The sequence below is a fragment of the Shewanella sp. ALD9 genome (assembly GCF_002836315.1).
Lineage (GTDB): Bacteria > Pseudomonadota > Gammaproteobacteria > Enterobacterales > Shewanellaceae > Shewanella.
This window is the reverse complement of sequence record NZ_PJCD01000003.1, coordinates 230687-346029: the sequence shown is the minus strand read 5'-3', so window position 1 is coordinate 346029 and position 115343 is coordinate 230687. Positions and strand designations below refer to the sequence as shown.

94 protein-coding genes, 14 tRNA genes, 3 pseudogenes and 1 riboswitch (1 of these 112 cut by a window edge) are annotated in these 115343 nt (G+C 40.0%); of the genes and pseudogenes, 53 read left to right on the top strand and 58 right to left on the bottom strand.

Annotated elements, in window-relative coordinates; genetic code table 11:
* The first annotated feature begins 237 nt into the window (after positions 1–237).
* Positions 238–2682 carry a S8 family serine peptidase gene (locus tag CXF88_RS09200; protein WP_101086579.1) on the top strand — a complete coding sequence of 815 codons (2445 nt, stop codon included), beginning with the start codon at positions 238–240 and terminating at the stop codon, positions 2680–2682.
* Positions 2683–2779: 97 nt separating this feature from the next.
* Here the strand turns inward: CXF88_RS09200 and CXF88_RS09195 are convergent, their stop codons facing one another.
* The 5 genes from CXF88_RS09195 to CXF88_RS09175 form a co-directional block, all read right to left on the bottom strand.
* On the bottom strand, positions 2780–3382 hold the full coding sequence (locus CXF88_RS09195; protein ID WP_242445127.1) for a CBS domain-containing protein: 603 nt from the start codon (positions 3380–3382) through the stop codon (positions 2780–2782).
* A gap of 234 nt (positions 3383–3616) precedes the next feature.
* A complete protein-coding gene (locus CXF88_RS09190) occupies positions 3617–4153 on the bottom strand; it encodes a YaeQ family protein (RefSeq protein WP_101086577.1) in 537 nt (178 codons plus the stop codon).
* A 78-nt stretch (positions 4154–4231) separates the two neighbouring features.
* On the bottom strand, positions 4232–5143 hold the full coding sequence (locus CXF88_RS09185) for a bifunctional precorrin-2 dehydrogenase/sirohydrochlorin ferrochelatase (RefSeq protein WP_101086576.1): 912 nt from the start codon (positions 5141–5143) through the stop codon (positions 4232–4234).
* Between the two features lie 8 nt (positions 5144–5151).
* Complete coding sequence (locus CXF88_RS09180) at positions 5152–5511, bottom strand: rhodanese-like domain-containing protein (RefSeq protein ID WP_101086575.1); 360 nt, start codon at positions 5509–5511, stop codon at positions 5152–5154.
* 384 nt (positions 5512–5895) lie between these two features.
* A complete protein-coding gene (locus CXF88_RS09175; protein WP_101086574.1) occupies positions 5896–6216 on the bottom strand; it encodes a DUF2007 domain-containing protein in 321 nt (106 codons plus the stop codon).
* Between the two features lie 165 nt (positions 6217–6381).
* On the opposite strand from CXF88_RS09175, the gene CXF88_RS09170 reads away from it, so the two are divergent.
* Positions 6382–6783 carry a DUF3224 domain-containing protein gene (locus CXF88_RS09170; RefSeq protein ID WP_101086573.1) on the top strand — a complete coding sequence of 134 codons (402 nt, stop codon included), beginning with the start codon at positions 6382–6384 and terminating at the stop codon, positions 6781–6783.
* Positions 6776–7012: a hypothetical protein gene (locus CXF88_RS09165; protein ID WP_101086572.1), complete on the top strand. Its 237-nt coding sequence runs from the start codon at positions 6776–6778 to the stop codon at positions 7010–7012. The genes CXF88_RS09170 and CXF88_RS09165 overlap by 8 nt, the downstream gene beginning before the upstream one ends.
* 62 nt (positions 7013–7074) lie before the next feature.
* On the opposite strand, the gene secF is transcribed toward CXF88_RS09165, so the two are convergent.
* From secF to CXF88_RS09135, 6 genes are all read right to left on the bottom strand, one after another.
* Positions 7075–8022, bottom strand: a complete 948-nt coding sequence (secF, locus tag CXF88_RS09160) for a protein translocase subunit SecF (protein WP_101086571.1) — start codon at positions 8020–8022, stop codon at positions 7075–7077.
* 14 nt (positions 8023–8036) lie between these two features.
* Entirely contained in the window at positions 8037–9887 is a 1851-nt protein-coding gene (secD, locus tag CXF88_RS09155) for a protein translocase subunit SecD (protein ID WP_101086570.1), read from the bottom strand.
* Between the two features lie 17 nt (positions 9888–9904).
* Positions 9905–10237: a preprotein translocase subunit YajC gene (gene yajC, locus CXF88_RS09150; protein WP_011638150.1), complete on the bottom strand. Its 333-nt coding sequence runs from the start codon at positions 10235–10237 to the stop codon at positions 9905–9907.
* Positions 10238–10262: 25 nt separating this feature from the next.
* Entirely contained in the window at positions 10263–11387 is a 1125-nt protein-coding gene (tgt, locus tag CXF88_RS09145) for a tRNA guanosine(34) transglycosylase Tgt (protein ID WP_011638151.1), read from the bottom strand.
* A 142-nt stretch (positions 11388–11529) separates the two neighbouring features.
* Complete coding sequence (gene queA, locus CXF88_RS09140) at positions 11530–12570, bottom strand: tRNA preQ1(34) S-adenosylmethionine ribosyltransferase-isomerase QueA (protein WP_101086569.1); 1041 nt, start codon at positions 12568–12570, stop codon at positions 11530–11532.
* Between the two features lie 68 nt (positions 12571–12638).
* Positions 12639–12827 (bottom strand): hypothetical protein, encoded by a 189-nt coding sequence (locus CXF88_RS09135; protein ID WP_101086568.1) that lies wholly within the window; start codon positions 12825–12827, stop codon positions 12639–12641.
* Positions 12828–13021: 194 nt separating this feature from the next.
* Between CXF88_RS09135 and CXF88_RS09130 the strand changes: the two genes are divergently transcribed.
* The 3 genes from CXF88_RS09130 to CXF88_RS09120 all read left to right on the top strand — a co-directional run bounded on the left by CXF88_RS09130 (position 13022) and on the right by CXF88_RS09120 (position 15034).
* Complete coding sequence (locus CXF88_RS09130) at positions 13022–13618, top strand: ACP phosphodiesterase (RefSeq protein ID WP_011638153.1); 597 nt, start codon at positions 13022–13024, stop codon at positions 13616–13618.
* 29 nt (positions 13619–13647) lie between these two features.
* A complete protein-coding gene (locus CXF88_RS09125; protein ID WP_101086567.1) occupies positions 13648–14229 on the top strand; it encodes a protein disulfide oxidoreductase in 582 nt (193 codons plus the stop codon).
* 151 nt (positions 14230–14380) lie between these two features.
* The gene (locus CXF88_RS09120; protein WP_101086566.1) at positions 14381–15034 is read left to right on the top strand and encodes a pseudouridine synthase; all 654 of its coding nucleotides are present in this window, start codon (positions 14381–14383) and stop codon (positions 15032–15034) included.
* A gap of 287 nt (positions 15035–15321) precedes the next feature.
* Here CXF88_RS09120 and sstT read toward each other — a convergent pair whose 3' ends face one another.
* The 6 genes from sstT to CXF88_RS09090 form a co-directional block, all read right to left on the bottom strand.
* A complete protein-coding gene (gene sstT, locus CXF88_RS09115; RefSeq protein ID WP_101086565.1) occupies positions 15322–16554 on the bottom strand; it encodes a serine/threonine transporter SstT in 1233 nt (410 codons plus the stop codon).
* Positions 16555–17058: 504 nt separating this feature from the next.
* On the bottom strand, positions 17059–17949 hold the full coding sequence (locus tag CXF88_RS09110; protein ID WP_101087199.1) for a chemotaxis protein CheV: 891 nt from the start codon (positions 17947–17949) through the stop codon (positions 17059–17061).
* Positions 17950–18453: 504 nt separating this feature from the next.
* The gene (locus CXF88_RS09105) at positions 18454–18933 is read right to left on the bottom strand and encodes a dual specificity protein phosphatase family protein (RefSeq protein WP_101086564.1); all 480 of its coding nucleotides are present in this window, start codon (positions 18931–18933) and stop codon (positions 18454–18456) included.
* Positions 18934–18944: 11 nt separating this feature from the next.
* Positions 18945–20231 carry a DEAD/DEAH box helicase gene (locus tag CXF88_RS09100; RefSeq protein ID WP_101086563.1) on the bottom strand — a complete coding sequence of 429 codons (1287 nt, stop codon included), beginning with the start codon at positions 20229–20231 and terminating at the stop codon, positions 18945–18947.
* 72 nt (positions 20232–20303) lie between these two features.
* Entirely contained in the window at positions 20304–20855 is a 552-nt protein-coding gene (locus tag CXF88_RS09095; protein ID WP_101086562.1) for a methylated-DNA--[protein]-cysteine S-methyltransferase, read from the bottom strand.
* 4 nt (positions 20856–20859) lie between these two features.
* A complete protein-coding gene (locus CXF88_RS09090) occupies positions 20860–22395 on the bottom strand; it encodes an AlkA N-terminal domain-containing protein (protein WP_101086561.1) in 1536 nt (511 codons plus the stop codon).
* Between the two features lie 223 nt (positions 22396–22618).
* Here CXF88_RS09090 and CXF88_RS09085 point away from each other — a divergent pair, with 223 nt between their 5' ends.
* Together CXF88_RS09085 and CXF88_RS22180 are read left to right on the top strand one after the other, a co-directional pair.
* Positions 22619–24448 carry an ABC transporter ATP-binding protein gene (locus CXF88_RS09085; RefSeq protein WP_101086560.1) on the top strand — a complete coding sequence of 610 codons (1830 nt, stop codon included), beginning with the start codon at positions 22619–22621 and terminating at the stop codon, positions 24446–24448.
* 108 nt (positions 24449–24556) lie between these two features.
* On the top strand, positions 24557–24691 hold the full coding sequence (locus CXF88_RS22180; protein ID WP_277949087.1) for a hypothetical protein: 135 nt from the start codon (positions 24557–24559) through the stop codon (positions 24689–24691).
* A gap of 15 nt (positions 24692–24706) precedes the next feature.
* Here the strand turns inward: CXF88_RS22180 and CXF88_RS09075 are convergent.
* The 6 genes from CXF88_RS09075 to CXF88_RS09050 form a co-directional block, all read right to left on the bottom strand.
* Positions 24707–24782, bottom strand: a tRNA-Val gene (locus CXF88_RS09075).
* A 33-nt stretch (positions 24783–24815) separates the two neighbouring features.
* Positions 24816–24891: transfer RNA gene (locus tag CXF88_RS09070), tRNA-Val, on the bottom strand.
* Positions 24892–24924: 33 nt separating this feature from the next.
* Positions 24925–25000, bottom strand: a tRNA-Val gene (locus CXF88_RS09065).
* 40 nt (positions 25001–25040) lie between these two features.
* A tRNA-Val gene (locus tag CXF88_RS09060) sits at positions 25041–25116 on the bottom strand.
* Between the two features lie 32 nt (positions 25117–25148).
* Positions 25149–25224, bottom strand: a tRNA-Val gene (locus tag CXF88_RS09055).
* Positions 25225–25263: 39 nt separating this feature from the next.
* A tRNA-Val gene (locus tag CXF88_RS09050) sits at positions 25264–25339 on the bottom strand.
* Between the two features lie 256 nt (positions 25340–25595).
* On the opposite strand from CXF88_RS09050, the gene gltX reads away from it, so the two are divergent.
* From gltX to CXF88_RS08980, 14 genes are all read left to right on the top strand, one after another.
* Positions 25596–27005, top strand: a complete 1410-nt coding sequence (gene gltX, locus CXF88_RS09045) for a glutamate--tRNA ligase (RefSeq protein WP_101086558.1) — start codon at positions 25596–25598, stop codon at positions 27003–27005.
* Between the two features lie 102 nt (positions 27006–27107).
* A tRNA-Ala gene (locus tag CXF88_RS09040) sits at positions 27108–27183 on the top strand.
* 276 nt (positions 27184–27459) lie between these two features.
* Positions 27460–27535 (top strand) — tRNA-Glu (locus CXF88_RS09035).
* A gap of 297 nt (positions 27536–27832) precedes the next feature.
* Positions 27833–27908, top strand: a tRNA-Glu gene (locus tag CXF88_RS09030).
* A 297-nt stretch (positions 27909–28205) separates the two neighbouring features.
* Positions 28206–28281 (top strand) — tRNA-Glu (locus tag CXF88_RS09025).
* A 297-nt stretch (positions 28282–28578) separates the two neighbouring features.
* Positions 28579–28654, top strand: a tRNA-Glu gene (locus CXF88_RS09020).
* A gap of 297 nt (positions 28655–28951) precedes the next feature.
* Positions 28952–29027: transfer RNA gene (locus CXF88_RS09015), tRNA-Glu, on the top strand.
* A 118-nt stretch (positions 29028–29145) separates the two neighbouring features.
* A tRNA-Glu gene (locus CXF88_RS09010) sits at positions 29146–29221 on the top strand.
* 36 nt (positions 29222–29257) lie between these two features.
* Positions 29258–29333 (top strand) — tRNA-Ala (locus CXF88_RS09005).
* A 402-nt stretch (positions 29334–29735) separates the two neighbouring features.
* A complete protein-coding gene (locus CXF88_RS09000) occupies positions 29736–30755 on the top strand; it encodes a TRAP transporter substrate-binding protein (protein ID WP_101086557.1) in 1020 nt (339 codons plus the stop codon).
* A gap of 66 nt (positions 30756–30821) precedes the next feature.
* Positions 30822–31478, top strand: a complete 657-nt coding sequence (locus CXF88_RS08995) for a TRAP transporter small permease (protein WP_101086556.1) — start codon at positions 30822–30824, stop codon at positions 31476–31478.
* Positions 31478–32875 carry a TRAP transporter large permease subunit gene (locus CXF88_RS08990; RefSeq protein ID WP_101086555.1) on the top strand — a complete coding sequence of 466 codons (1398 nt, stop codon included), beginning with the start codon at positions 31478–31480 and terminating at the stop codon, positions 32873–32875. Before CXF88_RS08995 ends, CXF88_RS08990 begins: the two co-directional genes overlap by 1 nt.
* Positions 32876–32975: 100 nt before the next feature.
* Positions 32976–34772, top strand: coding sequence for an ATP-binding protein (locus tag CXF88_RS08985; RefSeq protein ID WP_101086554.1), 1797 nt, complete (start codon positions 32976–32978; stop codon positions 34770–34772).
* Between the two features lie 2 nt (positions 34773–34774).
* On the top strand, positions 34775–36148 hold the full coding sequence (locus CXF88_RS08980; RefSeq protein ID WP_101086553.1) for a sigma-54 dependent transcriptional regulator: 1374 nt from the start codon (positions 34775–34777) through the stop codon (positions 36146–36148).
* Here the strand turns inward: CXF88_RS08980 and CXF88_RS08975 are convergent.
* The 3 genes from CXF88_RS08975 to tesB all read right to left on the bottom strand — a co-directional run bounded on the left by CXF88_RS08975 (position 36145) and on the right by tesB (position 38754).
* Positions 36145–37380, bottom strand: coding sequence for an MFS transporter (locus tag CXF88_RS08975; protein ID WP_101086552.1), 1236 nt, complete (start codon positions 37378–37380; stop codon positions 36145–36147). The genes CXF88_RS08980 and CXF88_RS08975 overlap by 4 nt on opposite strands.
* 102 nt (positions 37381–37482) lie before the next feature.
* Positions 37483–37884 (bottom strand): YbaY family lipoprotein, encoded by a 402-nt coding sequence (locus CXF88_RS08970; RefSeq protein ID WP_101086551.1) that lies wholly within the window; start codon positions 37882–37884, stop codon positions 37483–37485.
* 9 nt (positions 37885–37893) lie between these two features.
* On the bottom strand, positions 37894–38754 hold the full coding sequence (gene tesB / locus CXF88_RS08965; RefSeq protein WP_011638171.1) for an acyl-CoA thioesterase II: 861 nt from the start codon (positions 38752–38754) through the stop codon (positions 37894–37896).
* A gap of 207 nt (positions 38755–38961) precedes the next feature.
* Between tesB and CXF88_RS08960 the strand changes: the two genes are divergently transcribed.
* Positions 38962–39855 carry a 1,4-dihydroxy-2-naphthoate polyprenyltransferase gene (locus CXF88_RS08960; protein WP_101086550.1) on the top strand — a complete coding sequence of 298 codons (894 nt, stop codon included), beginning with the start codon at positions 38962–38964 and terminating at the stop codon, positions 39853–39855.
* Between the two features lie 70 nt (positions 39856–39925).
* Here CXF88_RS08960 and gndA read toward each other — a convergent pair whose 3' ends face one another.
* Positions 39926–41455: an NADP-dependent phosphogluconate dehydrogenase gene (gene gndA, locus CXF88_RS08955; protein WP_101086549.1), complete on the bottom strand. Its 1530-nt coding sequence runs from the start codon at positions 41453–41455 to the stop codon at positions 39926–39928.
* A gap of 252 nt (positions 41456–41707) precedes the next feature.
* Complete coding sequence (locus CXF88_RS08950; protein ID WP_101086548.1) at positions 41708–43624, bottom strand: propionyl-CoA synthetase; 1917 nt, start codon at positions 43622–43624, stop codon at positions 41708–41710.
* A gap of 307 nt (positions 43625–43931) precedes the next feature.
* On the opposite strand from CXF88_RS08950, the gene CXF88_RS08945 reads away from it, so the two are divergent.
* From CXF88_RS08945 to CXF88_RS08910, 8 genes are all read left to right on the top strand, one after another.
* Entirely contained in the window at positions 43932–44342 is a 411-nt protein-coding gene (locus CXF88_RS08945) for a MerR family DNA-binding transcriptional regulator (protein ID WP_101086547.1), read from the top strand.
* A gap of 130 nt (positions 44343–44472) precedes the next feature.
* A complete protein-coding gene (locus tag CXF88_RS08940; protein WP_101086546.1) occupies positions 44473–45642 on the top strand; it encodes an isovaleryl-CoA dehydrogenase in 1170 nt (389 codons plus the stop codon).
* Between the two features lie 92 nt (positions 45643–45734).
* A complete protein-coding gene (locus tag CXF88_RS08935) occupies positions 45735–47342 on the top strand; it encodes a carboxyl transferase domain-containing protein (protein ID WP_059744381.1) in 1608 nt (535 codons plus the stop codon).
* A gap of 37 nt (positions 47343–47379) precedes the next feature.
* Positions 47380–48195 (top strand): enoyl-CoA hydratase-related protein, encoded by an 816-nt coding sequence (locus tag CXF88_RS08930; RefSeq protein WP_101086545.1) that lies wholly within the window; start codon positions 47380–47382, stop codon positions 48193–48195.
* Positions 48195–50225 (top strand): acetyl/propionyl/methylcrotonyl-CoA carboxylase subunit alpha, encoded by a 2031-nt coding sequence (locus tag CXF88_RS08925; RefSeq protein ID WP_101086544.1) that lies wholly within the window; start codon positions 48195–48197, stop codon positions 50223–50225. Before CXF88_RS08930 ends, CXF88_RS08925 begins: the two co-directional genes overlap by 1 nt.
* Complete coding sequence (locus CXF88_RS08920) at positions 50226–51116, top strand: hydroxymethylglutaryl-CoA lyase (protein ID WP_101086543.1); 891 nt, start codon at positions 50226–50228, stop codon at positions 51114–51116. It begins immediately after the preceding gene.
* Between the two features lie 82 nt (positions 51117–51198).
* Positions 51199–51903 (top strand): CoA transferase subunit A, encoded by a 705-nt coding sequence (locus CXF88_RS08915; protein ID WP_101086542.1) that lies wholly within the window; start codon positions 51199–51201, stop codon positions 51901–51903.
* Between the two features lie 13 nt (positions 51904–51916).
* Complete coding sequence (locus tag CXF88_RS08910) at positions 51917–52573, top strand: 3-oxoacid CoA-transferase subunit B (protein ID WP_101086541.1); 657 nt, start codon at positions 51917–51919, stop codon at positions 52571–52573.
* 139 nt (positions 52574–52712) lie between these two features.
* Here CXF88_RS08910 and CXF88_RS08905 read toward each other — a convergent pair whose 3' ends face one another.
* Positions 52713–53594, bottom strand: a complete 882-nt coding sequence (locus tag CXF88_RS08905) for a universal stress protein (protein WP_101086540.1) — start codon at positions 53592–53594, stop codon at positions 52713–52715.
* Between the two features lie 375 nt (positions 53595–53969).
* Between CXF88_RS08905 and CXF88_RS08900 the strand changes: the two genes are divergently transcribed.
* A complete protein-coding gene (locus CXF88_RS08900; RefSeq protein ID WP_101086539.1) occupies positions 53970–55160 on the top strand; it encodes a cation:proton antiporter in 1191 nt (396 codons plus the stop codon).
* A 48-nt stretch (positions 55161–55208) separates the two neighbouring features.
* Here the strand turns inward: CXF88_RS08900 and CXF88_RS08895 are convergent, their stop codons facing one another.
* Complete coding sequence (locus CXF88_RS08895) at positions 55209–55715, bottom strand: TlpA disulfide reductase family protein (RefSeq protein WP_242445126.1); 507 nt, start codon at positions 55713–55715, stop codon at positions 55209–55211.
* 384 nt (positions 55716–56099) lie between these two features.
* Between CXF88_RS08895 and CXF88_RS08890 the strand changes: the two genes are divergently transcribed.
* Positions 56100–57890 carry an acyl-CoA dehydrogenase C-terminal domain-containing protein gene (locus CXF88_RS08890; RefSeq protein WP_101086538.1) on the top strand — a complete coding sequence of 597 codons (1791 nt, stop codon included), beginning with the start codon at positions 56100–56102 and terminating at the stop codon, positions 57888–57890.
* Positions 57891–57964: 74 nt separating this feature from the next.
* Here CXF88_RS08890 and CXF88_RS08885 read toward each other — a convergent pair whose 3' ends face one another.
* The 4 genes from CXF88_RS08885 to CXF88_RS08870 all read right to left on the bottom strand — a co-directional run bounded on the left by CXF88_RS08885 (position 57965) and on the right by CXF88_RS08870 (position 62635).
* Positions 57965–58543, bottom strand: a complete 579-nt coding sequence (locus CXF88_RS08885) for a thymidine kinase (RefSeq protein WP_101086537.1) — start codon at positions 58541–58543, stop codon at positions 57965–57967.
* A 159-nt stretch (positions 58544–58702) separates the two neighbouring features.
* Entirely contained in the window at positions 58703–60262 is a 1560-nt protein-coding gene (locus tag CXF88_RS08880; RefSeq protein WP_101086536.1) for a Na+/H+ antiporter NhaC family protein, read from the bottom strand.
* A 79-nt stretch (positions 60263–60341) separates the two neighbouring features.
* Positions 60342–60558: riboswitch (Lysine riboswitch) on the bottom strand.
* Positions 60559–60960: 402 nt separating this feature from the next.
* Positions 60961–61884 carry an FAD-binding protein gene (locus CXF88_RS08875; RefSeq protein WP_101086535.1) on the bottom strand — a complete coding sequence of 308 codons (924 nt, stop codon included), beginning with the start codon at positions 61882–61884 and terminating at the stop codon, positions 60961–60963.
* 1 nt (position 61885) lies between these two features.
* Entirely contained in the window at positions 61886–62635 is a 750-nt protein-coding gene (locus tag CXF88_RS08870) for an electron transfer flavoprotein subunit beta/FixA family protein (RefSeq protein ID WP_059744357.1), read from the bottom strand.
* A gap of 435 nt (positions 62636–63070) precedes the next feature.
* On the opposite strand from CXF88_RS08870, the gene CXF88_RS08865 reads away from it, so the two are divergent.
* The 5 genes from CXF88_RS08865 (at position 63071) to CXF88_RS08845 (ending at position 67590) form a co-directional block, all read left to right on the top strand.
* Entirely contained in the window at positions 63071–63481 is a 411-nt protein-coding gene (locus CXF88_RS08865; RefSeq protein ID WP_101086534.1) for an H-NS family nucleoid-associated regulatory protein, read from the top strand.
* A 162-nt stretch (positions 63482–63643) separates the two neighbouring features.
* Positions 63644–64039 (top strand): Rcs stress response system protein RcsF, encoded by a 396-nt coding sequence (gene rcsF, locus CXF88_RS08860; RefSeq protein ID WP_101086533.1) that lies wholly within the window; start codon positions 63644–63646, stop codon positions 64037–64039.
* 152 nt (positions 64040–64191) lie between these two features.
* Positions 64192–64941: a tRNA (N6-threonylcarbamoyladenosine(37)-N6)-methyltransferase TrmO gene (gene tsaA / locus CXF88_RS08855; protein ID WP_101087197.1), complete on the top strand. Its 750-nt coding sequence runs from the start codon at positions 64192–64194 to the stop codon at positions 64939–64941.
* A gap of 4 nt (positions 64942–64945) precedes the next feature.
* Positions 64946–65557 (top strand): acyltransferase, encoded by a 612-nt coding sequence (locus tag CXF88_RS08850; RefSeq protein WP_101086532.1) that lies wholly within the window; start codon positions 64946–64948, stop codon positions 65555–65557.
* A gap of 317 nt (positions 65558–65874) precedes the next feature.
* Positions 65875–67590, top strand: coding sequence for a proline--tRNA ligase (locus tag CXF88_RS08845; protein WP_101086531.1), 1716 nt, complete (start codon positions 65875–65877; stop codon positions 67588–67590).
* 66 nt (positions 67591–67656) lie between these two features.
* On the opposite strand, the gene CXF88_RS08840 is transcribed toward CXF88_RS08845, so the two are convergent.
* Positions 67657–69021: a GAF domain-containing sensor histidine kinase gene (locus CXF88_RS08840; RefSeq protein ID WP_197708428.1), complete on the bottom strand. Its 1365-nt coding sequence runs from the start codon at positions 69019–69021 to the stop codon at positions 67657–67659.
* Between the two features lie 10 nt (positions 69022–69031).
* On the bottom strand, positions 69032–70594 hold the full coding sequence (locus CXF88_RS08835; protein ID WP_101086529.1) for a DUF3369 domain-containing protein: 1563 nt from the start codon (positions 70592–70594) through the stop codon (positions 69032–69034).
* 339 nt (positions 70595–70933) lie between these two features.
* Between CXF88_RS08835 and CXF88_RS08830 the strand changes: the two genes are divergently transcribed.
* The 4 genes from CXF88_RS08830 to CXF88_RS08810 all read left to right on the top strand — a co-directional run bounded on the left by CXF88_RS08830 (position 70934) and on the right by CXF88_RS08810 (position 74371).
* A complete protein-coding gene (locus tag CXF88_RS08830) occupies positions 70934–72067 on the top strand; it encodes a patatin-like phospholipase family protein (protein WP_101086528.1) in 1134 nt (377 codons plus the stop codon).
* Between the two features lie 275 nt (positions 72068–72342).
* Positions 72343–72774 (top strand): copper resistance protein NlpE, encoded by a 432-nt coding sequence (locus tag CXF88_RS08825; RefSeq protein WP_101086527.1) that lies wholly within the window; start codon positions 72343–72345, stop codon positions 72772–72774.
* A 378-nt stretch (positions 72775–73152) separates the two neighbouring features.
* Positions 73153–74055, top strand: a complete 903-nt coding sequence (gene rfbD, locus CXF88_RS08815; RefSeq protein WP_157822789.1) for a dTDP-4-dehydrorhamnose reductase — start codon at positions 73153–73155, stop codon at positions 74053–74055.
* A gap of 154 nt (positions 74056–74209) precedes the next feature.
* A complete protein-coding gene (locus tag CXF88_RS08810) occupies positions 74210–74371 on the top strand; it encodes a hypothetical protein (protein WP_041413129.1) in 162 nt (53 codons plus the stop codon).
* 151 nt (positions 74372–74522) lie between these two features.
* Here CXF88_RS08810 and CXF88_RS08805 read toward each other — a convergent pair whose 3' ends face one another.
* Entirely contained in the window at positions 74523–75920 is a 1398-nt protein-coding gene (locus CXF88_RS08805) for a magnesium transporter (RefSeq protein ID WP_101086525.1), read from the bottom strand.
* 150 nt (positions 75921–76070) lie between these two features.
* On the opposite strand from CXF88_RS08805, the gene CXF88_RS08800 reads away from it, so the two are divergent.
* Entirely contained in the window at positions 76071–76556 is a 486-nt protein-coding gene (locus CXF88_RS08800; RefSeq protein WP_101086524.1) for a glutathione peroxidase, read from the top strand.
* Positions 76557–79801: 3245 nt separating this feature from the next.
* Here the strand turns inward: CXF88_RS08800 and CXF88_RS08795 are convergent.
* Positions 79802–81157: pseudogene (locus tag CXF88_RS08795) on the bottom strand (M1 family metallopeptidase); the annotation flags it as partial.
* Between the two features lie 114 nt (positions 81158–81271).
* Here CXF88_RS08795 and CXF88_RS08790 point away from each other — a divergent pair.
* The 7 genes and pseudogenes from CXF88_RS08790 (at position 81272) to CXF88_RS08755 (ending at position 91481) form a co-directional block, all read left to right on the top strand.
* Positions 81272–82549, top strand: coding sequence for a site-specific integrase (locus CXF88_RS08790; protein WP_101086523.1), 1278 nt, complete (start codon positions 81272–81274; stop codon positions 82547–82549).
* Position 82550: 1 nt separating this feature from the next.
* Positions 82551–84692 (top strand): hypothetical protein, encoded by a 2142-nt coding sequence (locus CXF88_RS08785; RefSeq protein WP_101086522.1) that lies wholly within the window; start codon positions 82551–82553, stop codon positions 84690–84692.
* The gene (locus CXF88_RS08780; RefSeq protein WP_101086521.1) at positions 84692–87520 is read left to right on the top strand and encodes a hypothetical protein; all 2829 of its coding nucleotides are present in this window, start codon (positions 84692–84694) and stop codon (positions 87518–87520) included. Before CXF88_RS08785 ends, CXF88_RS08780 begins: the two co-directional genes overlap by 1 nt.
* Entirely contained in the window at positions 87514–88038 is a 525-nt protein-coding gene (locus CXF88_RS08775; RefSeq protein ID WP_101086520.1) for a hypothetical protein, read from the top strand. The genes CXF88_RS08780 and CXF88_RS08775 overlap by 7 nt, the downstream gene beginning before the upstream one ends.
* Before the next feature lie 1604 nt (positions 88039–89642).
* Positions 89643–89987 (top strand): annotated as a pseudogene (locus tag CXF88_RS08765) (DUF4113 domain-containing protein); the annotation flags it as partial.
* 110 nt (positions 89988–90097) lie between these two features.
* Positions 90098–90841, top strand: coding sequence for an endonuclease (locus CXF88_RS08760; RefSeq protein WP_101086518.1), 744 nt, complete (start codon positions 90098–90100; stop codon positions 90839–90841).
* A 397-nt stretch (positions 90842–91238) separates the two neighbouring features.
* Positions 91239–91481: a hypothetical protein gene (locus CXF88_RS08755; protein ID WP_101086517.1), complete on the top strand. Its 243-nt coding sequence runs from the start codon at positions 91239–91241 to the stop codon at positions 91479–91481.
* Positions 91482–91590: 109 nt separating this feature from the next.
* On the opposite strand, the gene CXF88_RS08750 is transcribed toward CXF88_RS08755, so the two are convergent.
* The 17 genes and pseudogenes from CXF88_RS08750 to CXF88_RS08665 form a co-directional block, all read right to left on the bottom strand.
* Positions 91591–91803 carry a DUF3892 domain-containing protein gene (locus tag CXF88_RS08750; protein ID WP_101087196.1) on the bottom strand — a complete coding sequence of 71 codons (213 nt, stop codon included), beginning with the start codon at positions 91801–91803 and terminating at the stop codon, positions 91591–91593.
* A 452-nt stretch (positions 91804–92255) separates the two neighbouring features.
* Entirely contained in the window at positions 92256–93284 is a 1029-nt protein-coding gene (locus CXF88_RS08745) for a hypothetical protein (RefSeq protein ID WP_101086516.1), read from the bottom strand.
* 35 nt (positions 93285–93319) lie between these two features.
* Positions 93320–94189, bottom strand: a complete 870-nt coding sequence (locus CXF88_RS08740) for a hypothetical protein (protein ID WP_101086515.1) — start codon at positions 94187–94189, stop codon at positions 93320–93322.
* A gap of 153 nt (positions 94190–94342) precedes the next feature.
* Positions 94343–94741 (bottom strand): type II toxin-antitoxin system PrlF family antitoxin, encoded by a 399-nt coding sequence (locus CXF88_RS21915; protein WP_197708427.1) that lies wholly within the window; start codon positions 94739–94741, stop codon positions 94343–94345.
* Between the two features lie 388 nt (positions 94742–95129).
* Complete coding sequence (locus CXF88_RS08725; RefSeq protein WP_226410988.1) at positions 95130–96650, bottom strand: serine hydrolase domain-containing protein; 1521 nt, start codon at positions 96648–96650, stop codon at positions 95130–95132.
* 609 nt (positions 96651–97259) lie between these two features.
* Positions 97260–98981 (bottom strand): hypothetical protein, encoded by a 1722-nt coding sequence (locus CXF88_RS08720; protein ID WP_101086514.1) that lies wholly within the window; start codon positions 98979–98981, stop codon positions 97260–97262.
* On the bottom strand, positions 98978–100708 hold the full coding sequence (locus tag CXF88_RS08715; RefSeq protein WP_197708426.1) for a hypothetical protein: 1731 nt from the start codon (positions 100706–100708) through the stop codon (positions 98978–98980). The genes CXF88_RS08720 and CXF88_RS08715 overlap by 4 nt, the downstream gene beginning before the upstream one ends.
* A 224-nt stretch (positions 100709–100932) precedes the next feature.
* Entirely contained in the window at positions 100933–101523 is a 591-nt protein-coding gene (locus tag CXF88_RS08710) for a hypothetical protein (RefSeq protein WP_101086513.1), read from the bottom strand.
* The gene (locus CXF88_RS08705) at positions 101520–102239 is read right to left on the bottom strand and encodes an AHH domain-containing protein (protein WP_101086512.1); all 720 of its coding nucleotides are present in this window, start codon (positions 102237–102239) and stop codon (positions 101520–101522) included. Before CXF88_RS08705 ends, CXF88_RS08710 begins: the two co-directional genes overlap by 4 nt.
* A 358-nt stretch (positions 102240–102597) precedes the next feature.
* On the bottom strand, positions 102598–104058 hold the full coding sequence (locus CXF88_RS08700) for an ATP-dependent helicase (RefSeq protein ID WP_242445125.1): 1461 nt from the start codon (positions 104056–104058) through the stop codon (positions 102598–102600).
* A gap of 50 nt (positions 104059–104108) precedes the next feature.
* A protein-coding gene (locus CXF88_RS08695; RefSeq protein WP_101086511.1) for an IS3-like element ISShfr8 family transposase occupies positions 104109–105196 on the bottom strand; the annotation gives its coding sequence in 2 pieces (ribosomal slippage) (positions 104109–104935 and positions 104935–105196; 1089 coding nt in all).
* A gap of 57 nt (positions 105197–105253) precedes the next feature.
* Positions 105254–105520: a UvrD-helicase domain-containing protein gene (locus tag CXF88_RS22055; protein WP_277949085.1), complete on the bottom strand. Its 267-nt coding sequence runs from the start codon at positions 105518–105520 to the stop codon at positions 105254–105256.
* A gap of 6 nt (positions 105521–105526) precedes the next feature.
* Positions 105527–107518, bottom strand: coding sequence for an AAA family ATPase (locus CXF88_RS08685; protein ID WP_197708424.1), 1992 nt, complete (start codon positions 107516–107518; stop codon positions 105527–105529).
* Positions 107519–107957: 439 nt separating this feature from the next.
* Positions 107958–108665, bottom strand: a complete 708-nt coding sequence (locus CXF88_RS08680) for a hypothetical protein (RefSeq protein ID WP_101086509.1) — start codon at positions 108663–108665, stop codon at positions 107958–107960.
* A 50-nt stretch (positions 108666–108715) separates the two neighbouring features.
* A pseudogene (locus CXF88_RS08675) lies at positions 108716–108970 on the bottom strand (S24 family peptidase); the annotation flags it as partial.
* A gap of 92 nt (positions 108971–109062) precedes the next feature.
* Positions 109063–109395, bottom strand: a complete 333-nt coding sequence (locus CXF88_RS08670; protein ID WP_101086507.1) for a hypothetical protein — start codon at positions 109393–109395, stop codon at positions 109063–109065.
* 17 nt (positions 109396–109412) lie between these two features.
* Positions 109413–109715, bottom strand: a complete 303-nt coding sequence (locus tag CXF88_RS08665) for a helix-turn-helix transcriptional regulator (protein WP_242445148.1) — start codon at positions 109713–109715, stop codon at positions 109413–109415.
* A 99-nt stretch (positions 109716–109814) separates the two neighbouring features.
* Between CXF88_RS08665 and CXF88_RS08660 the strand changes: the two genes are divergently transcribed.
* The 3 genes from CXF88_RS08660 (at position 109815) to CXF88_RS08650 (ending at position 112161) form a co-directional block, all read left to right on the top strand.
* Entirely contained in the window at positions 109815–110342 is a 528-nt protein-coding gene (locus tag CXF88_RS08660) for a hypothetical protein (RefSeq protein WP_101086505.1), read from the top strand.
* Positions 110336–111709: a DEAD/DEAH box helicase family protein gene (locus CXF88_RS08655; RefSeq protein ID WP_101086504.1), complete on the top strand. Its 1374-nt coding sequence runs from the start codon at positions 110336–110338 to the stop codon at positions 111707–111709. The genes CXF88_RS08660 and CXF88_RS08655 overlap by 7 nt, the downstream gene beginning before the upstream one ends.
* 125 nt (positions 111710–111834) lie before the next feature.
* Positions 111835–112161 (top strand): hypothetical protein, encoded by a 327-nt coding sequence (locus CXF88_RS08650; RefSeq protein WP_101086503.1) that lies wholly within the window; start codon positions 111835–111837, stop codon positions 112159–112161.
* Between the two features lie 216 nt (positions 112162–112377).
* Here the strand turns inward: CXF88_RS08650 and CXF88_RS08645 are convergent, their stop codons facing one another.
* From CXF88_RS08645 to phoR, 3 genes are all read right to left on the bottom strand, one after another.
* On the bottom strand, positions 112378–112824 hold the full coding sequence (locus CXF88_RS08645) for a hypothetical protein (RefSeq protein ID WP_242445124.1): 447 nt from the start codon (positions 112822–112824) through the stop codon (positions 112378–112380).
* Positions 112825–113384: 560 nt separating this feature from the next.
* On the bottom strand, positions 113385–114356 hold the full coding sequence (locus CXF88_RS08640; protein ID WP_101086502.1) for a phosphate ABC transporter substrate-binding protein PstS family protein: 972 nt from the start codon (positions 114354–114356) through the stop codon (positions 113385–113387).
* A 474-nt stretch (positions 114357–114830) separates the two neighbouring features.
* A protein-coding gene (gene phoR / locus CXF88_RS08635; RefSeq protein ID WP_101086501.1) for a phosphate regulon sensor histidine kinase PhoR crosses the window boundary here: on the bottom strand, positions 114831–115343 show its end. The gene runs 783 nt beyond the window's last position; 513 of the gene's 1296 nt are visible here — the last part of the coding sequence; its start codon lies beyond the right edge, outside the window — the gene reads right to left on this strand; it ends in the stop codon at positions 114831–114833.

The window sequence follows — 115343 nt, the reverse complement described above, 5'->3', positions numbered from 1 at the left end:
GCTCGAAAGATAACATTCTACCAACTCGAGTTGTAAGTGAATGTTAAGTCATGGTTGGTGAATAAAAACTCAAATAAATCCGTTCTATAACACCAGTTACTTGACAACAAACATTAACAACTTGTTTACACCAGGCAAAAATGTGGTTACCTTTTAGACAGATAGGCAAAATAGCTTATCTGTAAAAAATAATTATAAAAGACATTACGTCCCACCCTGATTAACATGGAAGATAATATGAAAAAGCATAAAAACCCAACGGTCGTGCTTAGCATGACAGCACTCGCTTTGGCTATTTCAACTCAAGTAAACGCAGCACCAACCCCGTCACAACTCTCTGCAACTAATCAACAGATTGAACAACAATCACCTTTACCTAAACGATATATCGTTAAGTTCAGAAATGATAATGCTGCTCAGACTCTTAATGGCAATGCCGCTGTGCAAAATGTGAATGTTGAAGCCGACAACAGCATGGATTACGAGCCTCGTTCTAACGAAGTATTTACCCAGTTTAGAGCTTTGAACAGCGTAAAGGCACGAGAAATGAAGCGTGTAGGTCGTAGTAATAGCTACTCAGTTAAACTCGATTCTCCCTCTCTTAAAGCATTACGTTTGCGTCAAGATGTTGAATACGTGGAAGAGGATTTACCCCGTAGACTGCTTGCGGAAACAACACCTTGGGGACAAACCTTTGTTGGTGCGACCGTGTTAAGCGACAGCCAAGCAGGTAATCGTACTATCTGTATTATTGATTCTGGTTATGACCGTAGCCACAATGATTTAAGTGGTAACAATGCAACCGGGACCAATAACTCAGGTACAGGTAACTGGTATCAACCAGGTAATAATAATGCCCATGGTACTCACGTAGCAGGTACCATTGCCGCAATAGCGAACAATGAAGGTGTGGTCGGGGTTATGCCTAACCAGAATGCCAATATTCATGTTGTAAAAGTGTTTAACGAAGCCGGATGGGGCTACTCATCGTCTTTAGTCGCTGCTATTGATACCTGTGTTACTTCAGGTGGTGCAAACGTAGTCACAATGAGTTTAGGTGGCAGTGGTTCAACCACAACTGAGCGTAATGCATTAAATGCTCATTATAACAATGGGGTGCTATTAATTGCAGCTGCAGGTAATGCTGGCGACAGTAGTTATAGCTACCCAGCATCTTATGATAGCGTAATGTCTGTTGCTGCGGTTGACAGCAATCTTGATCATGCCGCTTTTTCACAGTATACAGACCAAGTTGAAATTTCAGGTCCTGGCGAGGCAATTCTATCAACGGTTACCGTTGGCGAAGGTCGTTTAGCCGATATAACTATTGGCGGTCAGTCATACTTTAACAATGGTGTAGTGCCGCACAACCGTTTAACCCCGTCAGGTACTAGCTACACTTCGGCACCAATTAACGCAAGTGCAACAGGAACCTTAGCGGAATGTACTGTAAATGGAACCAGTTTTAATTGCGGTAGCATGACCAATAAAATCTGTCTTGTTGAGCGTGTAGGCAACCAAGGCTCAAGTTACCCTGAAATAAACTCGGTTAAAGCCTGTAAAACAGCCGGTGCCAAAGGTGTCATTGTATACAGTAACACTGCACTACCAGGGTTACAAAATCCTTTCCTAGTGGACGCTAATAGTGAAATTCTGATTCCGTCGATGTCTGTTGATCGAGCTACGGGGCTTGCACTTAAAGCCAAGTTGGGTCAGTCAGCCACTGTGAGTAATCAAGGCAATCGAGATTATGAATATTACAATGGCACCTCAATGGCAACACCACATGTGTCAGGCGTAGCAACATTAGTGTGGAGTTACCACCCAGAGTGTAGCGCCAGCCAAGTGCGTGCGGCATTAAATGCCACAGCAGATGACTTAAGCGTTGCCGGTCGTGATAACCAAACTGGTTACGGGATGGTTAATGCAACAGCAGCAAAGGCTTATCTAGACGAATCATGTAATGGTCCAACCGATCCAGGTACAGGCTCTGGTGACAGCATACTTGAAAAAGGCGTGGAAAAAACGGGCCTAGCTGGCGCTAAAAACGATGAATTATATTTCTCGTTAGACGTTCCTGCAGGCGCGACAGACTTAAGCTTCACTATGAGTGGTGGCACTGGCGATGCTGACTTATATGTGCAGTATGGCGCATCACCTACCAGCAGCAGTTACGACTGTCGTCCATGGAAAGGTGGTAATGCAGAGTCTTGCCCAATTGCGACGCCTCAATCTGGTACTTACTATGTGATGCTACAAGGTTATAGTGCATTTAGTGGTGTAAATTTAGTGGCTAACTACACCGCTGGTAGCACTGGTGGCAGCAACACAGGCGGCCCAGCGAGCTACAACAATACCGGAAATTATACGATTCCAGACAACAACACTAGTGGTATCACTAGCCCTATTACTGTTAGCCGCACTGGCGATTCAGGAACGGTATCAGTGTCTATTGGAATTATTCATACTTATATTGGTGATTTAAAAATCCAGTTAGTTAGCCCAACAGGTCAAACTGTTGTACTGCATAACAACACTGGTGGTGGAACCGATAACCTAACCCAAACTTATACGGCTAATATGGCAGGTGTAGAATCAAGTGGTGTATGGACATTAAAAGCAGTTGATAATGCGAGACAAGATACTGGATATATTGATACTTGGAGCTTAAGCTTCCAGTAATATTATTTCGTTGATTACAAAAATAGCCACATTATGTGGCTATTTTTATTTCTGATGGATTAACTTTTTAACAGTTAGCAGACTAATAATTAAAAATCTAATAGTGAGGTTGTGTTGTTTGCAACACGGCAGGCTGCTGAATATTGGCAATCACTTCAAATATAGATGCAAATGAGTTTGGTGTACTCACATCGACAGCAAGCTTTAATCGGCGAGCAATATCATTAGCAGATAGCACACCACGAATAGCATGATTAGATCGGTCAACCACTAAACAATGTTGCTGTCCTGCTGATTGTAATGTCTCAATAACATCACCAATACGAGCATAACTTAAATCTTCAAAATCAATCGCTTTCAGATCTTCTTTAGGGATCATAAAATCTGCAACACTTAAATGCTCACGCTGATGACCAGCTGCAACACGTTTTAATATTTCTTGATTATGTAAAGACTCAAAGCTGATTAGGCCAATAAACTTATCTTTATCATCTATGACTAATTTAAGACGTACATGCGACTTCTGCATTAAGTGCTCGACCTTAACCGCCGACGTGCTCGATTCTATCACCATAGGCGTCACTTTCTTAAAATCAGTAAACACATTTAACGCTGAAGATAGTACTGAGATATCTTCATGGGCTTCTGGTGAAGTTAATTCATCAATTTTTTCTACTGGGTATAGGGCTAATTTCTTCACAATAACATCCTTAATCAACAACCATCGCGAAACGTGAAACATCATATTTATTAATGATTTATAATTTATTGTGATGTTCACTGCATGATTTGATTATCTGCCTGTGATTTTATTAGTACAAGACCCATTTGATTAAATTTAATTAATTTTTGATAAATTAAGGTTAAATTCACTTTACTGTGATCGTAAGTATGATAGCTAAATGTGATAGCAACCCAAATAACGTAAATACCACTACTTTAACGTTTCAGGCTCTATTAACACGCTATTATTTGCATCCGACAACCACACTTGCCCTTCGCTAAGACTAACTTGTAACGCCATATTTCGATTAACAAATACATCCATTTGTTTCACCGCATCTTCTGGAAAATTAATCACAGTTAAATTATCGTAGCGAGCAAACGCTTGCTGGTTCTGCTGCCACCAAATAGGCACACTTCGGCCACCATAAGTATAAAGAATAACGTGTTTTGACCGACCACAGGCTTTTCTAAGCCATTTCTCATCAGCTTGACCAAACTCAACCCAAAGATCGATTTCACCACTCAGATTTTTATCCCAAAGTTCAGCTTCATCATCAACACATAACCCTTTACTAAACACTAAAGTTTCGGATGCATTAATGGCAAATGCCAGTAAACGCACCATCATGCGCGTATCGGTTTCGGACGGATGTTGGGCTAAGGTAAACTGATGATCGGCATAATAATGACGGTCCATATCTGCAATCTGCAGCGAGACTTTAAAAACGGTAGCTTTAGCAGCCATAAAAGGTTCCAACAAGTATAAAAAAACCGAGTCTACTACAAAGTAGACTCGGCATAATAGGACATCGTACTTATCCGGTTAAATAGCGCCAGGGCGTAGATGTTTAGCCATTGGAAAATGCGCACTTAACTGGGCGACTTTTGCAACAGAAGACACTATCAACATACGAGATCCATGTTCATATTGATGAGTGATATCACTTAACAATGGCACCGCTTCTCTGCTTGCATCTCGCCTTAATAATTCATTAATCTCACTATCAAGCGCACTATCACTGTAAACCACGTCTAATGTCTGTAACAGCGGCATTGCTGCAATAGGGAGTAAATGTGCCGGCGTATCCTCGGTTAACAAAAGAATCTCACCTTTAACACTAAAGTCTTCAAAAGACTCAAGGTAACGTTGTTCTGTTAATGCATCGAATTTATCTTGATTAGTGGTAAAAAAACGTTCCCAAAATAAACGTCTATCTTTGCCTGCTAATAATTTATGTTGTACTTCCTCGCGCTTGCTGGCAACAAAATCAAATAAAGGCGCTAATGATGACGGTAGCATAGTTTCGAGGCGTGAACGGATGGTTCGAGCGAAAACAGGTGCGGCACCAGCCGTACTTATCGCAACCACTAACCGGCCTCTATCCACTATCGAAGGCGTAATAAATCGACAAAATTTAGGATTATCGACCACATTCACCCAAATCCCCCGCTCTGTGGCCAACTGCGCAAAATCCATATTCAATTGCTCATCGGCAGTAGCAAGGTAAATGATATCCACATTGGCAATATCATCAGCACATACTTCACGACGAGACAGCTGGATCCGCCCCTGCGTATAATAGTTTTCAATATCATTGGCAACCGTCGGCGCTATGACATGAATATGAGCATCCGTACGAGACAACAAATCGAGTTTACGTGTGGCAACTTCACCAGCACCAACCAATAAGACCTTCAAACCTTGAGTATCGACAAACAAAGGGAAATATTGCATTAATCTACTCAGTCTTCAACGATAGGGAATTGATGTTGTATCCAAGCACGGTAGCCACCAACCAGTGAGGCGACTTGCGTATAACCCATAAGTTGTAAATTATAGGCAGATAATGCTGCACGCTGGCCGGCGCCACAATAAAGTAATATTGGAGTATTTTCATCCGGAAAACGATGCTCTATATCACGTTCAATAATGCCACGACTGAGGTGTTTTGCATTAGGTAAATGCCCTTGTAACCATTCGTTATCTTCTCGCACATCAATTAATTGCCATTGATCTTGTTGTTGATATTGCTCAATGGTTAACAAGCTAACATGTGGCATAACAGAATCGACCAAACTGGCGAATGCTGGAGAGGGTTGCATAGCGTTTCCTTAAGTTAGTTAAATCACTCATTTGTGACAAATTAACACTACATACGTCATAAACCTAAAAGTAGTTTAATCATTAGAGTCTATTGGATTTTTGAAAGCAATTTTGCTGCAGTTAGTGGCAATTTACTATAACGAGGAGTTTATGATGGTGTCATTTACATGAATAAGCGCTAATTGCGCCGAAATAAGCCACATATGCAATCCTAGTGGCTCAACTAAACGGGCGCATATTTATAAACTAGGCTCTTTATTACTAAACGTAATTGACTTAGACACTTTTCGTCTAATATTTACGTCGCGATTAAACCCCGTTTATGTTGAATACTATGTGGTCATGAAAGATGGCTTTCAACGTTAAAAAACCATCATACGGGTTTATTCGTTATGCATTTCACTTCTTTGCGAACTACATTGCCAACACAATTCAAAACTGCCTTCGTTTATTTCATGGCATTGGACACATTGCCATTGAGGCTGTTCAATATCGAGTGAATCGAGTAAGGTTTGCGCAGTGACAAGTTGATTGTCTGCTACCCATAATTCTACCGTTTGCATTTCAATCGGTAAACCGCCTACACCACCAATGAGTGCTTCACCTTTAAGATCAACTTCAATTCCACTGGTTTCAAGTAGCCCTTTCCATGTGTGAGCCTGCAGTAAATTACCACCGGCTAATAATACTTTTCGTTGTTCCATGCGTTATCCTACTGCATTGCTCTTGCTGGCAAATTTGTTTCATCCTACTGCCTCTACCAAAATCTGTCGAGTGTTGTTTATAAATTGGACATTTGTCATAGACAATGATTATGTTAACTTTATATGAACTCTTCGCATTTAATAACATCATAAGCAGGGCTTTACATGACAAAAATAGTCTTAAAAGGTGTATTTCAAATCACCGCTTGGAATGAATCGGCATATGCTGAACACGACAATAACAGCAAACAAACCATTGCCGAAATTACCCAAACGTATTCTGGTGATATCAATGGTTCAGCTCAAATTCGCTATGTAATGTCATATCAAAATGGGGAGGCTGCGGTATTTGTTGGAATGGAGCACTTAACCATAAACACGCCAGAAATATCCGGCACCATAGTGTTACAACATAATGGGGTATTCTCGCAAGGTGTTGCACAAAGCCAATTCAATGTAATAGCTGACTCGGGTACCGATAACTTGCATCAATTTATCGGCCACGGTGAGTTTACCTCAACCGAAAACGGCCAAGCAGATTACCTCATCACTTTGCATCATGACTAAAATAACCATTTCTCGTTTAGAGACTAATATCGGTACATTTAGAGTATCTGGGAAGATGATGGTAACTTCACTGATGTTTCTCAGTGTCGACATACTCGGCAGTGATGGGTGGGAAGCGCTGATAATCGACCCACAAACTCAATGGCACAAAACCTTGATGGCTGCCTGTGAAGTGCATTTAACAGAACAACAGAACAACAGAACAACAGAACAACAGAACATAACTTAGCCATAAAAAGAAACCCCAGCAAGCTGGGGTTTCTTTTTAGCGATAAAGATTAATAATACTTATTAAGGCATCATTGAAGGTTGATCAGCACCTTCTTTCTCAATCTCTACCGGTAACATATGCTCACGGTTGATACCCAATTTAATGGCTAAATAACTTGCCACGTAAATCGATGAGTATGTACCAACAAAAATACCGAGTAGCAATGCAGTCGCAAAACCATGGATCATTGTGCCGCCTTTTAAAAACAGCGCAATAACGGTAATTAATGTAGTACCTGTAGTAATAACAGTACGACTCATGGTCTGAGTGATTGAGGTATTCACAATCTCTACAGGGGTGCCTTTACGCATTTTAAGGAAGTTTTCACGGATACGGTCATACACTACGATGGTATCGTTAAGTGAGTAACCTACAACTGTTAATAAACCTGCCAATACGGTCAAGTCAAACTCAAGCTGTAATACCGAAAATACCCCTAAGGTCACAATAACGTCATGGGCTAGCGCCGCTACAGAACCTGCAGCTAAACGCCATTCAAAACGAAATGATACATAGATAAGAATACAGATTAAAGCAACAATAACGGCTAAGCCACCCTGCTCCGCTAATTCCTTACCTACTTGTGGCCCAACAAACTCAACACGCTTTTGAATCACGCCTGAATCAATTGACTGCGCAGCAGTTAATACTGCTGCAACCTGGACATCACTTTTTAACTCATTTCTTACCGGTAAACGCACCAATATATCGCGGCTTGAACCAAAGTTCTGTACTACCGCACCTTCAGCTTCAGCTGTGGTCATGGTCGCACGTAAAGCATTCAAGTCAACAGGTGCTGAAAACTCCATTTCAACAACCGTACCGCCGGTAAAATCTAAGCCCCAGTTAATGCCTTGTACGCCTAGCGATACAAAAGAAGCAATAACTAAGATCAACGACATTACACTAATAGGAAGTGCATGACGAAGGAAGTCGACTGTTTTCTTTACTGAAAATATTTGCAACATATTCAACTTCTCCCTTAGATAGACAATGACTTAACGCGCTTACCACCCCAAACCGCATTCACGATTGAGCGTGTGCCAACTATGGCTGTAAACATCGAAGTCGCGATACCTATCATTAAGGTAACAGCAAAGCCTTTAACCGCACCGGTACCGACAGCAAACAAGATTAACGCTGTCATAAAAGTGGTGATGTTAGCATCTGCAATGGTTGAAAAAGCATTACCATAACCTTCATGGATAGCTTGTTGTACGCTGCGACCGCCAAGAAGTTCTTCACGGATACGTTCAAAAATAAGTACGTTACCGTCAACCGCCATGCCCACCGTTAATACCATGCCCGCAATACCTGGCAAGGTTAATACCGCACCTGGGATCATAGACATCACACCAACAACCATAATTAAGTTTGCCATCAATGCAAGGTTGGCAATAAAACCAAATGCACGGTAGTAAACCATCATAAATACAAGAACAACAACCATGCCCCAAATCATCGCTTGAACACCGTTTTGGATGTTTTCAGCACCTAAGCTTGGGCCAATAGTTCTTTCTTCCACAATGGTCACTGGCGCGATCAACGCTCCTGCACGTAATAATAACGCTAGGCTTTGTGCTTCAGTATGCTCAAGACCGGTAATGACAAAATTACGACCTAAACGAGCCTGAATCGTCGCAACTGAAATAACCTCTTCAATACGAGTCATTTTCACTGTGCCATCAGGATTACGTGTACCACTGTCTTTATATTCGATAAACAATGTTGCCATTGGTTTACCGATATTATCTTTGGTGACGTTAGAGAAAATCGAGCCGCCTTTCGCGTCAAGATTAATCGCTACCTGTGGACGGCTGTATTCATCAAAAGTAGGTTGTGCACCAGTGATATGATCACCCGTTAGCATCACTTCTTTTTTCAATACGGCAATCCCGCCTTCACGGCGTTGGTACACTTCTGCACCTGCTGGAACACGACCATTTGCTGCTGCACTTACGTCGGCTTTATCGTCAACCATACGAAATTCAATCGATGCCGTAGCACCTAAAATTTCTTTTGCACGAGCTGTGTCTTGTACACCAGGCAGTTCAACAATAATGCGCTCAGCGCCTTGACGTTGTACTACAGGCTCAGCAACACCCAACTCGTTAACACGGTTACGAATAGTGGTGATGTTTTGCTGTAATGCTTCTTCCTTAATTTGCTTAAGGTAAGCATCACTCATGGTAGCAAGAAGCATAAACTCATTACCGCTACTCGCGTCGGTATAGGTCATGTCATTGCTGCGAGTTTTTAAATAAGTCTCAGCTTGGTCAACAGTTTCAGCATCTCGAAACTTAATCGCAATTCCTTTAGGGGTTTTACGAATACCAGCATAACGAATTTTTTCTTCACGAAGCTGGCTACGGAAATCAGCTATCTTAGCTTCTTCCATTTTACGAATAGCTTCGCCCATATCCACTTCCATTAAGAAGTGAACACCACCACGTAAATCTAAACCTAATTTCATCGGCGACCCACCAACAGCTTCAAGCCATTCAGGGGTTGCCGGAGCTAAGTTTAACGCAACGGTATATTTCTGACCAAGCAGTTCAGCGATAGCTTCTTTCGCCACCAACTGCTGCTCAGGATTTTGCACTCGGACCAATAACTGACCATTTTCAAGCTCGGCACGCTTTACGGCAATACCCTGGCTATCTAATAAATCAACCACAGCCGTTTGTGTCGATGCAGTCACTTCTGCGCCGCGAGTTGCGACAATCTGCACTGCATGATCTTCACCAAACAAATTTGGTATTGCATAAAAACTACCAATGGCGATGACAAGCATCACCATGATGTTTTTCCACATTGGGTATTTATTTAACACACCATAGCCCTCTTGGCTTATAACGACTGGATAGAACCTTTAGGCAATACCGCTGCGATGTAATCCTTTTTAATCGTGATTTGGTTGTTATCATTAATCGCTAATAACACATAATCACTTTCTTCACCGATTTTGGTCACTTTACCGAGAATGCCACCACTGGTTAACACTTCATCACCTTTTGAAATCGACGCCATTAGGTTTTTGTGCTCTTTTACACGCTTTGACTGTGGACGGAAAATCATGAAGTAAAAAATTAATCCAAACATGACTAGCATGAAAATTAACTGCATGGTTTCGCCACCGGCTACACCACTGATTGGACTTGCATATGCATTTGAAATAAACATAGTTCTCTCTTCTTATTAGCTAAAATTAAACGATTAACTCAGGTACTTCACGACCAAAACTGGTATAGAACTCCTTAACAAAGGCGTCTAATGTACCTGTCTCAATTGCGCCGCGCAAACCTTCCATCAACATTTGGTAATAACGTAAATTATGGATGGTGTTTAAACGCGCACCTAGAATTTCATTACAACGATCTAAATGGTATAAATAAGCACGTGAATAGTTTTTACAAGTGTAACAATCACACTTAGGATCTAATGTTGCTGTGTCATCACGGTGACGTGCGTTACGAATTTTAATCACACCTTCACTGGTAAATAAATGGCCATTACGGGCATTACGTGTTGGCATTACACAGTCAAACATATCCACACCACGACGAACACCTTCGACTAAATCTTCAGGTTTGCCTACGCCCATTAAATAGCGCGGCTTGTCAGCAGGAATTTGCGGACAAACATGCTCTAAAATACGGTGCATGTCTGCTTTAGGCTCGCCAACAGCTAAACCACCTACGGCATAACCATCAAAACCTATGTCTAAAAGACCCTTTACGCTCTCGTCACGTAAATCTTCAAATACGCCACCTTGAATAATGCCAAACAAAGAGTTTGGGTTTTCTAAACGGTCAAACTCATCACGTGAGCGCTTAGCCCAACGCAGTGACATTTGCATCGACTTACGTGCTTCGTCATGTGTCGCTGGATACGGTGTACATTCATCAAAAATCATCACCACGTCAGATCCTAAAGAATCCTGAATTTGCATTGATTTTTCTGGGTCTAAGAAAATCTTTTCACCATTGATCGGTGAACGGAAATGCACACCCTCTTCAGTAATTTTACGAATGTCACCTAAACTAAACACTTGGAATCCACCCGAGTCCGTTAGAATAGGGCGTTGCCAATTCATAAAATCGTGCAAATCACCGTGTTTACGCATGATCTCTTCGCCAGGACGTAACCATAAATGGAAGGTGTTGCCCAATAAAATGTCGGCACCAGTAGCGCGCACTTCTTCAGGCGTCATACCTTTTACCGTACCGTAAGTTCCAACAGGCATAAATGCTGGTGTTTCTACAGTGCCACGATCAAAAATAAGACGTCCGCGACGTGCACGACCATCAGTTGTATCTAATTCAAATTTCATAAATCACCTTGCCAGATAAACAGTCTGACTCGTTTAGTTTCTATAGTAATGAGGGCAAATTTTAATGCTTCAAGGTTACTGACACATTAAATCAAAAAAACGCCCACTATTGTGGGCGAGTATTTTAAATCAAATTCATTGCCTACGGGGCTTTTTTCGTCACAAACATCGCATCGCCATAGCTAAAAAAGCGATATTTTTGCGTAATCGCATGTTGATAAGCCTTCATGACCGCTTCATAACCTGCAAAAGCACTCAACAGCATGATTAATGTTGATTCTGGTAAATGAAAATTAGTGACCATGGCATCAACAACTTTAAATTGAAAACCTGGGTAAATAAAGATATCGGTATCACCACTAAAGGCTTCAAGCGGACCTTCTCCACTCGCGCGTGCTGCGCTTTCTAATGAACGCACTGAGGTTGTGCCGACGGCAACAACACGATTTCCAGCCGCTTTAGTAAGCGCAATTAGGTCAACAACCTCTTGTGGAACATTAGCCCATTCTGAATGCATCTTGTGCTCAAGCACATTATCGACTCGTACTGGCTGGAATGTACCGGCACCGACATGCAAAGTCACAAAGGCAATATTAACCCCTTTGGCTTTTAAATCGGCTAGCATGGCATCATCAAAGTGTAAGCCTGCTGTAGGTGCAGCTACAGCACCTGGCGTTTGGTTATACACTGTTTGATAACGTTCTTTATCAGCATCTTCATCTGGACGATCAATGTAAGGAGGCAGTGGCATATGGCCAACGTCTTCAAGGACTTCTAATATGGTTTTATCAGACAGTAACTCAAGCTCAAACAAAGCATCGTGACGAACCAACATTTTCATTTGGTAGCCGCCGTCTAAGTCGATAATCGTATCCACTTTAGGCGATTTTGAACTGCGAACATGGGCTAGAATACGTTTATCGTCGAGCATACGTTCAACGAGAATCTCAAGCTTACCGCCAGTCGACTTTTGACCAAATAAACGCGCAGGTATGACTCGGGTGTTATTAAACACCATCAAGTCTCCAGGATTGATCAGATTGAATAAATCAGTAAACTTTTTGTCGGCAAGCTCACCGTTTTCGCCACTTAATGTGAGTAAACGCGAAGCATTGCGTTGTGCTGTCGGATAGCGAGCAATCAGCTCATCAGGTAGGTCAAATGAAAAATCTGCAACACGCATAGTATGATCTCAACAGTAAAAACGGCCGCTAGTCTATGGCGACTGCGGGTTAAGATCAAGTTTGGTGATTATTTTGTCGGCTTTTGTTCTATCGACTCGGTGTCGATATCGTCCAGTTCAATAGTATCTGACTTGGCAGAGTCAAAGGTTTGGGCCGATTTATATGAATGTTCTTCATAACGCATGTCGATGTGTACTTTATTTCTTTTTGGTGCAGCTGGCTTACCCAATAACTTTTTAATCCAGTCTTTCATCATCCTTGATCCCTAAATTAATCCTATAACCTTTAAAAAGCAGTTACATATACGCATCACAATGATACGAAGCTCAATACTCCATGACATTTATCTATAAAACGTTATGATTAACACCACTCACTTGCCACTTTGTAACGCTTTGTTACAAACGGCTAGTATCATACTGTAAAATAATAAAATTAGAAGTACAATTTATGAACTTTTTAGCTCACTTACATTTAGCCGACATCAGCGATACTCACCTAGTAGCTAATTTGTCGGGTGATTTCGCGAAAGGTAACATAGAGCAACATCCAAAACATCTGCAACAAGGGATATGGCTTCATCGACAAATAGACCAAATTACTGATAGTCATGAAATTATTATCGACCTGCTCAAGCTGTTTCCTAAAACCTCACGTCGTGTTGCACCGATATTAGTAGACTTAGTATTTGATCATTACTTAGCATTTTATTGGGAAGAGTATCATCATCAGCCATTAGATGAATTTTGCCAAAAAGCATACCACCAGCTTAGTACTACACTTGAACTACCTCCGACGTTACAGGCCATTGCGCCACAAATTATCCAGCAAGATTGGCTTAGTAGTTACCAAACAAGGCAAGGATTAGATCAAGCGATTAAAGGCGTCAGTCGTCGTTTATCAAAACCAGAACTTTTTGACCATGCCATTAAAGATATCGATAAGATTTATATTGATATCGAGATTGCATTTAGAACCTTTTATCCACAGTTAATGGCCTATAGCAGGCTTTATAGTCGTAAGACTCCGGCAGCATATTTACCTTAATACAGGGTATTTATAGGAATTAATGTCGTATGCCGTCATGGTTACTTAATCTAAAATACACACTCAAAACCAAACGGTTTTGGCTAACGAGTCTACGCGATATAATCGTTATTGCGGTGGTGTTGTTCGCTATCGCGAGTTATCTACAGCGAGATATGCGAACAGGCATAGCGATGCCAATTAACGCATATACTATCGCCAATAAACCAATATCATTATTTACTTCAGCATCAATTGACGCCCAGCAGCATATCAGAGAGAACAGTACCCAAAATAAACCCACCTTGGTCTATTTTTGGGGCACTTGGTGTCCGGTGTGTAAGGTGACCTCTCCTATGGTGAACTCGGTTAATCTTAATCCAGATTATCAGGTTGTTTCCATTGCAGTAGCTTCAGGTTCTGACGACGACATCAGCACCTTTATGCAACATCATCATTATCATTTTGATGTCATCAATCAGCATCAAACAATGCAATTAAGCCAACAATGGGGCGCCATGGCATTGCCTGCTATTTATATCGTTGATACTGAAAACAATATTCGCTTTGTTACCTCTGGCGTAACAAGCAGTTGGGGAATGTCATTACGGTTATGGTTAGCGACCTGGTAAAGCAGCCATAACCAAACAGCATTATTCAGTCGAATAATTGGTTTTTGGTTATCAGTAAAACTTTGTTAGTATCCGCAACATGAGTACTCGCGAGATTAACGTTTCGCCACATCAATACCTGAATCAGACACAATTAGAGAGACAATTTATAATGCACATCTTTACTTATCAACCACCCTCAATTCCGTGGTTGGACATACGCTATAAAGACCGTGACATTATCGTCATCAATAAGCCTTCAGGCCTATTATCAAATCCAGGGCGTTCACCTGACACACACGATACGGCCATAACCCGTTTGCAACGATGCTATCCTGAAGCGATTTTGATCCATCGTTTAGATTGTGATACTTCTGGGATCATGATTTTTGCTCGTACTAAAAAAGCGGAATCACATTTAAAAATTCAGTTTCAAAATCGCCAGGCCAAAAAAGTGTACATTGCTGAAGTGATTGGCCACGTGGGTGAACAACAAGGTAAAGTGAACTTTGCCCTAGGACCTAATCCAGATTCACCACCATTCCAAATGCTTACAGATTCAGGCAAAGCTGCGTTAACCTACTTCCAGGTACTTGAACATAGGACGCAGTCAACCCTGATGGAACTTAAACCCCACACGGGTCGCACTCATCAGCTTAGGGTTCATATGTTGGCGCTTGGCCATGCCATTTTAGGCGATGAGTTTTATGGCGATACCGAAACAATTAGTGCCAGTAAACGGTTAAACCTGCATGCGCAATCGCTCACAATTACCCATCCTTATAGCCAAGTCGAGATGACGTTTTTTAGTCAGCATCCATTTTAATATCTTAACCAGAGCTTGGGATAAGATATTAAAATGTAGTCAGAAGGATTAAAAGCTTAGCGATTAATCACTATCAATATTATTATTTGTCTTAGCAACAAGACGAATCGACGCGTCAATATCTAGCCTATTGCAAGTCTTCTTGTGTAAAGAATAACGCAGGTATCAAGACAAGGAACTGTTTGAGAGGCGTTTGTTATCTTCACATCAGGCTACCTTGGCCATTCAAACAAAAAAATGCCGACGCTATCGCGTCGGCATTTATCAATAAGGACTTTTTCACGATATTAACGAGCTTGAGCTGTCTCTTTCGCTTCAGCAGCTTCACATGCTGCAGCAGTAAAGATCACATCTGTAGAGCTATTTAATGCAGTTTCAGCTGAGTCTTGAATAACACCAATAATAAAACCAACTGCCACAACTTGCATAGCAACATCATTAGAAATGCCAAACAAACTACACGCTAATGGGATTAATAATAGTGAACCACCGGCAACACCTGAAGCACCACAAGCAGAAACGGACGCTATCACGCTCAATAACAGAGCTGTCATAAAGTCCACTTGAATACCCAAAGTATGAGCTGCTGCTAATGTTAATACCGTAATGGTAATCGCAGCACCGCCCATATTAATGGTGGCACCTAATGGAATAGACACAGAATAGGTGTCTTTATGCAATTTTAGCTCTTCACACAATGCCATGTTGACCGGAATATTGGCCGCACTTGAACGGGTGAAAAAGGCTGTAACACCACTTTCACGTAAACATTTAAATACTAATGGATATGGGTTACGTTTAATTTTGACATAAACGATAATAGGGTTAATCACCAAAGCAATGAATAACATGGATCCCACAAGTACCATCAATAATTGGCCGTAACCCGCAAGAGCGTCGAAACCTGTTTCAGCAAATGTAGCCGCAACTAAACCAAAAATACCAATTGGTGCTAAACGAATGACAAAGCGGACTATATTTGACACCGCATCACTGACATCAGAGAGCATTTGCTTAGTACTGTCGCTGGCATGATGCATGGTTATCCCAAGGCCTGCCCCCCACACCAAAATACCGATGTAATTGCCCGTTAATAATGCGTTCACCGGATTATCAACAACTTTGAACAATAAGGTATTGATTACTTCGCTAATCCCCTGAGGAGGATTTGAGCCCTCTATCCCGGCTGTTAGTAGTAAAGTCGTTGGAAAAGCAAAACTGAATAATACTGCTGTTAATGCCGCTGCAAACGTTCCGAAAAGATATAGCCCAATGATAGGACGCATATTGGTTTGACTATTTTTCTTTTGATTGGCAATCGATGATGCAACCAAAACAAAAACCAGTATTGGCGCAATGGCTTTTAAAGCACCCACAAAAAGTGAGCCCAAAAAAGCCACATTATTGGCACCTGTGGTTGAAATACTTGCCAGAATCACGCCCAAAATGATTCCGCTGATGATTTGTAGCACGAGGCTACCGTTAGCGATACGAGCTAACAGTGATGTTTTTTGATTCATTGCTTAACCTATGATTATTATATTTATGACTTTTTATGATCAAGGTTTTGCTTATCTTTAGAAAAAGGAAACATCATAATACTCGTCGTATCCACGTATTCATCACCTTGCAGCTTACAGCGATATAATACTTAGGTTACGATACTCATGACATCTCGATAATATCAATGCTATTACTGAAAACACCCTACTCTCTTACTCATTGAGGGAGATTAACTCACCACACTCAATTAGCACACTTCAATCAATCCGTTTTCAGGGATAGCACTCCCTCATTAAAGTTAAGCATTACCTTGTGCCCAGCGAATATACTGAACACTATAAAAGCCTTGTAGCTATATATCAGGATGCCATGTAATAAGTCTAGTGTTGATACCAAATGAGTAAAAAAATTCAATCATCGGTCATAAAGAAAGCACTAATTTGACGGTTACAGGTTACTTGCTGTTAAATTGTTAACGATGTTAAAAGCTGAAAATACCATAAAAAAAACAACAGCAATCATCAAGCAGGCTGCAGTGCTTGAGCACCTCTAAGCATCGCTTCAATCAACTCTTTAGCATCAAATTTTGTTAATGCCTCATTGGCTCCGACTTGTTTAGCTTGGCTAACACTGATTTCGCTGGATAAGGACGTATGTAAAATAATGTACGCGTGTTCAATCGCTGGATTATTTTTAACCTCAAAGGCTAATTCGTATCCATCAAGTCCTGGCATTTCAATATCACTCACCAGTAAATCAATAGGCTTTCGTTCTTCCGCGGCTTGTTGCATCATCTGCAGAGCGTCGCGACCATCTGCCGTCACCTGATAAGCAATGTTAATAGAGTCTAATGCATCAGATAATTGTTTACGGGCAACTTTTGAGTCATCCACCAGTAAAATACGTAACGGTGTTAATTTCTCACGTTGTACATCGGTTAATATCGCTCGATTATTAATCGGATCATCCGGAAATATTTTCGACAGTAATAACTCGACATCTAATAACTGAACGAGCTGATCATTAAAACGGGTTACACCTGTTAAAAAGGCATTTTTGCCTAAGTTACCTGAAGGTGCTTCGATATTACGCCAATTACATTCAATGATTTTATCGATTGAGCGCACAAGAAAACCTATCACCATTCGCTGACAATCAGTAATGATGATATAGCTATCTTTAAGCTCTGCTTCGGTAACGGGTCTATAGCCTATACCTGCAGCCATATCGATAATCGGAATAGTCATACCCCGAATGGTTGCTGCACCAAGAATAGCCGAGTGAGAGTGTGGGATTTTAGTTAAAGGAGTAAACGGCACGAGTTCACGAATTTTTAAAGTACCTAAAGCAAACACTTGTGTTTGATTTAATTTAAAAAGCAATAAACCCTGCGATTGATTCGCTTTGCTCATTTTCGGACTCATCATTACCCCTTCATCTGAAGACTGAAATCTACTTCACTATAGCATTTATCGTCAGTCTTTAGACTAGCTTAAGTGGCCTATTTTATCTGCAAAGATCATTACAAATCACAAAATTAGCTATACATCCGATAATAGCCAACTCGATAAATCATTACGATACAATTACGGTTCTATAAATAATGAGTATTTGAGACGGAGACTTTGGTTGATAACCAGAAATAGCAAACTACATTAGTACTATTTCCGCAACAAGTTGTCGATATGTCGTGCAAAAAAGATCAACGATTGAATTGTTGTGAACCTTCTTATGTAATTTATCAAAGCCGGGAAAAACTTAATCGGCAATATACACATATAAGCTAGAACATAGTGCAAGTTAGCACCGAATATAGCCTAATAAAAACAACAAAGGGAAACAACGATAATTAAATCAGCCACTGATTTAATTATCGTTGTTTCCCTCATTATTATGATGCTTTAAATTGACATTAATCAGTTCGAAGCAGATTGCAGCTCGTAAAGCACATCATAAACAAATTGATCCCACCCCTCAGCATCGAACGCTAAGCCACTGGCATTACGAACTTGACTAACCGCATGCAAAGGCGCTGCACCGTTCTCCATCATATAATAAGCCATCACCATTTCTGTACGATTGATCCCAGAGCGACAATGGAGTAACACTGGTAACTGATCAGTTTCACATTCACGAATAAATGTTAATACCTGGGGGAGTATTTCAGCACAAATAGCTAAATCATGCGGCTTAGGTGGAATATTATCAGGTAAATTAAATACTTTATGACGAAGACCTAATTCAGCCATAGCGTCGATATCGCAACCTTCACCATTATTTAAGGATGCAATTGCACCGAAACCGGCTTGCTTTAACTCAGCTAAGTCCCACGCATCTTTGTTTGGACCGCTACGGCCTGCAACTTGTCCATCAACTAACCAAAAAATATGTTTCATATTACCTACTACTAATCTGGTTTTTTAGCCCAAATATCAACATTAACTGAGGACAACTTTTTACGTTTTTTCTTACCGCTACCTTCTGGCTTCGCTATTGGCTTAGGTTGTTCCAGTACGCTTTCAGGCACTACATCATCAGCCTCAAATCCGTTAACTTGTTCACGTTCAAGGCGAATTTGATTCTTTTTCTCGATAACAGAGAAGTGATGATACTCATCATGCGACAACAAGGTCAACGCTAAACCGACCTCTCCCGCACGTCCGCTGCGACCAATTCGATGCATATAATCTGCTGGACTACGCGGTAAGTCAAAATTTATTACCACTGGTAATTTTTCAATATCAAGGCCACGAGCAGCAATGTCAGTCGCTATGAGCACTTGAATATCTCCAGCCTTAAAACCTTCCAATACACGACTTCTCGCGCCTTGGGCTTTATCACCGTGAAACACCTCTGCAGTGATACCACGTTTAGCCAGTTTTTGAGCTAAATGATTGCAACTATTTTTGGCATTAACAAAAATCAATACTTGGCGCCATTGATGTTGTTGTAGCAAGTGCGCAAGTAATGCGGTCTTTTTTTCACGATTAACCGTCATTACCCGTTGTACTAATGTACTCGCTTCAGCGCTTTGTAATTGTATCTCAAGCGGATTAACGAGCAGCGCTTGCGTTAGTTGGCGTACTTCATCTGGAAAAGTAGCTGAAAACAATAACGTTTGTTTTTGCTTAGGAAGTAAATTGAGTACTTGAGTCAATTCTTCAGTAAAACCAAGGCTTAACATTCGGTCAGCTTCATCAAGTACTAACGTTGTCACTTGGGACAACTTTAGTGCATTTGACGATACTAAATCGAGTAAACGACCTGGCGTAGCGACCACCACATCGGCACCACCACGCAATGCTAACATCTGAGTATTAACAGATACACCGCCAAATGCAGCAACCACTTTAATGTCGCCATTTAAATGAACCGCATAGGATTTAAAGCTGTCGGCAACTTGCTTAGCGAGTTCTCGCGTTGGAACCAAGACTAACGCACTGACAAAATTACCTTTGGCAGATGTTGTTGCCCGACGACTCACCAATTGATGTAAAATCGGCAATGCAAAAGCCGCTGTTTTACCTGAGCCGGTATTGGCACCTGCCAGTAAGTCTTTACCGGTTAGTGTGCTAGGAATGGTTTCTGCTTGGATTGGTGTAGGCTGCAGGTATTTAAGCTCAGCTAATCTGGCCAACAATGGAGTATGCAGGCCAAATTCAGCGAAAGTCGTAGCTAAAGAAGCTTGGGTCATGTATCAAATGCGCTCAAAATAATGGATATCAATCGGACATTTTAACGTACTTTGGCACAGCAGTCAGATAAATTAGTTAATTTCTTCAATCCCTTCTAAGTCTAGTAGCCACTGCTTCATATCGAGCCCATAAGCATAACCGGTTAACTTACCGCCTTTTCCTATCACCCGATGACAAGGAACGATAATGGCTATTGGGTTTGCACCATTTGCAGCCCCGACCGCTCTGACAGCTTTAGGTCGCCCAATAGTATTAGCGATATCACTGTAACTGCAGCGGTGGCCGAATGTTAATTGACTCAGAGCATGCCAAACCTCATGTTGAAACACGGTACCTTTAGGCGCTAGTGGAACACTGAAATGCTGCCTTTGATTAGCGAAGTACTCTGTTAATTGAATGACTGTTGTATCAATGTGTTGTTGGGCTTGTTTCAATAAATCTTGAGTAGTCTCAGTATTGCTTTGTTGGAGTATAAACTGAGTTTGAATCTCTACGAGCAAGCTCGTTTGGGCAAGATCTTCAACCTGTAGATGAGTTAATCCATACTCAGATGCTTTAAGCGAGAGTAAACCAACAGGACTTGTGACTAAAGCATGACACTTCGGCGAAGTAAAATGGGTCATAATATTATCCGTTTTTTGCAGCGACAGGATCGTTATCCCAAAGCTGGAAGGTTAAGTAGCTGCCCCAAGGTGATGCTTGTTTTGCAATGTCGGCAGCAATGCTTAAGTAAGATTTAGTGGTTTCAATAGGTTTACCCGATTGGTCTCGTAACGCATGAAGACGATTTTTGATGACTAAATCAGAACTCAAAAAAACATCAGGGTCACTCAAACCTCGCATTTTCGCGTAAGCAACAGTCCATGGACCGATACCTTTTACGGACAACCAATCGTCAGGCGTTGAGTCTGGATGTTGATGTACAAATTGCCCCAAGGCATTTAATGCTAATTTTCGAGCACCTGGCATGTTAAGTTCATCTAATGAAGCGCTAGCAATAGCTTGTGCCGTCGGAAATAACTGCCAAGTCTTACCATCGATGAACAGCGTTTCACCATAAGATTCAACCAATAAATTTAATAGTTTAGTGGCTTGCACCACACTCACTTGTTGCCCTAATACGGCACGGCAAGCGGCCTCAAATACACTACCTGCCGCGGGAATACGCAAACCACTATCAATTTTGGCGCCTAATTCTATGATAGGAGATAATGCCTGCTGGATTATCGCCATGTCAGCATCTAAATCAAACATACGCCGTAATTGCAGAGTAATATAATGCAAGGATTTAATATCATTGGCATCGGCTAAGTAAATACTCACATCAAGTTGAGGTTTATCGGCATTCAGTGAAATGTAAAAAAAGCCTTCTACACCATTAAATGAGAAGGTTCGGCCATAACGTCCCGAAATATCATCAATGACCTCCATATTATCAACTTGACGAAAGGCATAAAAAGCCAACATCTTCGCCCAATTTAGGGGTGGCCGATAAGATAGTACTAATGTTATTGGTTTAATGTTAATACTCACTTGGTTTCTTTTATAAGGATGAGTTTCATCAGTTGAACGTCGGCTCTTTCGGCGTAAATCACTCGGTGTTAATAGTAGTTCTTGTTTAAAAATTTCATTAAAGCGCCTGATGCTATTAAAACCAGCGGCCATGGCGATGTCTGTCATTGATAATTGAGTTTGGTGTAATAGCTGCTTAGCAAACATCAACTGCTGATACAACGCAAAACGTTTAGGTGAAGTCCCCAAACCTTGGTTAAAGAGTTTATTTAAATACCGACTGGTAATACCTAATTTATCAGCCAACTTGACGATCGTTCCTGCATCTTCACCATTTAAAAAGCCTTGTTCGATTAACGTGATAGCACGCATTAACGTTGTTTGAGTACCTAACCACGCAAATGAACTTGGCGCACTATCGGGCCGGCATCGCAGACAAGGCCTAAGTCCAGCATTAGCCGCTTTTATCGCAGAATCAAAGTAACGGACATTTTTTTCATAGGGTGCAGGAGCGGGACAAATTGATCGGCAATAAATGCCAGTAGTGATAACTCCGGTAAAAAATTGACCATCAAAGCGAGCGTCACGACTAAGCCTTGCTTGCTGGCAGATCTGTGCTGCAATATAACAATCACTGTTAATCTGGACCATTCGTCTATTTAGCCTCTATCATCTTCAAGATGTTCAATCGTAAAACTGAACTATTTATTCTGCACTGCGTATTTAAGAGATTACTTTACCGAAATACAACAACCACGACTAGCGGAAAACGGAACCCAATCGTTTCGTATATGGTAACAATTTAACCCATTACATTTGGCCTTTTTGCGTTATCCTAGTCAGCAGAATTTTCACCATTAAGTTAGAGCATTAGATGTTTAAATTTTTTGAATCATTGACCCAAGCTTTACCACAAGAAGAACCGACTCAGCCACCCAATACTTTGTACGCATTTTGTCGTCATTATACTCGCGGGTTTGGTTTGCCTTTAATTATCATGTCAGTACTGACAGCCATAATGGCAATGTTGGAAGTGTCATTGTTTGGTTTTATGGGGCAACTGGTAGATTGGTTAGTCACCAAAAACCCACAAACATTGTGGCAAGATGAAAGCACAACGTTAATTACCATGTCAGTAATTGTCTTAGTGGTCATACCGCTGGTTGTCTGGTTACATGCTTCTATCGTGCACCAAACGCTTTTGGGTAACTACCCCATGGCTATTCGTTGGCAAGCACATCGCTATTTACTCAAGCAGAGTATTTCATTTTATCAAGATGATTTTGCAGGACGAATCGCCACAAAGGTAATGCAAACTTCGCTTGCTGTACGTGAAACGGTCATGAAACTACTGGATGTACTGATGTACATTTTGGTGTATTTCACCTCGATGTTGGTCATGATTGCCACTGCTGACGTACGTTTAATGTTACCCATGCTCGTTTGGTTAGCGGCTTACGTGTTGATTCAATGGAAACTCGTTCCAAAGCTGAAAGCAATATCGACAGAACAAGCTGATGCTCGTTCAACAATGACCGGCCGTATTGTCGATAGTTATACCAACATATCAACCGTAAAGCTGTTCTCGCATACGACTCAAGAAGCTGACTACGCCCAAGATAGTATGACGCGTTTCTTAAAAACCGTTTATGGCCAAATGCGTCTGGTTACGATCATTAATGTTTTAGTACAAATCATTAATTACATATTAGCGTTCACCATTGCGGCTGTGTCTATTTGGTTATGGGCAGACAATGCGATTACGGTTGGTGCCATTGCGATTGCGGTGAGTTTAGCGTTACGCTTGAATGGAATGTCACAATGGATTATGTGGGAAATCAGTTCGCTATTTGAAAATATTGGTACCGTTACCGATGGTATGAATACCTTATCAAAACCCATTGCTATCCAAGATAAAATGGATGCAAAAGACATTGTTGTTGACCACGGTAAAATCGACTTCAATCAGGTTTGCTTTCATTATGGTGAAAAAACCGGCGTCATTGAGCAACTAAATCTGAATATTAAAGCGGGCGAGAAAGTCGGTCTTGTAGGACGTTCTGGTGCAGGAAAATCGACCTTAGTCAACTTATTGATGCGTTTTCATGATGTTGAAAAAGGCCAAATATTGATTGATGATCAACCTATAACGGATATAACCCAAGACTCATTACGGGCAAATATTGGTATGGTGACTCAGGATACGTCGTTATTACATCGTTCGATCCGTGAAAACATTCTGTACGGTGATCCACATGCCAGTGATGAAAAATTAATAGCGGCGATAACTCAAGCACAAGCTGCAGAGTTTATTGACAATTTAACGGATCCCTTTGGTAACAAAGGGCTTGATGCCCAAGTGGGTGAGCGCGGCGTTAAGCTGTCTGGCGGCCAACGTCAACGGATCGCCATTGCAAGAGTATTACTTAAGAATGCGCCAATTCTATTGCTTGATGAAGCCACTTCAGCATTAGATTCTGAAGTCGAAGCAGCGATTCAAGAGTCGTTGTATGAATTGATGGAAGGTAAAACAGTGATTGCGATAGCACATCGACTTTCAACGATTGCAGCTATGGATAGACTCATTGTATTAGATAAAGGCTGTGTTGTTGAACAAGGTACTCATCAAGAACTGATTAATGCCAAAGGGATATACGCACAACTGTGGGCCCATCAAACTGGCGGATTTTTAGGGTTAGATTAATCGAAAGTTGAGTAATGAGCATTAGCCACTCAAATTTGAGTGGCTTTTTTATGCATAGGAATAAAAACAGGCACAAAAAACTGAGAGTAGCACATTAAATGGTTTGGAATGTTTGGATTGCTTGGATTGCTTGGATTGCTTGGATTGCTTGGATTGCTTGGATTGCTTGGATTGCTTGGATTGTTTGGATTGTTTGGATTGTTTGGATTGTTTGGTAAAGCTTTGAGGCATATCAAGGGATAATACAGAAATAAAATATGGTGGTCGCTACTGGGCTCGAACCAGTGACCCCCTCCTTGTAAGGGAGGTGCTCTCCCAGCTGAGCTAAGCGACCTGGGATAAAACGTAAATTAAGCTTAAATTGATATGGTGGTCGCTACTGGGCTCGAACCAGTGACCCCCTCCTTGTAAGGGAGGTGCTCTCCCAGCTGAGCTAAGCGACCTGGGAATATCAATTTTTTTAACATGGTAAAATATGGTGGTCGCTACTGGGCTCGAACCAGTGACCCCCTCCTTGTAAGGGAGGTGCTCTCCCAGCTGAGCTAAGCGACCTGGGATATTTTACTTTGAGTCCACCTATCTATTAGAGAAATGGTGGTCGCTACTGGGCTCGAACCAGTGACCCCCTCCTTGTAAGGGAGGTGCTCTCCCAGCTGAGCTAAGCGACCTGGGACTCTACACAATAGTTTAGTTAATTATATGGTGGTCGCTACTGGGCTCGAACCAGTGACCCCCTCCTTGTAAGGGAGGTGCTCTCCCAGCTGAGCTAAGCGACCTGGGATATAATTAACAGTTATAATCCATAAATAAAAATATGGTGGTCGATACTGGGCTCGAACCAGTGACCCCCTCCTTGTAAGGGAGGTGCTCTCCCAGCTGAGCTAATCGACCTCGCTGTGTGGGGCCGTATTATAGGGGGCAAGCAAAACCTGTCAACGCTTTTTATTTAAAATAATGTCAGTCGGACTAAAATTGTTCGCTTTGATGCTTTGTTGAACAAGGGATTGTGATCAAAAATAAAGAAAATCCAAAAACCTCCCGAGGTTTGAAAGTCCGCCATTTCAACTGCTGGGTTTGACTGTTAGAATAGCGGCACATTTTTTTGTTTGTCTTCTTTAGACGTTTATAAATAGGTTAGTGTCCGATTATGACTACTAAGACGCGTTTTGCTCCAAGTCCAACTGGTTTTCTTCATGTAGGTGGTGCTCGTACAGCACTTTATTCATGGTTGCACGCACGTGCTAACAACGGTGAATTTGTACTTCGTATTGAAGACACTGATATTGAACGTTCAACTCAAGAAGCATGTGATGCCATTCTTGACGGTATGAACTGGTTAGGTTTGACTTGGGATGAAGGTCCTTATTACCAAACTAAACGTTTTGATCGTTACAATGAAATTATTGCGCAAATGCTAGACAAAGGCACTGCATACAAATGCTATTGCTCGCGTGAACGCATTGAGAGCATGCGTGAAGACCAAGCGGCGCAAGGTTTGCAACAGAAATACGACGGTTGTTGTCGTAACCTCTCACCTCGTGATACTGATGAGCCTTTTGTTGTTCGCTTTAAAAACCCAATTGAAGGCAGTGTGATATTTGATGATCACGTTCGTGGTCGAATCGAAATTTCTAACGACATGCTTGATGATTTAATCATTAAGCGTACTGATGGCGTACCAACCTATAATTTCTGTGTTGTAGTAGATGACTGGGACATGGGTATTACCTGCGTTGTACGAGGTGAAGATCATATCAATAACACGCCACGCCAAATCAACATCCTTAAAGCATTAGGCGCACCGATCCCTGAATATGCACATGTGTCGATGATTCTAGGTGACGATGGCGCTAAGCTATCTAAACGTCATGGTGCTGTGGGCGTTATGCAATACCGTGATGACGGGTATCTACCAGAAGCACTATTAAACTATCTTGTTCGCTTAGGTTGGTCTCATGGCGATCAAGAAATATTTTCAATGGACGAGTTGAAAACGCTGTTTAAGTTAGATGATATCAATAAGGCTGCTTCAGCTTTTAATACTGATAAGCTCATTTGGTTAAACCAACATTATATCAAGTCTCTCGATCCTGTTTATGTCGCATCACATTTACAATGGCATATGGATGATCAGAAAATTGATACTAGTAATGGTCCAGCGTTAACTGAAATTGTTACAGCATTATCTGAACGTGCGAAAACATTAAAAGAATTAGCTGCTTCAAGTCGTTACTTCTATGAAGACTTTGCTGATTTTGATGAAGCCCAAGCTAAGAAGCATTTACGTGGCGTGGCACTAGAGCCTTTAACATTGTTCAATCAAAAGTTATCTGAACTAAATGATTGGAGCGTAGAGAATATTCACAACGTTATTGAAGCGACAGCGACAGAACTTGATGTCGGCATGGGTAAAGTAGGTATGCCTTTACGCGTTGCGGTTACTGGCGCAGGACAGTCTCCTGCCTTAGATTTAACCTTGTTCTTAATCGGAAAAGAAAGATCTGCACAAAGAATATCCAAAGCGATTGAATTTGTAGCAGATAGAATAAATTCCTAAAAAACGAGTTGACACTTTTGGGTATGCTGCATAGAATGCGCCTCGCAGTTGAGACATGATGTTAGTTTTTTCTAGTAGCATATCCAAAAGCATTAAGTAAGAGGGGTTATAGCTCAGCTGGGAGAGCGCTTCGCTGGCAGTGAAGAGGTCCACGGTTCGATCCCGTGTAGCTCCACCACTTACTTAACAGTATTTAAGTAGATAATTAGCATTGATGTTTAGCCTACAGACACCAATGAGTATTCACTCGATACAGAGTATAACGTATCAAATGTGTCCCATTCGTCTAGAAATAGCGCTTAGGACATCGCCCACTTTGGTTTATAAAGAGTCGGCGGTAACAGGGGGTCGAATCCTTAGGGTTTTGTTCTTCATTATAGGTAACTAGCACTGGTGTTTAGCCTACAGACACCAATGAGTATTCACTCGATACAGAGTATAACGTGTCAAATGTGTCCCATTCGTCTAGAGGCCTAGGACACCGCCCTTTCACGGCGGTAACAGGGGTTCGAATCCCCTATGGGATACCATATTTAAGATGGTTGAACATGATTCGAAAGAGTTCTTTGATTATCTATATAGCACTGGTGTTTAGCCTACAGACACCAATGAGTATTCACTCGATGCAGAGTATAACGTATCAAATGTGTCCCATTCGTCTAGAAATAGCGCTTAGGACATCGCCCACTTTGGTTTATAAAGAGTCGGCGGTAACAGGGGGTCGAATCCTTAGGGTTTTGTTCTTCATTATAGGTAACTAGCACTGGTGTTTAGCCTACAGACACCAATGAGTATTCACTCGATACAGAGTATAACGTGTCAAATGTGTCCCATTCGTCTAGAGGCCTAGGACACCGCCCTTTCACGGCGGTAACAGGGGTTCGAATCCCCTATGGGATACCATATTTAAGATGGTTGAACATGATTCGAAAGAGTTCTTTGATTATCTATATAGCACTGGTGTTTAGCCTACAGACACCAATGAGTATTCACTCGATGCAGAGTATAACGTATCAAATGTGTCCCATTCGTCTAGAAATAGCGCTTAGGACATCGCCCACTTTGGTTTATAAAGAGTCGGCGGTAACAGGGGGTCGAATCCTTAGGGTTTTGTTCTTCATTATAGGTAACTAGCACTGGTGTTTAGCCTACAGACACCAATGAGTATTCACTCGATACAGAGTATAACGTGTCAAATGTGTCCCATTCGTCTAGAGGCCTAGGACACCGCCCTTTCACGGCGGTAACAGGGGTTCGAATCCCCTATGGGATACCATATTTAAGATGGTTGAACATGATTCGAAAGAGTTCTTTGATTATCTATATAGCACTGGTGTTTAGCCTACAGACACCAATGAGTATTCACTCGATGCAGAGTATAACGTATCAAATGTGTCCCATTCGTCTAGAAATAGCGCTTAGGACATCGCCCACTTTGGTTTATAAAGAGTCGGCGGTAACAGGGGGTCGAATCCTTAGGGTTTTGTTCTTCATTATAGGTAACTAGCACTGGTGTTTAGCCTACAGACACCAATGAGTATTCACTCGATACAGAGTATAACGTGTCAAATGTGTCCCATTCGTCTAGAGGCCTAGGACACCGCCCTTTCACGGCGGTAACAGGGGTTCGAATCCCCTATGGGATACCATATTTAAGATGGTTGAACATGATTCGAAAGAGTTCTTTGATTATCTATATAGCACTGGTGTTTAGCCTACAGACACCAATGAGTATTCACTCGATGCAGAGTATAACGTATCAAATGTGTCCCATTCGTCTAGAAATAGCGCTTAGGACATCGCCCACTTTGGTTTATAAAGAGTCGGCGGTAACAGGGGGTCGAATCCTTAGGGTTTTGTTCTTCATTATAGGTAACTAGCACTGGTGTTTAGCCTACAGACACCAATGAGTATTCACTCGATACAGAGTATAACGTGTCAAATGTGTCCCATTCGTCTAGAGGCCTAGGACACCGCCCTTTCACGGCGGTAACAGGGGTTCGAATCCCCTATGGGATACCATATTTAAGATGGTTGAACATGATTCGAAAGAGTTCTTTGATTATCTATATAGCACTGGTGTTTAGCCTACAGACACCAATGAGTATTCACTCGATGCAGAGTATAACGTATCAAATGTGTCCCATTCGTCTAGAGGCCTAGGACACCGCCCTTTCACGGCGGTAACAGGGGTTCGAATCCCCTATGGGATACCATATTTTTCAAATTTTAGTTTTAGTCAGCTAGAATTTGGGGCTATAGCTCAGCTGGGAGAGCGCTTCGCTGGCAGTGAAGAGGTCCACGGTTCGATCCCGTGTAGCTCCACCAATTATTTGGTATTTAATGCATATATTGCATTCATAAATTAACCACCGAAAGGTGGTTTTTTTATGTCTAATTTTTATTTCTTTCTTGTTTTAATTAAGTCCATGTAAACTATTATTACTCTGCTAGTCATAAATACTCTCTTCGCATCACGATCAATGACAATGTGCGACATTCCACCCATTACCCCTTTTCTACTGTGTGACAATCCACACATAAAATCGCTCTCCGGTTTCCTTATTAAATTAAAGTTAATACATTTCATTGAGTTACAAATAATTAACATTCTGGCCTAATGCTTGCTATGTTTTATCTATCCTCATAAAGCGTTTATGGCGTACTTGTTCTGGGACAAGTCACCACCTTGAGGAAAATATAACACTAAAAAAAAGGAAGTTAATTATCATGAAAAAATCGACCAATACCTTTACACATCCACTCAAGTCAATTGCTAAACTAGCGACTATTGCTACTATTCTTGCCGCGAGCTTTAATGTTTTTGCTGAACCTGTAGAAATTAAATTTTCGCATGTTGTTGCGGAAAATACTCCAAAAGGACAAATGGCACTTAAGTTTAAAGAATTAATTGAGCAACGTTTACCAGGTGAATATGTTGTTAACGTATTTCCTAACTCACAGTTATTTGGGGATAACAATGAGCTAGCAGCACTTCTGCTAAACGATGTGCAATTTGTGGCACCATCATTATCTAAGTTTGAGCGCTTTACCAAAAAACTACAGATTTTCGATTTACCTTTCTTGTTTGAAGATATGGCCGCAGTTGATCGTTTTCAGCAATCAGATTCAGGCCAAAAATTATTAAACGCGATGAACCGTAAAGGCCTTGTTGGTCTAGGTTATCTTCACAACGGTATGAAGCAGTTTTCTGCGAACGATCCTTTGGCATTACCAAAAGATGCGAATGGCAAAAAGTTCCGTATTATGGCATCTGATGTGATTGCAGCTCAATTTGATGCAGTTGGCGCGATTCCTGTTAAAAAGCCCTTTTCAGAAGTGTTTACCCTGCTACAAACACGCGCCATTGATGGTCAAGAAAACACTTGGTCAAATACCTACTCAATGAAATTCTATGAAGTACAAAGTCACATAACAGAAAGTAATCATGGCGTTTTAGATTACATGGTGGTGACCTCAAATACCTTCTGGAAAGGTCTACCCGCCGATAAACGAGCTATTTTTAAATCATCACTAGACGAAGCTATTGCACTTGGTAACAAAATTGCGGCTGAAAAAGATAATCAAGATAGACAAGCCATTATTGATTCTAAGCGCTCTGAATTAGTCACGTTAGCGCCTGCTGCACGCCAGCAATGGGTTAACGCTATGAAACCAGTTTGGGCTAAGTTTGAAGATCAAATTGGTAAAGACATGATTGATGCCGCTCAAGCTGCAAATACTAAATAGTCTCCGTACTTGACGTGGTACTGAACGCATTCTTGCATCAGTACCACCTTTTTTTATTCAAGGAGTATGACCGTGATTTCAAGACTATTTGGTTATTTTGAAGAAGGGTTCCTTAATTTATTAATTACATTAATGACGTTGCTAGTTTTTGGCGAAGTTATTGCTCGTTTCTTTTTTAACACCGGTTTTTTATGGATCCAAGAACTGACCCTTACTCTTTGTGGTTGGTTTGTATTATTTGGTATGTCTTATGGCGTTAAAGTAGGAGCACATATTGGTGTCGATGCCTTTGTATCTAAGCTATCTGGTAAGCCACAGAAAGCAGTCGCTATCTTTGCGTGCCTGTGTTGCATTATTTACTGTGGCATGTTTTTAAAAGGTGCTTGGGACTATCTTAGCCAAATGTACCAAATTGGTATTCCAATGGAAGATATCGACTTTCCTGCATGGTTTATTCATCAATTAGATCCAGATTTTGCTTGGGAAACATTACGCATCGATATAGAAGATGGCGCTGTTCCTATTTGGTTATCTCAAAGTATTTTAATTATCGGATTTTCAATGCTCACTTGGCGCTTTATAGAATTATTTATCGCTATATTGCGCAATAAAGCTGTTGGTTTCCAACTGGCCGATGAAGCTAAAGACAGCATGCATTTAATCGATGAAGCTGCGCTATCCACATCATCAGAACAACAACAAAATGATAAGGACGCGAAATAATGACTATAGCAACACTATTTATTGCTTTGTTTATTTGCATGATGATTGGTATGCCTATTGCCATTGCTTTAGGCTTTTCAAGCATGCTGACTATTTTGTTATTTTCAAATGATTCGCTCGCTTCGATTGTTTTAAAACTGTATGAGTCGACTTCAGAACACTACACTTTATTGGCAATCCCATTCTTTATTCTATCATCGGCATTTTTGTCTACTGGTGGCGTAGCAAGACGTATTATTGACTTTGCGATGGACAGCGTAGGTCATATCCGCGGTGGTCTTGCCATGGCATCAGTGATGGCTTGTATGCTATTTGCAGCGGTATCGGGTTCATCACCAGCTACTGTAGCGGCTATTGGCTCTATTGTTATTGTTGGTATGGTGCGTGCAGGTTATCCAGAAAAATTTGCAGCAGGCGTTATCACTACGTCGGGTACATTAGGCATTTTAATTCCACCATCGATTGTAATGCTGGTTTATGCAGCCGCGACAGAAGTGTCTGCAGCTAGAATGTTTATGGCCGGTTTAATACCAGGCTTAATGATGGGTTGTATTTTAATGCTGGCCATCTATATCGTTGCTCGGATTAAAAAGCTGCCTTCACGTCCTTTTCCTGGCGTTAAAGCATTAGCGATATCAAGTGCTAAAGCGATGGGTGGTTTAGCACTCATTCTGATTGTGCTAGGTTCTATTTACGGTGGTGTAGCAAGCCCAACTGAAGCTGCTGCAGTAGCTTGTGTATATGCTTACTTTATTGCTGTATTTGGTTATCGTGATATTGGCCCTCTTAAAAATGTCGCTTGGCGAAATAAACAAGAGTCTTTAGTGGGAGCCTCATTACGTAACATAGGGCACATGTTGCTTGCCGTTATTAAAACACCTACCGACAAAGAAATCCGTCATGTAGTACGTGATGGCGCTAAAGTCAGTATTATGCTGCTGTTCATTATTGCTAATGCCATGCTGTTTGCCCATGTATTAACCACCGAACGTATTCCGCACATTATCGCCGAAACGATTGTCGGATTTGGATTACCAGCATGGGGCTTTTTGATTATCGTCAACTTACTGTTATTAGCTGCGGGTAACTTTATGGAGCCTTCAGCTATTCTGTTGATTATGGCGCCAATCTTGTTCCCTATCGCAACCCAGTTAGGTATCGATCCTATTCACTTAGGCATCATTATGGTGGTCAATATGGAGATAGGTATGCTCACACCGCCTGTAGGGCTCAATCTGTTTGTCACCGCAGGGATAACAGGAAAAAGTATGGGGTGGGTAATTCAATCGTGCCTTCCTTGGTTAGTGTTGTTACTCGGTTTCTTGATGTTGATTACCTATATTCCACAAATTTCTCTATTTTTACCCGAATACATAGACAAATTAAACGGCTATTAACTTGATAATTCGCGTATTATAGACGAGCCTTAATTTATTAAGGCTCGTTTTTTTACTTATGCTCAATAATCATCATAATCATTATCGATTGGGAATATGCATGCTTTCATTCTCGACTACCAAAAAACGAAATGTTGTAATGAGCATGATGCTCATTATCGGGTTATTACTGACCCTTAGAGTTACATATTGGTATTTACTTGAACAAGGCACAACGTCCATTGCTGAGCAATCTGAAAAGCAAATTAATGAACTGGTAATTTTTATTGATAACGCCCTTTCACACTACGAAAATATTCCTGCAGTACTTGCACAAAACCCCATCTTAGAACAAGGGTTACTTGATCAACGCAATCCTCAAACAATCGAAAAGCTCAACGCTTATTTATCTGAATTAAAGCAAGTCACTGAGTCGTCAGACATTTACCTCACCGATGCGCTTGGCGTGGCTATTGCCGCCAGTAATTGGGATGTACCAAACTCTTTTATTAATCATGATTATTCATTTAGGCCTTACTTTATCGATGCGATATCAGGGAAGTCTGGACGATATTATGCAGTTGGTACCTCATCAAATAAGCGCGGATTCTACTTTGCTAATCCGGTATATCATAGAGGCGTGGTATTGGGTGTAGTGGTTGTAAAAGTTGATATAAGTTTGATTGAACAACAAAGTAGTGGTATTGCCATCGCAAGCCAATATGAGTTTATGATCAGCGATCCAGACAATATAGTGTTTCTTTCAAGCATTAATAGTTGGCGATTTAATTCATTAACACCACTGACACAGGCTAAACGTTTTGCTCTAAATTCATCAAAACGCTATGCCAACCGGCCCATTGGTGAGCTTAGTGTAAGCCCTCATTTTATGCTCGGCAATTCCGATACTAAACAGGTATATAAAATATCATCATCTGAAGGCCACGCAAAATACCTTGAACGTCACCAATTGATGCCCAATGCTAATTGGAACGTTCATATTCTTACTCCAATGAAGCCCTTATATGAATCGTTACCGCCAATAATGCTATTGGCGGCCACACTCTATTTATTATTAACACTTTTTATACTTTACAGCATTGAGCGCCGTAAAAATTTACGCAGAATGCACCAAGCTCAAAATCTACTCGAACAACGAGTAAAAGAGCGTACATTGGATCTTGAACAAGCAAACACCCAATTAAAAGACACTCAAGACGAACTAATCCAAGCGGCAAAGCTTACGGTCATAGGTAGCCTGTCAGCCAGCATTAACCACGAGCTCAATCAACCGCTGGCAGCACTGCGCAGTTACGCACAAAACACTCAAACCTTCATTGGCCGTAATATGATTGAAGATGCCAGCAGCAATATCAAAATCATGATAGAGCTAACCGATAGGCTTGCAGATATTATTGGTCAGTTTAAAAGCTTTACACGGAAATCTCAGGGAAAAGACAACGCCACCGAAATTAATCAATCAATTGAGCAAGCACTTACCATTGTTCAACCTGAAATGGACAAACAAGGTGTTAAATTGTCGCTAAAATTATTAACGGGCAAATGCCAAATATGGGGCGACAGCGTCAGATTACAACAAGTACTGGTTAACCTTATTAGTAATGCTATCGTCGCAATGCAGCAATCTACAGAGCGACAATTACAAATCGAAGTCTATTGCGACAGCAAGGTCAATATAAGCATTCAAGACAGTGGCCCAGGCGTGAGAGAAAGCCAAATGAATAAAATTTTTGAACCTTACTACACCACCAGTGAGCGCCAAGGACTAGGCTTAGGATTGTCCATCTCGCAGCGAATTATCGAATCTATGCAAGGTTCTATTACTGTCGAGAATGCCATACACGGTGGGGCTATTTTCCATATTATTTTGCCACTTTATTTACGTGAGGAAGTGTAAACGTGACTCAAATTCAAGACATCAATAATTATCAAGTTATTATTGTTGATGATGAACCTCATATCGGTATCGTGTTACAGCAGTTATTCAAACTAGAGAATATCAACGCGTTGGCGATTACGAATCCGCAAGCTATCTCCAGCCATATTACCGCTAACTGGCCTGGCATAGTAATTTCTGATGTTAATATGCCGCAACTCGATGGTTTGAGTTTATTGCAACAACTGAAACAACAAGACAGTGACTTACCTGTAGTACTATTAACGGGTTTTGGTGACATTGCTATGGCGGTAGACGCACTCAAGAAAGGTGCTTACGACTTTATCGAAAAACCATTTAACAACGAACATATACTCGATGTGACTAAACGCGCGTTAGATAAGCGTGCGCTAACACTAGAAAACCGTAAACTTAAACGCGAACTTGAATCGCATATAGCACCTGGTCCACGTATTTTAGGCAGTAGTCCTGGTGTGATGAAAATGCGCCATCTTATTGACCAAGTGCTCGACACACCTGCAGATATCATGATTGAAGGTGAAACCGGTGCAGGTAAAGAGCTTGTCGCCCGATATCTGCATGACCATAGTTATCGTAACAAAGCTAATTTTGTCGCCATTAATTGTGGTGCAATCCCTGAAAACCTCATTGAAAGTGAACTCTTTGGTGCAGAATCTGGCGCTTTCACTGGCATAGACAAACGCCGCATCGGTAAGTTTGAATATGCTAATGGTGGCACGCTACTTCTAGATGAAATAGAAAGCACTCCTATGGCCTTACAGGTTAAATTATTGCGTGTATTGGAAGATCGTAAAGTCGAACGATTAGGATCAAATACGCCGATTAATTTGGACATCAGGGTTATTGCGGCAACAAAATTAAACTTGCAGCAACTGTGCGAAGAGGGGAAATTCAGACAAGATTTATTGTATCGTCTTAACCTCGTGACCATTGTCATTCCTCCACTACGAGATCGCCGAGAAGACATTCCATTGCTGTTTTTACATTTTGCCAGAATTGCTTCGGCTCGTTACCATAAAGCACTCATAGCATTAAATCCCCAGCAAACGATGGTGCTAACCTCTCACGACTGGCCTGGCAATGTACGCGAGTTACGTAATTTAGCAGAACGTTATGTGTTACTTGGTGCAGAAGCCGCTTTTGCTGGTAATTTAGATAATCACACCACTATGCACACCAGCATGTCGCTTCAGCAAAGAGTGGAGTTCTTTGAGAGAATGTTAATTGAAGAAGCATTAAGCCACAACAAAGGCAGCATCAAATTAACCATGGAACAACTCGAATTACCCCGTAAAACCTTGTACGACAAAATGCGTAAGTTTGAACTAGACCGTAAACAATTTATCGAGAGTTAATCGGGTACGGGAACATCAATAACCTGTTGTTGATGTATCCCTAAACGCCAGACAGCCACTAAAAGCAGCGCCAAAAGGCTCATAGACCCCGCAACCACTCCATTCCATTCAGCTTCGTGCCAAAACATCATTAAATAAGGTCCGCCTAGGGATGCGCCAAGATAATAGCAACATAAATACAGCGACGTTGCCTTAGCGCGATGACTGGTGGCACGGATAGCAACAAACGAATTACAACAGCTGTGAGTTAAGAAAAATCCGCAAGCACTGATCAGAAAACCCACCACAATGGCAGTCAATGTATCCACCAAAGTCAACAACGTGCCAGCGACCATTAAGCATAAAGCCACTCTAAATAATGGCATCGAGCCATAGCGCATAATCCATTTTGCCGACAAATAAGAAGCAAATGTACCACTTGAATAACAGAGAAAAATCAAGGTCGCATTAAAGCGACTCAAACCATATGGTTCAGCCATAATATGCAATTGAATAAAGCTAAACTGATTGACCATCATCATAAATGCTAAGCCACCAATGGCATAAGCGAGGCGCATCTGCGAGTCAGACAAATGGAACATAAAGCCATCTATATCTTGCTTTACCTTATGTCGCAAAGAGACTTTTTGCTTAACCACTGGGGATTTAATTTCTTTACGCGGCAATAAATACGTTACCAATGCCACCCCCATTAACGTGACCAAAAACACCAACCCCATTGACGACTGCCACGACAAATTTTGTGCCATTAATCCGCCAAAAATTCGTCCTGCGATACCGCCCATACTGTTGGCCATAATGTATACGGCAGCAGCTTTGAGCATAAAAGAGGGAGCTAATTGTTCTTTAAAATAGGCCATCGAAATCGCGGGCACAGCGGCCAACAAAATGCCCTGTAGTAAGCGCACCCATAATAAGTCATCGAATGTTTGGGCAAACACTAATAAAATATTCGACCCTGCGAGCAGCCATAAACTCACCACAATAGGAGCCAACCGTCCTATCCTGTCAGATAAAACTGCATAAAAAAGCAATGAAAAAGCTAAGGTGAAACTGGTAACAGATAACACCAAAGTAGCTTGTGCGCCAGACACATCAAAATGTTCCGCAATAGACGGCAGCATGCCTTGTACTGTGTACAAATTAATGTAAATCACCATAGAAGCGATGCACAAAGCCCAAATTAAACGAGTTTGCGCATGCGAGCGATAAGTCTGAGATAACTCTGTCATAAACAACCTAAACAGCACATTAGGGTAGAAAACAGATTATTACCCGCCAAATAAATAGATCAATGACGGGCATAAGAGTTTGTGAACTAGATTACGAAGTGGCTATTTAACGCGTTTCATTAACACTTGAGTGGTAAATTGACCGTTACTGATCACACGGAACTTATCATACGTTTGAAAAATAGCATTACCTTGATAAGTGATCATTGCCACAACACCGTAATCAACACCGCTTTTGACTAACTCAGCAGGTAAGGTGAATTTAAATGGAACGGGTGCTCTGGCTATATCAAAGTTTTTTTGAGAAATAATCGCACCCGGAGTATTAAAATCAATTAATGCAATGTTAATTTTACACCCCTGTGGCAAGGCAATTTTTTCTGCATAACCTGCATAACCATTTACAATCACTGGTTTTTCAGGCTCTATCGTCACACAACCATTCAGTATGATGGCAATCAAAGTGACAACGGCGAACTGTATCCCTTTCTTAATTATTAACATGTTAGCGTCCTACTTGGTCATTCTGATTAAACCTTCCTGCGTGGCAGAAGCCACAAGACGTCCTTGCTGATCAAAAAACTGCCCTTTCACAAATCCACGTCCACCGCCTGCATTGGGACTATCAATACAGTACAAGAGCCATTCTCCCATATTAAATGGGCGATGAAACCACATGGCATGATCAATAGTGGCCATGCGCATACCTGGAGTTAAAAAAGACACACCATGGGGCTGAGTTGCTGTGGCTAAAAAATTAAAATCCGATGCGTAAGCGAGTAAATACTCTTGAATACTATGATCCGATGGTACTTGCCCATTGGCACGTAGCCATACATACCCTTTTGCCTCTGTTGTGTTAGGGGCGATAGGATGAACCGGGTTAACTAAACGCATTTCAATCGGAGAGTCTGCCATAAATTTTTCGAGCATTTTCGCTGGTACTTTATCACGCATAGTCACTGCAAGTTCTTGCTGATTCAATAAACCTTCAGGTCCTGGCACATCGGGCATGACATCTTGATGATTAAAGCCTTCTTCAACCGTTTGGAACGAACAGGTCATATAAAAAATAGGTCGACCTTTCTGAATCGCTTTTACTCTACGCGCACTAAAACTTCCTCCATCGCGCATATTTTCAACATCGTAAATAATCGGTAATTTTTCATCACCCGCACGTAAAAAGTATGAATGTAAAGAATGTACATGGCGGTCTTCACTAACCGTTTGTTTTGCAGCACTTAACGCTTGTCCCATCACCTGGCCACCAAACACGTGTCCGAAGCCTAAATCTTGACTCTGGCCGCGAAACAGACCTAACTCAATTTTCTCAAGTGACAACAATGACAATAAATCGTTTAATACCTGACTCATAACACCTTCTCTGCAACTTGGATTAACGTTAAGGTTACCTTAGTTAAGCTGATGTTTTCTAGCTTATTCTATGGTAATTGTTGAATTTAAGTCATCTCGTGACAAATCACGAAATAGTGATGCAACGCAAATATTCATATCTGCAGCCTAATTGAATATTTGGTATGCTATTAGACATGACTAATCAACAGTGCGTCTCACAATATTATGCAACCTAGCTCAATGCAATCATGGTTTATGGCTATCCGTCCTCGCACGTTACCGGCGGCTATCGGTCCATTATTAATCGGAAATATGCTAGCGATTGGGCTCGAACAATTTAGCTTACTCATCGCCTTTACCTCAATGCTATGTGCAGTATTATTGCAAATTTCAGTTAATCTCGCTAATGACTACTTTGACTTTAAGAATGGTATCGATACCGAAGAGCGGATCGGTCCAATAAGAGTCACTCAAAGCGGTATTCTTGCTCCGTCATCTGTACGAAATGCCATGATTGGTTGCCTAGTCATATCATTGTTAGTAGGTTCATTGCTAATCGTTCACGGTGGCTGGCCAATAGCCATTCTTGCTACAGCCTCTATATTAGGCGCGTTATGTTATAGCGGAGGTCCCTACCCACTGGCATCACATGGATTAGGCGAAATTGCTGCATTTGTATTTTTCGGCTTAGTGGCCGTTGTTGGCAGTTACTATTTACAAGCAGGCACCACCACCATGACAGCATGGTTACTTGGCTGTGCTATTGGTTTTTTTAATGCTGCCATTATGCTGGTCAATAACACTAGAGATATCTCTACCGACACAAAAGCAGGTAAAAATACTCTTGCGGTAAGAATTGGTGAAGCACAAGCAAAAGTGCTATATCAAAGTTTTGTCTACTTACCATTTGGTATCATTATCGCGGGATTCTTGCTCGGGTCGCTCGATGGGTTACCCGTATTATTAGCAGGTGTATCATTAGTAATCGCACGTAACCTGAGTCGCGAATTTCATAATAATACTGGTGAAGCATTAAATCCTATCCTTGGGCAAACAGCTAAATTGACGATGATTTTTAGCGTCTTATTTAGCATTGGATTGTACTTTTCGCTAACCTAACCATTTTCCTTAGCTAAATAAAAAGGCGCTTCATTTTACAATGAAGCGCCTTTTTATAATGTAAGACTAATTACACCTTAGCTAAAGTACGCTGCTTCGCACTCCAGTCTAAGTGGTATTTCTCACCAGCGGGTTTATCGGTGCGTTCAAAAGTATGTGAACCGAAAAAGTCGCGCTGACCTTGTAACAAGTTAGCGGGTAATGTCTCACAGCGGTAGCTGTCGTAATAGGCAATAGCCGAACTAATACATGGAGCAGGAATGCCCTGCATAACAGAAGCTGCGACCGTTTTACGCCAGTTAAGGTGTTTTTGCGATAATGTTTGACTAAAAGTGTCAGCCATTAATAAGTTCGTAAGGTTTGCATCTTCTTGATAAGCCTGAGTAATTGACTGCAGGAACGTAGCACGGATAATACAACCCGCTCGCCAAATTTTAGCAATTTCAGCAAAATCTAAAGACCAATTCTGCTCTTTAGCATTCATCGCCATCAACTGGAAACCTTGAGCATAACAGCACACTTTAGCGCAATATAATGCATCTTCAAGATTAGCAATAAACTCAGCTTTTTCAGCATCACTAAAACTGACTGGTGCAGGTCCTGCTAACTTCGAGCTTAACTGCATACGCAAGTTTTTCTGAGTGCTCACAGCGCGTGCATAAACGGCTTCAGCAATCGTTGGCGCAGGACAACCAATTTGCAAGCTGCTCACTGCAGTCCATAAACCAGTGCCTTTTTGGCCTGCTTTATCTAAAATCATTTCAACTAATGGCTTACCGGTTAATGGATCGTCTTGTTGTAATACTTCAGCACTAATCCCCATAAGGTAACTGTTAAGAATACCTTTATTCCAACCATTGAACACGTCACCAATGTCATAGGCAGACATGCCTAAGCCGTCACTGAGCAATTGATACGCTTCGCAAATAAGTTGCATATCCGCATATTCAATGCCGTTATGAACCATTTTAACGTAATGACCAGAACCAGCTGGACCAATATAAGTCGTACACGGCTCACCTTCGGTTACCGGATTGCCTGGCTCAAAACGCTCTATTGGTAAACCCGTTGCTGAATCCACTTTAGCAGCAATAGCTTTCCAAATTGGTTCAACATAACGCCATGCCTTTTCATCACCACTAGGCATTAGAGATGGGCCAAAACGTGCACCTACTTCGCCACCAGACACTGCAGAGCTAAAGAAAACAAACTGATCTTTATAACGTGCTTCGCGTTCTACCGTGTCGGTCCAAAGGCTGTTACCCGTATCAATAACGATATCGTTGGCTTCAATACCAGCTTCAATTAACGATTTACATACACCGTCAACAGGCGCACCAGCAGGCACAGATAATACAATAACTCGAGGCTCAACTAATTTAGCCAGCATTTCTGTAAGATTATTACATGACTGCATGCGCGGTGCCGTACCCGCTTTACGCTCACTTTCTTCTTGAGCCACAGCAGCGTTGACTTTTGGAGTATCTAAATCGAAAACTGCAACATGGTAGCCGTTGTCAGCAATGTTTAATGCGAGGTTCTTGCCCATAACACCAAGGCCGATAACGCCGACGTGAGATTGTTGGGTGTGGTTATTCATAGTGTATGTTTCCACAGGTCACAGAGATTAATCGCGTAGTGCGAATCCATTTGGGTGGCAATTATAGCGATTCTTGTAACTAAATTACCAGTAACAAAACGCGGAAACGCTGTTTTTTACAATGTATGCCCAATCTGTTTATTAGGAGATAACATCGTGTCACAATAGAAAAAACCATAAAAACACTGGTTTTTATGGTTTCGATTTAAAATCACCTTATCATTTGGCATGGCTAAATATTGAAGAGTAACATCATGTTATCTCAGTAGTTAGTGCATTAGCATAACCCATTTTAGTCAACGCATTCCGGACAATATCTAAGGTTTGTGGGTCTTCAATCGTTGCTGGCATGGTGTACTCTTGATTGTCTGCAATTTTACGCATTGTGGCTCGTAATATTTTTCCAGAGCGGGTTTTAGGCAACTTTTGCACAGCACTTACCAGCCGAAATGAAGCCACTGGGCCAATTTCATGACGTACCAAGGCAAGTAACTCTTTATAAAGAGCTTCATCTGACAAGGTAACGCCATTTTTAAGTACGACTAACCCAAGAGGCACCTGGCCTTTTAGTTTATCTTGCACCCCAATTACCGCCGCCTCGGCTACCGCTTCATGCTGACACAGAACCTCTTCAAATCGACCTGTAGATAAACGGTGTCCGGCAACATTTATGATGTCGTCGATTCGGCTCATAATATATAAATAACCATCTTCATCAACGTAACCCGCATCTCCGGTTAAGTAATAACCAGGATACATAGACAAGTAACTGTCGATATAGCGTTTATCATTTTGCCACAAGGTCGTTAATGTGCCAGGGGGTAGAGGTTGCTTTATCACCACATTACCGCTTTCATTGGGCGCCACTTGTTGCCCCATCGCATCAAGAATTTCTACTTGATATCCTGGTACTGCACGCGCAGGCGATCCGGCTTTAATCTCTATCGGATCGGTGCCCATCAAGTTTGCCGCGACTGGCCAACCGGTTTCAGTTTGCCACCAATGATCAATTACAGGTTTACCTAACTGACGCTGACTCCAGTTTAAGGTGTCTGGGTCGCAACGCTCCCCCGCTAAATACATCTGTTTAAGACAAGTTAAATCAAATTGTTTAATGAACTCGCCTTCTGGGTCTTCACGTTTAATAGCACGAATTGCAGTTGGTGCAGTGAAAAAGCTACGAACCTTTTTTTGCTCGATAATACGCCAAAATGCACCCGCATCAGGGGTACCAATAGGTTTACCTTCATACATTATGGTCGTCGCACCCACCAGCAATGGCCCATAAACAATATATGAATGCCCTACCACCCAGCCAACATCTGATGCAGCCCAAAAAACATCGCCCACACCAATGTCATAAATGTGTTTCATCGACCATGCTAATGCGACTGCATGGCCACCATTATCACGTACTACACCTTTAGGTTGACCAGTGGTACCAGAGGTATATAAAACATATAAGGGGTCTGTTGCATCCAACGACACGCAAGCAGCATCAGGCGCATCCACCAGCGCACTGTACCAATCAAGATCTCTTGGTGACTGTAATTGCGCTTGGAATTCAGTTCGATTCAAAATTATGCAATGTTCGACTTGATGTTGCGCTTGAGATAATGCGTCATCGAGTAAAGGTTTGTACGGTACGACACCAGAAGGTTCAATGCCGCATGAAGCAGACAGAATTAACTTAGGTTTCGCATCATTGATACGCGTAGAAAGCTCATTGGCAGCAAAACCACCAAACACCACAGAATGAATCGCACCAATCCGTGCACATGCCAGCATGGCATAAGCTGTTTCTGGCACCATTGGCATGTAAATAACCACTCGGTCGCCTTTTTCAACACCAAGTGACACCATCAATCCAGCCAAGCGTTTTACCTGAGCCAACACAGATTGATAACTAATTGAGTATTCGTTGTGCGTCACAGGGCTAATGTAATGAATCGCTGTTTGTTCACCTCTTCCCGCCAATACGTGGCGGTCTACGGCATTAAAACAGGTATTCATCTTGCCATCAGCAAACCAACGGTAAAAAGGCTTATTGCTATCATCCAGTACCGTCTTTGGTGCAAGATCCCAGCTAATGGCCTCAGCGGCTTGCTGCCAAAACACTTCGGGATCGGCTATCGATTGTGCGTGCATTGATAGTCCTACATCAGCCATATTGCTCTCCGTTAATCAACTTGTATTACAATGATTATGAGCAGAATTCATTAAATACCCCTATTAGACAAAGGGATAACAACCACTAAAACCAACAAAAACACCTTTAGTTTCAATCGAGTGTTTAACTTGTGCAGGTCAAATACTATCAGTAATAAAATACACTAAATAACAATATGTTAATGTATAATTAGTGTTTGAGTGGCAAGCAAAATTAACACGCATTAAACTGAAAACCATCTAGCAAACTTTACCTTTACGTAAACTTCATATATCTTGCATCAAAAGAAACACTTTTGGTGACATGATGAGCACAACCCACATTCCTCAATCAACATATTCAATCAGTGACTTATCAAAAGAATTTGATATCACCACCCGCAGTATTCGTTTTTACGAAGACCAAGGCTTGATTAAACCTAAGCGTCGCGGACAAACCCGTATATACAGCCTGAAAGACAGAGTGCGCTTAAAACTTATTTTACGCGGCAAACGTCTTGGATTTTCGTTAGCTGAAACTCGTCGACTATTTGAGCTTTACGATGCTGATAAAAGTAGCTCAACACAGCTCAATACCATGCTGGATTTGGTCAATGAAAAAAAATCAGCTCTACAGCAGCAAATGGACGACATTAAAGTGGTGTTAATGGAACTTAATTCAGCCGAACAACAGTGCAAAGCAGCACTAGCCGACAACTCGGCTAAAAAAGCCAAATAAAACTCAATAAAAAAATAGCTAACTCAATTAAGCCAAACAAGTTTTATCCAACTGCCAAAAACGTGCAAAAAAAGCGTTGGCAGCAAATGTTTTGCCAGACGATAATAAAAATTCAACAGGACACATGCAAATGAGCGATTTATATACCAGCTTAAACTTCGGTTTAGGTGAAGATGTTGACATGTTACGCGACGCCGTTCGCGGTTTTGCCGCCAACGAAATTGCACCTATGGCCGCCCAAGTCGATATCGACAATGAGTTCCCTAATCAATTATGGCCAGTACTTGGTGATATGGGGCTATTAGGCGTAACCGTTGATGAGCAATATGGCGGCGCTAACATGGGCTACCTTGCGCACGTGGTGGCAATGGAAGAAATTTCCCGTGCTTCAGCATCTATAGGGTTAAGTTATGGCGCCCACTCAAACTTATGTGTGAACCAAATTAATCGTAATGGTAATGACGCTCAAAAAGCCAAATACTTACCTAAACTCGTCAGTGGCGAGCACATTGGTGCACTTGCCATGAGCGAACCCAATGCCGGTTCAGATGTAGTGTCAATGAAACTGCATGCTCGCAAAGAAGGTGACCGCTACATCCTTAACGGCAATAAAATGTGGATCACTAACGGTCCAGATGCCCACACCTATGTTATTTACGCCAAGACTGACCTAGAAAAAGGCGCACATGGTATTACCGCATTTATCGTTGAACGAGGATCTAAAGGGTTTAGCCAAGCCCAAAAACTCGACAAGTTAGGTATGCGCGGTTCAAACACCTGTGAATTGGTATTTGAAGACTGTGAAGTGCCAGAAGAAAACATCTTAGGCGGCCTCAATAATGGCGTAAAAGTGCTTATGAGCGGCCTTGATTACGAACGAGTAGTGTTGTCTGGTGGCCCATTAGGCATTATGTCTGCTTGCATGGACATCGTAGTGCCATACATTCATGAGCGTGAACAATTTGGCAAATCGATTGGTCAATTCCAATTGGTACAAGGTAAATTAGCCGATATGTACACGGGTATGAATGCTGCACGCGCTTATGTTTACAGTGTGGCTAAATCATGTGACCGCGGTGAAACTACCCGTAAAGACGCCGCTGGTGCGATTTTATACAGCGCTGAGCTTGCCACTAAAATGGCCTTAGATGCCATTCAATTACTGGGCGGCAATGGCTATGTCAACGAGTACGCAACAGGTCGTTTATTACGTGATGCTAAGCTTTACGAAATTGGTGCAGGCACCTCTGAAATTCGCCGCATGTTAATTGGTCGCGAATTGTTTAACGAGTCAAAATAACCAGTTTTTGCAGTACGAAGGCGACATATCAAGCGTGCTATGTCGCCTTAATCAAGCCCCCCCTTATTTTTTGCTTCATTAAGGATATAGAAATGACGCAACTGAGCAGCCGTATCAATCCTCGCAGTGACGAATTTAAAGCCAAGTCAGACAGCATGGCGTTATTGGTCGATGATCTTCAACAAAAACTAAAAAAAATCGAACAAGGCGGCGGCCCTGTTGCCTTAGAACGCCATTTATCTCGTGGTAAGTTATTGCCGCGCCAGCGCGTTGAAAAGCTGCTCGATCCAGGTTCACCTTTCTTAGAAATATCGCAATTTGCCGCTTACGAAGTCTATGACGAAGAAGTCCCAGCGGCAGGCGTTATTGCTGGTATCGGTCGTGTCAGTGGTATTGAGTGCATGATTATCGCCAACGATGCCACGGTCAAAGGCGGCACTTACTACCCGATTACCGTTAAAAAGCATTTACGCGCGCAAGACATCGCCAGCCGTTGTCACTTACCGTGCATCTACTTAGTCGATTCTGGTGGCGCGAATTTACCTCGCCAAGATGAAGTATTTCCAGATCGCGATCATTTCGGCAGAATTTTTTATAACCAAGCACAAATGTCAGCCAAAGGTATTCCGCAAATTGCTGTCGTCATGGGCTTGTGTACCGCAGGCGGTGCTTATGTTCCTGCAATGGCCGATGAGTCTATTATTGTTAAAGATCAAGGCACCATCTTTTTAGCCGGGCCTCCATTAGTGAAAGCGGCTACCGGTGAAGAAGTCAGCGCAGAAGAGCTTGGCGGCGCAGAAGTTCATACTAAAATATCGGGTGTTGCCGATCATTTAGCGCAAAATGACGACCACGCGCTTGAACTCGCTCGCCGTGCAGTACTGCGACTTAATCATCAAAAAGAAATCAAAAGCTTATTAAGTCCAGTCAAACCACCACAATTCGATATCCATGAATTGTACGGCATTGTTGGTACTGATCTTAAAAAGCCGTTTGATGTAAAAGAAGTCATTGCCCGTGTGGTTGATGACTCTGACTTTGACGAATTTAAAGCTAACTATGGTGCAACCCTAGTGTGTGGTTTTGCCCGTATTCATGGTTATCCTGTCGGTATTGTAGCCAATAATGGCATTTTATTTTCTGAATCGGCGCAAAAAGGCGCTCACTTCATTGAACTGTGTTGCCAACGTAAAATTCCGCTGTTATTCCTGCAAAATATTACCGGCTTTATGGTGGGTAAAAAGTACGAACACGAAGGCATTGCTAAACATGGTGCCAAAATGGTGACCGCAGTGTCTTGCGCTAACGTGCCTAAATTTACCGTGATTATCGGTGGCAGTTATGGCGCGGGTAACTACGGCATGTGTGGTCGCGCATTTGAACCGACCATGATGTGGATGTGGCCAAACGCCCGTATTTCGGTAATGGGTGGCGAACAAGCTGCTGGTGTATTAGCCACAGTGCGCCGCGATGGTTTAGCGCGTAAAGGCGTTGAATGGTCGGCAGAAGACGAGCAAGCCTTCCGTAAACCAATTGTTGAACAATACGAAAAAGAAGGTCATCCGTATCATGCCAGTGCCCGACTTTGGGATGATGGCATTATTGATCCGGCACAAACGCGTGATGTGGTCGGCTTAGCCTTATCGGCAGCATTAAATGCTCCTATTGAAGATACCCGCTTTGGGGTGTTCCGCATGTAATTGTGCGGTTAATTCAGCTAATAAGGAGTAATAAATAATGTTATCAAACCAATATAAGTTCATTGAATGCCGTCTAGACAAAGGGGTGGCAGAGCTCATTTTAAACCGCGTTGAAGTGCATAATGCCTTTGAGGAAGTGATGATTAGCGAGATGATCCAGGCTATCGAAAGCTTTGCCAGTAACAATCAATGCAATATGTTGATTTTGCGTGCTAATGGTAAAAACTTCAGTGCTGGCGCCGACCTCAATTGGATGCGCAAACAAGCAAAAATGGACTTTGAACAAAATCTGACTGATGCCCATGAGCTTGCCAAGCTGATGCACGTGTTAGACAAGTTTCCAAAACCCACTATTGCCTTAGTACAAGGCGCGGCCTTTGGTGGCGCTTTAGGACTAATTTGTTGTTGCGATATTGCCATTGCCAACACCCGTTCAAGCTTTTGCTTAAGCGAAGTCAAGCTGGGGCTTATCCCTGCTGTGATAAGTCCGTATGTGGTTCGTGCTATGGGTAATCGCCAATCGCGTCGCTTTATGCTTACCGCTGAACGCTTTAGTGCTGATGTTGCCTTAACCCATCAAGTCATTCATGAAGTTAACGACGACTTAGATGCAGCGGCGGTCCCTTTTATCACCGCATTTAATGCCAACAGTCCTCAGGGCATGGCATGGGCAAAAAATCTCGTATCGCATTTAGAAAACGGCGTGATTGACGACGCTACGCTCAATTTTACCAGCGAGCAAATTGCTCGGATTCGTGTATCAGATGAAGGTCAAGAAGGCCTTAATGCTTTCTTTGAAAAACGTACGCCAACATGGCAAACCGCTAAATCTGATCCACAAGGAGCCCAATAATGTTTACCAAATTACTGATTGCTAACCGTGGTGAAATTGCTTGCCGTATTATTAAAACGGCTCAAACCATGGGTGTTCGCACCATAGCCCTATATTCTGATGCTGACAAAGATGCCCGCCATGTAGCTATGGCAGATGAATCGTTTTATCTAGGTGGCAGCGCCCCAGCGGACTCATATTTAAAAGCTGATTTAATTATCGAGATAGCTAAAAAATCGGGCGCGGAAGCCATTCACCCTGGTTATGGTTTTTTGTCTGAAAATGCTGAGTTTGCTCGTAAATGTGAGCAAAATGGTATCGCCTTTATCGGCCCTGGCAGTGATGCTATCGATTCGATGGGCAGCAAAAGTGCCGCCAAAAAAATCATGTCAAAAGCCAATGTGCCCTTAGTGCCGGGTTATCATGGCGACGATCAAACGGATGCCACGTTAATAGCAGAAGCCAAAGCTGTTGGCTTCCCGTTACTGATTAAAGCGGCCTATGGTGGTGGCGGTAAAGGGATGCGTATTGTAGAACACGAAGGCGAAATCCTTGAAGCGGTTAAATCAGCACGCCGTGAAGCCAGCTCGTCATTTGGCAATGACAAACTGTTAATGGAACGCTACTTACGTCAACCACGTCATGTTGAAGTACAAGTATTTGCCGACACTCATGGCAATGCGATTTATTTATCGGATCGTGACTGCTCTATTCAACGTCGCCATCAAAAAGTGGTTGAAGAAGCACCTGCTCCAGGTTTGTCAGACGAACTACGAGCTCAGATGGGGAACGCAGCCGTTGCAGCCGCCAAAGCCATTGATTATGTTGGTGCGGGTACCGTTGAATTTTTACTGGATACTGATAACAGCTTCTACTTCATGGAAATGAATACCCGTTTGCAAGTAGAGCATCCGGTTACCGAAATGGTCACAGGCCAAGACTTAGTAAAATGGCAGCTAGTTGTCGCCAGTGGTGGTGAATTACCGCTGCGCCAAGATGAAGTGCGTATTCATGGTCACTCATTTGAAGTGCGAATTTACGCTGAAGATCCGCAAAACGAATTTTTACCTGCCAGCGGTAAGCTCAATTTTTTACGTGAACCAGAACAAAATCGTCACGTGCGAATAGATTCTGGTATCCGTGAAAACGATGTCATCAGTAACTTTTATGACCCGATGATCGCCAAACTGATTGTATGGGATGAGTCGCGCCCTCGCGCACTACAACGTTTAGTGCATGCACTTGAGTCATACCAAATCAGCGGCCTTAAACATAATATCGAGTTTTTAGCCAATATTGCTGAACATCCAGCCTTTGCTGCTGCCGATTTCTGTACTGACTTTATTGAGCGCTATGGCGACACCTTAATTGGAGATGCCGCTATTGAAGCAGATACTGCGTTAGCACTAGCAGGACTTTTTCAGGTGTTGTCACGTAAGCAAGCGGCAAAAGATCTGGCCATTAACAGTGCTGACCCGTATTCACCTTGGGGCCTAGTGAGCGGCTTTAGACTCAACAGTTCAAGCGTGCATCGTGTGTCGTTATTAACTGACGTATCCGCCGAAGTGCAACAGCATGACTTGTTGCTTACCGCCGTTGGCGAGCAATATCAATTGTGTTTACACGACCAAGTGTTGACGTTAGCGGGTGAGCTGAAAGCTGACTTACTCTTAGCCGAAATTAATGGCCATAAGAGCAAAATTCCTGTTAGCCATCAAGGCGATGACTTTACGCTATTTTTACCATCTGGCAGTTATCACTTTAAAGCCATATTGGCTCAAGTCATTGAGGAAGTCGTGAACCATGCAGATAAGCTTAAAGCACCAATGAATGGCACTGTTGTGACTCATTTAGTGGAAGTGGGCGAACAAGTCAAAGCGGGCCAAGGCTTATTAGTGATGGAAGCCATGAAAATGGAATACACCATCGAAGCGCCGTTTGATGGCGTGGTGAGTGAGTTTTATTTCCAAAGCGGTGAGCTTGTCAGTGACGGTGCACAACTATTAAACGTTGAACCATTAGCCTCTGAAGCTAACATCGAGGAAGCGTAAATGTTACCGACTAAAGTGAGCATTTTTGAAGTCGGCGCGCGTGACGGGTTACAAAACGAAGTGCCGGTGACCACTGCAGACAAACTCACGTTAATCGAACAACTTGCCGATGCAGGTGTTAAGCGCATTGAAGCAGGCAGCTTTGTGTCACCTAAGTGGGTGCCACAAATGGCCGACTCCGATGCTGTATTGCAGCAACTCAAACGACAAGCTGGTGTGGTTTACAGTGCATTAACCCCTAACCTAAAAGGCTTTGAACTAGCGTTAGCGGCTGGCGCTGATGAAGTGGCTATTTTTGGCGCCGCATCAGAAAGTTTTAGTCAAAAAAACATTAATTGCTCTATTGATGAGTCAATCGAGCGCTTTATTCCGTTGATGGAAGCCGCCAAAAAACACAATATCCCAGTGCGCGGCTACGTGTCTTGTGTGCTGGGTTGTCCGTACGAGGGCGACATTGCAGTGAGTGAAGTCGCGAGAGTATCTGAGATCCTTTATAAAATGGGCTGTTACGAAATCTCATTAGGCGACACCATCGGTGTTGGCACTCCCAATAAAGCGCGAAAAATGGTTGAAGCTGTCGCCAAAGTGGTTCCGGTTGATAAGTTAGCCTTGCATTTTCATGACACATACGGTCAAGCATTAGCCAATATTATGGCCTGTCTCGACACTGGTGTCAGCGTGTTTGATGCATCAGTCGCCGGTCTTGGTGGTTGTCCATATGCGAAAGGCGCTTCGGGCAATCTCGCCACTGAAGATCTGGTCTACATGCTCCATGGCATGGGAATTGATACCGGTATTGACTTAGCTAAGCTGGCATTCGCTGGCGACAACATTAGCCGCGCATTAGGCCGAAGTAATGGGTCTAAAGTGGCAAATGCAATCAGAACATAATCACATATACTAACAACCTGACTATGGTTAGCGCAGCATGGCACTAACTGTTGATATAAATATAACAAATAAGGACAACAAGATGGCAGGATTCAATAAAGTCGTCCACAGCTATGAAGAAGCACTAGCAGGACTGAGTGACGACATGACCATTATGGTCGGCGGGTTTGGTTTGTGTGGTATTCCTGAAGGCTTAATAAACCACATGGTTAAATTGGGTGTGAAAGGCTTAACCGCTATTTCAAACAACGCTGGTGTTGATGATTTTGGTTTAGGCTTGTTACTTAAACAACATCAAATTTCAACCATGATAGCCTCTTATGTTGGCGAAAATGCCACCTTTGAACAACAAATGTTGTCTTGTGAGCTTAATGTGATACTCACGCCACAAGGCACATTGGCTGAAAAAATTCGTGCTGGTGGTGCGGGTATTCCGGCATTTTTCACCGCAACAGGTTACGGCACACCGATTGCTGACGGTAAAGAAACCCGTGAAATTAAAGGTCGTCACTACGTATTAGAAGAATCATTGACGGCAGACTTTGCCTTAATTCGAGCCTGGAAAGCCGACACTATGGGCAATTTGGTATTTCGAAAAACCGCCGCTAACTTCAATCCAATGATGGCCACCGCAGGTAAAATTACTGTGGTTGAGGCTGAAGAAATTGTTGAACCTGGTGAGTTAGATCCAGACCACATTCATACACCAGGTATTTATGTTGATCGCGTTATCAAAGCCAGCTTTGAGAAACGTATCGAACAACGTACCGTCAAAGCTGCGAAATAAGGGAGACAACACCATGGCACTGACCAGAGAACAACTCGCCCAGCGCGTAGCAAAAGAATTACAAGACGGTTTTTACGTTAATTTAGGTATTGGTATCCCTACTCTTGTGGCTAACTATATTCCACAAGGCATGCAAGTGATGCTGCAATCTGAAAACGGTCTACTCGGCATGGGCGAGTTTCCAACCGAAGAAACCATAGACGCTGATCTCATCAACGCCGGCAAACAAACAGTTACCGCAGTTGCTGGGGCGTCATTCTTTTCATCGGCAGAGAGCTTTGCGATGATACGTGGCGGCCACGTAGACCTAACCGTATTAGGCGCTTTCGAAGTTGATGTTAACGGCTCTATCGCCTCATGGATGATCCCAGGCAAGCTGATTAAAGGCATGGGCGGCGCAATGGATTTAGTCGCTGGCGCTGATAATATTATTGTCACCATGATGCATGCAGACAAATACGGCAATTCAAAGTTATTGTCAAAATGCGAACTGCCATTAACGGGCTATGGTTGCATTAAACGTGTAATGACAGATTTGGCCTTTATGGAAATTAAAGAGGGTGCATTCCATTTACTTGAACGAGCCCCTGGCGTGTCTGTTGAAGAAATCGTCACAAAAACAGCTGGTAAGTTAGTGGTACCAGACCATGTGCCAGAAATGACTTTTTAATTAATCTTAAATGGTTAATATAACAAAGCCCGCCACTCTGGATATACTCAGTAATGCGGGCTTTTTTGTATTTTTTAAAATGACAACTAACTAAAAATACCTAACGGTTCGTTGATGTGACCGTTAATTTGCAGAAAAACTACCAGGTTAAAGGCGCAAGCAATTGATCATCTGCTGGAATAATCAATACGTTACTGCGCATTCGCTCTAAAACCAACTCAGCAGTATTACCTATAATCCGTCCTAATAATCCTTCTCGTTGCCGAGCACCAATCACAAAATATTCACTCTTCAATCTGCAGGCTAGCTCAAACAAGCACAGCTCAGGCTCACCAGCAATAATGTGGATACATTCGGGATCCATATTAAATTGAGCAATCTGTTTTTGATGATCTTTATATGCCTTTTTAACAAGAGCATGGGTATCAATCAAATCCATATCTCGTAATATTTTGGGTACCCTAAGCACAAACGCTAAATGTAATTTGGTCCCTGTAGCTTCTGCAAGTTGCTTACCATATGCCACTACAACGCTATTGAGCTGTTGTTTAATAGGATCATGAGTAGCAAGATCGACAGCCATCAACGTTGCGTTGCCTTTAGTGAGTGGATTACTGGTTAATAATAATAACGGAATACGAGTATGGCGTATCAACTGCCAGTCAGTGGATAAATAATGGTCTGCATGATGTACAGCCTTCACCATAAGGTCAAATCCATGACGAATAGAATGATGACAGGCATGTTCAAATAAATATTTGCTCCACACCATGTGTACCGGAATATCTTCACCTTTAAGATCCACGAGATGCTGCTTTAATTCAGCTTCTCGTTGATCCATTAACTGCTTTTGAGCAACGCTGACTAAACGAGGGTTATAACTTTCAGGACCACTAAAATAAGCATAAGAATAAGCAAAAACTTCCGCATTTTTGTTCAATTGCTTAGCTAACAGCAAACCGCTCGCTATCGCATCGGTGTGTGCTTGTTCCATTTGCGCGATAATAAACACCTTATCCATTTCCTTCTCCTTAAGTCTGCCAATTTTTTGATGTACAGCTACTGAAATAGTGATGTCCTGATTAGATGTGCTATATAACAATCTTCATTGCTGGTGGCTTAAACTAAAAATCCCATCAGCTGAGCTTTATAGGCAAATGTCACCGTTAAAAACAGTCGTCCAAATAACCAACTCACCTAGCTCAAATAGTAAATAATTGAAAGTTCCAACTAAATATTTTTTCCGTTAAAACACAGTAAATCATGTCTTATTTGCTATCATTAGTTTAGTCAATAGAGTACGTTTGTGTTTAATAATTAATCAGTAAGTTGATCATAATCAACTTTCTGAGATCAAATCGAATCAAGGGATGTAGCGCAAACTAAGGCAGACAAAATGACAATAGATAGTTTTGTAATGTCATTATTCTTTATTCTAGTGGTAGGTAGAATACTCGGTGAACTGAGCGACCAACTTGGGTGTCCAAGCGTGGTGGGTGAAGTTATTGCAGGGATATTACTGGGGCCATCAATTCTCAACTGGGTAGAACCTAATAGCACATTAGCTATTATCGCAGAACTTGGGGTTATCCTATTACTTTTCGATATTGGGTGCGAAACCTCAATAAAACGGCTCGTCAATGCAGGAGGTCAAGCCGTTCGGGTCGCATTATTAGGGATTGCTTTACCCATATTAACAACAGGACTTGCCAGTCTTTATTGGTTGTCCCTAGCACCTTTTACAGCCTTATTTTTTGGTTGCGCCCTCACCGCCACCAGCATTGGTATATCAATGCGCGTGTTAACACTATACAAACAGACCCAAAGTTCAGCTGGACATATTATTCTTGGAGCCGCGGTAATTGATGATATTGTCGGAGTGATACTGCTTAGTTTGTTGTTTCATTTTGCTTCCTCAGGTGAATTGGCATTAAGCTCAACACTGATGCTGTTTATCACGATAACCAGTTTTATCGTTTTCAGCCCCCCACTTGTTAGAGCTATCATTTATTTTACCCGCTGGTTACGTCCCAAAACGAATATCCCGGGTTATGAAGTGTTTGTGGTAATGTCACTGATTAGCATGTTTGCATGGCTGGCACACTGGTTTGGCACACCAGCAATATTAGGTGGGTTTGCAGTTGGCATGGGTATATCGCGGCAGTTTACTTCGCCATTAAATAAATTTTTGAAAAATCCCTTTCCTTACACTTATAAACTAGAACTGTCCTCTCGCCCGCTGGTGCAAATATTCAGCCCGATATTTTTTGTTTATGTCGGAGTTAGCCTCGATCTCAGCCAGTTAGATTCAAGTTTTACAGGTTTAGTCATTCTAGGATGGTTAGCGTTTATTGCTGTATTAAGTAAGTTCGTGGCAGGTTTAATAGCAGGTCAGAACTGGCAAGAAAAATGTATCATTGGTGCCGCTATGGTACCTCGTGGAGAGGTTGGGCTAGTTTTCGCGGAAATGGGCCGTCAACTTGGGGTGATACCAGCTAAAGAGTTTGCAATATTAGTTATGATTATCGCCCTAACGACCCTAATAGGGCCGCTTATTTTGAAATATACGTTAAGTAAGCAGCATTAACCGCTTAAGTCATTTCGACTGAAATATCAGTACTGAGTAACATAATGATCAGTCTACTAAAAACTGCAGCGCTTTCTCTAAATTAGGATCGTCAGGATTAGATGTATTTGTCACCCACGCAATATGACCAGTGCGGTCAATAAATACTGTTGTCGGTGTGCCTCTTACGCCATACAACTTAGCAACCTCATCCCCTAAAACCAACGTTTTCATCTTTACACCTCGATCTAGCAAGCTTTGTCCGGGAGTTGCGCCGACATCTTCTTTAAAACTAATACCAATCATTTGTAAGTCTGTATGTTGATATTTAAGTCGCAGCTTTTCTAAGCCGGGTTGAAGTTTTTTACAATATGGACACCATGTAGCCCAAAAATGCAAAATGACTGGTTTTCCCGCGTAGTCATGTAGATTAAATGGCTGACCATCAGCATGAGTTAACTCAAAGTTAGGAGCAACGGATTCTTCCATCTTCGACGCCGCATCAGCTATGTGTAACGGCATGAAAGACAAAAAGAACAATGCCAATATACTTATTCCAAACCAAACTAATTTCATCACTAGCCCCTTTTTGATGGCGTATTCTTTTGATAGATAATTTTGATAGATAATTTTGGATAGATAATTTTTGTAGATAACTCATAGACCGGACAAAAACGATTCTGTATTCGTTTGCAGAGCAAAAAAAATGGTTCATCAGTACTGAACTTTCTATAGGTGATTACGGTATTAATAAAGAGGCTAACAATACGCATATTTCAGAGTAAATAAATCGGTACATTAAACGTATAAAATTAAGTTTACGTTTACGTAAAAATAATACTGAGTTTTTACTCGAAATTGGGTATGGTTAGATAAATCAACTATCTGATTGGACCAGTAACTAACTACATTTTGTTGCCGAGACCCAACTAAAATACAACATAACCAAGGAATGATCTTATGCCAATTTACCAAGCTCCTCTTCGCGATTATCAATTCATTCTATCTGAACTGCTTAATGTCTATCAACAAACTGATTTACGTGGTTTTGATGAGTTAGATGCTGAGCTAACTGATGCGATTTTACAAGGTGTTGCCGATTTCAGCACTGACATCATGTTGCCACTCAATGCCAGTGGAGACTTAGAAGGTTGTAAACTGGTTGATGGTAAGGTCATTACCCCTACAGGGTTCAAGCAAGCTTATAAACAATACGTACAAGATGGTTGGGCAACATTAACTTGCGATCCTGAATTTGGTGGCCAAGGTTTACCCGAAGTTATCGGTACATTTGCAACCGAAATGAAAACAGCCACTAATATGGCGTTTGCCATGTATCCAGGCTTAACCCATGGCGCTTATTCAGCGATTCACGTTCACGGCAGCGATGCTCTAAAGCAAAAATATTTAGCCAAACTGGTCAGTGGTGAATGGACCGGCACCATGAACTTAACAGAGTCTCATGCGGGTACAGATTTAGCCTTACTGCGCACTAAAGCGGTTCCTGCTGGTGATGAACTGTTTGCTATTAGCGGTGAGAAAATTTTCATTTCGTCTGGCGATCACGACTTAGCCGACAACATCATTCATTTAGTATTAGCGCGTTTACCAGATGCACCGGACGGTGTTAAAGGTATTTCATTATTTGCTGTACCTAAGTTTTTAGTGAATGCCGATGGTAGCTTAGGCGAAGCTAACAAGCTTAGCGCAACAGGTCTTGAGCATAAAATGGGCATTCATGGTAACTCAACATGTGTGATGCATTTTGACGGCGCAATAGGTGAGCTTGTTGGTGCAGCACATCAAGGTCTAAAAGCCATGTTTACCATGATGAACCAAGCACGTTTAGGTGTTGGTATTCAAGGTTTAGGCGTATCAGATATTGCTTATCAAAATGCTCTCGTTTATGCCAAAGAGCGTATTCAAGGCCGTGCATTAAGTGGTGTTAAGCAGCCAGAGCAAGCTGCAGACTCATTATTAGTCCATGGCGACGTGCGTCGTATGTTGTTATCACAAAAGTCGTTCAACGAAGGTACACGTGCGCTAATGGGTCAACAAGCACTGTGGCTTGACCAAGTAGAACGTCATACCGATCCAGAAAAAGCCAAACAAGCTAATGCACTTGCTGCGTTATTTACACCGATTGTTAAAGGCTTTGTCACCGACCAAGGCTTTAAAGCTTGTGTCGATGCCCAGCAAGTCTATGGCGGCCATGGTTATATTAACGAATGGGGTATGGAGCAGTTTGTGCGTGATATCCGTATTGCAATGATTTACGAAGGCACAAATGGGGTACAAGCACTCGATTTAGTCGGCCGTAAATTACTTGCTGACAAAGGTGCAGCATTAACTTTGTGGTCAGGTATGGTGAAGGAATTAATTCAGCAAAACGCGGCTAATGACGCAATGAAACCTTATCTTGCAGGCTTAATGGATGCCGCTGGCGATCTTGAAAAAGCCACCGGTTTTATTGTGCAGTCAGCCAGTAAGAATCCTGATCTTATTGGTGCAGCGTCAATGGCCTATATGCAGTTGTTTGGAATTACCGCACTAGCATGGATGTGGACTCGCGTTGCAGCAACGTCATTAGCCGCATTAGAAGCGGGTACTGAAGAGACGGGTTTTTACCAAGCTAAACTTAAAACCGCACAATTCTTTATGAGCTATTGGGGCAGCCAAACCCGCAGCTTACGCAAACAAATTGAATCGAGTAGTGCAGATATTGTCGATTTCGCAGAAGCCGATTTTTAATAAATAGTGACACACAAAAAAGCCGCATCAATTAACTTGAAGCGGCTTTTTTATTCAGTTAAGTTGGGTTTGACTTAATCCCACAAAAACTCACGAAAATGCTTTCGACAAACCGACTCGTAACTTTCATTACCGCCAATGGCAACCTGCTCGCCTTCACGCATCGGTTTACCGTCATGATCAAGACGCACGACCATGTTAGCTTTACGGCCACAATGGCAGATAGTTTTAAGCTCAACCAATTTGTCAGCCCAGGCTAATAAATATTGGCTGCCTGGAAATAGTTCGCCTTGAAAATCATTGCGAAGACCATAGCACAATACTGGAATATCAAGATTATCAACAACATGAGTAATCTGTCTAACTTGTTCTTTACTTAAAAACTGACTTTCATCAATCAATACGCAATGAATTTTTTGCTCATCATTCGACGTCGAAATTAACTCAATTAAATTATCAGTGCTACCGAACACCTGCGCTTCGGTTTCGATGCCGATACGTGATGACACTTTGCCGACACCATAACGATTGTCTATCGATGCCGTCATCACTAAAGTGTGCATACCGCGCTCACGATAATTATAAGATGACTGCAGTAATGATGTTGATTTACCGGCATTCATCGCCGAATAATAAAAGTACAGTTGCGCCAAAATGAAGCGTCCTAATGTTTAGCTAGTGAATGTCGTTCATATTACCTTTTCCAACATCGTAATAACAAATAAAAATGCCGTATTCATAACGAATACGGCATTTTTATTACAGCTTAAATTGGACATTTACCTACATACAGTAGGGCTTAGTTCAAGAAATTACTTCTTAGCCCAAAAGTGTAATATCACAATGCTGATGACAAACAACACGCTACAGCAAACTAACCCTGCGATTAATGAGCCAGTAAAACCTAATACGGTGTAACCGACTAAACTGATGAAAGCGGCAATTAAGGCATACGGCAGTTGAGTAACCACGTGATCAATATGATGACAACTGGCACCGGTTGACGACAATATAGTGGTGTCAGAAATGGGCGAACAATGATCGCCAAATACCGCACCAGACAATACTGCGGCCAACATTGGCAACATCATAGTACTATCACTTCCCATAGCCATATCTGCTGCAATAGGCAACATAATCCCAAACGTGCCCCAACTTGTTCCTGTCGCAAATGCGGTAATACCCGCTAATAGGAATAACACTGCAGGTAACATCGCAAACGGAATATTGTCAGTGGCTAAACTTGCCATGTACTTACCGGTTTCAAGCTGTCCAATCACACTCGAAATTGTCCATGCAAAAAGTAATATGTAAATGGCTGGCAACATCGAGCGCGCGCCAACCGACATGCCTTTGAGTAACATAGACAAGTCAACTTTTTGCTGAATCGCAAGAATGAGCGTCGCAATAAGACCAACTACAGAGCCAAAAAATAGTGACGAGCTAACATCGGTATTCTCAAATGCCCCGAGTACGTTAAACGGTAAGTCTTTTGCTGCTAACACATCGGCGCCACTTGACACCATAAAATACACTGTCGCAAACACCAATACCGCGATAGGTAAAAATAAGCCCATCACTTTACCGGTATCGGCTTCAGGTAAATCTGTAACAGCGCCAGGGGGTTGGCCTTTTGACTCATCAAACAAGTTACCCCGCAGTGCGTTTAATTCATGCTGGCGCATTGGGCCAACATCTAAGCTAAACGTTGCAACACACAGTAATAATAATAACGAAAAAATGGCATAAAAGTTCATTGGGATCATTTGAATAAAGACGCTCAAATGACCAGAATCGGTAAATCCATGAGCCGTTAAAATACCGCCAATTAAGGCGATAATGTATGCACCCCAGCTAGATACGGGAGAAATAACACACACCGGCGCAGCGGTGGAATCAAGAATATAAGCTAATTTGGCACGCGAAATATGGTAGCGATCTGTGATTGGACGTGAAATCGAGCCGACGACTAAACTATTAAAGTAATCATCAATAAACACTACGCAGCCTAAAAACATGGTCATTAACTTGGCATCACGTTTATTGCGAATACGCAATTTAGCCCAATCAGCAAAAGCACGAGCAGAGCCACTGACAGTGATCAATGCTGTGATCATACCCAACACAATCAAAAAGCCTAAAATGTACACATTCCAACGGTTCAGTCCGGCGTCTTTCCAAACTAACTGGCTGGCTGTATTTAAAATATATTCGCCACTGCCAACCAATGAGAAATCGGTTAGTAATAAGGCGCCGAAAACAATGCCAACCCCTAAAGATAGCAATACTTTACGAGTTAAAATAGCCAGAGTAATAGCCACAAGTGGTGGCAAAACAGAAAGTGCCGAATCGGCATAACTTATTATCATAATTTAATTATTTCTTCGTTGGATACGAATGGAGAAAAACTAGAAATAAGGCTAAACATACACAGGAAGTGTATGCGTTAACTTAACTAGTAGCACTCCACAGTAATATCCATTTAATATGAATATCATTCTTTTTATCAAGTCGATAAAAACACTATGACAGTGCAGTCCCTTTCGAGAACTGCCCCAACAAATGCGGCTGATAACCCCATTTATTTCGGCATTGCACCCTTTTATGTCGAATTATTGGCATCACCCAATTCAACATGACTTTTATGCAACGCACCTCTACTTTTGTTGTTTGTAGTTAAAGCTCATTACACACAACGCGAACATACAATCATAAATTACATATTCTGCGCCAGTAAAAAGCACTAAACAGCACGAAAAATAACAACAACATCAATTTAAACCACAATTGCATAGCATTAGTTTAACGTTTTTAAATCAAATGCACACTAGTGTAATGGGCACAAAAACAGCAACCGCATCAAACCCTGGATATTTGAACTGAATTTTTAAAAATCAACACCTAAACCAGTACTAAATCCAAGAGAAATCCAAGAGTAGCCCAATAAAAAAGGTTTCTACCTTATGAGTAGAAACCTTTTAATCGTACAACAGAACGTTTAATAGCGCGTCAAAGTCGGCTGAACAACACGAGCTTAATCAACTCCTCCGTTTAGCGACTTAACATCTGATTAAACGAGGTTGTTCAATGCCGGTACCGCTTCAAATAAGTCGGCAACCAAACCATAATCCGCCACTTGAAAAATAGGGGCTTCAGGGTCTTTGTTAATGGCCACAATTACTTTTGAGTCTTTCATGCCAGCAAGATGTTGAATCGCGCCAGAAATACCCACTGCAATGTACAAGTTAGGGGCGACAATCTTACCCGTTTGGCCAACTTGCAAGTCGTTAGGTACAAAGCCCGCGTCTACAGCTGCACGTGATGCACCTACTGCTGCGCCTAACTTATCGGCTAGTTGTTCTAAAATGGCAAAGTTTTCACCGCTGCCCATACCACGGCCGCCAGACACAATAATGCCAGCATTACCGAGTTCAGGACGGGCTGATTCAGTGAGTGACTGAGAAACAAACTCAGTTTTTGAATCAATTGCTTGGCTTAAGTTGATGACTTCAGCACTGCCTGTTGATGCTACAACATCAAACGCACTTGAGCGCACAGTCATGACTTTCTTAGCATCTAAGCTTTGCACTGTTGCAAGCGCATTACCCGCATAAATAGGGCGTACAAAAGTGTCACTGCTTACAACTTCAATCACTTCAGAAATCTGGGCAACGTCTAATAATGCTGCTACGCGAGGCAATGTATCTTTACCTATACTGGTTGCTGCAGCCAGAATATGTTCATAGTCTCCGGCAATATCAACAACCAATTTTGATACATTTTCAGCTAGTTGAGCGCCATATTGAGCAGCATCAGCCACTAACACTTTACTCACGCCCGCTAAACTTTGTGCTGCACTTACTGCGGCAGAACAATCAGCACCAGCAACCAGTACATGAATATCACCACCAATGGCTGTTGCAGCGCTAACTACTTTCGCCGTGTCAGTTTTCAGGCTGACATTATCGTGTTCTGCTAATACTAAAATGGTCATATTAGATCACCTTCGCTTCATTTTTTAACTTATCAACTAACTCTTCAACAGAAGACACCATGATGCCCGCTTTACGCTCAACAGGAGGTGTGACGCTAAGTACTGTTTGATGTGCTCTTAAGCTCACACCAAGATCAGCCACAGCCATAATCTCTAATGGTTTGCGTTTAGCTTTCATAATATTAGGTAATGAAGCATAACGAGGTTCGTTCAAACGTAAGTCTACCGTCACAATCGCAGGCAAAGGCATTTTCAGCGTTTGTAGTCCGCCATCGATTTCACGAGTAACCGTAATCATGTCACCATCAATTTTGACTTCTGATGCAAATGTCGCTTGTGGCATATCAGTTAATGCTGCGAGCATTTGACCCGTTTGGTTATTGTCGCCGTCAATTGACTGCTTACCAAAAATAACGAGTTGTGCTTGCTCTTTTTCTTGCACTGCCTTTAACAGCTTAGCAATCGAAAGAGGCACTAACTCTTCATCGGTCTCAATATGAATCGCTCGGTCGGCACCCAGTGCCATTGCGGTTCTTAATTGTTCTTGCACCGCTTTAGGGCCAACACTTACCACTACAACTTCAGTGGCAATGCCAGCTTCTTTGAGGCGAACAGCTTCTTCTACCGCTATTTCGCAAAATGGGTTTAACGCCATTTTAAGGTTGGTCGTATCAACATTTGTGTTATCAGCTTTTACCCTGACTTTCACATTGGCATCAACTACGCGTTTAACAGGCACCAATACTTTCATAGGTTTTCCTTCCTACACCTTCAATGTATATGGACAACACACTGGCGTTCGCCAATGCAAGATGGGTTAACTTTACGTCCTGTTAACGTTAACGTCAATCAAAGTCAAACGACTGTTTACATATTTTTTGTTATTGTGGTGGCAATCAAACTAAACAAGTAGTGGATCATTAATTACTTAATGGGAATGCTTAATTAAAATTAATTGCATAATTAGATGATTTTATTTGATTCAATGCCAAATAGTTTCTATTATTACAGCTATATTCAGTATTGATTAAGCTGTATTAGTAATAATCAGAGAATTAATCTGACTTATATTAATAATAACGACCCAAATAAACAATATGAAGTACTGAAACTTACACGGAACGTTGATACTTTTTATCTCTTATAACTTTTATTTTATAAATAAATCATTAGGAAACTATACAACATGAGTGACTTTTTAGACATATTAACCCACGGCCGTCGTTTTAAAGCTGCAGTAAAAGAATTGTCTCTTGATGATTTACGTGAAACAGCGGCCAAATTAGAAAAAATCATTACCGAACGTCAAGAAGAAGAAAAATTAGAACTTGAAGCTAATGCAGAGCGTAACGCTCGTATTGCTGAAATTCTTGCTCAAATTGAAAACAGTGGTTTATCAATTGAAGATTTAGGTGATGTGACCTCTTCTGTTAAAACAGCTAAACCTAAACGTGCACCGCGCCCACCAAAATATCAAATCACTGTTGATGGTGAATTAATTCAATGGACTGGCCAAGGTCGTATGCCTACCGTATTCAAACAACAAGTTGATAGCGGCAAAAATATGAGCGAATTCTTAATTCCTGGTATGGAATAATTATTCTGATTAAGGGTTAACCACACGGTTAGCATTTAAAATAAAAAAGAGCTTACTTCGGTAAGCTCTTTTTTTTATAGCATTTGAGCGCTTTATCATCGCCATGAGAAAAGGTAAACTAACCGTCATTGATCCATTCCCCATTAATAGAAGGCTACGGCTATGACTTTTCCTCTTAAATATGCATTTATTGCCTCAGGTATAGCACTATTATTGAGCGCTTGTGCGAGTGATTATACGTTCAAAAGTAATTTAGACAGTAAAGCGATCAATGATTATTTTAAAGTCGGTGATGTACAGTTATATGAAGGAAACGATCAACCTAAAGGAACATTTGAAACTTTAGGTTTAGTGGAAGGCGAAGCCTGCCAAGAAAGCAAACAAGATGCACCACCGCAAATGGCCGTAGCACGAAGCAATGCCAGAAGATCTGCTGCAGATATGGGCGCAAATGGTTTTGTAGTTAAAAGCTGTTTTATGATTACTGAAGCGGATAATAGTTGTTTTAGCCGTGCACTTTGTGTCGGTCAAGCCATTAAAACTCCTACAGAAAAATAACAACTCAATATATTATATTGGCTGCCCATAAATGATGAGTGCTCATATAACACTCATCAACATTTTTTATATTTGATTTATAACTCCCTTTGTTTGCTTAATTCAGGTATCGCATGACACAAAGCAACGATCGACACAGTCAAACAGATCTAATGAATCATAAATCTAGCGTTCCGTTTAGCAGCCAATTAAATGCTGTTGCAATATGCAGAACACCTTACAAACAAAAGTTTGGTATTCCTCGTCAGCCAGGTTTAGTCAATGCGGTAGGTTATATAGAGTTTGAACCCGCGTTTAATCATATTGATGCAGTAAGAGGAATAGAGCAATATTCACACTTATGGTTATTATTCTGTTTCCATGAAAATCTGGCTCAAGGTTGGAAAACCACCGTTCGCCCTCCTCGTTTAGGCGGCAATGAAAAACTGGGCGTTTTTGCTACACGCTCCACATTTCGTCCAAATGGTATTGGCCAATCAGTGGTAAAACTCCATGGAGTTATCCAACGTAAAGGAAAAGTGTGCTTAGTAATATCTGGAATGGATTTATTAGACGGCACGCCAATTGTCGATATTAAACCTTATATTCCTTTTTCTGATGCTATTTTAGACGCCAAAGGCGGCATAGCCCAAGAAGCCCCAATCCTCATCCCACTGACTTATACATCGTTAGCGACAGAGCAAATAGATCACTACAGCCAACAAGAGCAGTACCAAGATTTAGCCGCGCTTATTGAAGGGGTATTGTCACAAGATCCTCGTCCTGCATACAAAAAAGCCAAAAATGATCCCAAACTTTATCAAGTGGCTTTATACGACTTAGATATCTTTTGGCATATCACAGCTCAAGGTATTGAAGTGTTAGAACTCAAACCGACAAAAGTTGAACTGCTGAAGGATTAAATCAATGGCAGACATAGATTACCAAGCTCAACATAAAAAACGCTTATCATGGATGCCATGGCTGTATTTTTCACTTAAACCAAAACATTTAACATGGGCAAAACCTTGGCAAGATGACATTCAACAACGGCTATGTCAGCTTGAAACCATTCATGTAGGTGAACAATGTTTTATTGCCCCACAAGCTCAGCTTTTTGCCGAACCTGGTAGGGACATTATCATTGGCGATCAATGTATGATTGCCGCTGATGTGTTTATGCATGGCCCAATTACCCTAGGCAATGAAGTGGCCATTAACCATGGCTGCAGCTTAGATGGGGGCCGTAACGGTATCAAAATTGGCAGCCAAACACGTATTGCTAACAACGTCACGGTTTATGCTTTTAACCATGGTATGTCACCCAGCGCACCCATTTATAAACAACCCGCGACATCAAAAGGTGTAGTGATAGGCCAAGATGTATGGATTGGCGCTCAGGCAGGCATTGTTGACGGTGTCACCATTGGGGATTGTGCGGTGATTGGCATGGGCTGCATTGTTACAAAAGATGTACCCGATTTTGCCATTGTTGCTGGAAATCCTGCCCGAGTTATTGGCGACCGACGCGATAAATAACCTCAGATACGTTGAATAGATAGGGTTATTCAATAAAGACAAATTAGTGGCAACTCATCGATATTAAACTTGCCATTGTTGTTGCTATCTAAGCACATTGACGCGACTATTGTGTTCTTATAACAAGTCAATACAACACTGGATAGAGGGATAGAAAGCTATTTAATATGCATTTATTATCCCGATGTGAAGTTTAATAACGGTCACTTGCGGTTAAAGTATAACAAAGGCTACTTTTGAGTCGAATTAGCAGGTGACATCATTGTTGCAGGTGCTAAAATGATGCTAATTCATAGCAACTATTTTGGACATCGGGAATGCGAGTTAGCAAGTACCTGCTTTCAACACAAAAAGAAACCCCTGCTAATGCAGAGGTGATTAGTCATCAGTTAATGTTACGTGCCGGTATGATCCGTCGTAATGCTTCAGGTCTCTACACTTGGCTTCCATCAGGTTTACGTGTTTTACGTAAAGTTGAAGCCATTGTTCGTGAAGAAATGAATAAAACAGGCGCTATCGAAATATTAATGCCGTTAGTTCAGCCTGCTGATTTATGGGTTGAAACGGGCCGTTGGGACAAGTTTGGTCCTGAGTTATTACGTTTCCAAGACCGTAATAATCGTGACTTCGTATTGGGGCCAACCCATGAAGAAGTGATCACTGATTTAGTCCGTAAAGAATTAAGTTCTTACAAGCAACTGCCGTTAACACTTTACCAAGTACAAACTAAGTTCCGTGATGAAGTTCGTCCCCGCTTTGGTGTGATGCGCGCGCGTGAATTTTTGATGAAAGATGCCTATTCTTTCCATTTAGATCAAGAAACCATGGATAACACTTACCACGCTATGCATACCGCATACAGCAATATTCTGACTCGTATGGGCTTATCATTCCGTCCAGTACTGGCTGATACTGGTTCTATCGGTGGTAGCATGTCGCATGAATTCCATGTGCTGGCTAACAGTGGTGAAGACTTAATCGCTTATTCAACGGGTAGCGATTATGCCGCTAACATTGAAAAAGCCGAATCACCAATGCCAACCGACACTCTTGCCACGCCGACTGAAGTAATGACGTTAGTGGATACGCCTAACGCCAAAACGATTGCTGAGTTAGTTGAGCAATTTAATTTAGTCATCACTAAAACGGTTAAAACCTTAATAGTAAAAGGTGCTACTGACGAAGCGCCATTAGTTGCCTTAGTTATCCGTGGCGATCACGAACTTAACGAAATTAAAGCCGACAAACTTGAATTAGTCGCATCTCCATTTGAATTTGCTTCAGAAGCAGAAATTCGTGCAGCAGTGGGTGCAGGTCCTGGTTCTATAGGACCTGTTGGCTTAACGATGCCAATTATTGTTGATCATAGTGTGACTGTGATGAGCGATTTTGCCGCGGGTGCCAACACTGAAGCTAAGCATTATTTTGGTATTAACTGGGAGCGCGATTTGCCTCTAGCGACTGCAGCGGATATCCGTAATGTGGTCGAAGGTGAACCAACGCCTGATGGCTTAGGTACGTATGCAATGGCTCGAGGTATTGAAGTCGGCCATATCTTCCAGTTGGGAACAAGTTATTCTAAATCAATGAATGCCACCGTGTTAGACGAAAACGGTAAAGCCCAAGTGTTATTGATGGGTTGTTACGGCGTAGGCGTGAGTCGTATTGTGGCTGCTGCTATTGAGCAAAACAACGATGACCGTGGCATTACCTGGCCTGAAGCGATTGCACCGTTTACTGTAGGTATTTTGCCAATGAATATGCATAAGTCACATCGTGTAGCTGACATTGCCGAAAAACTTTACCAAGACCTGGCTGATGCTGGTGTTGAAGTATTGATGGATGATCGTAAAGAGCGTCCTGGGGTTATGTTTGCCGACATGGAACTCATTGGCTTACCGCATGTTGTGGTGATTGGCGATCGCAATATTGATGCGGGTGTATTTGAATATAAAAACCGTCGTACGGGTGAGAAACAAGATATTCCATTCGATGAGATTGTGGCGTTTTTAACAAATGCAGCTAAAGGCTAGTTATTAACAATATAACCTGTTAAAAACGCACTTTAGGGTGCGTTTTTTTATCGCTGCAAAACACTTTTATGTAATATTTTTGATATAAATATCGATTTCAAGGCCTTGATTCAACTCTGAAATAATCTCAAGCCTACCGCCTAATTTTTGCGTTACTAGATTATACACAATAGACATGCCTAACCCTGTGCCACCAATATTGCGTGCGGTAGTAAAAAAAGGTTCAAATATTCTCCGCTTTACTTCAGGGCTCAAACCTTTGCCATTATCTTTGTAAAACATCTTTATTTCATCACCACAGTAATTAGCGCCTAATATAATTCGCTTTTGTCCTACATAATCGACAGGAAATGCATGCCGAAAGCAATTGGACACTAGATTAGTAAAGATTTGTGCTATAGCACCAGGATAAGATTCAACAACCAAGTCTGGTTCTATTTGAATATCAAGCTCGATACCTTGCTTACGGGTTAATGGCCTAAGAGGGGAAGATATTTGCTCCAAATATTCAGTTAAATTAACCTGTTCTTTTTCTAGAATAAGCTGGTCAGCGGCGGTGCGTTTAAAGTTATGAACTAACTCAGCGGCACGCGATAAATTGCGTTCAATTAAATATAATCCGTCAGTAAGTGTATGGATAAACTCTTCAAAGTCTTGTTGTTCTAATTCACCCGCAGCGAACAAAGTTTTGAGTTTAGTTAACTCATCGATGCAGTGGCTTGTTGATGTCACCGAAATACCTAATGGAGTATTAACTTCATGTGCAACACCAGCAACAAGATTACCTAAGGCGGCAAGCTTTTCGCTCTCTATTAAACTGGTTTGCGTTACTTGTAGGTTATTAATCGCATTTTTTAACTCTGCGGTTCGCTTTTCAACTTCTGCTTCTAAGGCTAAATTATTCAATTCAAGTTCATTTTGGTAAGCCTTGACCTTTTTAGCGTTAACAGCTCTACCATACAAATCAGCCAAAGAGCTCACAAATGATTGCTCATCACGGCTCCAATGCCTAACGCCTCCCTTATGCTCACAACAGATAATGCCGATCATTTTACCAGCATGCCTTATTGGGCTGTCTAACATGGCTGTGATTGCATTGGGGCGCAAATAAATGTCTTTAAACTCACAGGTAGCAGGATCTGTCATAGCATCACTGGCAGCAATCGTTCTTTCTGTATCGAGAGCGCGAAAATATCCCGGAAACGCTAAGCGAGTTAGCGTGATATTATTTTGTTTAGTTTGATTATCAACTAATAAAAAACAACCGATTGATTGATTATCTTCTGTTAACAACCATATACCTGCCCTGTCGATATCGAGTCCGCGACAAACTGAATCGACAATCAATTTTGAAGCCGAATCTAAGTCTCCAGTATCAATTAATTCAGACCGGCTGACAGCAAGTAATACTTGATCTAAATTCTGATTCATAATAGATAACTTAATGTGTGCTTTGCGCAGGTTCATCTGGCATTTGTTGCTGGATCTCTACAAACTTATCAAGCAAGGTTAAACTGGCATCACACATCAAAGGATCAAATTGCTTACCTGACTGCTCAATTAAATAATCTCTTACTTTTTCAGCGGACCAGGCGTCTTTATAACTGCGTTTTGACAACAGTGCATCAATTACATCCACGATAGCCATAATGCGACCTTCAATCGGTATTGCATCAGCAACTAACCCACGAGGATAACCATTACCGTCCCATCGTTCATGATGTGTATAGGCAATACGAGCGCCCATTTTGGCTATGATACGATTTGATGCCGCAAGTAAGGTGTAGCCCTTTTCTGCATGGGTTTTCATGATTTCCCACTCACTATCGGTCAACTTACCGGGTTTATGTAAAATACTTTCAGGGATACCAATTTTACCCACATCATGTAAAGGGGCTGCATAGCGCATGGTTTCAACAAAATCATCGCTCATACCAATATGGTTAGCCAGCATTTCACTCATCACTGCCACACGCCTAACATGAGCACCGGTTTCTTTACTGCGCTGTTCAATCGCATCACCAATAATTAGGATCAGTTCACGTTGCGTTTGTTGGACATTTTCTTTGCTTGAAAGGTTTTCAAAGGTCAAACTAACATTGGCAGCAAATAATTCAAGGATCCTGACCTGCAAAGGCGTTAATGCGGTGTCGTGTTGGAGGTATAAAATACTGGTAACATCTTGGCCAAACTTATAAAAGCCTACATAAATATTATCGTGAACTATCGACTTCTCTAAACTAATGGCTTCAATAATATACTCTTTCACTTCACCCGGTAGTGATTCGACATTTTCTATTTCACGGTAACTCACCATATCCCCAGTCGCGGCTAATAGGTTCATATGAGTATCTTGGTAGAGATCTTCACGAAAACTGGTTAAATAAAGCGCTGAGCTATTCAAATTAAGTAATTGCAATGTTTGTTCAAGAACAGCACTGCCAAAATGATGCAGTGTATTGCTTAGTAGCACAGAAGAAGAAGCTTGGATGACTTTCTCCATCCCACGCTGACTTAGTTCAATTGTGTTAATATCTCGATACGAGCGCAAGGAAGCATAAACACACGATTTAAGTTTGGTAGCGGTTAATTCTGTTTTTGCTTTGTAGTCATTAATATCAAACTCTCTGATCACCCTTTCCTCAGGAGCGCTGCCCGGCTGACCAGTGCGAAGAATAATCCTTGTTCTGTGATTATTTAACTCACCTCGAATACGTTCAACTAAATCCAGCCCCGCGTGATCGTTTTCCATCACAACATCGATAAATGCGAGCGCGATATCAGGCTCATCGCGTAGTAAAATGAATCCATCTTCAGCGCTAAAACTTGAATAAAAAGCGAGTTTCCTACCTTCCAACTCAAAATGACTTAATGCAAATTTAGTCACATCATGTATGCCTGGTTCATCATCAATGATGGCAATTTTCCAGGGAGAAAGTTGCTTTGCTTTATGTGCTGCATCGTTATCAACCGATACTTCTGATGTTGTCTTAAACAGAGCCACATGCCATCCTTAAATTGGTATAATCAATTGAGTATTCGTTAACAAAATCAACATCAACAATCTATGATGAACTATTTACATTAGTTTTATCATGAAGACTAAATAACAATACGAGTAAAAGATTACTTTAGATCTTATTATCAATCTCGATATGGTGTTGCAAATGAGTGATCGTAATCATGTTCAACTTTTCATCTCAAAGTATTAACCTCGATAATAGATATAGTGAAGATAAAGGATAGACAATAAATAGCATAGTCGACTTATTAGTAACTGGTGTAGAACACAAAAAGAATTCATACTAGAATCAAACAAACTTAACCGATTAAAGGACCGATATTGCCAGTATCAACAGCATTAGTACTTGGAGGTGGTGGGGCAAGGGCTGCTTATCAAATTGGCGTATTAAAAGCGTTAGTGCAGTTTTACCCACGCAACCATAATGTTCCATTTGATATTATTTGTGGTACATCTGCAGGAGCCATTAATGCAATATCGATAGCGACCCACGCATCTTGTTTCCATTTGGCCATAAAAAAACTGGACTGGGTGTGGCGTCATTTTGAAACCCATAAAGTCTATCGCACTTCGATCCCTCAAGTGTTGAGACATTTGGGACGAATGGCAATTAAAGGTCTACAAGATGACAAAGTCAATACTGATGCTGGCAGCCTACTGGATAATCAACCATTACGAGAGTTGCTGAATAACCTTATCGATTTTAAAAGAATTGATCGTAATATTGGTAATGATGCACTCAAAGCTATCAGTATCGACTCATCATGCTACAACAATTCACGTTCATATACTTTCTATCAAGGTAACGAACACATTGATGATTGGCAACGTGCTAGACGAGTTGGTATTCGCAGTTTATTAAATACTGAGCACTTACTTGCAAGCTCAGCAATTCCAATGGTATTCCCATCAATTAAACTTAATCAAGCCTATTATGGTGATGGGTCCGTCCATCAATTATCGCCACTATCAAGCCCTATCCACCTAGGTGCTAGTAAAATATTTGTGATTAATTTAGACAGTCCACACAAACACTTTCCCATCGAGTTTGAATATCACCCTAAAACAGCAACAATCGCCGGACATTTATTAGATACCATTTTCTCGGACACATTGAACAGCGACTTAGAGCGTCTGCAACGGGTCAACAGCACCTTATCAATGATATCCCCACAAGACCGTGAAACCTTGAACTTGCGTCATATTGATACTTTAGTGATAAAACCTAGTCAAGATTTAAGCCGAATTGCAGAACGGTTCTATGATGATATGCCTTTTGCAATCAGAACTTTATTGAAATTATTTGGTATTAACAGACAGTCTGACTCGAGTATTGTGTCGTATTTATTATTCGAAAAAAGCTATACCACCACCTTGATTGATTTAGGTTATCAAGATGCAATGGATAGAATTGATGAAATAAAACAATTTTTCGATATACAGACTAAAGTTTAACCGTTAATACTCAAAATCTATGATATACCTATATATTAACATCAAGAATTAACATCGGGATTAATTGATGATAAAAGCGCGAGTGCGCTTTGGTTATCTATATTAAAGTCATCCTCGTCATACTGGTTTAGCTTGAGTCAAATAGACATGTTTTACATAGTCACGTTTATAAAAGTGAATATTATTTTAAATTGTTGATCATTCACTTGAGACACATAAAACCAGAACTGCCGAGCGTCACATTCGTAACAATTTTGTATCTAAAAGGATTTTAGATGAAAAATTTATGGTTAGTGATTATATTAACAATCGTCGGCTGCGGCCAACAAGACACCTCGACTATAGATACAACTTCAAGTAGTCAAAACACTTTGCAATGGCAAGGTGTGTATCATGGTGTATTCCCATGCCCGAGTTGCGATGGAATGGATACCACTCTTGAACTAACCCAACCGAACCAATATACCATCCACACTATTCGTCTAGGCACTGATCCCAATCCTTATCGTGGCAGCGGAACATTTAAGTGGGATAAAAGTGGTAACATTATCATTTTAGATCGTGGACATATTTATCAAGTCTATTCCGATCACTTATATTTGTTAGATGTAAAATTTAGGCGAATTACAGGCCCAGACGCAGAGCGATATAGAGTCGATAAAATCGAAGGACTAGGTCAGAAAACATCCACACATCTCGCTGAATAACATCAATAACAAATCTGATTAATTGATGTTAGCTGTGCTAAAATTTAAAAATTAATCACTTAGAAAAAAGCATTTTTGAATGGCTGATTAAGGGTAATCAATTAGTTTGTATCATATTTCAATTCATGAGCTTCCGGAAGGAAATCAAACATATGCTTTTCAAAAAAAAAGCAACTACTGTCCAAATTCACAATATCAGATCCGTGAAACATCAAGTGATCATATTGAAGCTTTAATAACGATATTAACACAGGGTAACGTAGGTAAAACTTATGCGATTGATGCGACTAAACTAGCCATAACATTGAATTGGATACAAAAATATAGCTTCTCAGATGGTTTACACCAAACTGTTCAATGGCACTTGGTTCACTCTTAATGAAAATATTAACATTTGGCCAAACAGGTCAACTCGCCCAAGCCTTAAAACGTACTCAGCCCAAAACAGCAGAACTAATCCAACTCAACCATCAACTAGTTGATATTACTCAGCCACAACTCATTGATGAGGCATTAGCTTTTTATCGCCCCGATATCATCATCAACTGCGCGGCTTATACTAATGTAGAAAAAGCACAAATAAACCCAGCTGCAGTAATGCAAACAAATGCATTAGCCGTTGAGTATATGGCAAAAGCAGCCAGTAATTATGGAATCAAACTAATCCAATTGTCGACTGATTATGTATTCGATGGTCGCTCATCGACACCTTATTCTGTGACACAAAAACCATCAGCTATTAATGCTTATGGGCAATCAAAATTACTCGCCGAAGAGATATTGTTGGGTTATCAATCGGCTCTATTTTGTATTGTGCGAACTTCTTGGCTTTATCATCACAGTGGCAATAATTTTGTTACCACGATGCTGAAGTTAATGGAGCAGTCACATAATCAACAAACGATAGGTTCAAGCGCAGACAATCCCATCAAAGTTGTCAATGACCAAACAGGTAGCCCGACAATGGTTGACGACTTTGCACTTTTTCTGTGGAAACTGTGTTCACAAAAACAATGGTCAGCTATTTACCATTGGAGTAATGCAGGTAAGTGTACTTGGTATGAGTTTGCTCAAGAGATCAAAACACAAGGAATAGCGTTAGGCTTATTACCTCAATCAATTTATTTGCAGCCTATAACATCAGAACAATATACATCTATCGTTAATAGGCCCACTTTCAGTGTGTTAGACACCCGCTTATCGCACTCAATCGCCATGCCCAAACCTTGGCAACAACAATTAGCTCAATGCCTTAATGAATTGGTGCTTAGTAAAGTTTAATTATTTAAAGTAAAAAATGAATTGTCATATCAGTGTCATTTTTACGTGCAATAATTTTTACCATCAAGGATGAAATATTTCGCTTTAGCTTGTCATTAACTTTAGGTAAAAAGAGGCTGTACCAACAGAGGTACAGTTATCTGGAATGTTGAAAATGTCACACTCATTTGAATTTGATGAAGATGATGCGCCATGGGGCGATAACATCAAGGGAAAACCAAAATCGAAAAAAGTAAAACAGCGTCGCCGAGATACTAAGCGCCGTTACTTTGACGATAATGCAGAAATGGAGTTCGCGCCTGCTAAGTGGAAATAATTTAACAGAATTTTCTCATCAAGTTTAAAAAGCAAGTTGCCTGCAACTTGCTTTTTTGTTGAAAAAAATGGCCTTGAGAAACTCAAGACCATTTAAGTAAAGCGTTGGCAATATTGAATCAGTGTATTTCGATGTCTCTGAAATTGACCTTTTACAGATAAAATATGGTGGCTAACCCCAAAAAAGTAAAAAAGCCTACAACGTCAGTCACTGTGGTCAGAATAACTGAACCAGATAAAGCAGCGTCTTGATTAAAGCGCTGTAAAATCATCGGCACCATCACACCAGCAATCGCAGCAACAGCCATATTAACTAAAATAGCACAGGCAATAACGACGCCCATTATCGTATCGTTAAACCACCATCCGGCAATAATACCGATGACAATCGACCACAGCATGCCATTTAGCGCACCGATACCGAGTTCGTTTTTCATCAACGACATCACGTTACCAGCAGAAATCTGACCCATTGCCATACCGCGGATCATTAACGTTAACGACTGGCTACCTGCAATGCCACCCATTGAAGCAACAATTGGCATCAATACCGCTAACGCGACCACTTGCGACAATACATTTTCGAATAATCCAATAGTAGCAGATGCTAAAAATGCCGTGAGTAAGTTTATCCCTAGCCACACGGCACGACGCTTTGCACCCACCACTATCGGGGCGAATAAATCGTCGTGTTCATCCATACCAGCAGTTGCCATTAATTGTGCTTCGTAATGTTCACGCACTAATGCTGTAGCAGTTCGCAGTGTCATTCGCCCAATTAATATACCATCTTCATCGACAACCGGTAATTCAAGTTCGCGACTATGCTCAATGGCTTCGGCTGCTTCGATTAAAGATGAATCCGCAGAGATAACTCGGCTGTCATCCCATTTTAACGCCTGCAATTGAGTATCAAGATCCGCAGTTCTGAAAACGTCATAACGACGCACTGTACCTAAATATTTATCGTTTTTATCTACTAAAAATAGATGGTCATTACAATCTAAGTCAATTCGGCGAAAAAAGCGTTGTCCTTGCGCGACGGTAGAGGTAAGACTTAATGCCAACATCTGGTGATCAGCATAACGACCGATTTCATTTTCAGAATATTGATCATACAGTTCGAAGTGCTTACGTTGACGTTCACCCATCTGTGCTAATGCACGATCGGTAATGTTGTCAGGTAATGAATCACTCCATTCAATAAGGTCTTCAGGACTTAATTGAGAAAAGAGTAAGTCTAGTTCCTCATCTGGCATTTTCTTAACAATGCCTAAACGAGGATCGGCGCGCATTAAGTTTAGAACGTCTACACGCTCTTCAACATCGACTTGCTGCCAACGTTCATAACGTTCATCAAGTGGTAACGATTCTAATAATAAAGCAATTGTGCCTGGTTCTGCTTCAGTCAAGATTTCACTGAACATTTCGGCCTGTTCATCGCCTTCTGCTTCAGTTAACAAATGAACCACTTGACTGACATCAGCCTGTGGTTGTGAACTGGTGTCGATTTCATCTTCAGAACTAAGTTCGTTCTTTAATTCACTCATCAGCCCGCCCTTAATTCTTGATAGTAAAATATGCGCAACTATATTGAAATTGGTATTGATAAGCAAACAGATAAATTAGGTTGTCAACAACTTAATTGCCAGCTAAGCATTTTCACATTATAGTTTATCTTTCATATAAAGGAGCATCACATGACCACAGCTATTTACCCTATTTCCGTAAAAGACATTCAAGGCAATGATGTTGTTATGGAGAATTTTAAAGATCACGTTTTGCTTATTGTTAATACAGCAAGTAAATGTGGCTTCACCCCACAATACAAAGCACTTGAAGCACTATATCAACAGTATAAAGATCGCGGTTTAGTTATTTTAGGCTTTCCTTGCAATCAATTCGGCAAGCAAGAACAAGGCAATGAAGATGAGATCAGCCAATTTTGCGAACTAAACTTTGGCGTGACATTCCCATTATTTAGTAAAATTGAAGTCAATGGCAGTAACAGCCATCCGTTATATCAACATCTTAAAAAGTCTGCCAAAGGTCTTTTAGGTAGTGAGTCGATAAAATGGAACTTCACTAAGTTTTTAGTCGATAAACAAGGAAACGTGATTGAACGGTATGCACCAACAACAAAACCAGAAGACCTTAACGCTGTCATTGAAAAACTGCTTAGATAGCCATAGCCTCTATCGTGTAATCGAAGGCCGATAATCAATGAGAATGGCTTTGGGTGATTGATGTCATGATAATCACCCTGCTTTTGCTCACGGCTTAGTCAGTTCCTGGTAAGTGAACATCTAAAGTCTGCCATATTTTCATTTAACGATATTTTCGAATAGAAGTACTCAAACAATGAAAAACCGTTAGAAAAAGCAAACTCTTAAGCCACTGAAAAATAATCAGTATAAAATTAATCTCACTATTTTGATAAAAGAATTCATTTATATTGAACTTTTAAACCATTAGGCACTCCAACTTAGTAACAGTGATATTCACTTTTGTTCATCATCTCCCTGGGACTTCTAGCGCGGTCCCCTTGATCGCTAAGTCGATCGATAGGCAGTCATTTGATTGCCTTTTTTTATGTCTGTTGATTGTACAACGCAACTAGAATGCGTTTCATGGTCTAGCTTAGGTCTACCCTAGTGATGTGTTTTCTATATAGGGAAGCTCATCAACATAAGATCATAACCAGCTAACTTCACCGCATTGGCTTGCACGCAACACACAGCAATGTGTCAATGCGCCCTAATATCGTAAATAGTCAAATAGCATAAATAGGCAAAGCAATATTAGCCAAGTTTGATATTACCAACATGAAATAAAACCATTCTCATCGATTTATCCCAGCTATTATTAAGAGATGGGGGCTAACTAGCACTGCGCATGTTTATCACTACACCTAAATAGGTGATGTAGTTTAACTCACAGTAATTAAGCTAATGAGTTTCGCTAAGTCGATTTCGATATTGGGTAACCTGGTCTGGGAGCTTGAAAAAAATTTTGTAAAACCCATTTTTAGGCTCTCGAGACAGCAGATGTTATGCCACGATAAACGTCATTTACATAGAACCACGTGCAACTACCAATGATGAGTAAAACCCATTGATTATCTATTTTTAAATTTTTTCATTATTTAATGAACTATTCTAACGAGCACTAGTCAGACTATATGTAACAAGTAAGATATGTAACAAGTAAGATATGTACTCGCTAAGCGTCTTCCTCCAACGTTTTAGTGTGTATCCAAAGGTTTGATTACTGACTTTTGTATTTGCTTGTCGCGACAGTTTTATGTTCATCATCATCCCTATTTGGGGAGTATTAACACGCTAGCGCACTGTTAATCACGACCCACAAAGAACGACTTAGGCAACCAAATTGGTTGCCCTTTTTTTAGGTTCATTTTGTGTTTTACACAAATAAAACCAAAAATAGCATCATCATCGATATTTACCGCGACCATATACAGAACCAATAGCTTACTTGAGTACACCTCAGAGCTATAATACCAATCTCATTAAATATCTGATCAGTTCAGAGTCTCTCAGGTTTTTTAATTCAAGGCGCATTGATGTAGAAATGGCTGTTCCCTTTTAAATCGATGCAACACAGAAGTGGAATACCTGAGAGACTCCTTTCTGGCGGGTTTCAAAGTACTTTATGCTTCGTTAGATGTTTTCAAAATAGAATCACTATTCGCTTCAATCATCTGCCTTGCCTACAGCACTTTGAACTCCCGCTGAAAGATCACATATTTAATAGGATTGGTATAACTAGCATAGTGATAAATAAGTACTTAATTATAAAGACTTTGATAAACTATAATATCGAGTTTCGGTTCATTTAAATGCCATTTTTAGCTCTTAAAAACCTAATAAATCCTTCGAAAAACCAGCTAAGAAAACAAAAAACCTTGCTCTCACAAAATAAATGTAAAAAAATTATTTTTATTGTGAACTTTCCTAATTACGCTTGGTCTTATTTATTGTACGAAGAAGATGTAGTTTGAAGTAAGTGCAGCATAATGAGTTAACCTCCTCTCCCGGAGTTAATTGATGACACTGCTTAGTGATTTATCCTACTTACCTTAAGCTTCAGTTAAGATTGAATTACTGCTACACCGTTTTAATGTTTATTGTTCATCATCATCCCTATTTGGGGAGTATTAACACGCTAGCGCACCGTTAATCACGACCCACAAAGAACGACTTAGGCAACCAAATTGGTTGCCCTTTTTTTAGGTTCATTTTGTGCTACACATAAATAAAACCAAAAAGCCTCACCATCGATATTTGCCACGGTCATATGCATAACCCATCACTTACCTGAATTTACCTCAAAATCAGAATAAACAACTGATTAAAAAGCATTTATAAAAACAAAAAATCAAGTTTAGGTTAACTCTAATGCTATTTTTAATTAAAAAAACGAAACCTTTTCCAGGGAATATCGACCATATAGATCAAAAAAAATTACTCTCACAAAATAAATTAAAAAAATTCATTTTCTTTGTGAACTTTCCTGATATCACCCGGTCTTATTTATTGTACGAACAAGTACGTAATGATTAAAATGTAGTTTGAAGTAAGTGCAGTATGATGAGTTAGCCTTCTCCACCGGAGTTAATTGATGATACTGCTTAGTGATTTATCCTGCTTACCTCAAACTTCAGTTAAGATTGAGTTACTGCTACACCGTTTAATGTTTATTGTTCATCATCATCCCTATTTGGGGAGTATTAACACGCTAGCGCACCGTTAATCGCCCCCCACAAAGAACGACTTAGGCAACCAAATTGGTTGCCCTTTTTTTAGGTTCATTTTGTGCTTTACATAAATAAAACCCAAATGCCTCACCATCGATATTTGCCGCGGTCATATGCGTAACCCATTACTTACTTGAGTTCACCTCAGAATAAAAAACTTAAGTGCCTAATTACGATAGCTTTAATAATCTATATTATCGAATTCAGGTTAACTCTAACGCTATTTTTAATTAAAAAAACGTATCCTTTCCCCAAAAATATCGACCAAAGGGTTCAAAAAAGTGACTATCACAAAAATAAATTAAAAAATTTCATTTTCTTTGTGAACTTTCCTGATATGACCCGGTCTTATTTATTGTACGAACAAGTATGTAATGATTAAAATGTAGTTTGAAGTAAGTGCAGTATGATGAGTTAGCCTTCTCCCCCGGAGTTAATTGATGACACTGCTTAGTGATTTATCCTACTTACCTCAAACTTCAGTTAAGATTGAGTTACTGCTACACCGTTTTAATGTTCATCATCATCCCCATTGGGAAGTATTAACACGCTAGCGCACCGTTAATGACAACCCGGAAAGAGTTATTTTGGCAGCCAATATGGCTGCCATTTTTTTTGTCTTTTTTTGATGTTAAAGGTCATAACATTTTCTTGTTAAAAATTGAGTAAATTATCTAACTGAATTTGCAATGAAGGATGATAACCAGCACGAGCTTTTTTATAAATTTCAGCTAATTCTTGTTGATAGCCTGCTATTTGTAATTCAACAAACAAAGGTCTAACAAATTTACCTCTGCCGATACGGCATAAATAATCACTTAATGCTGGTAATACAGGATCATAGTGATTACGGATGGCAACGCGATACCAATCACACGCTATTTCGGCATTGGGACTGTTTGTTAATGTAAAAGTATCATCTAAATCTAATAACGTGGCTTGGCTTACCATTAACGGTAATTGAGTCAGAAAATACTGCCAGTGATGAACTCGCCACTCACTCACCAACAACTCACTTGCTGAAGCGCCTTTGACAATAGCTTCCACAGCCAAGTCAACTTTATCCAAGCTGCTTGATGTAGGGCCTTTAAACCATAGTGGTAATCCTTGCCCGTATACCCATTCATTGAGTTCTGGCAGGGTTAATTTATCGTGATGTTCCACCAGCAATGTCTGTTTTACATAATCAATGAATGTTTCGGTAGTAATCGCGCGAAACGAAAAATGCTCAACATACTGGGATAGAAAGCTATCGAATGCAGGCCGGCCTAATCGGCTTTCAAGTTCATGAACAAACATCGATGCTTTATCGTAGGTAAACCGATTAAATGCCAGATTAGGATCTTGGTCTTGGACATTGGCGGGTAGAGTTTGGTTGACTAAGGGAGTCGATTCCATTTCCTCTTGCAAACGTCCGTACTCGATAACCCATTCAAGTTCTGCCTGCTCTTTACCATAAATAGCTTCAACAATACGATTGGTAAAGTAAGTGGTAAATCCTTCGTTAAGCCATAAATCTCGCCAAGTCGCATTACTGACTAAATTACCTGTCCATGAATGGGCTAATTCATGAGCAACCGTGGACACAAGACTTTTATCCCCAGCAATTAGCGTGGGAGTCATAAATGCCAGCATAGGATTTTCCATACCACCAAAAGGGAAACTCGGTGGCAAAACAATCATGTCATAACGCCCCCAAGCATAAGGCCCGAGTATGGACTCTGCCATTAAGATCATTGATTCAGTATCTTCAAATTCTTTAACTGCAGCAGCAAGCATACCGGGTTCAGTATAAATACCACTTCGAGGCCCAGTGGCTTGGAAGCTTAACTCTCCAACAGCAATGGCTAATAAATGTGTTGGAATGGGTTTGCTCATGCAAAAGGTAAACACACCATTATCTGGCAATTCAGGGTTATTTTCAGCACTCATAACCGCACGTAAACCTTGCGGAGCTGTTACTGTCGCATTAAAGGTTATGCGTGCTTTTGGGGTATCTTGTAAAGTTATCACTACCAAGAAAGAATGTTAAAATTAAAAGATTGACATGGATGAAAACTAACCTACATTACATGTATACGTTATGTTACAAATTTGAAGCATTCTTAATATTTAGAGGTGAAGATGAAAATTGTTAAATTACCTTCTTATGATTTTGGAGGATACAGCTATAAAAATGTATGTGTTTTTCTTGATTGTGAAGGTCGATTAATAATGCTTCCTACACTATTCACATTATCATCAAGGGTTAACTTGGTTTCATATAAGGTTGACAAAATTGAAGGGCGTAATGGGGTTATCGAATTTAGAGTAAAAGAAGGAGATCTTTCTGATTCAACTCTCGATGCATACATACCACCAATTAAAAAGTACCTTTTGTATCTTGAATCTATCGACAAAGAGCAAAAAACAGAGATTCCATCGTTATTACATGGTTCAAGTCACGCATCTTCAAAATTCATAAATCATTATATTAATGAAGTTTTAGCACCCAAGTTAAACAATATAAGTACTCTAAATGTTCATGTAGCAGCACTAACATTCTTCTATGGCTGGATGTGGAATTCAGGGCTTTGTGAACGAATGGAGTTAAAACTTAAAGTAAGAATAAAACAAGAGATATCTGGCCGGACTGGTGGGCAAGATAAGATTAGTTACCTTAGTCGTGAAGTTAGAGAACTTCTCAAAAAAGAAGCGAATAAAACTTCTCTACGTGATTTTTTAATACTAAAAATGGGCTGGAGTGTAGGATTAAGAGCTAAAGAAAATCAAGGTTTACTCATTAATGACTTTTATGTCGGCAATAAAAAATGCGATGGATTGAAAACCTTGATTGCAAAGATGAAATCAAATGAAAATAAAGAATATTTTCAATATCATCTTAGCTCAAAATTTACAAAAAACAGTTCTCAACGCCAAGTATATCTTAGCAGAAACATATTGAAATTAATCGAAAGATATATAGATACTGAAAGGCACACGCATGTTGAGATGGGTAAAAAAATCATGCAAGAAAAAGAAGAAACTCGAATATCAAAATTAAAAAAAGGACTAAACACAAGTCGCTCTCCCATCAAATTCATAGAACATGACTCATTATTTGTCAATATGGACAATGTTTTTATAGGACAGAAAATCTCGAGTGGGTGTGCAAGTAATGTATTTACAAAGATTCGAAAGAAAATACCTCAAATGAATCAAAAATTAAGTTATCACGACTGCCGACACACTTTTGCGACTGAATTATACCACTCAATGAAACAAAAGACAGGATCGTCCAATGCTGCATTACTTGAAGTGGCAATAAGATTAGGCCATTCATTGAGGAAAGGTAAACCTCAAGAAGTTACGACAAAATATATACGATTACATGGCGTTATGGTTTCTGAGGAGCAACTTTAAATTGAAAAAATCAATATACTCAGATCATAAACTAGAAAATTTATTTGCTTCTATAGTCCCTTTAGAAACACACAATTTGCCATTCAAATCTGATAGCATAATTTGGAATGGGAATATAATTGAACTCCCTAAACAAACTTCTGATGATAAAAAAATTCTCTTCTATGTTGCAGGTTTTTTTATCAACCATAATATTGAAAATATTAACATAAATACCATTTTTGCAAACATGAAACGCTTTTTGTCATGGTTACTTGATCAACCAGATACTTCTGAACTAAGGTTTGATTTATTGAGGAAATATGAATCCTTCAGAGTTAAATATCACAAAGTTAAAACTCAATCATCAGGTTTAAAACAACTTAAAACCGCATGCAAACACTACCTTAGAAAAGAGAGACTTAGCCTTAGTTCGAATGAGATAATGTATCTTAGAACAGTCATTTCTTTGTCTAAATTAGCTCCTAAAGATTCTGTTATTCCAGATTGTTTAACTAATAGTTTTTCTGTTCCATGGCTTCGCAAAGAGATTGGAGCAGAAAATTACTTAAAACTAGCCAGTCCAAAAATTGTGATTAACAGTTTCATAATTGCTATCTCATCTCTCCTTATCTCACTAATAGATATAAAACTTAACTTTGTTAAAGGTAATATGCAACCTGGAGAAAAATTTAGTGATACGGCCAATCGGTTACAAAAACTTTTAAATGAGACCTATCTTGAAGGACAGAAAACCGAAGGCGAAAAAAATTCTTATGCTTTTAGCTTTATCGAAATGGTAATCTCAACGTACGGCTCCAACATACCTATACTATTTCAAGAAATCATACTACTCGATTTAATTGATACTCGTTTAGAAAACTGTTCACAGTATATTTCAGATATTTTGTCTTCAGGCTCGAAAATAGAAAAAATGTATTTCGATTCGCCCCAAAGGGTATCTAGAACAGCATCTTTCGCAAGATCCCCAGCATTATTGAACCCTAATTTTTTAGATAGTACTTCACATATAGAACAACAACTTTTCTCAATTATATGTGCTTGGTGGACGATTCAACCTTCGGATATATCACAATTATCAATAGAGGGTAATCACATAGGAGTTGAACATAACACACAAAAAGTCCCAATATTTGTACACTGTAATTATTATAAATCGCGTTCAAATTATACTCTGAAACAACCAGTGGAAATTCCTTTAACACAAATTGAAGGTAAAGCAATTCATGCGTACATTGAAATGTGTAAGCTTTATTCGCATAAAGGCCCTCTCGTCAGTAAGAAAGTCTGTATACCAGCTCAATTTCACGCCAATCATCAGCATAAAATCTTACTAAATCTATTATCACTAGAAGAGTTCCAGACAGATTATGAGAATGCACTAACCAAGCGTTCTGCATCAAATGTTGTATTAAAGGCGTTGCAAATAATGTCTTCCAAAGGTGATTCCATTGGACGATGGTTAAAAGAAAAAAATAGAAGAGGTAGTCATTTCAATAAAAAACATTTTGATTCTCAATGTAAAAAACCACTCCCGCGTTCAATCTATACATTGCAAGGTATCAAAAATTCATCAATTTACTCTCAATCCGACCTTTACCGGGAAGGTGATTTACAAGATAAACGTTCACATTCTTCAGCAACTGAAGGCACCGAATACATGACTGATAAAAACAAAGAGTGGCTAAATATAAACGGTCGAATTACTCGTCTTGTTTTAAATGATTTGCAGTCTAACTTTTTATCAGAACAAATCACGCATGCAATAAAAAGATCCGAGATTTTAACAGTACGGACAAGAGTTGTAACTGGTAATAATGATGTGAATATAAAAACCAATATTTTTCCGGTTAAAAGTGACTCATCTATGCTACTAGATCAAATCATAGTTCATGATTCTGAAGAGGCGGTTATCCAATGCATTCATTATTATGAAGAATTTAAAAAATTTGGTGAAAACTTATTGGCCGTTAATCCTGAATTCACATTAAATACAGCATTGCCAAATGCCATTTGGGCAGAGGAAATGCTTAAAAATGGCATGTTCTCAGCAAATATCTTACGAGATGGTGAGAAATTATTTAATGATTTAAGAGAATATTTACCTAGTATTTTTTCAAATCACTTAAAAGGATTGTACTAATGATTATAAAAAAAATAGGGTCTACTCATAACCTTTTAGAAGTAATACCTAACCAATATAAACATAAAAACTTACAGTCCCTTCTGAAAGCATTAGGTGCATCAGAGGATACAAATTTTGAAGATGATGAATGGCGGTTCCCAAAGAGTAAAATCATTAGTTCACTTAATTTTAACATTATTAAGGATATGGATAAGGATAAGGGTATAAGTATGGATATAGAGCCATTTTCGGTAACCGGAACTAGGTCATTTGAAAACGGTACTATTTTTAATGTAACATTTTTAACTATAATTAAGCTTTTATATCTAACAGAAGCATCTCTGTTAGCAAGCGATTCTTCAAGAATAAACCTATTTAGGTCACTAATTTTAACCTGTGATTACTTAAAAAATAACAATATTTCAACTATCAATTTAAGTGAACCTAAGTCGCTTGAAGAATACTTAAACCATCAAATGTTTCATCGCCTTGATAGAATCAAAAACGTAATAACACGAAGTTCAACTCCTATCAATTATGGCTCAATACAACTAGGCTGGATTAGTCGTCGAATAGGGTATCAAGCTACACTGGATGAAATTAGGTTCTCCGAATTCATATGGGGGAATTCGACGGTAGGCAATCGTAACATAGATAAAGCAATAGGAAACATTTTAACCATATCATCTGATGACGAAATAAGTATAAATGACTACAAGCGTGGAGCTAGTTTTAACTACCTAACATTGGATTACGGCCGCTATTATGTGGACCATTGTGCTACATATTTTCGAGATACATATGTAAAATCAATAGCCTTAAAAAAAACATCATCTGAGTTTGGCTCATTTAGCATTCAAGCTGGGTATTCTAAAAATCAAGAAAATTTGACTATCGAAGCAAATATTTTAAATGGTGAGACACAAAATAAGAGAACAACAAAGACGATTCCGAAATCAAGTGATAAAGCTGCATATGCTGCTTATAAAAAAGGTATTAAAAAACGAAATTCAGTAAGCAAAAATATTATATCTTGTTATGAGAATCATTACCGCTTCCATTATGCTGAAGTAGAAATTACGAGCGCTGAATCGATCAGTAGAATGGCTACTGAACTAAAACTAATAAATAACGTTCAATCGAATAGTGAACGAGAACACATAACGGATAGACTTAAAGTCATTGTTCAATCAACAACTACTCCTGAAACCCTAAAACATACTAGAGCCCTACTTGAATCATCTGATTTCGATTTACCATACAAAAATTTTACTTATTCACTTCTATCACTTAAAAAAATATTAAAAGATGAATGTATTGTAAGTTACTTTTCCAAACAAGACATCCATGATGAAACAGACAAAAAAAACAACACATTCAAACACCTAAGGTTTATTTATTCCACTATTAGTGCTGGATTTGTCTATATCATGGCATTGTTAGGTTGGAGACAAAGTGAATTTGGATTTCCTCTAAACTCTATAAACATATCAATAAACGATGATAAATTAGACCAATATTTTCACCCATGTCGTTATAAAGTGTTTTGGACTGCAAAAAAAGTGGCCAAAGAGACGATACTTGAACGGGAAATAACTCAAGACACTTATCATTTAATTTATAAAATAAGCCTTCTTACGGGAAACAGTGAGAACAGCGCATGTCTGTTAAGTAAAATTGTCAGACCATTAGTAACAGACGGAGAGAGCAGAGCAAAGACTGTAAATAATCAAACTCGTCTCTTATGGTTACATTTCGTAAAAGAATACAAACCGTTTAAACTGGATGATGATAGAGAAGAGTATGAGAAAACAACCAAATCAATATCTTCAGGAAAGGTTCTTTCCAAACAAGAACATACAAGATATCAAAATTTAGTTAATGACTCGCATCTTCATTCAGAAAATATAGTTTGTGACGTAAACTTAAGAGAAGTAAAGATCAGACTTCGTGAAGAAATAGATAGAGTAATGCTGTCTGTCAAGTTGGACTATGAATTATTAAGAGAGTACGTTTCAGGTAACTTGCCAGAAAATGAATCAGAACTTATCAGAACATACGTACCTCAAGACACTTTAGATGGAGTAAATGCCACTAGCTTACCTAACAGGGATTTAACAAATACCGTTAACAATATATTAAAGGATAATTGTATCTACCCTACCCCTCACGCCTTTAGGCATATGTGGGCTGAATGTGTATATAGACGATTTGATGGTGATGCTGGATGGATGATACGTTCTCATTTTAAACATATATCACAATCGATGTGGCTGGCCTATATAAGAAATAAAGACAATCAAATTATTCATAAAATGGCAAAAAAACAAGTTATTAGTGCTCTCCTTAACAACTTTGTTAAGCGTGGTGGAGAGGGATATTCTGGGAAAATAATTCAATTAATCAATAAAAGTCTTCAAAAAACACAGATGTTGAGGAATGATGGTTCAATTGACTCAGATATCATTGATGACTTTGCATCAACACAAATCATCGATATAAAAACATCTCCATGGGGGTACTGTTTGTTGTACAGGCTTGATCAAGATAAAACCAATTGCGCTATTGATGGTTCTCCTCAAAGATTCAATGCCTCACCAAGCATCTGTTTTGGTTGTAATAATTTTTTCACTCAAGCCACAAATACAGAAGGAATACTTATATCGATTGCTGGTGACATAAAGGCTCTTTATGCTCCGATCCCTTACATTTTAAAAGAGGCATCTAGAATGACCGTTTCCAATGCTTACACCCACCTGAAGAAAATAGGAGCTTCTGAAATCATACTGAATCAAATATTAGAAGCACTAAACACTTCACTCCATAAGGGAAAAACTCCATGTTAGATGTACTAAACATCCTAAAAGAAAGAAAATCAGAGAGTTCTAAAGACATAACTATTACAACTTATCCGAAATGGGTTGATACAACTGCTGATGCTTTAAGCCTAAAAATCTATGAATCAATTTTACTTTTTTATAAAGACCGCCAATCATATATCAAAGCTCATAGTAAAAAATCTCATTACGGACCAGGTACCAAAGGCTCTTGGCAACTAACGAAGATAGAAATAGCACGCTCTGTTGGTTATAGCGTTAGTAGTCAAATATTTGTTGATAAACATTTTAGCTCTTGCCTTTGTGAAGAGTTTGAGAAGATGAACGAAAAACTTTTGGTTTTAAAAATTAAAAAACTCATTAGCACAGGGTTTAGGAATGAGAATAAAGAGGTTATTGCTGATGAATTATCTTTACTACGTAAACAATATGCAGAGCTAGAAAAATCCAAAACTAAGGATTTATTAGACAAATCTTTAGAAGTTTTACCAATACAAGTTCTAGAGCGACTTGGTCTAGCCACTTAAAATGATATAAAATAACGATCTAAATGTTAATAAATTTTTTTATTCACCCATTTGCTAGTATTGCTAACAATTAACAAATAGCTTTTTGGCAGGGTAGATCGCGAACGTTTTGCATACAGATTTGGTACGTTTTATAACTTAATGTGTTCAATACGTAAGGGATAACAAATAATTTGACACTCTGAGCTACAACTTAACTCTAGCTCAGAGTGTAGTGGCCAACTGAACTTGGCCACAGCTTTAGAGGTTAGAATCCACAATATTGCATATGCTAGCTTATGAACCAGACGATCCCAGAGTGATTCACTGACTCATACTTGCCTAGTCTGATTCACGCATACAATCCTGCCATTTTGCGCTGGCTTCGGGCTAACGCGCTTTGGTCCAAACTTGTGTCATACCGATCAGTTCTGGCACGTTTATGCCCCGTTATGAGTTAATCACGATTTCTGACTTGCATCATTTATCTAATGATAGAAACTAAATATCGACTTCGAAATCTATAAAGCAGTGACCAAAATAGATGTGCCACTACACAGATATAAACCTTAGAGGTAATTAAAAATGTATAATTTTCGTAGTTATATTGTTGGCGGTTATGCATATTATAGAAGTAAAAGCTTTGGCCATTCTGGGGCAGTGTCTATGGTATTGCTTTCATCATTAGGTTTTGTTTTTCTCATCTTGCATGGGGTGTTAAATGCAAATGATGTTAGTATTTTTTCAGATGTTAGCGTGAGCGGGTATTTTTTTATATTTTTAATATGTGCTTTATGGCTATACATTTATTCACTTCTTTGTAAAAGGTTAAAAATATATGAACTTGATTTTGAAACCAGTATAGACCCTAGAAAAATTAGGTTGCATAGCTATGTAACATATTTTTTTATTACGATATTCATTGTTGTTCGAGTTTTTATTTGAACATTTAAACGAGACACCCATTGTTTCGGGCCTAGACCCCAGCGCGTTATAGTTTGGCTGCTCGGTTTGTTTCTCTACTGCTTGTTCGACTTGTTCATCGAGATGGTATTTTGTGGTCCATTCTCAGCGGAAGCCTGGTCCAAGCAATTCTGAGTACTGGTCCATGAGTTGCGAAGCAGTGGTCCATTGTGGGCGGAATATGCAATTAAGAGTGGCTTCTAACGTCTGGTTTTCTTGTCCTCCCGTTGGGCTGTCTGTTTAAGGCGTTGTGCCATACAAAAAGTAATTCAATAATAACTAAATTAGCAGCGCCACTGGCTCGTTTCTGTCCAAAAGCTTGTTAGCCTTTGAATGACGGCTCACTAGGTTTCGAGTGGCTAACCACAGTTTTGACGTTGAGTTGTTTCCATTGGAAAAGTAACTTAACAGTTATCTATCGCCAGCGGTGAACTTATGTGCTCACCGCTGCTCGCGCTCCACGTCATAACGACATTAGTGTATTCGTTGTGAGTGAAACAGTTAATCTTATTTACTTTAGGTAGTTATCTGCACGACAGAATTGTTCCTGATATAACAATTTAACGCAGCCAATAGGGCCATTATTTTTTGCTACTATCACTTCTATTGTACCTTTGTCTTCACTATCACTGTAGTGGCCAAAATAACTATGCCACTACAACAAAGCTATTGTGCATTTTCCATGTCCAACTAACTGTACGGTAGAGCTAACCAAAGCTATGAGTGAGGCCGCACCAAAGCTTTTTCGTGAAGGCATACATTATTATAAAATCGGTATAGGGCTTATCGATTTAGCCAGCGAAAAATACAACCAATTCGATTTGTTTACCCCTCCTAAAGCTAATCCAGCTTTGATGCATACGCTAGATGACATTAACCAACGCTATGGCAGTGATACGATGTTTCTAGCAGCTCAAGGCATAGAGCATAAGTGGGCAATGCGCCGTGATTTGCTAACACCGCAATACACAACCAAATGGCTAAGTGTGCCCAGCATAAAGTGTTAACTAGGTTTTTGCTTTGATTAATGTTTTCACTGTTAGTATCACTCATATGCTTGGTCTGACTAGATAAATCAGGCATTATCTAGTCACTGTTCCTTAGCTTAAAGTTTCCAATGAACCTCCTCAAAATTGGTCTACCACTCTTTCTACTGGCTCTCAGCTCTACAGCCATTGCAGCAGGAAATGCATCTAATGATTCATTCAACAAAGCAAAGAAGATGCTCGAGCGGGAGGTCTATCAAGATCACCGTGTAACCATCTACTGTGGTGCTAAATTTGACGCTAAAAAGAACATCGAAGCACCTACTGGTTTTATTACTTCTAAGTACATGAAACGGGCAAAACGGGTTGAGTGGGAACATGTAGTTCCGGCGGAAAACTTTGGCAGAGCCTTCAGTGAGTGGCGTGATGGTCACAAAAGTTGTGTCGATAGTAAAGGTAAGTCGTTTAAGGGACGTAAGTGTGCTGAGAAGATGAATACAGAGTATCGATATATGCAAGCCGATATGCACAATCTTTTCCCTGCCATCGGTGCAGTAAATGCACTACGCAGCAACTACAACTTTACTATGTTGCCCTCAGCGGTGTCTGACTTTGGTAGTTGTGATATGCGTATAGATGAGCGTAAGGCACAACCACCGATAGCTGCTCGTGGCGTTATCGCTCGAACATACATGTATATGGAACATGCTTATCCTAAATACAAAATGAGTAAACAACAAAGTCAATTAATGCAAGTTTGGGATAAACAAGATCCTGTTTCTAAGTGGGAGTGTAAGCGGTCAAAACGTATTGAAAATCTTCAGAGTAATGTAAATACAGTAGTCGATAGCCGTTGTAAATCACTTGGCTTGTAGGTATTTAGATAGGCGGCTAGCTAGCTTATGCCCCAAGGTTTGTTTGGAATATGGCCTACGACCACTATGAGAATGAAGCTTCGCTCACTGTAAAGAATGTATCGTGAAGTTTATCTTTATAGTTTCAGTATGGCATTTACTCACCGACACGCAGCAAGTACGTCCTTGTAGCTCAGCCGACCCATCCCAGGGTCGGATGGTCGGCTCGCAAATCACCATAATGAACCTTTCCAGTATTTTCTTAACCTGCTAGTTTGAAGAGTGAGTAGAATAAGAATATTTTTAAAACACTGACTTGGTTTAGCCCCAAACTTTGCTAACCGCAGATTAAATTTGAATCAGATAAACCGATAATTGCTATAATGCGGCTAACCAAAATTCGTTCCTTGGATTTGTGATGACTAAAAAAAACTTAACTGAAAAAGAATTGCTAGAAAGTATGACTTCTTATACAGCACATGCAGATGAACTTAGTGAAGTCAGTATTAAAGAATGGACTGAAATGTTAGAAAAAGCTGAACTAATAGCGTTAAACGACGCCGACTACGAAAAGTTTGTAACATATCTTCATTCTGAGACAGAGCCAGCCAAGGTAGAAGCTCTCAAAAAGCTGTCTAAACGAAAAGCACCTTGGGAATAAACCGACGCATTTTTGTCCAAAAAATCAGTTAGTGAATCACTCTGGCCCAGAGTGATTCACGGCACTATTTAAGTGCTCAATAGTCTGAACGTTTATTAGCATTACGTAGTTAGTCTTTGTTTACGTTGTTTGATTCCTCAGCGTCAGGATTTGAACGAGCATAATCTTCACCATTTACATTTACTACGTGATGGTTAGGATGTTTTCCTGTATTGATTTCATCGACAAGCGTTTCTCTGCTAACAACTCCTCGACCATGAATAGTATAAGAGTCATTTTCACCATGCTCCCCATCGTTATTGCCACGTATATTTTTAGCCATTAATCCTCCAATGATTACATGTGAACTCAATTTCACGATACTAGAATTTTCTACGCATACCAGAAACTTTGATTTTTGGGTTTTGCTTGCGAACATGCGAACTTACCTAAGTAAGACCAGTAAAAATACGCATGGATAACTATATTGCAACAAAATGAACTTATCAGCATTCGGCTAAAGATGCTATCTGGAAAAGCGCGTTACTCCGTAGTCATAACTCAGCGGTGAGATTTTCTGGTGAATCACTCAGAGTGTAGTGCCAACTGAATTTAGCCACGGCCTTAGATACAAAAATCCATAATATTGCATATGCTATGCGTATGAACCAGAAACCAGACTATCCCAGAGTGATTCACTAGCTCATTTTTGGACAGTAATACGTTAGTTCACCAGCTCTAACGTGCTTATTGAGGATTAGAAAAAGTATCTTAAAGCCTTACATACTTGTTAGCTCACTTTTTTAAAATAGTCATCGTTTGCCTATGTAAAAGGCATAAACCATTTCTCTCTTTTGTGATTTTTTTAGTCTGAGGATCTACGAATACTTGAGTAACTCCTTTTTGTCTGAAGACTGAGGCGTCAACAGGTATTTTCGCAAATGGATTATGAAAAACGTACAAGCCATCGACAATGGTTTCTTTGTCTATTTCAGTTGTGGAACTCCTATAAATAGGCTTGCGTTCTGCTTCTGACCACCAAACAGTATGCACAAAGCGGTGCTCTGTCTCACTAGCCATAGCTTCAACTTTACCCCAAGTCGCTGTAGTGCTGAATATTATTGCGCTAATTTCGGAGTGGCTACCATCTTCAAACAGACCTAACTCAATTTCGGCACCATTATCTTTCTTCACATATCCTAGCGCTACATCTGGAGGCCCATTTGGGTGAAGATGAGGCTCGTCTTTATATGCATCTTCATCTACATAGAAATCATATAAAAGAGCCATAATTGGCACATCACACTGCAAATTAAAATGGGGCTGTTCAAACGGTGCAACAGCTAAGATAAATGGCTTAGATTTTACATGACTTAATTGAGAATAAGAATTTTTATACTTACTGTACTTAGATGAAATTGAGTTTGATAGACGAATAACCGACTCAATATTCATCTGTTTAAACCTTGTAGGGGGACCATTTTCTAAGTCTTTTTCCCATTCAGGTGTTTTACCTGATGCAGCTGCCGCAATGGTTGCTTCAACAACAATACTTTTATGATTGTGTTCCAATAAAAAATCAGGAGACGGGTAAGCCCAGTCCATCTTTAAACCTAATTCTTTAAATAGGGCGAACAGGTATATTTCCCAAAAGCTTGAATTAAAAGTTGTTTGAAACTCTTTTACTAACTTGTTATCACGGTCAGGAAATCCATCACTCCAACGGAGTAACTCATTGCGATCATTCTCATTCGATAAGTTCATTATCGATATAAAATTTTTATGTTGTTTATCTAATGCAAATATAGGTTCAAATAATTTCATAAGGTCAGAAGGCTCATATGTGTTAAATGCAATTTTTAAAACATACTGTTTTGCTTTTGTGCGTACTGATGGTCAATGACTTTCGTTATAATTTTCTCTACTTTCAAACATGTCGGTGTTTGAGTTTGAATCACATCCATTTCGACTAACAATATGTCATTTTTCCCGAACCTTTCCTCACCATTGTCCACTTTATCTAGAAATAGTTTATCGGTGATTTCAGCATAAAAACTTGATTGTCCGTCACTAAACTTCCATTTATTACCGTCTTTAAATGACGGAGACTCAATGACCAAGCCTGTTTTAATAGAGTTTGTGAACAAGGGGGTTTCAAAGTCGATAGGTTTGAAATAGTCGCATTCGTTTGCTGCGGCATGAGCTTCAATTTTATGAACCGAAGACTTTAATTTTACAGCCTCTAAACCTTTCGCTAGCGGTTCACGAATGAAACAATCTAGAGAATTAGCAGCTTTGGGGTCGGCTATCACGTTAATAGTTTCAATATGAAAAACTTGCGTGTCGCCTTGCTGATTTGTTACATGGACTGACTTGTCTACGGTATTTTTTTGTACTTCTTTAGGCTGATGCCCTTGAAGGTGTATACATGCTTTAATGCAGTCTGTCGCTAGCAAAATCAGATCTTTTGGAGATCCCGAAGAAAACATTGCAGCAGCACCTAAATTTACGACTTGAAGCGCAAAATCAATATCGAACGACTGATTTCTAAAGCCAGATATATTAAAAGTAAGCTCGGCGTCTTTTCCATAAGAATGCTTTGTCGTGATAGCCATAAAGTCATCAATAGCTGATATGTACTTTGCTACATCTTTGGCTCTAAGTTGTCCATTCGCAACTCTATCTCCGTGATACTCTAGTGATAACAAATCTCTAATATGTAATTCCAACGGTTATTCTCCATCCTTGAACTTAATTGCATTTAACGCTTTATAGACGGAGCTTTTCCGCATTTGCATTCAGTATATTGCGGCCAATTACTATGAAACTCAACTAATATCACAACCCAACAATCGGATTAGTATTAGACAAGTTTATTCATCTTAGTCTAATAACTGAGCACCAAAATCAACTTCTACACTTTCAACTAAACTTTCAGCACTTCTACGCATACTTGCTGTAAGCGGCTGTAGTTTTTCGGGGTGTTGTTGCATGTCATTTTCAAGAATAGATAAAAAACTTTCCAAAATAGGATATTCTAATGAAATCCATTTTTCGAGATCAGAACCTTCAGCGGTATTAGGTATTGCATCAAACAATTCTTCAATTTTCTTTAATGCTGCACGATACTCATCATCAGAACTCAGAGGCGTATCTTCGCAATCCGTGATAATCTCATTTCCAACAGAAGGAGAATCAAGCCATTCAGCTAAGTCATCAGGTATTGGTGCCGTTACGTCACATTTTGAGAGCAATATACTGAGTTTAGTATTCTTAATCATCAATTCTTCTCTTTGAATCGTCACTATTAGAGTAGCAACTCCCGACCCTGTGGTATTACTAAAATTTGGTCGACTGATTTGTGCTTAGTTTCTTATTGCTAAGCTATCCTGTCACACTTTTGGACATAAACCATTTAGAATTGAAACTCTACTGCCTCCGTTTCGCATTACCATTAGTAATGAATATCTGAAGAAAGCAGGATTATATTCACTGAGAGATGGATGGGTCGCAGTTCAATATCCTAATCAGAAAGTTTAGTTAGGCGTTCTAAATGAACCGCCCTGTACAGAGCCGCATGCAGGGTGGTGTGGGGGCTGGAGGTTAGATACCTCCGGCTACCCGATTAGGTGACGGATAAACCCTATATACGGCACCATTGATTGCACTCTACCGCATTTTCGTAGCTGGGTAAGTATTACTTCCCTTTATTAAGTCAAACCCTGTCACATTTGCTTGTGTATCAAGCTCAAAGTTAATCGTCATATCGGGTGCAGTGATAAAGAAACGTGAACCAGATTCGCGATAGAGCTCTACACGTTTCGCGCTAATCAAATTACTTTGAAAATACAGGTGCTCACCTCCAGCGATTATATGGGCAGGTTGTTCGAGTAATTCATATTTTCCTGCAAATTTCTGGTTCAGCACTGGGTCGGCTGCAATCATCGTTTTTTGCGTGACCTTAAAATCTGGCCAGTCGTATTCGGCAGCTATGCTAGCAAAAATTTCTTCGATCAGCGCGGCACCGTTATCGCTATTGGTCATGATGACCGCACCTTGCCCGGTCTTTGTATATCCATATAAATGCACGCGAAACCCTTCACTACCACCACTGTGGCTGAAGCTGGTTCTATCTGCGAATTGCTCTACATAAAAGCCAAGGCCAGTTTCCCCCAAAACACGTGTCAACATGTTGTTGGTTATTTGTCTCGACAGTATTTTGTTTGATTTTCCAGCCTCTGCCTGCTGTACTTCAATAATGATTTTTGCCAAATCGGATGGCGTAGTCCACAAACCAGCGGCGGCCAATTCAGGATAATGATGCCAACGACCTTGAATTTCCTTACCGTTACCTCGGTGCGCACTAACGGCATGGTTACTCATGGCCGGAGATAGCGTATCGGTAAAAAGGCTATGTGTCATTTTTAAAGGTGTAAAGATCGTTTCTTGCATCAATTGAGGAAAGCTTTGGTGGCTCGCTTCTGTCATCAATAATTGGATAATACTGTAGCCGCCACCAGAGTAATGCCATTCAGTACCTGGAACGTTTACTACTCGAATGGGCTCAGAATTCGCTGGTGCTTTGCCATCCAATATTGCCAATAAGTTCGGAATTTTTTTAGTGGAGTCATAGCCTATAAAGCCGTGAACGTTGATGCCAGCACTGTGATTAAGCAAATGACGCAAGCTCACTTTTTTGTCTTTGGTGAATTCATTTTCTGGGACTTGCCAAGTCACTAATTGTTGATTCACATCGCCATCTAATTTGAGCTTACCCTGTTCCACCATATGTAAAGCTGCCATCGCACTAACAGCCTTACTAATCGAGGCTGCTTCAAACAAAGTTGTTGGCGTAGTGATCTGTTTGCTACCTGCGGTATTAACACCATAAGCGCGCGCCCATTCTATTTGACCATTATTCACCAAGGCGATGCTGACAGCAGGCACTTGGTAATACTTCATGCGATTCGCAAGCGTCATCTTTCGATCCGACATGCCCTTTATCACCACTAAAGTGCTAAGCCCGCTTTCTACTCGCTTAATTTTATCATTCAACGCCATTGATGTCTCAGAAACAACGGATGTAGGTGATTTTTGTGCTGGAGAATCTGTGTCAACAGCATGCACCTGAGTGCTACATGCAATTAATAACGAAAACATGGTAGTTAGCGTGATTTTTTGAGTTTTCATTTGAAATTTTTATTCCTTGTTGTTTAATATATTCCTGATTTTTTCGAAATTTTCAAAGAATTTGGAGTAGTCACCTAACAGCTTATTGAACAGATCGCCAAATAAAGTCGGCCGCTTAAGTTATTGATTAATATCATCCGACATTTGCTATATCGTTGATGTAAAGCGATAAATTACTCGCAAAAACCAAAAACAAACCGAGATAGCCAAAATAAAGTGTTCATAAAATTACCAATAAAATTTATTTGCGACAATATCAATTTGTTAAGCTTAATCGCATAATTATTACTTACTACCTTAGACTTACTTATTAGGTTGTTTGATTTAAATTAAGCCAAAACTCATTATAACTGTATATAAAACCAGCTCAATAGATTAAGCAATCTAGGCAGTAAAAAATGGTCTCTTTAGAAGAGCAATATCGATTAGCTTTTGTATGGAAAACGAAGGCAAGCATTATTAAATAGAGCTTTGATCCTAACCAACTTTGGGGCATAAACGTGCCAGAACTGATCGGCCTGACACGAGTTTGAACAGAAACGGTTTAGCATTAGGTCTAGGGGAAACCAGACATTGATTAGAAAAAGTATCTTAATTTATCTGGCAGCTCTAATTTTCTCCGATGCCTTTGTCTTTTATTACAAGCCAGTCCTCAAGGTAATGAAAAGGAACAGGATATCTGTAACAACGACAAGCAGTTAGTATCAAAGGTGTCTTATTTTTAATAACGGCTGACATTCTCTTAAACAAATCAGCACTACCACACTCTTCTGTTATGTGCGCTAGTGCTAACTTTCCATTCATTGGGAAGTCAGTTGATGCAGAGCCATGCGTGTCAGAGTTCGAGTACATACTCTGTTCACTGTGTTGGTTTGGATACCAATACTGTAATGTACTATGAGCGAGTTTATCTGTAGTAAAATTTTCCAACTTTTGGCTTACTGAATCTAATTTGTATAGGGAGCAAAATACTGTTAGCAATGGGTATAAAATACTAGCTCCCGTAACTTTATTCTTATAACTATTGTCGCCCTTGTCCTTTTTGCTGTGCTCGAGCAGATTTCCGTAAGAGTTATGTATGATTGGATACATGCCATTGCTCTCAAAGGAAAACATGCACATGTTGGACATTTCCGTGAGCCAACTTTGCACAAACTCATCAAAATCTGAGTCATTTGAAAGCAACGTTAGGGCTAAGCCAATATCAATTGCTTGCGAGTCTTTATAAGGCGAAAGCAAGATTGGATTATTAACAGCCAAGAGGCTAATTGACCTTGTGATTTCAGTGAGACGTAGACGTAAATTTTCCTGCTCTTCGTTCTCTCCATCTGTAGGTAGATTTTCAGCGTAGCTCTTTGTCAAAGAATCTAGAACCCAGTGGCCTTTGACAGATAAACGTCCAAGCATATCAAACAGCTTGATATTTACATCAATAGAGCAAGGCGAATGAACTGCATGAGAAAGAGCATATTTGAGTTTAACAAACGGAATTAAACATCGATCTATGTAACAATCAGTAATTCGTTGATATGTATTTAAAATACTATCGAACGATTTTGAAGGTTTGTTCCTTCCCGTGTAGTAGTCTTTTACCTTATCCCAAGCTAAAAGTAATGCTCGTTCGGATGAAAGGTATGCAGCCTCTAAATTCCCACCATCGCGACACCATGAAAATAAAACCCATAAGCAAACGTTAATTCGTGTTATGGACGATGCAACAGAATCTGCATCCGTGGCATTTAACAGAGTTTCATCAATCAACAGTGAAAAGTGTTTATGCGAACTCTCGGGCTCTTCGAGTAGTGCCAATGATTTTCTTAGCAAAGCCTGACTGGAGCTAGGCAGCAATTCTTCTTTTAATAAGTACTGTTGAATAAATTCTGACAACTTATCACCATTCCAATTTTCAAAGGTGATATTGTCTCGTGTATTCCTTTTTTCATAACAAGAAACATCTTGTGCAATCCCAGAGTTGATATCTCCACCAAAGCATAAGCAAATCACAATTTGTTTATTTGCATGCTCTGGGGGGATACGGCTAGGAATAAAAGAGTCTTGAATTTCATCTAGCGATGGTCTCAGCGCTTGAGCAGCACTCCCATTCCAAGTTTCACGAGTAAGGTTTCCCGATTTAACAGAGAACAAATAAACTTTTTCTTCCTCATCATTTACTTGTCCAACTGCTGCTATATCAACACCATACTCTTTAAACCCGCGAGTCGGTGAAATAAACACATTCATTCCCATGCTACTCAGTAGATCAGGTAACACAGCATCTAATTCATTACGCTCTTTTAATGAAGCCAAATATTGCTTGAGAATCAACTTCATTTTTTCATACTCCCGTAGCGGTAAATCCGTAACATATAACCTAATGACTCAGGATCTAAGACATTGAGCCTTGGCATTTCAGTCGAATGGGAAAATGAATGCATTTGCATCTCTTGTTGCACCCGGTCCCCATTGCCCTGATGTACATAATAAATAGAGCTATTGCCGTATAATAGGGTCTGCGTCGTGACCATTTGTCTAAGAATCGATGTTTTTGATGCTTCTTCGTAGGCTACCTGCATATCTTTGTTAAATTCTTTCCAATAAGCACTTATATTTTCGCTTGGAGCCATTAATTCCTTCAGCCCTGATACTTTCTCAATATCAGAATGATAACCCTGAAGTTTTTCAAGCAAACGTTTACATAAATGCTCTTGAATACATTCATCAATAGCTGAATTGAAGAATTGCTTGAGTTCACCTGGGTAACTTAAAAGTAAGGGACTATATAAAGCCTGTTCAATAGCCTTACAGGTGGTTGGTGAAGCAGTTTCGTAAATAGATAGAATAAAGCTTGCCGCCTCAATTGGTCTTGAGAACAACCAACCAACGGCCTTGTGGCTAACAAATACTTTCTTAACTTCATCATCTAACAATGACATATCAGCTTTTAGCTCAATGTCCTTGCCCGTTACATCATGAAGTAGGTTTAGTACATTATGACAAAGTGACGATTCATCCGACAAAAACCACTTTGTAATTATGTGATTAAGTAACTCTCTATGCTTGCTCAATAGTTCGCTGGAGAAATAGTCCAACAGTGGGAGCCCCACACCTACAGTCAGAATCGATTCCAATAACTCTAAAGCAAGGGGAGACGCTTCCTTTTCAACCAGTTTGACGAGTAAATGATCGATGTTATCTATGATACCTTTGTGATCAGGTGATACATTGGCTAACTGCTTTACCAAAAGATGTTGAATACTCTCCGGAAGATCTACCCTCTGAAAAGCGACAATATCCGATATGGCATAGAGTACCTCTGGGGAGGCTCCCTCAACAAACGTATTTAAAAGTTCTTCTATCTGCGACCAGTAAGAAGGGAATGCCTCCCCGAATTGAAGTGTGGACCTCAGTATCGAAGCACAACAAGCACTTTCACACTCAGTTCTAGCATTGCTGCTAAGTAGTCTCCAAACGACATCAATCTGAAGCTCATCTATAGTTAACCTCCCCAGAGTAAAATAAGCTTGGCTTCTAACTATTTCATTTTCTATAGCAAGCAAACTTTCAATCGTCTGAATGGCTTCGGTCACACTATCTGAGTCAAATGCGAGGATTGATCCGCAGAGAAAAGGGGCATATGCGACGAGCTCACTTTGTGCCAGAATAAAGTTAACGCTATCTCTGGGACGATGTGCATTTACTCTACAGTAGTTCTCAAAAGCCCCATAGATTCCACCAATAGCGAGATCTCTACCTGCCTGTTGCGTGAGGTGAACCAGACAATCTAGGACATTTTCAACACTTGCATCTAGTGAAGGAAGCACACTTTCAAAGGCATGCAGAATTGTAAAAAAATCGTGTCCACGTGAACTTTTATCAACGCATCCTACAATCTTGACGAGATCAATTTCGCCAGAGTTATGCAGTTCAGATAATGCGTCAGTTAAAACCTTCTCTTCTGTTCGAATTTCTTGGATATACGAATCGTGAATATGTGCAAGCAAACCATCTTCTGTTCCACTTGCGTTTAGCAACTTAACTTTTGCTTCATCTAATAACATTTCTTGCCCCTAAATAGACAGCTACTAAACATTTTGTTGGATAAGGAAAATTAGGTCAAATATAAGGTGTTCTAATTAAGAGTTGGAGAAAACTAAATCGTTTTGGGGCATAAGTTGTTTACGATCTAAAGCTTTTTACTGAAAAAATCTTAATGGTATCAGTTCGCTATACCATACAGTCCTTTAATATTTACTAAATGTATATAAAAAATAGTCGTTCTAATTTACTCTTCTGGAAAAATACTAATAAGGTCTTTGTAAAATGTTAACCCTGTATAATTATTCAGATGTACAGCCTTATAGAATGTTTCATTGCAATATATTAGATTGCCACCTTCGAGGTTTGACCTATATAAGCTCTTTGTTGTCACATCATCATCTAAGAAAACCAATGATGATAAGCCACTTTCAAAACCATCAATATATTTAACTTCTGTTAACTGCAAATCCTCTTTTCCATAGACAAGAGTATTAAACAACATCATATCCCCACGGTTAGTTTTAAGGGGAATAAACTCACCATAATTAACTATTATCGGATAGAGTTTTTCATAAACTGACAAGCTCATTACCAAATAATCTCCAACCATAATAATGTCAGGTTCTAGTGTATACTCTGAATGAAAATCACACTGCAACTCCCCATTAAAAAATTTACGAATACTATTATCTTTGCATGGTTTCGACATCAAATTTAATATTAACTCATCTATCGTATACTGAGATTCTTTTGCAATTTGACTAGCGATAACAAATACGTCTAGATCAAGTGCTGCAATCATATTATCAGGATGACTCAAACGATATATACTCATAATCCTTTCCATATTTGTTCGTCGGCTTCAAAAATGTTGGCTGGTAAGGTTCCTGTCCTAATGTGATTTTTCACAATTCTTAATTCATTAAAAAATTTCGCTTTACCTTGGGTTGATAAACCTTTCTTGCCAAGTGTAGTACCGATCCATCTTTCATAATTTTGACGATGTAACTTTCTGTGAGGAGGAGCTTCACTTGTAGCCCAATCAAACTGTTTATTACTTAGAAAATTAATTAACCATGTACCATTTATTGGGTCATTAATTCCTATTCCGCATAAATGCATATTTAATCGGGCTGCAATAATTTGAGCTTGAAGAAAACGTCCTTTTCCACTAATTATATGATGTGCTTCGTGATTAGAAGTAGGCTGGGGTTCACCAATTGCAAATAAAAAATTAGCTAACTTTCTAGTTGGATGGTGAGCCTCACTCTTCAAATCAGAGAGACTGGCTTTACTAGAAACATCTCTATAATCCTGAAGATATGATTGAGCTATTGCAACAGACTCGATACGTTTCCTCTGTTCTTGTAGATGTTTATAATCTTGATCTAGTTGACTCTGTACTTGTTTTGAATTGTTTGATTTTTGCTTGGCGTCATAATACTTTTTAGCTTTTAGCTCAAAGTTATAAATTGCCATTTCAAGTGCCGAAGGCTCATTTGGACGTGTCGGTTGTGGATATGTCGTAATAGGTTGTTGAATAGCACTCATACTATCTTCCCTGATAAGCAACTGAAAGCATAAACTAGTATATTGAAAGTAACCTTGTCAAACATTAACAGATTGTTATTTAATTAAATATCGTTACTCTCTCACGATTACATACTAAAGTATTATTAATAACCCTTAGTTATAGGCCATTTACTGTATTTAGAGTGTTAATTCGAACTCTCAAGAATTTTAATTCTCTGTAAAGTTTGGTGTGTTCTACAACATTTGACTAATTTTTGGACAGAAATGTGTTAGTGCAACTACTCTAATTAACCTGACATTGATTAGAAAAAGTATCTTAGTACCCTAATTCGCTCCACCCCCTTTATCTCAATATACAATTTGTACAACCAGTAGCTCATATCTTCAAATAGTCTGATTTTTCTACTCTTAACTTATTCATACCGAACTTAGCTAAGTCATTTATGATACTAGTAACATGTGAAAACTTGGATTGCCCTGTATGTTCCCGACCTAAAGCACAAGATACTAATAATTTTGACTTTGCTCTGGACAATGCGACAAAAACAGTGGAACGCTCCTCATCTAATTTCTTTTGGGTCATCCCATACCGAAAATACGAAAAATCTTCCAGTCCAAGTAAGATTACAGCTTCAAATTCTAACCCCTTGCTTTTGTGAATTGTCATCATACGGATAGCTCCAACCCCTGAGATAAGGTCAACAGCATCAGCCCAAGAAGAACTAATATTCCTCGCCTCTTTTAACTCTTTTAGTACACCATTAAAAGTATCATCCATAAGTGTACCTTGATTATATTGGCTCCATGTTTTCTTTAGATTATCATAGAAAAACTCATTCATAATTTCGGCGATAGTATCGGATATAATATCGAATGACTTATTAGCACCTTCGCCGTAACACTGATTACTCCCAATTAGTTCAAGTATTCTGCTTAACTCAAAATCCTTATGCAGCGAGTTACTCGAGCTGCAGTAAATGTATGAATGCCTGAGACTTTCCCAAGCATCCACATCTCGTACCCGGGTAAGTAAACATAGGAGTGATATAATTACCTTCCCTAAAGGTTCAGACAAATGATCTTGAATATTACTCTCATTTACACTCAAAATGTCTAAATCTAATAATGCTTTGCTAAGGTTTTTGCTATAGTTATTATTTGTATTTGTTCTAAATAACACAGCGATTTCTTCAGGTTTAATTTCATCCTCATCAATCCACTGTTTAATCTTTAGAGATAATTGTTTAACCTCATGTTCTTCGTCATCAAAGCAGAGTAAAGAATAATTATTTTTGTTTAGTTCTACACATTCAATATCAGACTCAACATTTTCACTATTAATAGGCCACCATTCATTTCCTATACAGTCTATGAATTTTTTCAGCTCTGGAACTGCTCTAAAGTTGGTAAAAATAACTTTTATGTCCGCTTGAAAGTCCTCTTCAAACTTAATAAAACCATCAGGCAATGCGTTTGCAAACTTCATTATCGACTGTTTAGTATCCCCTACAACAGTGACAACACTTTGAGATTTACAAAAGATCGACTTAACAAAGTCATACTGATGGCCGTTTAAGTCTTGAAATTCGTCTATAAATACATACTTGTACGTAGCCCTTATAGATGACATTAGATAAGGAGAAGAGTTTACTATTTTTAATGCCATTATAGTAAGTTGGTCAAAAGTAAGGCTTGTACGAGAATCACTGTCTCTAGGATTAAAAACTAATTTGTAATCATCATTTGGTTGCTCGTGTTTAGGTAAGGTATACATAAACCTATCAACGATGCTTTTGGTAAAGGCTTCAATTGTAAAAGAGTGAAACCTTTCTGACAATACATCTCCGGGTAATCTCCCCATTTTTAGCTGAGATCAAAAGTAGAGACTTAGGCTACTAGTGCCAGTTTTTGCTTTGGTGGGACACCACCAATTGCTGTATTGGGTCTTTCATTGTTATAAAACCATAGCCATTGTGTCGCATGTTCCTGTACCTCGGCAATACTATTCCAAAGATATTGGCTCAGCCATTCGTATCGCACAGTCCGATTATAGCGTTCTACATAGGCATTCTGCTGTGGGTTGCCAGGCTGAATAAATTTCAGTTCTACATTGTGTTTTTCAGCCCAGGCAGCCAGTACCGCACTTATATACTCTGGACCATTATCACTGCGTATTTGTTTTGGTTTTCCACGCCATTCGATGATTTGATCCAATGTTCTCACCACACGCTCCGCAGGTAAGGAGAAGTCGACCTCTATCGCCAAGCCTTCACGGTTGTAATCATCAATCACGTTCAATAACCTAATGCTGCGACCATCTTCCAGTTGGTCGTGCATAAAGTCCATGGACCAACATTCATTGATTGCCTCTGGCACCGCCAATGCGTCCGGTTTATCACGCTTCAAGCGTTTCCTCGGCTTAATTCGTAGATTTAGCTCCAATTCTCGGTAAATCCTATACACCCGCTTATGGTTCCATCGGTAGCGTTTCACGTTACGTAAAAAGTAATAACATAGCCCAAACCCCCAACTCCGATGGGTTGATGTCAGTTGCTGTAACCAGTCGGCTATTGCAGCGTTTTCATCACTGAGTTTTGCCTGATAGCGATAACAGCTCTCACTGAGTCCAAACAAGGCACACGCAAATGCGATCGAAATGGCTTTATCTTGCACCGCCTTTTGCGCCAGCTCCCGCCGCCGCGACGGCTTTACCACTTTTTTTCGATGGCCTCTTTGAGTATTTCAGCTTTGAGTCGCTCTTCGGCATACATTTTTTTGAGTCGTGAATTCTCAGCCTCTAACTCCTTCAATCGCGCCATCATAGAAGCGTCCATGCCACCGAATTTGGCGCGCCATTTGTAGAAGGTCGCAGAGCTCATGCCATGCTCACGGCAAAGCCCCGGAACTGGGGTGCCAGCTTCGGCTTGTTTAAGGATTGCTAGGATTTGGCTGTCGCTAAATTTTGATGTTTTCATGCAGAATCTCCCTGCGTATATATTACGAGAAAATTCTACTTTTGAAATCTACTATTTTTAGGGGGGATTACCTCCGCATCGCAATGACACTCTGTTTTTTATGTTTGAAGCTGACTCTCTCTTCCTTGAAATAGATAAAATACTATAAGGCCAAGCGCACAATTCTGTTTCTAGTATGAAGCAAGCTTTTTGGGCAAGAATTTCTGTCTTTCCCGCTCCAGGCCCAGCCATAATTAAAATATTATCATCGCACTTAATTATACCTAGAGATTTTTTATCAAACTCTAGGCCATCCTTTGGCTCCCAAACCGAAGCATCAATCATGAAATATCACTCCGCAAGCTTAGAAATTTCTTTTTCTATATGATCGATCATTCTCTTAATCCCAACTGGAATTCTATCGATGCTGTCAGGTAAATCAAAATCAATTTGCTCAAGGGCATTTATATGTGAAACTGGTTTACCTTTGCTGCCAAGGAACCTATAGCTGTACCATAAGAAAGCATTTTTATTTTGCATTTCATCATAATAAGAGTCCGCAATTTCTTTAGAATACTTAGGTTTTAACACCGCAGACTTTAAGGATTCCCAATCCTTGTCTTGCGGACCATTTTCACCCGTCAGCTTTTTATTATAATGCTCTGGATAAGACAACTGCATTGAGTAATCTAAATCCAGCGGTGTAGAAAAAAACACACCATTCTGATTTAAAAAATCTTCAGCAGTTTGTTCACTATTATTGCCCAACTTATCGAGCATCGGATTAAACTTACTAGCATCCCAACTAGGAATATCCGAAATAAGCTCACCTTTTCCTAACTTACTTTTCTGATCCGCTACATACTTTATACGGCCCCAACCGCCACCATTTCGACCATAATCCATGTCTAAAAGTGTAACGTAGGGAATCCCTAACCCTTCCAAAAGCTTCCAAAAATGGTTCACATGCCTCCCACCTAATGGAGCTACAGAAACGAAACTATCATCAATATCAATACCAACTTTAGACAATAGTTTAGGTATGACTATCTGCTCACTCTCCCCTTCACCTAAAATCACCAAACGAGCAAAGTAAATTTCGGGGTAAGCCTTAACTGCACCTGACACAAATTTGTACAGTTCATCCTTCTTATCTGGTAGCAATATTTTGGAGACAACCGTGTTTCTAGATGTACCATCCAATCTAAAGTAGCGAATTTGTGTTGGTTCGATTCTACCTACGAAACTTGGCGAGTGTGTTGTGACCAAAACCTGCGCGTTTGTCGACTTAGCCAAGGTACTCATAGATTTTACTATTCGTCCCAAGAAGTGAGGAGCTAGATGATTTTCAGGCTCTTCTAAAGCTAGTAAAGTAAAAATTGGGTTCTTTAGCTTTCTAGAATCAAAGTGTACTCGATTACTTTGCTCTCTAAGCATTTTTGACTCTAGCTCATGAACAGCTTGGATTATAGATATATGTAATAGCGAACGTTGGCCATCACTTAATCTATCCATCGTAGCTTTTCTATTATTTGTTTCTGACTCGAAAGAAAGGGTAATTGTTTTTAATAACTCATCCGTTTGCAGTGGCAAGAACTTTATTTTGGCCTTACTCAAATAATCACCTGAGTACATTTCTTTCCAGCTAGTTTGTAGCTGTTTCTCAATCAGTTTTATCGCATTATTTTTGGAGATTTCTTCGCTTGCCTTTTCAGTTAAATCTAACGCCTTACGAAGCTCACCATCTACACTTTGATCCCACAGAATTGCATTTAGCAGTCTACCCAGTAACATCTTAGTAGATGAGCTGATTTCTCTAAAAGGGTTTCTACTTGCTGGGATGTAATGTACTTGGATGTTATTTCTATCCGACCTACGTAGCTCTCGACACTTATCACTATCATAATTTTCACTGTCACTTAGTACATAGTAGACAGTCTCATCGACGACACCATCTGGAGATATATCATCAATCGTTAGCTTTGCTTCAAGTCTTAGCCTAAGCATCATTTTATTGTCTGCAGACTTAAAACATAACTGGTTGAATGTTCCTGCAACAGCGATCATGTCCCCTTCAGATTCTATTTCCGGAAAGGTAAACCATGCCTCTATAGACAATTCATCCGCTCTCTGGTCACTAACTGATGGACTATGAAAGTCATCAACCTTTATTTTCCTAGCTGCTTCACTTACGCCAAACATTCGACTTAATGCTTGAAGCGTTGATGTTTTTCCACTGCCATTTAGCCCAATAAGAGCTGTTAGCTGTTCTTCAAAGTCAATATCTGTCTGACTTTGACCAAAACATTGGAAATTTGAGATGCTAATTTTTGATAGCTTCATGATGCACAACCTATGTTCTAAAAAAGACTACATATGCATTACAAAATTCCAATTTATCGAACGGGAATTTAAAACCCAAACGTAGAAACAAACATTATGCCACTTAACTCAATGCTCTTATACAAATACTTGATATATATAGGGTAATAGTTTTCTCAGTATCAATTTTTCATCACAATGTTTTAGAAAACTGAGGGTTTACCAGCTAAGGTACATGTAGTGGAATAGCGAGTCAGGGTATTCTATTAAAGGTGATATTACATTTTTGAGGGGTAAGACAACAGGTCTTACCTGAAAGAATATCAATTTTAAACTCGTTTTGGGGCAGAAATGAGTTCCGCCCCAAACCCACCCACTTTTGGGCAGAAGTGAGTCGGAGCCAAGGAACTAAAGGCAAGTGGGGTGATTAGTAAATGTACGGAGTTCGGGCATGCGCTTGCTAGCCTCCATATACGGCCGCTAATATTAAGGCTATTACTATTCCCGCAATAAGCCATTTACCTTTACTACTGCCTTTTGAATCATTTAAAGGATTAGGTAATTGTGCTGGAGAAGATCCAAGTTCATTGATACTTTTCATGAACTCTCGGTCTCGATTCATTCTTTTAGCTTTAAGTTTCCCTTCATACTCGCGCCAAATATCATTATGCATTTCGTGTAGGGTTATGTGCTCTTCTGGCTCTCCCCAAAGCTCAGAAAGCCACTTTACATCAGTCTTGTTTAGTAATTCCAATTTTTTATAACCCAGGGATTGATATGAAAATGGAAGTCCTTTCAATTTCTTCCCCGGGACAGATTCAACTACATTGTAACCGGGCTCTTTCAATACATCGGAATAGGGTATTGAAAATGAATTGATTGCTGCCAGCCAATATAAAAGCGCTAACTCTTCGTCATATTTAATTTTTTGTTTACGCTTGTCACGAATCAGGGCTCTCGAGGCAATTGCGGCCTCTCTAAAGGATGCAGGCAATGGCAAGTTTGCTATAGCTAGTGCCAGACGTTTTTCAGGCTCGCCCCTCAGTTTCTTTATACGATCAGCCCAAAATTCACCTGTTTGTAGCTCATCTCTATGGCGCGACCAGAAATCTAAAGCATGTTCCTCTGCGTCTAAATCTGTTTCAGTTTCATGCCATGATTCAGTCATCGAGATTCCCTTAAAGGCTAACGTCTTAGTATTTGTGCGTTGCGAATTTAACAGACAAACTCACCATTAAAATTGGCAACAATAACATCGCCATGTCGGGCAGTTTCAAAACGGTCGACTATTATCATATCGCCATCAAAAATACCGACATCTTGCATCGATTCTCCTTGGGCAATCCCGAGAAAAGTTGAACTTGGGTGTTCAACTAATAATTCATCTAAGCTCATCGCGAGCTGACAGTATTCCGCAGCAGGACTTTCAAAGCCTGTAATTCCGGCTTGGGCAGGTATAGGTATTACACGCATACAAAAAACCACTGTACTTACATACAGTTATTTTAACAGTAAACCAAGAAGAAGCAAGTTTAGAGCAAACAAAAAAGCATAACGTGTAGTCTTTAATCTGTGTGGCTGATTACTTCTTGTCGACAAAACTCGGAATATGAGACGAGTTGAGTATAAACAATGTATGGAATATAGAAGCTTAACTGATCTGCTTTGATTGAATATGTTAAGTCATCAAGTTTTTTACACTCAACAGAAGTTAAATCAGTTAGCACTATAACTAAATCTGATTTGCATCTATATTGAGCACCTCCAACTACCACGATAACCGTATCATCAGGCATAAACACCATATTGACAGGGGTTCGAATGCCATTAAATAGGTTTACGAATGAAAAAAAAGCTCTATCTGGATAGCGCTCACACCTAACAAGATCTTTTTGCATATTTTACTCTAGAATAATTAAGTGTTGTTAAGCGATGCTATTAACGATTTCTTCTCATCATCACTTAATAAAGCAATAAGTACAGCCAATTCGGCGCTTTGGTCATCCTCACAGAAAAAGTAGTTTAATGGCACTTTCAATTCATTAGCCATTTTTTTGAGCGTTTGAATGTCGGGTACATGCCGACCCTTTTCATAGTGGTTCATTCTGCCACTGGCTGAACTTTCATCCATACCAATTCTTACACCCAATTCTTTCTGCGAAATACCCACTTTCTTTCGGGCCAGTTTAAGCCGCTCCGGTATAGGACTGTTATGCAATTTATATTCATCATCAAAATCTCTCATGCTTAGATTGTCTAAGTTTTACTTATTTCTGTATACTTAGCAATCCTAAGTTTTTTATTTTGAGACCGAAACATGACCAAAGAAACCATTTACCTGAACCAGAAATTCAAAGTGTTACTACAAAAAACTGACGGGAATACTACTAGTCGTAAACAACTTATTGAATTGGCAAAAAATGAATTTGAGTTCACGAACATTCAGGCACAGCGCTTTGTTGCGAGAAATATTCATACCTTAACAAAAGAAAACTTAATCCAAGCAACAGGAAACCATAGAGCGAGAACTTATCTCATAACGGCCTCTTTGATGGCGATATTGCATAATTTCAATCATGTGGAAGTTATAGATTCAGCTTCTTTTGAAAAAAAACAACTGAATGAGTTACATAATGAAGAAATTAAAACGAGTGCAGAATTAAAGCTAGTATTGAGTGAAATTCAAGCTTACCAAGATTATTTAGTCAAGTTCCCTCAAAATAATAGAGCCATATTGTCTTTGCTTAATAAAACCAGAGACAGTGCTTCTGAATTCTATGGCCGCCTGAACGCTATCAAAAAAATCATCAAGGTATCAGAAATTGAGGGCAACATGACATGTTAAGAGATTGGCAAAATCGCTGTATCAAACACGCGACAGAAACATATACTCATCAGGCGGGGTATCTTATGCTTGCTTGTCCAGGTTCAGGCAAGACAATAGCTGCTGCGCATATTGCGAAATCACTCATCGACGATAATAAAATTGATTACATTGTCTGCTTCTCACCATCTCGTATCGTTTGTCAGAGCATTGAACAAACGTTTGAACATGTATTGAATCGAAAATTTAATGGCCGTTTAGGTGCGTTAGGAATGTCAAAAACTTACCACTCCTTAATCAACACAACCGAATTAATTAGCGATTTAAGTAATAGCAGAGTATTGGTAATTTTCGATGAGATACATCATTGTGCTGGAGATGGTGACTCCCCCTCAAATGTGTGGGGAATGCAATTACTCGCAACGATCCAAAACTTAGCGACTTATACATTATCGTTGACAGGCACCCCCTGGCGAACTGATACACTTCCGATACCTTTTGCAAAATATACAGACCCAGAAGGTAATATTTTATGTGACTTTTCATATGATATTGTAGAAGCGATTAAGGATAATGTGTGTCGGATGCCGCAAATCACAGCAATTGACCTTGAACATGTTGTAGTGAAGAAGAATCATCAAATTTACACATACAATAGTTTACAACACCTTCTAGAAGATGAAGGTGTTAGCTATCAAGCAATCATTAAACATCCAGAGGTAATTAAACATTTATTGTCTAAAAGTATTGAGCAGCTAGATAACCTTAGAGGCAGTTCTCCTAATGCTGGAGGCTTGATTGTAGCTTCTTCATACCTACATGCTTTTCAAATCCAATCGATTTTATCGGGCCATTTCAACAAAGAATCAACTCTAGTGTCTTGCAGGTTCGATGACTCTCCAGAATTGATTGATTACTTTAAAAATAATCAATCCGAATGGATTATCAGCATCGCTATGATAAGTGAAGGAACCGATATACCTAGACTACAAGTTTGCTGCAATCTTACTGATGTCACTACCGAACTCTACTTTCGACAGATTTTAGGGAGGATACTTCGTGTAACACAAAACCAAAGTAACTTTGCTTATATGTTCATGCTAGCTGAGCCAAAATTGGTTGAATATGCGAAGCGATTAGATGAAGCAGTACCTGGAACGTATACCTATCAAAAGTCAGCACATTTAATTGATAGTATCGATAATTCAACCAAAAGTGATTTTCAGAAAAAACCTTCATCGTCTAAAAATACTAACACTAACACAGAGCTTGATTTTAATTCTTCGGATACGAGCAATCATCAACTTGACAACAAAAACCGAGTTGATGAGTTGATATTATCTTCGTTTAAATCTCAGATTCTTTCAAGTTATCTGATTGGCTTGTAAGTGTTGTTATTTTTGACTGATCTACAGTAAGGTGTAAACTTTAAGATATAATTTAGACATTTTAGGCATCTAACAATTCTAATAAGAGGTCGATTAAATTAGACCAGAACAGGATGAGTATAAATATGGAGAAGTTAGCAATATTAAAAATCAGCCTTAAAGAATTAGTACAAATAATAACAACAAAGGGAGCTCCGTATGTTTCTTTTTGCCACTTATCTGATGAAGTAGTTTTAGTCAGTTACTATAACAATGAATTGAGAGCTTACGCTAGTTTAGAGATGCCTGATTTTGCTTCGGATTTACTTTTGAAATGGACAGAAATTCTTTGGGCTGGAAATGTCCCGAATTCAACATATACTTATTTAGATATATGGCGTCCAGAATATAATAATCTTGACGTTAAAGATATCCCATTATTAAGAGAATTAGGCTTCTTAGAAATACATTAAATGGTAGTATCTGTCTGAACTCAATAAAGAATTGCAAAATAGACTTTTCTCAAGCCGAACAATCTTCTCAATTTATGAGAAAATCCGTCCAAAAACTTTGTCATAAATAGAAAAAAAGAAGATATAAAAAAGCAAGATAAAAAAAAGAGCAAAAAAAAATAAACTATTGAAAATTAAATGAAAAAAAACAAAAAAACCTACAGTCTTCTAATTTTACTATCTAATAAGTAAAGGTATCCAGCTACGAGCATTAATGGGTTGCGATTGGCTGAACAGGTAAGGCAATTGTTTGCCTAAGGTTTGTTCCGGAGTAAGCCATTGAAGCCCCTGGGCAGTTGTTGATGTACGATAATGGATGACCACCTCAGTTAATCGTTCACCCACATCAATAACCAGTTTTTGTCCTAATATGGCATTCACATCACTCACATAATATGACAACACATTAGCGTCGCTGTCGGTGATACCTTCTATGATCAAATCGCGGCAATCTAGCACTAATGAAAGTGCAGCCATTTTTCGGGTAAACTGCAACCGGGCAACGCCATTGAGTTGCTGCAAGTCAAAATTAACCACAATATTAAGTTCAAGATGATGCACGCATAAAGCATCAGTATTGGCACTTGAATGGTAATCGTGTTGTTCGTTCCATTTTGCAGTCACAAAATATCCTTACAAAGGCAATAAAACATGAAATCTAGCAAAGATAATAGCATTAGCATCACCAAAAATATGCTGTAAAAAGCCGCATTAATACCGAGTCACTCAGAGTAACCACGCTTGTCAATTCAAGGCATATAGATTTATTAAGCAGCAAAGTTAGCTCTGCACTTCCAACTTTCGTTTTATGCTGCTTTGAACTTAATGGAGACTATCGAGTAATACCTTCACATTTAATGTCTACCGCTACATTGATATCTGGATTTTCTACTCAAATTTATTTTAAATAAAAATAAGTACTTTTTTTGCATTCAAGGGAACTAACTGAAAAATGACTAGTCTGAATATATGAACCGAATTTGCATTACTTTATTAACAGCTAGTAGCGTTTTTTTGTTCATCATCATTCTCCTATTTGATAGTAGTAACAATCTATCGACAGTATTGCCCTTAGCAATAGCAGCAACCTCTTAGTTAGGTTGCTTTTTTTTATCTTTTTTTCAACGAAAAAAAACAAAAAAGGCCTCAAAGAGGCCTTTTTAAGTTTACGGAAAGTTCGCTAATTAAAGCTTGATACCTACTTTCTCTAAATCTTTAGTAATTACAGATGTTGGTAATGGAACATAACCATCTTTCTCAACAATTTGTTGACCTTGCTTAGACAATACGAAGCGTAAGAATTCACGATCCATTGGCGTTAGGTCTTTGTTAGGATGCTTGTTCACATAAACATATAAGTAACGTGAAAGTGGGTAAGTACCGTCGGCAGCATTCGCAGCTGTGGCTTCGATAAACTTATCACCCTTCTTAGAGATAGCGACCGCTTTTACACCAGCAGTTTTATAACCAATACCTGAATAACCAATGGCATTCAATGACTGTGATACAGACTGAACAACTGAAGCAGAACCTGGTTGCTCATTTACGTTTGGACGGAAATCGCCTTTACATAACGCTTTTTCTTTAAAGTAACCATATGTACCAGACACTGAGTTACGACCGTAAAGCTGAACATCTTTTGCAGCCCAGTTACCATCTAAACCGGCATCACCCCAACGGTTAATTTCTTTACCGCCACACTTATGTGTAGAAGAAAAAATCGCATCAATTTGTTCAATGCTTAAGCCTGTTATAGGGTTATCTTTGTGTACGAATACAGCTAACGCATCGATTGCAACACGAACTGCCGTTGGCTGGTAGCCATAATGCTTTTCAAACGCTTCAACTTCATTAGGCTTCATCTTGCGGCTCATTGGGCCGAACTGAGAAGTTCCTTCAGTTAACGCTGGTGGCGCAGTAGAAGAACCTGCCGCTTGAATTTGGATATTAACGTTAGGGTAAATATGTTTGAACTCTTCAGCCCATAACGTCATCATATTTGCTAATGTATCAGAACCAACAGAAGACAAGTTACCAGAAACACCACTTGTTTTTTCGTATATTGGTAAAGTAGGGTCAATAGCAGCCATTGATGCTGCTGAGAATACGCCAGCGGCTGTAAGAGTAATCGCGCCGACAAGTTTGTTCAGTTTCATTTTAATGCTCCAGAATTAAGCGTACTAAGTTTTTAAAACGTAGTCAGTATCGACCTCATTGATGACAAGTCTATGACATTGACATGACAGTTGTGTGACACCAGCAGTAAAACTGTCTTATTTGACAAAACAAAAACAAAGCCATTTAATATCAACAACTTAATGGATATAGGTAATAAGAAATTATTTAGTACAATAGATAAACACCCACTAAACACATTACAAACAAGATAATTACTGCTTAAAATTATAGCAATAACGCTACATTATGACATTCATCATACCGGTTTAATTGATGCAATTTATGCAATACCAGCGATTGATTCAACGCCATCTCTCTAAGACTAATTACATTAGTGCTCCTCAGCGGTTTTGAACTGATTAGCTCATTATTATTAGCCATTTGAACTGAGGAGCAGCAATAAAAAAACAGCACGTATGCTGTTTTTTAAGGATTGAAAATCTAGAGGCTAGCTATTGTCGAACTAACAAGTGCGCTGGAATAACAAAGCTGAAGATACTGCCTTTGCCATACTCACTTATCACCTTAAGCTCACTGTGATGATGGTTTAAAGCATGTTTTACAATCGCTAGCCCCAAACCACTGCCGCCAGTTTTACTTGAACGGGCATTATCTACTCGATAAAAGCGTTCAGTTAAGCGGTTAATATGTTGTGGAGCGATACCCACTCCGGTATCGGTCACCGAAAACAACGCTCCGGTTGCAACACTTTTCCAATTAACCGAAATCGTTCCACCAAGAGTGGTGTAACGTATTGCATTTGAAATCAAGTTGGAACAAGCACTGCGTAATTGCAATTCATTACCATGGGTATTCAAACCGGGTTCGCAATTAAACACTAATGTATAGTCGGTGCCAGCAAGAGCTTTGGCTTCTTCTTTAAGAATTTCCATCATCAATGACATATTGACCGTTTGCGATAAATCAATATCAACCGCGTCTTCAATGCGCGACAGTGCCAATAA

Bases quoted from the DNA above. Each gene is read 5' to 3' on its own strand.
- CXF88_RS08940 (WP_101086546.1), top strand. From the start codon at position 44,473: ATGAGCGATTTATATACCAGCTTAAACTTCGGTTTAGGTGAAGATGTT.
- yajC (WP_011638150.1), bottom strand. From the start codon at position 10,237: ATGTTTATTTCAAATGCATATGCAAGTCCAATCAGTGGTGTAGCCGGT.
- CXF88_RS08930 (WP_101086545.1), top strand. From the start codon at position 47,380: ATGTTATCAAACCAATATAAGTTCATTGAATGCCGTCTAGACAAAGGG.
- CXF88_RS08890 (WP_101086538.1), top strand. From the start codon at position 56,100: ATGCCAATTTACCAAGCTCCTCTTCGCGATTATCAATTCATTCTATCT.
- CXF88_RS08945 (WP_101086547.1), top strand. From the start codon at position 43,932: ATGAGCACAACCCACATTCCTCAATCAACATATTCAATCAGTGACTTA.
- CXF88_RS09170 (WP_101086573.1), top strand. From the start codon at position 6,382: ATGACAAAAATAGTCTTAAAAGGTGTATTTCAAATCACCGCTTGGAAT.
- CXF88_RS08990 (WP_101086555.1), top strand. From the start codon at position 31,478: ATGACTATAGCAACACTATTTATTGCTTTGTTTATTTGCATGATGATT.
- CXF88_RS08895 (WP_242445126.1), bottom strand. From the start codon at position 55,715: ATGAAATTAGTTTGGTTTGGAATAAGTATATTGGCATTGTTCTTTTTG.
- CXF88_RS08870 (WP_059744357.1), bottom strand. From the start codon at position 62,635: ATGAAAGTATTGGTGCCTGTTAAACGCGTAGTTGATGCCAATGTGAAA.
- CXF88_RS22180 (WP_277949087.1), top strand. From the start codon at position 24,557: ATGTTTGGATTGCTTGGATTGCTTGGATTGCTTGGATTGCTTGGATTG.
- CXF88_RS08975 (WP_101086552.1), bottom strand. From the start codon at position 37,380: ATGACAGAGTTATCTCAGACTTATCGCTCGCATGCGCAAACTCGTTTA.
- CXF88_RS08640 (WP_101086502.1), bottom strand. From the start codon at position 114,356: ATGAAACTGAACAAACTTGTCGGCGCGATTACTCTTACAGCCGCTGGC.
- CXF88_RS08685 (WP_197708424.1), bottom strand. From the start codon at position 107,518: ATGAAGCTATCAAAAATTAGCATCTCAAATTTCCAATGTTTTGGTCAA.
- CXF88_RS08780 (WP_101086521.1), top strand. From the start codon at position 84,692: ATGATTATAAAAAAAATAGGGTCTACTCATAACCTTTTAGAAGTAATA.
- CXF88_RS08660 (WP_101086505.1), top strand. From the start codon at position 109,815: ATGACCAAAGAAACCATTTACCTGAACCAGAAATTCAAAGTGTTACTA.
- CXF88_RS08900 (WP_101086539.1), top strand. From the start codon at position 53,970: ATGACAATAGATAGTTTTGTAATGTCATTATTCTTTATTCTAGTGGTA.
- rcsF (WP_101086533.1), top strand. From the start codon at position 63,644: ATGACTTTTCCTCTTAAATATGCATTTATTGCCTCAGGTATAGCACTA.
- CXF88_RS08800 (WP_101086524.1), top strand. From the start codon at position 76,071: ATGACCACAGCTATTTACCCTATTTCCGTAAAAGACATTCAAGGCAAT.
- CXF88_RS09110 (WP_101087199.1), bottom strand. From the start codon at position 17,949: ATGAGCAAAGCGAATCAATCGCAGGGTTTATTGCTTTTTAAATTAAAT.
- CXF88_RS08950 (WP_101086548.1), bottom strand. From the start codon at position 43,624: ATGGCTGATGTAGGACTATCAATGCACGCACAATCGATAGCCGATCCC.
- CXF88_RS08720 (WP_101086514.1), bottom strand. From the start codon at position 98,981: ATGAAGTTGATTCTCAAGCAATATTTGGCTTCATTAAAAGAGCGTAAT.
- CXF88_RS08745 (WP_101086516.1), bottom strand. From the start codon at position 93,284: ATGAAATTATTTGAACCTATATTTGCATTAGATAAACAACATAAAAAT.
- CXF88_RS08845 (WP_101086531.1), top strand. From the start codon at position 65,875: ATGCGAGTTAGCAAGTACCTGCTTTCAACACAAAAAGAAACCCCTGCT.
- CXF88_RS21915 (WP_197708427.1), bottom strand. From the start codon at position 94,741: ATGATTAAGAATACTAAACTCAGTATATTGCTCTCAAAATGTGACGTA.
- CXF88_RS08755 (WP_101086517.1), top strand. From the start codon at position 91,239: ATGACTAAAAAAAACTTAACTGAAAAAGAATTGCTAGAAAGTATGACT.
- CXF88_RS08925 (WP_101086544.1), top strand. From the start codon at position 48,195: ATGTTTACCAAATTACTGATTGCTAACCGTGGTGAAATTGCTTGCCGT.
- CXF88_RS08750 (WP_101087196.1), bottom strand. From the start codon at position 91,803: ATGGCTAAAAATATACGTGGCAATAACGATGGGGAGCATGGTGAAAAT.
- CXF88_RS09130 (WP_011638153.1), top strand. From the start codon at position 13,022: ATGAACTTTTTAGCTCACTTACATTTAGCCGACATCAGCGATACTCAC.
- CXF88_RS09105 (WP_101086564.1), bottom strand. From the start codon at position 18,933: ATGAAACATATTTTTTGGTTAGTTGATGGACAAGTTGCAGGCCGTAGC.
- CXF88_RS08935 (WP_059744381.1), top strand. From the start codon at position 45,735: ATGACGCAACTGAGCAGCCGTATCAATCCTCGCAGTGACGAATTTAAA.
- sstT (WP_101086565.1), bottom strand. From the start codon at position 16,554: ATGAATCAAAAAACATCACTGTTAGCTCGTATCGCTAACGGTAGCCTC.
- CXF88_RS08905 (WP_101086540.1), bottom strand. From the start codon at position 53,594: ATGGATAAGGTGTTTATTATCGCGCAAATGGAACAAGCACACACCGAT.
- CXF88_RS09125 (WP_101086567.1), top strand. From the start codon at position 13,648: ATGCCGTCATGGTTACTTAATCTAAAATACACACTCAAAACCAAACGG.
- CXF88_RS09095 (WP_101086562.1), bottom strand. From the start codon at position 20,855: ATGACCCATTTTACTTCGCCGAAGTGTCATGCTTTAGTCACAAGTCCT.
- CXF88_RS08875 (WP_101086535.1), bottom strand. From the start codon at position 61,884: ATGACCATTTTAGTATTAGCAGAACACGATAATGTCAGCCTGAAAACT.
- CXF88_RS09180 (WP_101086575.1), bottom strand. From the start codon at position 5,511: ATGCAACCCTCTCCAGCATTCGCCAGTTTGGTCGATTCTGTTATGCCA.
- CXF88_RS08680 (WP_101086509.1), bottom strand. From the start codon at position 108,665: ATGACTGAATCATGGCATGAAACTGAAACAGATTTAGACGCAGAGGAA.
- CXF88_RS09120 (WP_101086566.1), top strand. From the start codon at position 14,381: ATGCACATCTTTACTTATCAACCACCCTCAATTCCGTGGTTGGACATA.
- CXF88_RS08715 (WP_197708426.1), bottom strand. From the start codon at position 100,708: ATGTTATTAGATGAAGCAAAAGTTAAGTTGCTAAACGCAAGTGGAACA.
- CXF88_RS08970 (WP_101086551.1), bottom strand. From the start codon at position 37,884: ATGTTAATAATTAAGAAAGGGATACAGTTCGCCGTTGTCACTTTGATT.
- tesB (WP_011638171.1), bottom strand. From the start codon at position 38,754: ATGAGTCAGGTATTAAACGATTTATTGTCATTGTTGTCACTTGAGAAA.
- CXF88_RS09090 (WP_101086561.1), bottom strand. From the start codon at position 22,395: ATGGTCCAGATTAACAGTGATTGTTATATTGCAGCACAGATCTGCCAG.
- CXF88_RS09175 (WP_101086574.1), bottom strand. From the start codon at position 6,216: ATGGAACAACGAAAAGTATTATTAGCCGGTGGTAATTTACTGCAGGCT.
- CXF88_RS08670 (WP_101086507.1), bottom strand. From the start codon at position 109,395: ATGCAAAAAGATCTTGTTAGGTGTGAGCGCTATCCAGATAGAGCTTTT.
- CXF88_RS08995 (WP_101086556.1), top strand. From the start codon at position 30,822: ATGACCGTGATTTCAAGACTATTTGGTTATTTTGAAGAAGGGTTCCTT.
- CXF88_RS09100 (WP_101086563.1), bottom strand. From the start codon at position 20,231: ATGACCCAAGCTTCTTTAGCTACGACTTTCGCTGAATTTGGCCTGCAT.
- tgt (WP_011638151.1), bottom strand. From the start codon at position 11,387: ATGAAATTTGAATTAGATACAACTGATGGTCGTGCACGTCGCGGACGT.
- CXF88_RS08710 (WP_101086513.1), bottom strand. From the start codon at position 101,523: ATGAGTATATATCGTTTGAGTCATCCTGATAATATGATTGCAGCACTT.
- CXF88_RS08920 (WP_101086543.1), top strand. From the start codon at position 50,226: ATGTTACCGACTAAAGTGAGCATTTTTGAAGTCGGCGCGCGTGACGGG.
- CXF88_RS08650 (WP_101086503.1), top strand. From the start codon at position 111,835: ATGGAGAAGTTAGCAATATTAAAAATCAGCCTTAAAGAATTAGTACAA.
- CXF88_RS09190 (WP_101086577.1), bottom strand. From the start codon at position 4,153: ATGGCTGCTAAAGCTACCGTTTTTAAAGTCTCGCTGCAGATTGCAGAT.
- gltX (WP_101086558.1), top strand. From the start codon at position 25,596: ATGACTACTAAGACGCGTTTTGCTCCAAGTCCAACTGGTTTTCTTCAT.
- CXF88_RS08985 (WP_101086554.1), top strand. From the start codon at position 32,976: ATGCTTTCATTCTCGACTACCAAAAAACGAAATGTTGTAATGAGCATG.
- CXF88_RS08840 (WP_197708428.1), bottom strand. From the start codon at position 69,021: ATGAATCAGAATTTAGATCAAGTATTACTTGCTGTCAGCCGGTCTGAA.
- gndA (WP_101086549.1), bottom strand. From the start codon at position 41,455: ATGAATAACCACACCCAACAATCTCACGTCGGCGTTATCGGCCTTGGT.
- CXF88_RS08725 (WP_226410988.1), bottom strand. From the start codon at position 96,650: ATGAAAACTCAAAAAATCACGCTAACTACCATGTTTTCGTTATTAATT.
- rfbD (WP_157822789.1), top strand. From the start codon at position 73,153: ATGAAAATATTAACATTTGGCCAAACAGGTCAACTCGCCCAAGCCTTA.
- CXF88_RS08705 (WP_101086512.1), bottom strand. From the start codon at position 102,239: ATGAGTGCTATTCAACAACCTATTACGACATATCCACAACCGACACGT.
- CXF88_RS09200 (WP_101086579.1), top strand. From the start codon at position 238: ATGAAAAAGCATAAAAACCCAACGGTCGTGCTTAGCATGACAGCACTC.
- CXF88_RS09135 (WP_101086568.1), bottom strand. From the start codon at position 12,827: ATGATGAAAGACTGGATTAAAAAGTTATTGGGTAAGCCAGCTGCACCA.
- CXF88_RS08960 (WP_101086550.1), top strand. From the start codon at position 38,962: ATGCAACCTAGCTCAATGCAATCATGGTTTATGGCTATCCGTCCTCGC.
- CXF88_RS09000 (WP_101086557.1), top strand. From the start codon at position 29,736: ATGAAAAAATCGACCAATACCTTTACACATCCACTCAAGTCAATTGCT.
- CXF88_RS09085 (WP_101086560.1), top strand. From the start codon at position 22,619: ATGTTTAAATTTTTTGAATCATTGACCCAAGCTTTACCACAAGAAGAA.
- CXF88_RS08655 (WP_101086504.1), top strand. From the start codon at position 110,336: ATGTTAAGAGATTGGCAAAATCGCTGTATCAAACACGCGACAGAAACA.
- CXF88_RS08775 (WP_101086520.1), top strand. From the start codon at position 87,514: ATGTTAGATGTACTAAACATCCTAAAAGAAAGAAAATCAGAGAGTTCT.
- queA (WP_101086569.1), bottom strand. From the start codon at position 12,570: ATGCGTGTTGCAGATTTTTCATTTGACCTACCTGATGAGCTGATTGCT.
- CXF88_RS08865 (WP_101086534.1), top strand. From the start codon at position 63,071: ATGAGTGACTTTTTAGACATATTAACCCACGGCCGTCGTTTTAAAGCT.
- CXF88_RS08850 (WP_101086532.1), top strand. From the start codon at position 64,946: ATGGCAGACATAGATTACCAAGCTCAACATAAAAAACGCTTATCATGG.
- CXF88_RS08810 (WP_041413129.1), top strand. From the start codon at position 74,210: ATGTCACACTCATTTGAATTTGATGAAGATGATGCGCCATGGGGCGAT.
- CXF88_RS08910 (WP_101086541.1), top strand. From the start codon at position 51,917: ATGGCACTGACCAGAGAACAACTCGCCCAGCGCGTAGCAAAAGAATTA.
- CXF88_RS08805 (WP_101086525.1), bottom strand. From the start codon at position 75,920: ATGAGTGAATTAAAGAACGAACTTAGTTCTGAAGATGAAATCGACACC.
- CXF88_RS08825 (WP_101086527.1), top strand. From the start codon at position 72,343: ATGAAAAATTTATGGTTAGTGATTATATTAACAATCGTCGGCTGCGGC.
- CXF88_RS22055 (WP_277949085.1), bottom strand. From the start codon at position 105,520: ATGATTGATGCTTCGGTTTGGGAGCCAAAGGATGGCCTAGAGTTTGAT.
- CXF88_RS08915 (WP_101086542.1), top strand. From the start codon at position 51,199: ATGGCAGGATTCAATAAAGTCGTCCACAGCTATGAAGAAGCACTAGCA.
- CXF88_RS09185 (WP_101086576.1), bottom strand. From the start codon at position 5,143: ATGCAATATTTCCCTTTGTTTGTCGATACTCAAGGTTTGAAGGTCTTA.
- CXF88_RS08760 (WP_101086518.1), top strand. From the start codon at position 90,098: ATGAACCTCCTCAAAATTGGTCTACCACTCTTTCTACTGGCTCTCAGC.
- CXF88_RS08790 (WP_101086523.1), top strand. From the start codon at position 81,272: ATGAAAATTGTTAAATTACCTTCTTATGATTTTGGAGGATACAGCTAT.
- CXF88_RS09165 (WP_101086572.1), top strand. From the start codon at position 6,776: ATGACTAAAATAACCATTTCTCGTTTAGAGACTAATATCGGTACATTT.
- tsaA (WP_101087197.1), top strand. From the start codon at position 64,192: ATGAATCATAAATCTAGCGTTCCGTTTAGCAGCCAATTAAATGCTGTT.
- secF (WP_101086571.1), bottom strand. From the start codon at position 8,022: ATGTTGCAAATATTTTCAGTAAAGAAAACAGTCGACTTCCTTCGTCAT.